Genomic DNA, 115,343 nt, shown 5'->3' with positions numbered 1-115,343 from the left:
TCCAATTCGTCAAAAACGCCTACCAAACCAAAACCATTTATCCCAAAGGGGAAAATATTTTCAAGGCCTTTGACTTGTGCCCTGTAGATCAGGTCAAGGTCGTCATACTTGGTCAGGATCCTTACCACGGACCGGGACAAGCTCATGGATTGTCATTTTCGGTTCAAGAGGGACTGCCCTTCCCTCCTTCTTTGCTGAATATTTTCAAAGAGCTCAAAAGCGACCTGGATGTACCTGTACCTTCCCATGGTAACCTTGAGAAATGGGCCCGCCAGGGCGTATTATTGCTCAACGCTACCCTAACAGTAGAAGCCTATAATGCAGGAAGCCATCAAAAAAAAGGTTGGGAAGAGTTTACAGATGCAGTGGTAAAAAAACTGGCCGATCAAAAAGAGCATTTGGTATTTATGCTATGGGGAGCCTATGCCCGGAAAAAGGCCGGAATTATCTCCGATAGCAAACACCTTAAACTCTACGCCCCCCACCCCAGTCCTTTATCTGCTCACAGGGGTTTTTTGGGTTGCAAGCATTTCAGTAAAACCAACGATTACCTGCTTAAAAATGGCCTATCGCCTATTGTTTGGTAAAATAAAACCTTTGGCTCCAAGCCAAAGGTTTTATTCAACACCCTCTTATTTCAATGAATGGATTTGAAGAAACGGCTCCACCTGATTTTATTAAACATGGATTTGTGTTTTTCCAGAGAAAGCCATAGAAACCAGGCCTTTCCTACCACATGATCTTCCGGAACAAATCCCCAAAAACGAGAGTCCAGTGAATCGTGCCGGTTATCTCCCATCATGAAATAATAGTTTTGTTTAAAAGTATAACTTTCCTGCTTTTCCCCATTGATAAAGAGTTCATTGCCGTCAATATTGATATCTTCGTGCCCTTCAAACATCTCTATGGTATACCCATATCGCCTCACATTGTCCTCATTCAGCGCAATGGTCTGACCTTCGGCAGGAATTTCCAGGGGACCAAAATTATCTTTGTTCCAATTATAGTAAGCTCCATCCGGAAATATATTCGGGTCTCCCTGCCCGGGTTTGTTTAATCTTTTCTTTACAGAAGCGATTGCCGGAGATTTCTCCAGTTCTGCAATCATTTCGTCCGTAGCAAATATAAAATAGCCTGAATTGTCCGAAAATGGATAATAGCTGTCTGGATTAATGCCATAACGATCAAAGAATTCTGCATTCAACGGCCTGTTGGTCATGACATCATAGGAGAATTGCATTTCTTCAGGTGTTTCTGCTGCTTCTCCATTGACGAAAATTGCGGCTTCCCTGATTTCAATAACATCTCCTGGCACCGCCACGGCCCTTTTGATATAATTGGTTTTCAAATCTACCGGGTATTGAAATTCCTCCGGATAGTTGAATACCACGACATCATTTCTTTTGATCGAAGTAAAACCTGGCAACCTGTAATATGGAAGCTGCACTGCCTCGGAGTAAGATGGGATATTTGTCCCCCATACTTTCTGATGTGTAAGAGGAACCTGAAGGATCGTTTTGGGAATCCTGGTTCCGTAGTGCATTTTGCTAACGAATAAAAAATCCCCAACCAGCAAGGATTTCTCCATGGATGCTGTTGGAATGGTAAATGGTTCTAAAAGTAACCAACGAATAAGACTTGCTGCAATAACAGCAAATAGCAAGGCATCTGCCCATTCTCTGGCAGCTGATTTTTTCTTTTTTTCCTGACTCATTTTTTATTTGGTTAAAAGTCCAAAAAATCCTTCATTGTTAAAATACCCTTTTTATCGGGCAACCATTCAGCTACCAAAACCGCTCCCAGGGCAAAGCCTTCTCTGCTATGGGCCGTATGCTGAATGGTGATATCATCTATTGCTGATGCATAGTGTACAGTATGGGTACCCGGTGCAGGATCGATACGTTTCGAGGTAATGGGTAAAATTCCCGCTTCAATCGCTTCTGCATCCTGCAATTTCCAATCCTTGTATTTGTTGTTATTTTGGATTAAACCTTCCGCCAGAGAAATCGCTGTCCCGCTGGGAGCGTCCCTTTTTTCTGTATGATGTATTTCTTCTACCGAGGCCTGGTATCCATTCTGATCCTGCATCAGTCTGGCCAAAAACTCATTGACTTTAAAAAATATATTTACACCTATACTAAAATTGGAAGCATAAAATAGTGATCCGTTTTTTTCCTGACACCATTCAGCAACCTTTTCTTTTTGCTCCTGCCAGCCAGTAGTGCCTACCACTACAGGCACCCCATTTTCCATACACCATTTGATATTTGGTACGGCAGCATCTGGCTGACTAAATTCAATGGCTACATCTATTTGGCTTGTATCCAAAGTTTCCAGGTCAGACACATTATCTATGTTTATCCTGGCCGCAATCTGATGACCCCTATCCCCTGCAATACGGGAAATTATTTTACCCATTTTGCCATAACCTAAAATCAATATATTCATTTAAAATCTTAATTTTATAGAAACCCCTATGCTACTGTTATTCGCCAGCAGCGGTTCTATTGAGGGTTCAAACTTTAAACTTAAATCTTCACTGATATCAAAACTTGAAAGGTGTGCATCCACAAATGCATCTACTGCTCCCAAAGCATAAATGGCACCAAACACCATGTACATGGCATCCCTGTTTCTGCGCCAATAATTTACATTCCTAATGATCCCATCTTCGTTCAGGTTGGGAAAAGGACTGGGTTCTGTTCCTTCCCGAACGATCTCCAAAGCAACCAAAAACTCCTGGTACCTCCGGTTATTGAATCCCAAAAAATACACAGCTGTAGTTACTCCACCGTAAAGTAAAGGCAATTTCCAGACTTTTTCATTATAAACCTGCCCTGCTCCAGGCAAAATCAAGGACAATATCAGGGCTTTTTTAGGATCTTTAACATTTTGTGGGGCACCTTCTATCTGAATTGTATCCTGATCCAACCGCAGGGTATCCATTTCCTGAGCATTCACATTTTGTGTCTGAAAAGACCAAAAAGGAATGAATAAACAACAGGCAAGGAGAATTTTACCCCATGATTTAGGCTGGATTTCAGGAATCAGACAATTCACTTAGATCAAATCTAGAATTTCCAAAATCCTGTTTAGATCGCTGGTGGAGTGAAATGGAATTTTGATTTCCCCTTTATCCTTCTGATCTGCCTTTAATGAGACCTTGGTACCAAAATGAGAGGCTAGTTTTTGTTGTAATTTATTGATCTCATATTTTTTTACCGGATCAGTTTTGGATTGGGATGATGCTTCTTTCTTTTCTTTTCCTTCACTCAAATCTTTAACCAGGGCCTCTACTTTCCGGACGCTCAATTCCTCCGTAATCATCCTATTGAAAATAGCGAGTTGCTTGTCCACATCTTCGATGTTGATCAACGCCCTGGCATGCCCCATGCTAATCTTCTGATCCCGTATTCCCGCCTGGATATCTGGCGGCAATTTTAGCAACCTGAGGTAATTGTTTACAGTGGTCCGGTTTTTACCCACCCTGTCTCCAAGCTGCTCTTGCTTAAGATCACATTCTGATAAAAGTCTCTGATAGGAATGGGCTATTTCCAGCGCATTAAGGTTTTCTCTCTGAATGTTTTCAATCAGGGCCATTTCCAGCATTTGCTGGTCATTGGCCAGCCGCACATAAGCCGGAATTTTATCCAGCCCCGCCATTTTTGAGGCCTGGTACCGCCTTTCCCCAGATATGAGCTGGTACTCCTTGTCTGCTAGTTTTCTAACCGTAATCGGCTGTATAATGCCCTGAACGGTAATGGACTCCGCCAGCTCCTCAAGTGCTGTTTTATCAAAATGGGTCCTGGGCTGAAAAGGGTTAACCTGTATCTGCTCCAGGGGAATCTCGAAAATACCCGCTATGGGATGGTTTTCGCCTCCTTCACTATTCTTTTGGGGAGAATCTTGCAATAAGGCACCCAATCCCTTTCCCAATGCCCCTCTCTTTTTATTTGTTTTACTGACAGCCATTTTTAATGTTATATTCAATTAACCTTAGCCATTCCATTTTTTGTGGCAATTTCATTGGCCAGGTTAAGGTAAGCCACTGCACCTTTTCCAGTGGCATCGAAAGCCACAACCGGCATACCAAAACTGGGAGATTCACTTAATTTAACGTTTCTGGGTATGATGGTTTCAAAAGTCATGTTTTTAAAATGCATTTTTACTTCATCCACCACTTGATTGGAAAGCCTTAACCTGACATCATACATGGTCAGGAGAATACCTTCTATTTCCAGGTCCTGGTTAAGTCTGGTTTGAATGATCTTGATGGTATTCAGCAATTTCCCCAAACCCTCCAACGCAAAATATTCACATTGGACCGGAATAATAACCGAATTGGCAGCCGTGAGGGCATTGATCGTAATCAAGCCGAGTGAAGGAGAACAGTCGATGATGATAAAATCATACTCTTCCCTTACCTCACTGATGACAGCTCTCATTTTTTCTTCCCTGTTTTCCAGGTTAACCATTTCCACTTCTGCGCCAACCAAATCAATGTGAGAGGGTACCAAATCCAGGTTATCTATTTCGGTAGAAATGATGATCTCCCGGATATCATTTTCATTTACCATGCATTCGTAGATGCTGGTATCAATGCTTTTAGGATCATACCCTAAACCCGAAGTGGTATTGGCTTGAGGATCTGCATCGATCACCAGTGTTTTGTATTCCAAAACAGCCAAACTGGCCGCCAGATTCATGGCCGTGGTGGTTTTTCCCACCCCTCCTTTTTGATTGGCAATAGCTATTACTTTTCCCATTATTTATTATAGCGTAATACTTTCCCCTATGTCAAGCAAATACAAATCTTTACCGGCTTTTTCAGCCAAATGCTTTGCTTCTGATTTATTGATTTTGATATATGGGAAGGTGTCATAATGCATTCCTATGATTTTATCCGTTCCCACAAAATCCGCTGCCTTAATGGCATCATTTATGTCCATCGTAAAGTTATCTCCTATAGGCAATACAGCAAAATCAATGTCATAGGAATCTCCGATTAATTTCATATCGTAGGTAAGGGCCGTATCTCCGGCAAAGTAAAAATTCCCCTCTTCGGACGAAATCACAAAACCTCCGGGGTTTCCACCAGCGGACCCATCCGGTAGGGTACTGCTGTGAATGGCAGACACATATTTTACCTTTCCAAAATCAAACAGCTTGTTTCCTCCATGATTCATGGGATGTACCTTTTCGAATCCCTTTCCCTCAAACCAACTGATAATTTCAAAATTGGACACCAACATGGCCGAACTATTTTTTGCAATTCTTTCCACATCAGCTACATGGTCCTCATGTCCATGGGTGATCAAAATATAGTCCGGATTTATTTCATCGATATCAATAGCCGAAGCCAGTGTATTGGGAGAAATAAATGGATCAAACAATATTTCAATGCCTTTAATCCTGGTCAAGAAGGTCGAATGACCAAAATACCTGAGTTCAATCATATGAAGTTTGATTTCCGTTTCCTGATCGCTTCACAAATATATCATTTAAATCGGAACTATGGACAGCTACTTTTCCACATCCAACGGTGGAAAACCCTTCATTATTTATTGATAAGTCGATCAACTTGCCCCTAATGGCTCTGGCAGACCAGATTGCATCGGAACTGCGCCCCCTAAATAAAAGCATGAATCGAGTCTGACTTCCGCAGGCAGGCAAAACACACGCGCCACATAAAATAATGCTTTATTGCCCGGATAACAAACGGGGAGAAACATGCGATATTCTCCCGATTCAACATCGAAACAGACATTTGTCCGATAAAAGAAAGGTATATACCGATAAAACCAATCGCATTATTAAAAGGGAAATAAGCCTCCTATTTTTGTTTTCCTTTTCTTTTTTTCGGTTCAGCTTTTTTGCTTTCGGCCGCCTTCATGGCCTGCTCTATCCTCATCTGAAACTTGGATTTTTTCTTGTTGGCATTTTTGGCTTTGCTTTCTTCTACTTTTTGTCTGATTTTGCTGTCATCAACAAATTGCTTGATCAATGCCTGCTGACCAAAGGTCACCATATTGGATACAAAGTAGTAGAAACTCAATGCGGCAGGGAAAGAGTTTAACACAAACATGAAAACTACTGGCATGATGTAGCCAATGTTTTTCATAGGTCCCTGCGCTGTCGTCAGTTGATTGTTAAAGTGGGTATAGGCTATTTGAGAAAGTGTCATCAGCAGGGTAAACAAACTGACGTGAGATCCATAAAAAGGAATGGTGAATGGAAGGTTTAAAATTGAGTCATAGGTAGAAAGATCATGTGCCCAAAGGAAAGATTCCTGCCTCAGTTCTATGGAATTGGGAAAGAAGAAAAACATGGCCAGCAAAAACGGCATTTGCAATACCATGGGCAGGCATCCTGATATGGGACTGACCCCCAGTTGGGAGAAGAGTTTCATTTGCTCTTGCTGCATTTTGGTCTGGTCATCACCGTATTTTTCCTTCAGTTCATCAATCTCCGGTTTGATAACCCTCATCTTAGCCATCCCTATATAGGATTTGTAGGTCAATGGCAGAAGAAACAACTTGATGATAAAAACGATCAATATGATGATCACCCCATAATTATCAAAGAAGTTTTCCAGCCAATGGAAAAGGTTGACAATGATGTATTTATTTACCCAACTCACGAAAACATAACCCATGTCCACGTTTAAGTCAAAATCAGGGGCAACTTGCTTTAGGATTTTATAATTATTGGGTCCAAAATAGTAGGCTACCTCCTCATTTACAGGAATGGACAGGGTAGCGTACATGTTTTTTACAGAAGAAGCATCCAGAGGGGTTTCCTGAGCCAGGTTAGCCCCGGCAAACTGATTTTTCGCAATAATCCCTGCGGTAAAAAAGCGCTGCTTGAATGCCACCCATTTCAATGGCTCTCCCACTTGCTGTGCATCTTCTGAGTCACCGGTAGTCAAATAATCATAATCCTCCTCCAGCGTGAGAAAATTCATGTAGGTTTTCCTTCTGGACTCCTCCATGTCCTCCTCCAGCTTTTTAAGTTTACTACTCCAGTTTACTGTTAGCATGTCATCAGACACCAGCGCACCCAGTCCATCACCCTGTACCAAATGGCTTATTTCATACCCGCTTGCAGGCAAGCCATAGATACGTTTTAAACTACCAGTACCTACATTGGCAGTGAAAATCAGTTGATTGATCGCTACACCATCTACTTCTGTGGTCGCCTCACTTACCTCGAAAAAAAGCTCATTTAAGCCGATTTTTCCTTGCCTGGTATTGATTTCATATTCCAGATCACCGGAACCCTGGTCAAACAATATCAGGGGCTGCTGATCAAAAGTTTTAAATCCTTTGACTTCTACCTGCTGTATTTCTCCCCCTTTATTGGATAGGGTTACCTTGAGGTTTTCGTTTTCCAAAATGACGGGTTTCTCAACACCATCGAGCAAGCTGGAAAAATCTCCAAACCTTTGCCGGCTTTCTATATTTTTCAAACTGTCCCTCTGCTCATCCACCTCCAATTCATCCGGGTCTTCCTCATCGTTCGATTTAGACTGAACCTGTGTAGTATTGGTTGACTGTGGTTCCGTTATCTGCTCAGGCTCGCTAGCAAAAAAAAGTGAGTAAACCAGAATGACAGCTGCGAAAAGAATTAGTCCTGTCGCTTGATTTTTATCCATGATATAATCGTTTATTTAACAGGTCTCTTTACCCTGCTATACTTATTGATTTTTCTTATGACTTATTTTGTTTTTTATCGATCATCGCTTTGATGAAACGAACAAACAAGGGATGTGGATTTAATACCGTACTTTTATACTCCGGATGAAACTGAGTACCGACAAACCAGGGATGGTCTTTGATTTCTATGATCTCTACCAATCCTTTATCGGGATTCCTACCGGAGGCGATCATGCCATGCTTTTCAAAATCCTTCAGGTATTTATTATTGAACTCATACCTGTGCCTGTGGCGCTCTGTAATCTTTTGCTTTCCATAGGCTGCAAAAGCACGGGTCCCTTTGACCAATTCACAAGGATAGGATCCCAGACGCATGGTACCTCCCATTTGTGTAATATCTTTTTGCCCCTCCATTAAAAATATTACCGGATCCTTACAATCCGGATTTATTTCTGTTGAGGAGGCCTCCTTTAATCCAAGGACATTATTGGCAAATTCTATCACCGCTATTTGCATACCCAGACAAATCCCGAAATAAGGGATTTCATTTATCCTGGCAAATTTGGCAGCTTCGAGTTTTCCTTCCAGCCCCCTGATTCCAAATCCAGGAGCTACCAGCACTCCATCCATATCTTGCATTTTCTTATGCACATTGTCTTTATTCACCTCTTCCGATGAAACCAGGTGCAGGTTTACTTTACACTCCAGTGAAGTTCCTGCATGGATAAAGGATTCAATGATAGACTTATAGGCATCAGGTAGGGATACATATTTGCCTATCAGGGCTACATCTACCTCCATGGTTGGATTTTTGAGCTTTCCCAAAAACTCCTTCCATTGTTCCAATTCGGTATTGGATTTAGATGTAATTTTCAGCTTACTCATGACCCTTTCATCCAGGCGTTCCTTTTTCATCAGAAGGGGAACATCATAAATAGAGTCTGCATCCATGGCTTCAATGACACAGTTCAGCTGAACGTTACAGAAAAGGGCAATTTTCTTTTTAACGTCTGCCGGCAGGTGGTGTTCTGTCCTGCAAACCAAAATATCCGGCTGAACACCCGCTTCCAATAATTGCTTGACGGAATGTTGGGTGGGCTTGGTTTTCAGCTCCTTTGCTGCAGAAAGGTAAGGAATTAGTGTCAAATGAATTACCAGAATATTATTTGGACCCAGATCCCATCGTGCCTGTCTCACCGATTCTACAAAAGGAAGGGATTCAATATCCCCTACACAGCCACCAATTTCCGTGATAATTACATCATACTTTCCGTCATGACCCAGTTTGTAGAAATTATTCTTTATTTCATCTGTTATATGCGGGACTACCTGTACTGTTTTGCCCAGGTATTCTCCTTTTCTTTCCTTTGTGATGACATTATTATAAATCCTTCCGGTAGTTACATTATTGTCCTGAGAAGTCGTGGCATTCAAAAATCTCTCGTAATGCCCCAGGTCCAGGTCTGTTTCTGCCCCATCCTCTGTCACATAACACTCCCCGTGTTCATAAGGATTTAAAGTACCAGGATCTATATTGAGGTATGGATCAAACTTTTGAATGGTTACAGATATTCCTCTGGATTGCAAAAGTTTGGCTAGGGAGGCAGCAATTATTCCCTTGCCAAGAGAGGATGTAACTCCTCCGGTAATAAAGATGTGTTTAGTAGATAAACCCATAAGAACGCTTATATGAAATTTTGTTTATATTCTTATGGGATTCAAAATTAAGTAAAATAATTGACTTGCTTATCTCCAAACGGTTTAAAATTTTGGCCTTGAATCCCTGGTAAAGGTGCTACCTGCATCCGAAAGGATTTAACCGCCGCAATAGCAAAGGTTTACCTTCTCAGATGAAGCCCCGAACAAATTATACCTACTCTACGGTATTGATCAATGTACCGATCTGATCAATGTGAATTTTGATTACATCGGCCGATTGCAGGGTAAAGCTCTGGTCAGGGACAATCCCTGTTCCGGTCATTAGAAAAGCACCTTTGGGAAAGGAATATTCTCTGTAAAGAAACTCCACCAGTTGATTAAAATCTCTTTTGATCTGGTCAATGGTGATGGTATCACTGAAAACCAAATTACTCTCCCTGATAATTTCCAATTTGATTTCGCAGGTACCCGGTAGTGCATTATCCGTTACATAAATGCAGGGACCCAATGCCGCACAACCGTCATAAACCTTTGCCTGTGGAAGGTACAAAGGATTCTCTCCTTCAATACTCCTTGAACTCATGTCATTGCCTATGGTATAGCCAATGATTTTTCCTGCAGATGAAACCATCAGGGTAAGTTCAGGTTCCGGTACATCCCAGGAAGAGTCCTTTCTGATCCTGACTGTTTGCAAATGCCCCCTAACCCGTGGGCCCGTAGCTTTCATGAATAACTCAGGACGTTCGGCATGATAAACCATTTCATAAAATGTTCCTCCTCCGCTGTCCTTGGACTCCTCCTGCCTGCCTAGCTTACTCCTGTAATAGGTGACGCCGCTGGCCCATACTTCCTGGTTTTCAATGGGAGGAAGTAAACCATTGGATATCCAGTCATGGGCTTCCTCCGAAGGATCTGAATCGGCTATGGTTTTTTCTATTTCTTCCAGGAGCTGATCATCATTGATAAAGCTGTCCCAATTTTGATTTTTTAAAGTATACAGTTTATGGGAGCTTTCTATGACAATCCCTTGGGTAGTTCTATAAATTTTCATTTGTCGGGCTTTAATTATTTTAAACCAAAAATATCAAGGTATCATCAAAGATACGATCAAAACCAAAACAAAGCCAGTCAGTGAGATGATCGTTTCCAGTGCGGTCCAGGTTTGAAGGGTTTCTTTTTCCGAAATATCCAGGTATTTTTTTACCAACCAAAAGCCACTGTCATTCACATGGGAAAGGATACAAGAACCTGCCGCTATGGCAATGCCTATCAAGGCTTTTTGCGGATCAGAAATATCCATGTCGATGATTATGGGGGCGATCATACCCGCAGCCGTTACCATGGCAACGGTAGCCGAACCCTGAATAATTCGGATGATCACTGCAATGAGATAGGCCATGACTATCGGAGCCACATTATAAGCAATAAAAACCTCGGCTAAAGCCTCTCCTGCACCGCTTTGTACCAAAATCTCTTTAAACATTCCTCCGGCACCCGTAATGACAATAATCAATCCCGCCGGAGCCAGGGCCTTATCAGAAAATTCCAGTAGCTGTTTGGCTTTGAAGCCTTTTTTGAATCCTAGAAAGTAAGAGGCGATCAGGGTGGCAATAGTCAATGCAATAAAGGGATGTCCGACAAACTGGGCCAATTGAACCAGGGTATTTTGTGGATCCAGGTACCCCATATCCATAAGCATATCGGAAGAGGTTGCAATTAATATCAGAAATAAAGGAAGTATGATAATAAAGGCAATCATAAAAAAATCGGCCCTGGAAGCTGTGCTCTCCTTTTCATTCTTGAATTCTATATGTGGCGGTACCGGTACAAATATTCTTTTGGAAATGTAAGATCCAAAAACAGGACCAGCTAAAATAGCACAGGGCAGCCCGATCAATGCTCCAAATAAAATCATCCATCCAAGAGGGGCATTGATGATTTCTGCAACAGCTACCGGACCCGGTGTAGGGGGAATAAAGGCATGGGTAACGGCCATACCTGCCAGAAGTGGAATGGCAAAATGCAACAAGGATTTACCCGCCTTATGAGCCAATGCATAAACCAGAGGAATCAATATGATGAAGCCTACATCCAAAAACACGGGAATGGATACAATAAAACCTGTAAGCATCAAAGCCCAGGAAGTGCGCTTTTCCCCAAATCCCCGAATAAGAAAATGGGCCATGGTCTGCGCCCCACCAGACACCTCCAGCAATTTCCCCAAAATTGCTCCAAGGCCTACCACAATGGTAATAAAGCCAAGTATATCTCCCATTCCCTTTTGAAGGCTGCCAATCAATTCCATGAACGGCATTCCCGCAGCCAGTCCAACAAAGACACTGGCCAGAAGCAATGAAATGAAAGCATGTACTTTTAACCTCATCACCAAAACCAATAAAAGTAGAATCGATAAAATGGTAATGATCAAAAGGTAAATGGTCTGATCCATGGGTATTTTGGGTAAATAGGTGTTGGAAAAAGATTTATTGAAATGTCATTTATACTCTTGAACTAGCTGCAAATTCCTGGTAGGCTGCAAAAAATGCTTTCAGGTGTTTGGTCAAACCCTCCCAATCTTTTTTTTGCAGAAAACTTTTGGGAACCAGGGCACTCCCTACTCCTACTGCCTGAGCTCCTGCTTCAAAATACTCCCGGATGTTGTCCTGATTGACACCACCGGTTGGCATGAGCTGTATTTCATTCAGTGGAGCCTTAATATCTTTGATATATCCGGGTCCCATGGGTCCTGCCGGAAAGACTTTTACCATGGTGGCTCCCATTTGCCAGGATTTGTAGATTTCGGTAGGAGAAAAGGCTCCGGGAAAAACGGGAATTTTCTGGGCTACACAAAAATTAATGACGTCTATGTCTGATATGGGCGTCACTATAAATTGTGCCCCTGCATCCAGGGCTTCATGCATCCCATTCAGGTCACAAACAGTTCCTGCTCCAATATTTAATTCATCCCCAAAAGCATCCACCAAACGTGCAATATCGGCCGTCGCATGGGGGGAATTTAAGGTAATCTCCATGGTAGAAAGTCCTGCGGCCTGGAAACTGGAGGCCACATGCATCAAATCATCGCTATCGAAGTTCCTGAAAATGGATACAATGGGCGCTCTTTCAAAAGCTTCCCAGGAAAATGTCTTTCTCATGTTTTTCTATTCGGTTTATTATTTCAATTTGCGCATATATCACAGCCTTCCTTACCTTTTCCGGGGTTAAGACTTCCGAAGGTATCCCCATCACTTCCAATGCTTTTGAATAACTCCAATAAAGCTTTTCTTCCGAACACAGGTATACCTTACTTTCCATGTTGCCAGCTAAATTACTGAGTTCGTTACCAATCAACAAACCGCTTAAATAATGTAAATTCTCAAATTTATCTAGTTTATCAAATAAATCATTGGCTCTTACTTTAAATAGTGCTGCCAATAAATTATTCTCCGCTCCGTCCATTACCCCATGCTCAAACGCTTTTTCCATTCCAGTTGATTTCTTAACAGGTATTTCAACGCTTTTGGATAGTATACTGGAATGAGACATCAGGTGGAAAACCTCTCCAGTCATAAAGGTCTGAAAATCATGAATTTTTTGATGGGATACCAGCAAATGCTTGGAATGCGTTCCTGGAAAAATAAATGTTCCTTTGCCATTGAAATTTTCCATTTGTCTGATAACACCCAGCAACTGGGTCTCTTCCCCACGCATCACATCCATCGCTGCACGAATCCCGGAAAGTAACAGAAAAGGGTGCCCCAATGAGGCCGAAGGCTCAAAAAAATGGGTATTCATGGTCTTGCCGTCAATATCAAAAGGCAGTCTGGCATAGGGCAAGGGTTTCAATCCAATGGTGGAGGATGCCATGCCCGAACAAACAACCAATAACCCCTCCAGATCGAGATGCAACTGTCGGGAAAAAGCCTTTATACATTGGCTTAAAAACTGAAAGTAATAAGTGCTTCTTTCCAGGGAGGGAGCTTCCTGCAAATAGGCCTTATTGATTACTTGAACCCCATCGGCGGAAGTATACTCCCCCAGAATTTCAGCGTCAATCCTATTGACCAACCGAAGCCTGAAGGAACTGGTCCCCCAGTCACAGCTTAAAAATTGCTTCATTATACCATGCGGTTTATTGGGTTTTTGTCAAGTCATCAATTATTTAAAACTAATGTCTTTGTATTTGAATGTTTGAAATTAGGAAAAACGATGCAAAAACTATTCAAATTTCAAAATAATTATAGCAGAGTCGAAATTCCCGCCTTTAATTAAACCCTTAAAAATTCAAAATACCATCCATTTTTTTTATGGATGTTAAAAAAGTGAATCTGAAAAAAGGCAGGGAACCTCTATTGAAAAAAAGTTCCCTGAACCATTCAACCAATTCATCGATCAACTTAATTTTATAGACATTTCTCTTCCCATATAGGGATCCGATGTGCTGTGTTTGCCAAATTCCAACCGGCCACTATACCGTTTCAGGAATGAATCACTTTCAGCCATTTGCAAGCTGAAATCATACCATCCATGGCTGGAGGCTGTGGATATGATTACTGGCTTTCTCTGGCCGGATTTTAAAGTGATCCATTTTTTACCTTGATTGTAGGCATGGTCCATTACACCAATTGAAATGGACTTATCAAAATGGTTTTCCAGCACCATTCGAAAATGTCCTGTCCCCGATACCGCATCTTCCGATTTGTAGGAGTTTTTTGTGGTCAGGCCCTTTGTGTTTTTATTACCTTTAAATTCTCTGAAAAAGCCATTGGGACCATACACCAACAAATGGTATTGGCCTCCGTGAAAAGCTTCTAAAGGCCAATTGTATGAAAATTGATCACCGGATTTGACAGCAAATGACCAGGATCTGAAGGAGCTTACCTCCCCGGTATGGGGATCTGTATATTGACCCGGGGCATAAACCAGGAAAGGAGCGCCAAGGGCTTTTTTTCCAAACCTGCGGTCAGAGGCATGAAAACTAATTTCCATACCCATTCCATCAGGGTCTACATGTCCATCCACATACAATTCGTAAGCCAATGCATTGGAAGGCTTGGTGCCTGCTTCTTGTTTGGGAATCCAGGGGGACTGCTCCGGATTCAGATTTGCCTGATTGATTTCACGCACTTCAAGGGCCTTAAAATTATCTGGTAAATCCTTAAAGCCCGCATTGTAAATGTTTTTTACATGACTTTCCAGATTGACCGATTCAGGCAAATCAACTTGCTCTCCATTGTAGGGTCTGAAAACCGAAGTGAGATCTCCACAAATGTTTCTTCTCCAGGTACTGATGTTATCTTCCCGGATCAGTTTGCCTGTTTTATGTGATAAAAATTTCTCCAAAAACAGGATGGTGGAAGTAATGTCACAGACCTCGGAATTCACCCAGCCTCCCCGACTCCATGGTGAAGCCACAATTAAGGGCACCCGGTATCCCAGGCCAACAGGGCTTTCTCTGGCATCCTCGGCCCTGATTCCCGGATAATTCAATTCTTGCTCCAGGGTGACAAACTCCCCTCTTGCATCCAATCCTTCGGACATCTTGCCAGACGATTCATCCCCTGGTTTCGGAGGAACAAAAGGAGGCACATGGTCGAAATAGCCGTCATTTTCATCATAATTGAGGATGAAAATGGTTTTCTTCCATACCTCAGGATCCTTGGTCAAAATATCTAAAGCTTCGGAAACATACCAGGCACCATACCAGGGGGCACTGGGATGATCAGAGAAATTTTTTGGTGCAACCAAATAGGAAACAGTAGGTAAATCCCCCTGCTCCACGTCTTTCCTGAATTGGTGAAAGATATCTCCTTTAGGGACTTTTGTAGACCGCTCCTGGTCTCCATCCATGAAATTCAACAACTCGGTCTGGTGGTAATGGGGATCATCAATATTGGTGGTAAAGGCCCTTTGATGAAGTTCTTTTTCTTTTGGGTCAAGCCTGGCAAAAGCTTCGGGGTTATAGGTAGCAATGGTTTCTGCCACCAAGCCTAGTGCTTCTTTTTTCGCATCCAGTTCCTTTTGAATACCTGCTTTATCGGCTTCCGATGCCTTTTTTAGGGAAGCTTCCAGCTTACCGATTTCCTGCTGCAGGTTGTTTTGCTGTCGCTGCAGGTAGGCATAATGGCCAGGAGTAAAACGGACCCCAAATTGCCTGAACCATTCCAGGTTATTGTCAGTGAAATTGGCCAACCAGGATTCATCTTCCCCTTCCAGCAAGGTATTTACACTTACTTCATTCTGATAAACCTTCCAGGATATACCATTGTCCTGAAGCAGGTCGGGAAAAGTATTCCAGTCCACTTCCTTTCCATAAGTGTGTTCTCCGTTCCGTACCAAGGGTTTTTCTCCAGGTTTTCCAACGGATTTACCTGCCCAAAGGTAGTTTCTATTAGTTGTTGTGCCGGTGAGTGATGCGCAAAAATGCTGGTCACAAACGGTAAATGCATCAGCGAACGCATAATAAAAAGGTATATCCTCCCTGTCATAAAAGCCCATGGTCATGGGAACATGACTGAATGCTTTTCTTCCCGGCCTTTTTGCCTCAATCCAGCCATCATATTTTCCCCCATTTCTGGCATCTACCTGATTTTCCCAGGAATGTGGGATTGCACTCATCCAGGTGGCTTTGGTATCTTTGATATTCAACCTGAACGGGGCAAAAGTCTGGCCTTGCTTATCCTTTTGGAGCCATACCAGATTTTTGTCAGGTAAGCGGATCGCCCTGGGATCATTATAACCCCTTACGCCCTTTAATTTGCCAAAACAATGATCAAATGATCGGTTTTCCTGCATCAGAATCACCACATGTGCTGCATCCAGGAAAGAGGTTCCTACTTCCGGATTGATGGCCATTGCTTTTTGAATGGTGGAAGGTAAAGTCCCCCAAAGACCAGCTCCTCCTGTAAAAAGGGCCGCTTTTTTTAAAAAATCTCTTCTTTTTTCATCCATAGTTATTTGCTCAATTATTTGCAATCTATCTATTCAGGGTAATTTCAATTGACGTACCGAATGCCGGATGGAATGCCTGACTTTCCATCCGGCTTTTTATCCCATTAGTTTATTCTACATCCCACCAAACACGGGTAGTAATTCTATCTTCTCCCTGAACCCCTACAGCTTCTATGTAATTTTCCCTATTTAGAGCTTGAACACTGGTCGGGTACATAAACCTAACCGGTACAGAGTCGATGTATGCTGCCGGGCCCGGCTGAATTTCTGGAATCCCGGTTCTCCTCCAATCAAACCAGCCTTCCAAACCATTGAAAAACAAGGCCAACCACTTTTGGGTACCGATTTTGATCAATTTTTCCTCCTCACTACCCATATAAGCGACTTGATCTTGTGTAAAATAGCTTGGAGCAGGTTGCACGGCATCGGCCAGTACATTCAAATTGGCTACCCTCAAGCGTTCCTCATAATAATCAAAGGAGGCCCGCATCCCGCTTTCATAATAGGTCCTGGCATCTCCTACGGTAATGTACCCTTTCTCTCTGGCCTCTGCCAGAATAAACTGCAATTCCGGATAGCCCATCAATATGGTTTGAAAGCCCACTGGAGAAGCATATTCAGAACAAGTCAGACATGAAAACAGCAAGCCTACCCTTGAAATAAAATTGGATCCCCCCTTATTGGGGTCACCTGAAGGGGAATAACCATAGGCATTTTCATCGGCGAGCCCGTTGGGTACACCGGCATAATCCCCAGGGTCTCCTATAAGCCCTGCTCCGCTGTCATTGGTAGGCTGAAAATAAGCAAATAACCGCGGGTCTTCCATTCCTTTCAGGTAACTTTCTATGGTAGTACTCAGGCGATATTCGTCAAAGGAACCGGATCTGGTAGTGTACAGGTAATGCTGATTCGGAACATCCTGTAAATACTGCAGGGCGGCATTGTCTGCATTGCTCTCAAACAAGGGAAATTGGTCCGGATTGCTGACTATGGCCTGCATGGCCGAAGAAGGATCTTCCCTGTCGGAAAGTCTCATCAAAGCCCTCAATCGCAGTGAATTGGCTAATTTCTTCCATTTCGTGACATCACCCTGAAATAAAATATCCCCGTCCAGGCCTTCGGTAGTACTTCCCAAAAGTTGGTTGGCTCGTTCCAGGTCTGCCAATATCCCGTCATAGATCAAGTCTTGCCGGTCAAACTTCGGATAATTGATCCCTTCCTTGGCACCTGTAGCCTCGCTATAGGGCAGGTCTCCGTAAGCATCTGTCATAAAAGCAAACATCAATGATTTCATGACCAGGGCTGCGCCCACATAATTGCTTTCACCCAATTCGCCTGAAATCAAAACCATGTTGTTTACATCCCTTAAGGTATTGTAGAACACGCTGTAAGGATTTCCTTCAGGACCCCAGTTATACCTGTCTTCATTGGTAAATTGAATTTTTGAGGTGTATTGCATGACCACATTTCCGATTCCCCAGCCTTTGCCTATGATTTCATTGGCCGTATTTCTGATAATATTTGGCAATAGAAGGGAAGAGGAGACGGTCTCCGGACTATTGGGATTTCTGTTTACTTCTTCAAAATTTTTGTCGCAGCTCAAAATCCCCAAAAATAGCAGCAAGGTCAGGGAGCTGATTAGATGTTTATATGTCGCTTTCATATTGGTCTTACTTTTTATCGTTAAAATTTAAGGCTAAGGTTAAAACCTACGCTTCTGCTGGAAGGGTAAGCCATATCCTCTACTCCGGGAATAAGGGTACCACCACTCATAGACATGGTTTCCGGGTCAAAATGTGGGTTTTCTGTCCAGAGCGCCAGGTTTCTCGCTACAAGGGAAAATCTTGCTTCCTGAAAGGGCAATTTACCCATAGCTGCACCTGGCAGGTTATATCCCAGGGTAATTTCCCTTAATTTCACAAAAGAAGCATCGTACTTGGCCGCTTCCACATTGCTTCTTTCATAATACCTGTTGTGCCAATCCCTGGAGCTGATTTTTCTGTCATTGGGAACAAAACTTCCATCCGCTCCCTGGATCACACCCGGGCTGATGATACCGTTTCCATCCACAGATAGATCATAGCCATTTTCCCGCCCCAGTAGGGTCTCCTCCAGTTGGCCTGAGGTGCTGCCAATGGTTTTGGTTCTGGAGACCACTATGCCACCATAGCGGATATCAAACAAAAAACCGAAAGACAATCTTTTATAGTTGAAATTATTTTGGATGCCCAGCATCCAATCGGGATTGTAATTACCTTGTAATACCAATTCTGTGGCTGTCAGGGGTGTACCTGAGGTATTGTGTATGATTTGTCCAAAATACGGGCTATTGGCGTCTGTCACCCGCGCAAATCCCCGACCATAGATATTTCCCATTCTTTCCCCTATCCGGGCCTGAATGGTAGCTCCATTTCTCCCTACCATGGAATAAGTATCCAGATCATCGGTCAATTCCAGTACTTTACTTCTGTTTCGGGTAAAATTGGCCATAATATTCCAATTCAATCCATTGACTTTCTGAATGGGACTACCTGATAAAACCAGTTCAATACCGTTGTTTTGGATTTCTCCGGCATTGATAATCCTACTCGCATATCCAGTGGATATATCCAGCTCTATGGGTATGATCTGATTTCTGGTCCGGTTGTCGTAATAGGTGAAGTCCAGCCCTAACCTGCCCTTCAGAAGTCTAAGGTCGGCCCCAAGTTCAAGTGAACCTGTTCTTTCAGGTTTTAATTCTGCGTTGGCCAGGCGATTGGATTCACTTTTGCTTTGAATAGAACCCCAGGCAGTTGCCGGATTGAACACATTGGTAAGGCTGTAGGGGTTGGTATCATTTCCTACTTCGGCATAAGCAGCTCTAACTTTGAAAAAAGAAATTGATTCGGGCAGGGTAATCATGTCAGAAATGATCCCACTCATGGTAGCCGAAGGGTAAAAATAACTGTTATTACCTACCGGCAAAGTACTCGACCAGTCATTCCTACCGGTGATATCCAGAAATAGGATATTGTTATAACCTATCTGGCTAAAACCATAAATAGAATTGATTCTTTTTCCAGAAACCATGTGGTCTATCTGAAGATTTACTGCGGTGTTGGTGAAATTATAGATCTCAGGTATCAGCAATTGCGGAGCCATTGTACGGGTAAACCTGTTTTCCTGCACCATCTGATTGCCTCCCAGGGACACGGAATAGGACCACTTTACATTTTCAGTCTCGGAATATGTCAGGAGAAAGTCTGTATTTCTTTCACTGAAATACACCGCATCCTCCCTGTAACTACCCAGGGGAAACCTCATGGTACTAAAGGCTCTTTTTCGGTCCCTCAGGTCATTGTACATGTCCAAACCTGTCCTTACCATTAAGTTCAACTTATCCATGATTTTGTAATTGGCCACTACATTACCAAATATCCTGTCCTTGGATTGCCCGTTGGTATTTTCAAAAACATTGAAATAGGGATTGTCATGGTAATTGTAGTTATAATTGAACTGCTGCCTGCCTTCCAAACCCGGCATCCAATAGTTTCGGAGATTAGCAGTATTGATCTGTCTGCCATACCAGATCCACAGGTACATCAGGCTTTCTGTTCCATAACTGATGCTAGGCCGGTTTCCACTATTGGTTTTTTGGTAGTTGATCGCTGTAGTAAGGGTCAATCGGTCGGTAATCTGACTCATTCCGTTAAAGGCCAGGGTATTCCTATTGAGGTCAGTATTGGGAATGGTTCCTTTTTGATCCAGATTGGTCCAGGAAAACCGGAAATTTGACTTTTCATTGCCGGAGGCAATAGAAACATTATTGGATAAGGTAACCCCAGTCTGAAAAAAGTCATTGATATTATTGGGCTGTGAAACCCAGGGCGTTGGCGTTATGGTACTTCCCTCCGGGGCATTCAAGTCACCGCCTCTGAAGCCAGCTACATTTCTGGGAGAATCAAACTGAGGTATGGTAGCTCCCTGATCCATTGCAGGCCCCCAACTTTCATCCACACCGTCCGCTATTCCTGCTCCTGCCCCATTGACAAAGGAGAATAACCCATTGTTTCCCTGCCCATATTTATCCTGCCAATCAGGTAATACCAATGGGCTATCAAAAGTAGTATTGGAATTGATGCTTACACCCAAACCTTTTCTATTTTTTCCGGATTTTGTCGTGATCAATATGGCGCCGTTGGCAGCTCTGGAGCCATAAAGAGCAGCAGCAGCAGGACCTTTCAAAATACTCATGGATTCAATGTCATCCGGATTGATCTCCCCTGCCGGGTTGCCATAATCCACTTCCTGATTTCCTGATCCGGATGATCCTACAATATTATTGCTGATCGGAACGCCGTCCACTACAAACAATGGCTGGTTGGCATTGATATTCAGGGAAGACTCCCCCCTGATGGTTACCCTGGAAGAACCCCCAACCCCACTGCTGGAATTGGTAATCTGTACACCTGCTACCCTGCCGCTTAGGGAGTTCATCACATTGGTTTCCCTGGCTTCAGTAAAACGGTCCCCCTCTACGGCCTGCACCGAATAACCCAGTGCCTTGGTTTCCCTTTCCACCCCCAGTGCAGTCACTACTACTTCACTCAATTCTTCGGAAGAATATTCCAAAATTACATTGATGGTGGACCGGTTGCCCACCAGCACTTCCTGAGACTGAAAACCGATGTAAGAAAATACGAGCGTGGTTTCATCCGAAGGTACCTCCAACTCAAATCTACCATCCAGGTCCGTCACTGTGCCCCTGCTGGTCCCCTGGATCAAAACCGAAGCTCCCAATACCGGTTCCGAGCTGGAGCTTTCCGTGACCAGGCCCGTCACTGTCCTTGATTGGGCCCATAAAGCTTTGCTATTTGCTAAAAACAATAGCAGGAATAGTATTCCCAGGCATTTATAAGCACTGGGAAAATACCCCTTAACAAAAGGTAATAATTTCATCATGATACTGAGCGTTTAAGATATTGGTTAATAAAAAAGGTCAAGGAAGCATTGGTGAACAAGCTTCCCTTTAAAATTAGGGTAGGTTAATAGGGCAATAGTAAACACTGGAATACCTGAACAGAAAATTCTGATAAAGTCTAATATACCTTTACAAAAGCTTTCTGCAAGGGAGATTCCTGTTATTTAATTCTAAATATAAATAATATTTAAATTAAATACTTACACAAAAATGATAAAATAAAAATTTTAAATTATCTCAGAGAGTTTATTTAATTATAAACAAAATGCTAAAAAATTAATTAAAAATTAAAATAAAGACCACATTGACTACTTAATAGATTATTTCCTAAGGTGGTAGGCTTTGGGTTGCGTAAATGCCCTGATCCCTAAATGGGATAAGGTAACACCCAAACCGGAGTTTTTTCTTCCCGTCCAGGGCAAAACAGGACTTACCCTGTCACAGCAGTTCCAGTAAGCAGTACCTGTGGGCAATTGTTCCAACAGATCTTTTGCCCGGTCTTCATCGGAAGAAAAAACAGCTGCCGTCAAACCATAATCCGTATCTTTCATTAGGGCAAGGGCTTCCTTATCATCCGCAACGGACTGAATTCCAATCACAGGCCCAAAGGACTCTTCCTTCATCACAGCCATCTGCTGATTGACACCTGTGAGTACGGTAGGCAAAAGATAATTTCCCTTTTCTCCCCATCGCTTTCCTCCCGTTTCCAACCGGGCACCCAGGTTGATGGCATCCTTTATTTGATTCAGAATGATTTCAAGCTGTTCTTTTCTGGTTAGAGGACCAATATATGTTTCTGGATCCAAGGGATCACCAATTCTGTAAGTATTCACTTCAGATACAAAGGCTTCCACAAACTCCTCAAAAATTCCCTCATGCACGTATATTCTCTCTACGGCACAGCAGCTCTGACCATTGTTGTAAAATGCACCTTCAGCTGCATTGATAGCCGCCTGCCTGACATCAGCCACATCATCCATCACATACAGCGGATCTTTCCCTCCAAGCTCCAATTGTACCGGAACCAGTTTTTCGGCTACTTTCTTTGCTATATACTTCCCGGTCCGGTAGGATCCGGTAAAAAAGTAGCCATCCAAATCAGCTTCCAACAGCAGTTCGCCCACATCGGGACCGCCTGTAAAACACTCAAAAACATCCTCAGGCACCCCTGCTTTCCAAAGTAATTCCCTGAATTTTAATCCTGTCAGGCTGGCATATTCAGAGGGCTTATAAGCTACGGAATTTCCAGCTACCAGGGCATATAAAAACACATTGTACCCCACATTATACGGGAAATTCCAGGCTGATATATTGGCAATAACGCCCAATGGTTCGTAAACAATTTCCTCCCTTGTGGGACCATCTGCCGTCAGAAGCTCCGGGGACAGCCATTTGGCAGCTGCTGTTTCTATATGGGTAATGCGGTTATGGGCACCGGAAATTTCATTTTTTGCTTGCTGAAGTGGCTTACCTGTTTCACGCGTGAGAATCAGAGCCAGGTTATCCAGGTTTTCCCTAACCAGGGCACCAAAATTACCAATGATGGAAATCCTTTCAGCTAAAGGAACTTTGAACCAGCCAGGCTGCCCAGATTGTAATTTCTTGATTTTTTCAGTTACACTTGCTGCATTATCCGAAGGTATTGAATCAATGACTTGACCTGTGGCAGGGTTGATGATATCCATGATTTATTGGTTTTTTACTTTTTCTATGAAATAGTTATACAACTTCAAGGGATCGAGCAAGGGTTCACCTTTACCGACAGAAAACTCGGGATGCCACTGAACGCCAATGATGTTTTTATTGGGTGCCATTTTGACTTCTACGGCTTCTATCATGCCATCTTCCAGACACCGTGCCAGGGTTTCCAGGCCTTTTCCAAGCGTCTTGATTCCCTGATGGTGCACAGAGTTTACGGTCGGATTTTCAATATTTCCATATATTTTTTCCAATGTTTTACCTGTTTCAAAACTAAGCTGATGAACAAGGTTATCGTACTTTTCTGCATCCCTGTGTGTAATCGAATGCGGCAGTTGGGTGGCAATATCCTGATACAAGGTTCCCCCATAATATACGTTCAATAACTGCACGCCCCTACAGATAGCAAGAATGGGCTTCTTTTGTCGGACAGCAAAATCCATTATTTCCATTTCATAGCTGTCCCGATAGGGGTCGCCAAGCCACCTTCCATCTTTTATGGGCTCCTCTCCATAGGTTTGGGGTGCAAGATCTGTCCCCCCCTGAAATACAAAACCATCCAACGCTTTGAGTATTTGTTCCAACCCATCAGAACCAAGGTCTGGAATCAATACGGGAAGGACTCCGTTTTGGGCTACGTAACGAAACATGTCGGACTCCACATAGGCCAGGTTTTTAGGTCCAAATACCAGCCTGGAAGGATCCGGATACATAAAGCAGGAACTGATACCAATTTTCAACATAATTTACAGTGCTGCCTGATAAAGCGTTTCAAAATCCTTTCGTGTAACGGGCCTGGGGTTATTGGGATGGCAAAAATCTGCAAAGGCCAATGCAGAAAGGGTCGGTATATGGGAATGCTTAACCCCGATCTCTGATAACCTGGTAGGCAAACCCAATTTGACATTCAGTTCATGAACAAAAGCGATAAGATTTCGCCCTTCCTTCCTGTTTAAACCCAACATGAGTGCCATTTGATCGAATTTATCCTCAGCTACTTCATAATTGAAATCCAGACCGAAAGGCAAATTGACTGCGTTGGCGAGTCCATGGTGGGTATCCAGCAAACTGGATAAAGGGTGCGCCAGGCTGTGTACTATACCCAGCCCCTTTTGAAAGGCAATGGCACCCATCATGGAGGCCATCAGCATTTTGCTCCTGGAGCGCAGGTCAGGGTGCAGGGTAGCCTTCTCCAGGGATTCTCCGATCAATTGAATTCCCTCCAAAGCAATTCCACTGCACATAGGGTGCCAGTTTTTGGACAAATAAGCCTCGATATTGTGGGTAAGCGCATCCATACCTGTTGCCGCTGTAATAAATGGCGGCAATTCCATGGTCAATTGTGGGTCAGCAAGCACCATTTTTGCCATCAAAGAGGGGGCAAAAAGGATGCGCTTTTTCTTACTTTCATCTTCTGAAATGATGGCGCTCCTACCTACCTCACTTCCGGTACCTGCCGTGGTAGGCACCGTGACAAAATGGGGAATGGGTTCGGTCACAAATTGATCCCCTCCGATCAAATCATCATAAACAAATAAATCCCGATGATGATTGATACTTAAGGCTATGGCCCGGGCTACATCCAAGGCTACACCTCCCCCAATACCTACAATAGCATCCCTTTGGGTGGATTGATACTGTTCTTTTCCCTTGACTACATCTGTTTTGACTGGATTTTTATGTACGTCAGAAAACACTTCTACCGATATGCCCTGCCTGGATAGATTTGATGTTATTTTTCTAAAAAAATCCAATTCTTTTACCATTGGGTCGGTAACCAGTAGGGGCCGGTTTAATTGCTGTCCTTTTAAGTAATCTGCCAGTTCTTCGATAACTCCCACCCCAAATCGGATTTGGGTGGGGAAATTAAAGTTGAATTTTTCGCTTAAATCCATTTTGGATAGGGTCATAAATACGGGTGGTTTTAATAAAAGTCAAATGATCTCAAAATATCTTTTTCTTTCCCAATCGGTAACCCGGGCGTCAAATTCCCGGCACTCCCACTCTCTAGTTTTACAAAAATGCTGAACAAACGGCTCTCCAAAGAGGGAATTGGCCAGCTCCGAATCCTTCATGAGTCTGGTAGCTTCCTTGAGTGAACTGGGGAGGGTACCATTTGAAAAATCCTCATAACCGTTACCAAGGGTAGCAGGGTTCTTCAGGTCCAACTGCTGTTCTATGCCATACAAGCCAGCCGCCAAACAAGCGGCCATGGCCAGATAGGGATTTACATCCGATCCGATTACCCGGGTTTCCAGACGAGTGGATTTTTTCCCACCGGAAAGTACCCGCAGGGCAGTCGTTCTGTTATCCCTTGCCCAGGTCAGCGTGGTAGGTGCCCATGCCCCTTCCACCAGTCTTTTATAACTGTTGATGGTAGGGGCAAACATGGGTAGTATATATGGCAGGCAGTGAAGTTGCCCGGCAATGTACTGCTGCATCATTTGGCTCATTTGCCATTTTCCCTCCGGATCATAAAAAAGGTTGTTTTCCAACTTATTGTCCCATAGGCTTTGGTGAACATGGCCTCCGTTTCCGGGAAGTGATTCGGACCATTTGGCCATAAAGGTAGCCATCAACCCATGCTTATAGGCGATTTCTTTTACGCTGGTCTTGAACAGAACCGCACGGTCTGCAGCTAGTAGTATTTCGCTATATTGGATGGCTGCTTCATAAACCCCGGGGCCTGTTTCCGTATGTAATCCCTCCAGGGGTATTCCGAATTTATGGCACAGGTCAAAAAGGTCATTAAAAAATTCGCTTTTCAGGGAAGCTCTCAATATGGAATAGCCAAACATACCAGGTGTCATGGGTTTGGCTACCTCCGGTTCTGCACGACAAAACCCTTCCGGGGTAACTTCAAAGTTAAACCATTCAAACTCCTGGGAAAATTGAGGCATAAACCCTGCATCCACTGCCCTTTGACGGATGCGTTTTAAGAGTGTACGGGGACATACCAGGGCTCCCTGCTCCTTGTCTTGCTCAAAGTCAGCTAAGAAAAAGGGCATGTCCTGATCCCAGGGAATTTGTCTTTGGGTGGCCAGGTCTATTTGAGCCTGAAAATCCGGATATCCGGTATGCCAGCCGGTAACAGACACATTATCATAAGATTTGTCTTCCATATCCCAACCAAAAACCACCGCACAAAAACCAAGTCCCCCATCAAGCATGGAAATAAATTTTTGTAACGACACTACCTTTCCCCGTAAAACCCCATCAATATCCACGATAGCTAATTTAACCTTGTTACAGGAACTGTTTTTCAGTTTTTCAATGAGCGCTTCTTTCGTTGTTTTCATTTGGTATCAGGCTTTGTGAATAAATACTTTGAAAAACAGGTAAGAACCCAGGAGCATGGCAAAAAACAACAAGGCCAGGTTAAAATTATAGATAATCATGGCAATCATCGAAATACTGGCAATGATAAGGGCAAGTATAGGGAAAAGCGGATATAACGGTACCTTAAAAGGTCTTTCAAGCTGAGGCTCTTTTTTTCTGAGGTACAAAAAGGCAACCATGGATAAAATATAAAGTCCCAGGGCTCCAAATACAGCAATGGTAATAATTTCGCCGGTCTTTCCAGTCAGCAATGCAATGATCCCAATGACCATGTTAAACAACAGGGCGTTTCCGGGAGTTTTAAATCGTTTGTTTACTTTTCCTATGGCCCTCGGGGCATAACCAACCCTCCCAAATTCAAAGGTCGTACGTCCCGCTGCCAAAATAATTCCGTTAAAGGAAGCTACCAAACCAAACAAGGCAATAAAAGTGAGGATTTGATAATACCAATGACCCTCCCCTACTACCAGCCCCATGGCCAGTGGCAGCGGAGAGTCCGAGGCAATGCCTGAATCATCCGGATACACGATGGCTTCCCAGCCCCCTACACCCACAGCAGACATAAAAGTCAGCACACATAAAATCACCAGGGTCAACAGGGCAAAACCAAAGCCTTTCAAAATGTTTTTTTGTGGATTAATGGTCTCTTCTGCTACATTGGCCACCCCTTCTATGGCCAGAAAAAACCAAATGGCAAAGGGAATAGCAGCTACAATTCCCGCATATCCTTGATGAAACCCTTTTATTTGTAAATTTTCAAACTGGAATTCTGGCAAAGTAACCCCAACAAAAAACAGCAAACCCAAGACAGCAACAATGGTAATAAAAAGTTCAAAGGTAGCGGCCACTTGTAATCCGACCACATTCAAACCTGTAAAAATCAGGTAGGCAGCTATCCCGATATATAAAATATCCCATTCCGGAAAAAAAATTCCAAAGTATGCTCCGATAGCGGAGGCTATGGCCGGAGGGGCAAAAATAAATTCAATGTTTTGGGACATTCCTGCCAGAAAACCTAAATGCTTGCCCAGACCTCTTTCAGCATAAGAAAAAGCACCACCTGCTTTAGGGATAGCGCAAGCCATCTCTGTATAGCTAAAAGTAAAGGTAATGTACATGATTATGATAAAAAAAATAGCAATCGCTGCTCCCCAGGTTCCTCCCTCAGCCAGGCCCAGGTTCCATCCAAAATAATTGCCGGATATGACATACCCCACACCCAATCCCCACAACATAAAAGGTCCTAAGGTCTTTTTTAATTGGCTATCCTGAGCCGGACTGGTATGATTCATGCTATTTTTACTTTTCAAATGAACAAATGGACTATTTTAAATTAAAACTAAAGTGCTTTTGAAAGAAAATTTATACTTAGAAAAAAGGGTCATAAACTGACCCCATCAAAAATAGAAATTAATTTGGTTTAAATTTATTGGATGATCAATTAAGCAAAAAAAAATAAGGCCAGGAACACCAATTTTCTTTAAATCGGCTTGGTTGGCCTTTTTTTATAACCCGGAAATGGAAAAAATGAAAAAAATATCAATAATAGGTGCAGGAACCATGGGCAGTGGTATTGCTCATACCTTTGCCCAGCATGGTTTCGATGTTCAATTGATTGACAAACAACCTCAGGCACTTGAAAACGCCCTGGAAACCATAGAAAAAAACCTCCAAAGGCAGTTGGATAAGGGGGTTATTGAAAAAGAAAAAGTTAGGGAAACCCTTAAAAATATCCAACCGGAAAGCCATTTACAAAAAGGGGTGGAGACTGCAGACCTGGTAGTAGAGGCCGTAATTGAGGATTTTGATACCAAAGCTGAAATTTTTGAGCAGTTGGATACGTTTTGCCTGAAAACCTGTATCCTTTCCAGCAATACTTCCTCTATTTCAATAGGAAAGCTTGCTTCCTGTACCAAAAGACCGGAAAAGGTCATCGGCATGCATTTTATGAACCCTGTTCCGCTAATGAAACTGGTGGAAGTTATTGCAGGAATCAATACTTCCCCTGAAACCAAAAAAACCATCGTGACATTGGCTGAATCTCTGGATAAAAGCCCGGTTTTGGTACAAGATTTTCCCGGATTTATTGCCAACAGGATTTTGATGCCCATGATAAACGAAGCCATTTATAGTCTTCAGGAAGGAGTGGCCGGAGTAAAAGAAATAGACCAGATCATGCATTTGGGTATGGCACACCCCATGGGGCCTTTGGAACTTGCCGATTTCATAGGATTGGATGTTTGCCTGTCCATACTTAAAGTCCTGCAAGAAGGATTGGGATCCAATAAATATGCCCCCTGCCCACTATTGGTTAAACTGGTAAACGCCGGATACCTGGGGAAAAAAAGTGGGGCAGGCTTTTACCAATATGAATCAGGGGCCAAACAAAAGGAGGTGGCAGGCTATTTCAATCATCAATAATTGTTACATTTTATGCACATTGCCGTATCAGGAAACATTGGTAGTGGAAAGACCACGCTGGTGAAAAAATTAGCTAACCATTATGGTTGGCAGGCAGAATTCGAATCTGTGGAAGAAAATCCTTATCTCGTAGATTTTTATGATAACATGAGAAAGTGGTCTTTCCATTTGCAGGTTTATTTTCTTCACAGCAGATTTAACCAGGTCAGGAGAATTCAAAACAGTCCAAATTCCACGATTCAGGACAGGACCATCTATGAAGATGCCCATATCTTTGCTGCCAACCTGTATGAAACCAAATTGATCTCTTCACGGGATTATAAAAATTACCTTGAATTGTACCAGTCCATGGAAAAATTTGTCAATCCACCAGATTTGCTGGTCTATTTGAAAGCCGATATCCCCAAACTGGTAGATCAAATAGAGAAAAGGGGCAGGCAATACGAAAGGACCATTCAGATTTCTTACCTGAAAAGCCTGAATGACCATTATCAAAAATGGATAGCCGGTTACAGGCAGGGTAAATTATTGGTGATTGATGTCAATGAAATGAATTTTGTAGATAACACGGATCACTTTTCTGAGATAGTAGGCAAAATAGATCGGGAAATTTTTGGCTTATTTCCCTGACTATTCCATTTTTCTGATTAACCAACTGCCTATTGATTTTAGCAGATCAGGGTTTGGCTGAAGTAAGAGCTTATCTATCCTCTGGAGCTGACCTCCAATCATCAGGTTTTCATAGGCCGGAATCCTCAGCAACCTATAGCCATGCAAGCGTGAAATCAGGTCATACTGTAAATCATTGTAGGCATTTAATTTCCAACCCGGTGCCCCATTTCCTGACAAATCTCCCGCTTCCTCTCCATGCCCGAAACAGCTGGAAGCGATGGGCGGTCCATTCCATACCCTGTCCTGCAAGCCGGAAAGCAAACATTCCCTTTCGTGAGAACGGCACATTCGTAAATAACCAGCATGCCAGGAGAAATTGAATACCCGATAAAGTGATGTCTTTAAGGTAGACAACCTGTATCGGTTAAAATGGTTCGGATCATCATAGAGTAGCAAATGCTTTCCCACTTTAACAGGAATCTTTAAAGACCTTAATGTTGGAATATCTCCCTTTCCGCAAAGTTCGTTATAGGCTTCATGCAACAATTCACGTCCTTTACCTTCTAATAATCTGTGCTTGACAGGCACATTATAATCCAGTTCGAAATCTACCTCCAGGCTGTCCAGGGCATGAATTATTTGAGATATTTTTTGCTGATACATGGAAGATGAAATCATAGGAAACACTAAAAATAACCAGACTCAAGGCTGATTTTGCTCGATCCTTTCTTTTAAATTTGGTTTAGACCCAGGAAAGGTAGTCCTGGAAGACATGTCCAGCCCAATCAAAAGCATGGCCAACAAAAACAGCAAACCAAAAACAAGAAATAGCCACTTATTTTTATTCATTATATTAAGCTAACTTTTACCCAAAGTTAACCAGTGACCTAAAAAATAGTTCCCCGTCAACCAATTTTTTTATTTAACCCTGGTACAACAACACCATTGTTTTCAATTTACTAGACTATATTTATTTAATTTTCAGGAAATATGAGTAAATTTATTTTTATTTCTTTTCTATTTACATCTTTTGGGCCTTATTATTGCGTTATAGCAATAGGAGAAATAAAGACATCACCTGTTAGTTAAGACATCATCCTTTATGTACAAGCAGATCAAACCAGACATGATCTATCATTATTTTGATCAGGATATTGAACTGATATATGAAATAATTGAATTGATATTGGAGCTTAACTTACAGGATTTAAAGAATTTAATGCCCTTGTATCAATTGGAGGAAATTCCTTCGATCAAACAAAAATTCCATAAGTCCAAGCCTGTTTTTGGATTTTTAGGAGCCTCAGAGATCAACCGGCTCATCGAAACCATAGAAGTAGACATAAAAAACCAGTTTCCCAAGTATTATGATGAATTGCTGCAATTACTTCATGAATTGGAGGACGACCTACAATCTTTTCTAAAAAAAATCCATCAGTAGATTATTTTTTAAATTTTGGTTGAAAAAATAAGGTCATTTTAAAAATATAAAGGTTGATTTTTATAATTTAGGCCAAATTTCTACCCGAAGTACCCTCTTAAAAAAATATTGTGGGATCATCTTTTTTTCTCGCAGTATATCCAACACCACTAACTTATCAACATGAAAAACTACTTCTGTAAAGAACATCTCACGGCTTTGTTATTTCTACTGACCGTAGGTTTTTCTTGCCAACCTGAGGAAAAAGCCACAGGCCTTTTGGCAGAGAATGCCATGGTAGTATCTGCGCATCCTCTTACCTCCAAGGTGGGTAAGGATATCCTTCAACAAGGCGGTAATGCCATCGATGCAGCTGTTGCTGTTCAAATGGCTCTTGCCGTAGTCTATCCCCAGGCAGGTAACATCGGCGGTGGCGGATTTATGGTAATCCGGGAAGCTGACGGCCAATACCATTCTTTGGATTACAGGGAAAAAGCTCCTCTGGCTGCCAGCCGAGACATGTACCTGGATGATAAAGGGGATGCCCTACCCGAGAAAAGCCAGAACGGACATTTGGCCTCCGGTGTACCCGGATCTGTTGACGGTATGGTCAAGGTACATGAGAAATTGGGGTCCATGGACTGGTCAAAATTGATCGATCCTGCCATAAAGCTTGCCGAAGAAGGGTTTGAACTCAGTGAAGATGAGGCTGCCTATTTTACAAGGGCTTCGGAAAACCTCAAGAAGTATTCATCTGTGGATCCTGTTCAATTTACGGGAAAGGCCTGGAAGGTGGGAGATATTTTCATACAGACACAATTATCCCATACATTAAAACTTATCAGAGACAAAGGGAGAGCCGGATTTTATAGTGGAGAAGTAGCCGATTATATTGTAGCTGAAATGGAACGTGGCGGTGGCATCATCAGCCTTGAAGATCTGGAAAAATACGAAAGTACCTGGCGTAATCCATTGACCGGCAATTATAAAGATTATACCATCATTACCATGGGTCCACCCAGTAGTGGCGGATTGATTTTATTGCAAATGTTGGGTATCATGGAAAAATATCAGGTATCCAATCAGGGGCAGGCTTATGCCGATTACCTTCATTTAAAGACTGAAATGGAAAGAAGAATTTTTGCCGACAGGGCGGCCTTTATGGCCGACGCAGATTTCTATCCCGTACCTGTAGACGAGCTTCTGGCTGAGGAGTACCTATCTCAAAGGTTTAGTAATTTTGATCCTCAATCGGCTACACCTTCAGACCTGATCAGAGAGGGAAATATATTATCCATGAGTGAGGAAACGACTCACTTTTCCATTGTAGACAAAAAAGGCAATGCAGTTTCCTGCACCACCACACTCAACGGTGGTATGGGGTCGAAAGTAATGGTAGCTGGTGCTGGTTTTCTTCTAAACAATGAGATGGATGATTTTTCCATCAAACCGGGATTCCCCAATATGTTTGGGGTACTGGGAGGAGAAGCCAATAAAATTGAGCCGGAAAAAAGAATGCTGAGCTCCATGACACCAACCATTATGGAAAAGAACAACGAATTGTTCATGGTAGTAGGTACACCGGGAGGATCCACGATTCCCACCTCCGTCTTTCAGGCCGTCGTCAATGTCATTGAATTTGATATGGGAATGCAGGAAGCCATCAATGAAAAACGGTTTCACAGTCAATGGAAACCTGATCAAATCAGCTTTGAAAAAGATTTTGAAAGGGAGGATGTTCTGGAGACCCTTCGCAAAAAGGGGCACGAGTTGAGCGAGAGAAATGGAATCGGTAGAGTGGACGCTATCCTGGTACTGGAGGATGGAATACTGGAGGGTGGTGCAGATCCCAGGGGCATGGATGCGGCATCAGGCTATTAATAAGATGGCAAAAATGGGTAAGACAATCAGCGATAATGCCATCGATAAAACTATCAAAAGCGCAGATTCTATTTCCTTCGATTGAAATAAAATAGCAGAGACCGTCACATTGGCTGCAATGGGAAACAAGGATACCATGGCCCGCATTTGACGGTCTTTGCATTCTAATATGTCAAAATAAAAAAAACCGTGAATTAATTCACGGTTTGATCGTTTCTATAGAAGTTTTTCTCTTTCCCAATGTCTGTGTTTGGAAAGGGATGACAGGAAACCATCCCCAGTATTATCGATAAATAATTCTGAAAGGGTTTTTCTCTTCTTTTTACAACAAGGCAATCCTAGTTCCTCAATAAAGGTATCCGCATCAGACAAGACAAGCATAGGCTTACAGTGATTGAATGTTTCCATGACAAAAGCCTTCACTTTTCCATGAGACAATAGTTCAGTACCATTCATTTTACCTGATGCTAAGATCAAGCCATCATAGAGTACAGCATCCGTGTTAAATAGCGTTTCTGAAATTTCCATTTCATTTCCAGCATCATCTTTGATCTTTCCGAGTTTGGAAGAAACAACCTTCAATTTTGCTCCGGCTGCTTTCAATTTCTGATCCAAATCATTAAATTCTTCAGCGGGATGATTACCCATGGATATATAGGCAATCTTTCTGGTCTTAACGGCGTTCTTTAGATTTTTGATAATACTTAGCGCATCGTCTGATCTGGTTTTCGGATCCTTCACGATGGAGGCATAATGTTCCTGATCCGCGTCAGCGGGTTTTCCTTCATTCACCGGTTCAGTCCCTTTTTCAGGAAGATCAACCCCAATAACTTCTGCCACCTCCTGTGCCATTTTCCTATCAATATGGGTCAATTGGTTGACCATATTTTCTCTGATATGTGGACGTGTCACTTTTGAAAGCTCAAACTGCAGGGCATTAATGATATGCTGCTGCTCGGTTTTGGTCTGACTGTTAAAGAAAAGCCTTGCCTGGCTGAAGTGGTCCATAAAAGACCTGCTTCTGGTACGGATTTTATTTCCATCTATACGTTCCTCATGACTATGGAATCCACCATCCTTCATCATGGCCTGAAATGGACATCCATCAGCTATGGTATTGGGGTGATAGCTGGAGGCACCTTCATTGATTTGTTGCCGCATGTGGCCATCCCTTTGGTTATTTCTGACAGGATTGATGGACCTGTTGATAGGGATTTCATGAAAATTGGGACTTCCCAACCGACTAAGCTGTGTATCTGTATAGCTAAATAACCTGCCCTGCAACAAGGGGTCATTGGTGAAATCAATCCCGGGTATCAGGTGTCCGGGATGAAAAGCAACCTGCTCTGTTTCGGCAAAAAAGTTTGCGGGATTTCGATTGAGTGTCATGGTCCCTACCAACTGAACAGGCACCTCTGATTCAGGAACCAGTTTAGTTGCATCCAACAGATCAAAATCAAACTTATGTTCGTCTTCTTCCGGAATCAATTGAACGCCAAGATCCCATTCTGGAAAATCACCCTCTTCTATGGCATTCCACAAGTCCTTTTTGTGAAAATCACTGTCTTTTCCTGAAATTTTCTGAGCCTCATCCCATAGAACCGAGTGCACACCCAACTTTGGTTTCCAGTGAAATTTCACAAAAGTAGACTCGTTTTCTTCATTGACCAATCTGAAGGTATGGACGCCGAAACCTTCCATCATGCGTAAGCTACGGGGAATGGCACGATCGCTCATGGCCCACATGGTCATGTGTAGCGATTCCGGCATTAAGGATATAAAATCCCAAAAAGTATCGTGAGCTGAGGCGGCTTGCGGCACTTCGTTATGTGGTTCCGGTTTGACGGCATGCACCAGATCGGGGAATTTCATGGCATCCTGTATAAAAAAAACGGGCATATTATTACCCACCAGATCATAATTCCCCTCATCTGTATAGAATTTTACCGCAAAGCCCCGGACATCCCTGGCCAAATCAGTACTACCCTTAGACCCTGCTACGGTAGAGAACCTTGTAAAAACCGGCGTCTCCTTACCTACCTCTGTAAAGATTTTTGCCTTGGTATATTTACTCAGGGAAGTATGTAATTTGAATACCCCATGTGCTCCCGAGCCTCTGGCATGGACAATGCGCTCTGGAATTCGCTCGTGGTCAAAATGGGTGATTTTTTCCCTCAAAATGAAATCCTCCAGCAGAGAGGGTCCCCGTTCTCCAGCCTTCAAACTATTTTGATCGTCATTAATCTTCAGCCCCTGATCGGTAGTCATGGCTTTATTTTCATTCTTTAAGGTGTTTTTCTCTAAATCTCCGAGTTTCTGGTTGGGTTGATTTTTAGAATCTTTCATAGGGTATTATGGTTTAGGTTAATTGTCTTTCTTGCTTTTAGAATAGGGCCAAGTTTGTATCAGCAGTGCCTATTTTCAATGGTTCTAGTTTCCTAGATTGGTCTTGGTTTTTTTGGTGAGGCTCCAGATTAAAAGTGATTATATCCGATCTTGTGATCAATATTCAACAATTAGCTGGCATTATTTTCAATATCAAACATCCTGCCAAGCCATTTATAGATTTACTATTTAATGGTATAAAATTAATTTATTTTACAATTTTTATTAGCAATAATAAAATATACTAGTAAAATTGAATTTAATTTTATATTAAAACAGCCTAATTCCAATCAACAGCCAATTCCTTTATTGGTAGTCGGAAACCTTAGATCTCAGCGTCCTTTTCAACCTGAATTTTAATCATATCGACCAAATTGGGAGAATAAATCACTAAATTTCGGACTTATTGGAAACCAAGCTATGAAAAAACCAACAGGAAATGTCAGTTTAAAAAACGTTTTCAAAAACATCATCTGGCCCCGCCGCAAGTATGTTATTATAGGCCTGATATTGATCATTATCAGCAGACTTTCCGGTTTGGTCCTTCCTTATGCAAGCAAATACCTGGTAGATGAAGTCATTCCTTCTAATGATTTTGATTTACTTAAATGGTTGCTGCTGGCGGTAGGCATAGCCGTAACACTACAGGCAGTTACGTCCTACGCCCTTACCCAGATATTAAGTGTGGAGGCACAGAACCTCATTGCCAAACTCAGGTCTCAGGTTCAGGCCCATATCATCCGCCTGCCCATCCGCTTTTTTGATAATGCCAAAACGGGTGAGCTGGTATCCAGGGTAATGACGGATGTAGAAGGCGTCAGAAACCTTGTAGGAACCGGTTTGGCCCAAATGGTAGGTGGGGTTTTAACTTCCATTATCAGCCTGGTCCTTTTGATTTATATCAGCCCTACCATGACCCTCTACGTACTGGTCCCTGTGGCCATTTTCGGATTTATTTCACTTAAGGCTTTTGGGAGGATCAGGCCTATTTTTCGAGAAAGAGGTAAAATCAATGCTGAAGTTACCGGAAGACTAACGGAAACCTTGGGAGGCATCCGGGTCATAAAGGGATTCAATGCCGAAATTCAGGAAACCAAAATTTTCGAAGCCGGAGTCCACCGGCTTTTTCTCAATGTGAAAAGTAGCCTTACTGCAACCAGTTTTGTGACCAGTGCAGCTACCTTTTTACTGGGTCTCGCCTCTGCCGGTATCATGGGTATTGGTGGCTACATGATTATGGAAGAACAACTGACTTTTGGAGATTTTCTGGCATTTACACTGCTCCTGGGTTTTATGATTGCCCCCATCCTTCAAATGAGCAATATCGGAAGCCAATTGACAGAGGCATTTGCGGGCTTAGACCGCACCGAGGAACTGATGAACCTTCCTTTGGAAGCAGATCCAGCGAAAAGGAACATCCATTTGCCTGAAATTGAAGGGAGGGTAGTTTTCCAGGATGTACATTTTGGGTACGAACCTGGCAATGAAATCATCAAGGGCATTGATTTTGAAGCCAGGCCAGGATCTGTAACCGCCCTGGTGGGGAGTTCAGGTTCAGGAAAAACAACCATTTCAGGTTTGGTAGCCTCATTCCTGAATCCAACATCCGGTTTGATAACCATAGATGGACAAGATCTCAGCCAGGTGGATCTCAATTCCTATAGAAGTCAGTTGGGAGTGGTCCTGCAGGATGATTTTCTCTTTGAGGGAACCATCCGGGAAAATATCCTTTTCCCAAGGCCCGATGCCAGCGAAGCAGCCCTTCAGGAAGCAGTTCAATCCGCTTATGTCAATCAATTTACAGATCAATTTGAACATGGACTGGAAACGGTAATCGGAGAAAGAGGAATCAAGCTTTCCGGAGGCCAGCGGCAGCGGCTTGCCATCGCTCGTGCCATACTGGCCGATCCACGCATTTTAATATTAGATGAGGCCACGAGTAATCTGGACGCTGAAAGTGAAAACTACATTCAAACCAGTCTCAAAAGACTAATGAGAGGTCGAACCACCTTTGTCATCGCACATAGGTTGAGTACCATAAGGCAGGCCGACCAGATTCTGGTGATTGAAAAGGGCCGGATAGTGGAGAGGGGCAAGCATGAAGAACTCATCGCTACCCAGGGAAGGTATTATGATTTGTATACTTTTCAGGCAAGAATCTAGGTGGGGACAAAAATACCTGGAAGCAGCCAGTTCATTTTATCCTTAAAGACTATCCTATTCTCCTGAAATCACGGCCTCTGCGGCCAATCTGCCAGAAGTCATGGCTGCATTGATGGAGCCATTTAACAAATGGTCACCGGCCAGGTACACGTGATCATACAATTTGATATGTTGCAGGGGTATCCAGTGTTTGGCATCCTTAACTACAGGCAATGCTTTGGAAATGGTATAGGTTTTTACGTGTTCAAAATAGGCAGCATTGATCCCTGTAAGGGCTTCCAATTCCAGAGCGATCAATTGTTCCAGCTTTTCTATGCCTTTGGTATCCTTGATTATTGAAACGGATAAAAGCGCCCTGCCGTCTTTCGCATAATTGGGACTTACATCCGTCAAAAACACCAGGTTGTTGACCAAAAATTTATCATCTGGTACCAGGCCTATCATGGGCTTACCTATAAAGGATTGCTGCAGGGTGAAATAAATATTGGTCACTTCGTGGAAAACTGTTTCTACCTGGCCGGTTAATTTTTCGGCGGAAGTAGCGATAATGATTTCATTGGCTGTAATGACATTTTCATCCTCCAACACAATCTTGTTCTTCTCCAACTTGAGAACAGGAGTATTGTACCGGATTTGGGTATGCTCCAACTTCCCCAGAAGTTGCTGACTTAGCTGCTCCATTCCATTTTCAGGGATGGCTGCCTCCCCATCAGCAAACATCTTAAACACAAATTCAAACATACGGGAAGAGGTGGAAAGGGCTGTTTCCAGGAAAATCCCTTTGAAGAAAGGGGCAAAGAAGTTTCGAATGATTTTGTCCGAAAAACCAAAATTTTTCAGGTATTCCAAAGTTCCCTTCTGAGGCTCCGAAAAAATGGCATCCAGGGGCTTTTCCTTGAGGTCCCGGGTCAGGACAAACATCTTGTATTTGTCCCAAACGGTACCAACTTTTGAAAATGCCATGGCAAAAATCTTCAGCGGATTCCGTAAAGGGTCATATACCGTGTAGGTTGCGCCAGGCTTGAAAATGACAGCACCTGGATTGAATTTTTTTAATTTTAGCTTATCCAGATCCAGGTACCGGTCTAACTCAGGGTATGCGGTAAGCAGAACCTGGAAACCCTGATCCAGCAAATAGCCATCCACTTCATCGGTTTTTACCCTGCCACCTACCCGGTCAGTTGATTCCAGTATCACCGGGTAATATCCTGCTTTTTCCAGCTCAATGGCTGCTACAAGTCCGGAAATTCCCGCTCCGATGATGTATATGCTTTTGTCATTCATTGCAAACTTGATTTAAGGTTAAAAAAGCCTTAACCGTCCTTTATATTTTTCCGCTTTCTGAATTTGTTGTCAGATGACTTCACAGAAGAAGGTTTCTTTTCACCACTTTCAGGATTTTCCCTGGGCTTTGTACTGGGATTGGATCGGGGTTTACTTTTAAATTTATTTTTCTTACCCTTCGGCTTGGCCCCTCCTGCAGATTTACCATATGACTTACCGGAGGAGGCAGCTGCCAGGTCAGGACCCGGGCCGATTTCCTCAGGGTTGGGTACTACTTCAATTTCCAGCCCTATCAGGTTTTGAATATTGCGGTATTTGTACCTGTCCTTCTCATTGACAAAGGTCACGGCTTTACCCTTTTTTTCCGCCCTTGCTGTCCTGCCTACCCGGTGCACATAATCCTCAGGGTCATTGGGTGTATCAAAATTAACCACCATTTCAATGTCTTCCACGTCGATTCCCCTGGATAAGATATCAGTAGCCACTAAAATTTTCAGGGATTTGTTTTTGAAGGCTGACATGATTTGCTCCCTTTCTGATTGGTCCAGGTCAGCATGAAAAGCCTCAACTTGAAACTGTTTTTTTAGTGTTTTGAACAGAGATTTTACCTTGTCCTTGGTGGAACAGAAAATGATGACTGCCTGGAAATCCTGAGATTTCAGAATATGGTTAACCAAGGCCTCTTTTTGCCCATCATATACATGATAGACATATTGGCTGACACCTTTCGCCGTTTTGCCCAATGCTATGGAAATTTGCTCCGGATCATGTAGGATCTGCTGGGAAAATTTCCTGATCTTGGGTGGCATGGTGGCGGAAAACAATAAAGTCTGCCGTTTTTTGGGAAGGTGCTGAATAATGGTCAGGATATCATCCGAAAAACCCATGTCCAGCATCCTGTCCGCTTCATCCAGAATCAGGTTTTCAAGGGCATCAAATTTCACCTTTCCTCCAGCCAAAAGCGCAATCAACCTACCAGGGGTGGCCACTACGATTTCTGCTCCCAGTTCCAGGGCCTTTCGTTGCTGTTCCCAGGTATTCCCGTCGCCCCCTCCATAGATGGGAATGGAACTGATACCCAGAAAATACGCCAAACCCTGGATCTGCTGGTCAATTTGTATGGCCAGCTCCCGGGTAGGAGCAATGATTAGGACTTTAACTCCTTTTTTCTGGCTTTGACTGATTTGGTTTAAAACCGGCAAAATAAAAGCCGCTGTTTTTCCTGTACCTGTTTGTGCGGTTGCGATCAGGTCTCTGCCTTCCATTATTATTGGAATCGCTTGTTCCTGTATGGGAGTCGGTTTTTCAAAACCCATGGCATCTAAGCCCTCCTGGAGTTCGGCAACAAAATTAAATTCACTAAATGTCAATTTTTTCTTAGTTTAAGTGTAAATGTAGGCCCAACCTATCAGTAATAACTGTAATGGGAGTCTTAAAAGCAACAACCATCTCGGAAGTCCTTTGTTCTTCCGTTGATACATATACAGATTGGCCGGAAATACCGCAATCAACAATAGGATGATGCCATAGGCAGCTACAGTTCGGGTGGGTTCAAAAACCAGACCCAATCCCAATACCACTTCTATCATTCCTGCCAAACTATTTACCAATCTGGGTTGGGGAATGTATGGAGGAATGATACTGATATATAACTTTGGTTTCACAAAATGCATGATACCAGCAGTTACATAAAAAATTGCCATTGCATAAAGAAATATTTCATCCATAAAAATTAATTGCATAAATTCCTTTATTCTTTAAAATTAGAACTTCAAAATGGTAATACAAAAAATTAGTCCGCTAATACTCCAAATATTTTTTGCTTTTGTGGTTTCTGCCTGCCTGACCTTGCCAGTATTGAGCCAGCAAACCCAAAAACCGGTGCTGCACGGGAAACATTGGATGGCCATAACCGGTAAACCATTAGGAGCTACGGCCGGAGCCATGATCTTCCAACAAGGGGGAAATGCTGTAGACGCCGCTTGTGCCATGTTGGCTGCTACCTGCACCATGTGGGATGTATTGAGTTGGGGAGGGGAAACCCAGGCCCTGATTTATAATCCCCACACCGCTGAGGTAATAGCCATTAATGCCTTGGGTGTAGCACCTACCGGTGCCACGGCTGAATTTTATAAAGAAGAAGGCTTAAAGTTCCCCCCCAGCTACGGCCCTTTATCGGCAGTAACTCCGGGAACTCCCGGAGGTTTGATCACCATGCTTGCTAAATATGGTAAATTAAGTTTAAAGGAAGTACTTGCTCCGGCCATGGAAATGGCCAATGGCTATCCCATTGAAGCACAGACGGCCAATGCCATAGAAAGCGACAAAGAAATGATCAAAGAATGGCCTTATTCCCAAAAGGTTTTTTTACCGCATTTGGGAGAAGACCGGGAGGCTCCTTCTGCTGGTGAAATTTTTGAGCAACATGATCTATTGGCTACCCTTCAGAAGCTCGTAGATGCGGAACAAACCGCTTTAGCCGCCGGAAAAACCAGGGAAGAAGCCTTACAGGCAGCCTACGACAGATTTTATCTCGGAGACATTGCGGATGAGATGACCAGAAGTGTTCAGGAACAGGGAGGTTTGATCCGCAAATCCGATCTGGCCAATTGGGAAGTAAAAATTGAAAGTCCACTACATGTAAATTATAAAGGAATAGATGTTTACAAATTACAGGAGTGGACACAAGGGCCGGCCCTGCTTCAATCCCTGAATATCCTGGAAAATTTCGATTTGAAGGGAATGGGCTTCAATTCTGCCAATTATATCCACACCCTTTACCAGGCAATGAACCTGGCTTTTGCTGATAGGGATTTTTACTATGGCGATCCTGCTTTTTCCCCAAAAAGCCCCATGCAAGGATTGTTATCTAAAACATATGCCAAAGAAAGGGCAAAATTGATCACCCAAAGCAATGATCCCTGGGCAAATCCGGGGGACCCCTACCCTTTCCAAAATGAGGAAAACCCCTTTAAAAGCCAGTTGGAGAATTACAGCAAGAATTATTACGAATACAGTGAAAACGCCGATGCGAAAGTAAGTGACAGTTTCCTTAAAGATTTCACCGCCGGCACTACCTCTATTGTAACAGCCGACAAAGAAGGATGGCTGGTTTCCGTGACCCCAAGTGGAGGCTGGATTCCTGCGGTTATTGCAGGCAATACAGGCATAGGTTTAAGCCAGCGCATGCAGAGTTTCGTCCTGGACAAAGAAGTCAATCCTTTCAATGTGGTAGCACCAGGCAAAAGACCCAGGGTGACCTTAACACCTTCTTTGGCCTTGAAGGATGGAAAACCATTGATGGCATTTGCCGTCCAGGGTGGTGATACCCAGGACCAAAACTTACTGCAGCTTTTCCTGAACATGGTAGAATTTGACATGAATGTTCAGCAGGCAGTAGAAGCCCCCAATATCAACAGTTACCAAATGCAGGCGGCATTTGGTAACCACGAAATCAAACCCGGAGCCCTGACCTTACAGAGCGAAACGCCCTCCTGGGTCAGGAGAGACTTGCAAAGCAGGGGGTACAAAATGGATTTCCGGGAAAGAACGTCAGGGCCTATTAATGCAATTTGGTTTGACTGGGAACATGGCACCTTGTGGGGTGGGGCCAGTAATCATGGAGAGGATTATGGAATTGGATGGTAACTATAATTCTGCCGCCTGAATGTGCATCCAGTCAAAATTTCGTCTGCGTCCCAGGCTGACCCAACCTTCTTCCTCCCAACAACGCCACCATTCATCATACACCGGATGGGCAAATGACGCCTGATCTCTACCCCAGGTCAATCGGTTTCTGTCCGGATCAAAATCCAAGGCGACACCCCAGGCATGTGTAGACCAGCGCGTTCCTCCACGCATCAGCCTGTTGTTATAGCAGCCACCAAAATAATTTAACCTTAAGGCCTGAATGTCATTTTCTCCGTAAATCTGAAGTACATTTTCCAACACAGTTACCAAGCTTTCTGCCACTTTTCGGTGGCAGGTTATTTTCCTGGCCCTATAGCGTAGGTCCCAGGCAATTTTAAGCTCATAGGGAGCATCGATCGTTACCAGATTTTGGCCCCTTTGTCCATAAAACTGGGCGAATTCAGGCGAATTTTGCCTGGGCCACTTATTGGTTGCCTCCATTTCCTCAGGTCTCCAGGAACCTCTCTTCCGCCCATGCTCCATGAGAAAAGCCAATTCTTCAAAGGCAAACTGGGTTTGTGGACCCCACATCCCATCAATGGCACCAGCATCAAACCCTTTTGCCTTGGCTCCCAATTGGATCAGCATGGTAATTTTACGGGAATTGGGAAGTCCGTGATCAATTCCCTGCACCTTATGAAGGGCATCAAGGGTATTGGGTCCAAAAATTCCATCAATGCCTCCCTGATAGTATCCTTTTTCGGCCAGGAGTTGCTGGGCAACCTTGATTTTCTCTTTCATACAATATCTTTATTTTAAACCATTAAATATAAACCAATTATTAGTTATTTTAATGCATTTTACCTTCTTTCTGTATTTCATTGCGGATGCATTGCAACAAAATCTCCTCCCGGATAACCTCATCCCCTGAGGCCAAAGTTTTCAATCCTACTTGTTGAACAATGTTTACGATATTGGAACCGGTTAACGGATACTTTTTAGCCAAATCCCTTATTTCCAGAGATTCTTCCAATGGTATGGTAGCTGGCAGGTTTTTTTCCCATAACAGCATCCTTTCACTTGCTCCCGGTGCTTCAAAATCAATGATGGACTGAAACCTTCTGGTGAAAGCGGTATCCAGGTTGCTTTTAAAGTTGGACGCCAATATTACCAATCCGGGATGAGATTCTATGCGTTGCAGCAGGTAGGCTACCTCCTGATTGGCATATTTGTCATGGGCATCCCGTACATTGGTGCGCTTTCCAAAGAGGGCATCTGCTTCATCAAAAAACAAGATCCAGTTCTTTCCAGTGGCCTTTTCGAACAAACGGGAAAGGTTCTTCTCCGTTTCTCCGATGTATTTGGAAACCATCAGGGAAAGGTCTATGCGGTATACGGCTTTACCCGTATATTTACCCAAAAGGCCAGCTGTCAAGGTCTTCCCTGTTCCGGGAGGACCAAAAAACATGACCCGGTAGCCGGGTTTGACTTTCTTCCTCAATTTCCAGCTTTCCATCAACGCTTCATTGTAGGTCAACCAGTTTTCCAGGGACTTGATTTGGGCTAAGGTCTTATCAGACAAAACCAGGTCCGCCCATTCCAGTTCCGTTTCGATTAATTCAGCCGGAAAACCGGTACTTGGTTTGGGCGGCCGCACGGCTTCCAAAAGCAGCTTGTCGGCAAACTCCTGCTCCAGGCATAAAGGGCCGGCGAAAAATGGTTCTTCCTCCTGGGTTTGGCTTAAATAAATCAAGTTTTTCTTAAACAGGATGGATTCCTGAAATACTGTCAGGTGCTTTTTTCTAGTAGTCGCATCAGTTCCAGCCAGCAGATAAAGCAAAGTTTCTCCGGTAGGAACGATCCCCCTGTGATGCTTGGTCTTGACCCCGCCAAATTCCGGAAAGTCAGCTCCTTCCGGATAATAGGTTTGGATGCTTTTCCCCAATAAGCCCGGATCAATATGTGGAGCAACCGCCAATGCCAATAGCAAAAGGTCCCTGTTTCTGATATCCAGGGATTTGATGGTTTTACCCAAAAATGCTTCCGGATCAAAATGTAGCTCCATCTGCGGTTTTTCAAGGGTTTCGGTTTTACCCAATTCATGGTCCAACCGACTCTTGATTACCAGGCGCAGGAAATCCATTAGCTGTTTCATGTGTCTATAATTTGTTCTTTAATGGTCACATGGAATCTCGCATATCTGATAGTCATTCCAGTGTGTGACGGCTACGTCATGCTCGATTTCATCTGTTTATAATTTGATTTTTAATGGTCAGATGGAATCTTTGACGATTAAAATCATCATTGCCCTGTGTGTTTAATGATGATTTTAATCGTGTCGATTTCATAGCGCAAAAACATTTACCACATCAAAAATGATCAGGAGAATATTCATTGCTGTCCCTGAGATTGAGCCAATATTTTTTTATAATGCAAGGCTTTGCTAAAATCAGGTTTAAGATTCAGTGCCTTTTCCAACCAATCTGCTGCTTCTTTTTGGTTCCCCCTCCCCAGGTAAACCACTGCCAACTCCGTCATTACCTGGTAATTGTCGGGCTCCAAACGCAGGATAGCTGAAAGATGCTTGATGCCAGATTCCCATTGACCCATGGCCAGGTAATTGATCGCCAGATGCTGCCTGGTTTTGGTATGGTCCGGATCTTCAGCAAGGGCCATTTTAAAAGCCTTTTCTGCCAATCCGTGATTTTTGAGCTGAAATTCACATTGGCCAATCATAAACCAGGCCAGGCTGTCGCCCGCTGTCGCCGGGATGCTGTGGAGCTGTTGTAAGGCTTTTTCCCAGTTTTGGATTTTCATGTAAACTTTAGCCAATTGGATAAGATGGGCACTGTCATTATTCCTTGCCAAAATCTTTTTCCAGATGGCAATGGCTTCATCATGATTTCCGGTATGCATGGCCAGTTGGGCAAGGCTGACCCTGGCGCTTTCGTGATGGGGATCCTGTTTCAATGCTTCAATATACCTTTCTCTGGCCTGAGGAAAAACACCCATCATGGCCAGGGCGTTTCCGCTATTTACCAGGTAGCTGGGCTTTGCATCAATTTGAATGGCTTTTTCAAAAAATCCCAGTGCCTTCTTATATTCTTTTTGCTGGTGATGGTAGAGGCCCAGGTTATTCAGAATTGAACTATTGCCGGGATCAAGTTCCAGGGCTTGTTCGTAACAAGAAATAGCACGATCAAATGCCTGATTTAAAAAGTGCCTGGCCCCTTCGTTGTTGAGTGCGATGGCTTTTTCCTTTTCCATATCACCAATTTAAGCAAATAAATCATTTTTTATATCCGACGCCAGACCTTTTGCCATATCGATTACATCCAGGTCAGGATAAATCACTTCAATATCATCAAATGACATGTCGAAAGGCTCTCCTTCCCTGTAATGAACGGGAAATACAATTCCGAACTGTATCCCGGGACCCCATTCGTAAGCTGCCAGGTTATGCCTCCAGGTTTCAGAAACGGAAAGAAAACCGATCCCTAAACTAGCCCTGGCAAAAGCGTTGATTTCAAATATGAATTTTGGGTTAACCGTAATCCTTCCACTGGCATCCAGTGCCAGGCCAGTTTGTGGACTCCAGTTAACATCTACCTCCGCAAGAGCTTCCCCTTCCAATCCCAAAGTACCCGTCAATTCGATACCACCAGATAAGCTGGCAATGGCCACACTAACTCCTAAACCCAAATCGCCCCGCAGTGTCAATCCTGCATCGGCTGGAATAGCAAATTCCCCATGACCTGCAACGGTAGTTTCTTCTTCCCTTTCCGGGTTGTAGGTAATTTCCGCAGATAGATTACGCAATTCACCTGGGCCAAACCCTGCTGTAAAGTCCAATCCTCCGCCGATCTGGGCGACCAATCCAATGCTTCTAGGTCCCAAGGGAATAGCAAATAAGGGTATTTCAATAGTGGGCACCCTGAACAGGTTTCTGTTGATTTCTCTCCTGCGAAATACTTCATAACTGTCAGAAGACAACCTGGCATTTACTTCAATTTCCCCATTGGGTAAGAGGCGGACACCGGCTGTAGCAGCCAGCCAGGGAGTGAGTTGCAAGGTTAACTCCCCTCCTCCATAAACCCGCATGTTTTCGTCCGGTTCTCCTGTCGGTTGCCCCTCCTCCCCAATGGGCCGGTTGGTGGCCCCCACTTCTATGGTACCGCTAAGCATGCCCCTGCTATACGCAGCAGACCCCTCAATGGTAAGGGCGCCATTTTCGTAGGTAACCGTCAGGGAAGTATTTATGCCCGGTATATCGGGTTGGGCAGTACCTGAGACGAAGATATCGTAAGCCTCCGCTCCGTCCGGTTTGGCCACGCGTGCTTCCACATTACCTCCCCTTATCCCGGGAATATCACTGCTCAGGTCAAAATTTCCGCCGATGGAAAATCCCTCCGCTCCGTATTGAATGTCCATGTTACCCCGCTCAATACCGGGCATGTCCAATTCAGCTTCTCCTGTTGCTGAAAAAGTGTTTTCACTGTAAGAGGCCGTAATGGTAGCACTTTTTACTCCCCTGACTTTGCCCTCCGGAATACCTATTTCCCCGCCAATGGTCCAGGTATTTTCCTTGTACTCCACATTAATCGCTGCCGGATCAAAGAGGTCGGAATCAAAATTAAAAACACCTTCAAGCTCGAAACCGCCGGCTGTAGAGGCGGTAGCGCTGATATGGCCTTCACCGACCTGGTTGATGCCAAAATTGGTTTGCCCTGTCAATCCGAGACCGTTTTCGGAACTCGCAAATATGGTGAGGGAACTATCAGTAATCTCAAATGGAGGGGGTACATTGATATGTTCTATAGGAAAAGTTTTAGATACCCTGATTTCGCCGTTGGAAATAAATAATTCTATCGGGTTACCTTCAAAGATTGGAATGCTGGGCAGTATGTGGCCATAAGCTTCAATACCGGTTGGCAAAAGGTCCAACTCAATGATTTCTACAGGACTTGCTTTTTTAATTCTTAAACCATATAACTTAGATTTAATAGACTGCTTGGTAACATAGCCCGCATACTTTGAACCAGGATATCTGTTTACCTCTATAACCTCATCCTCAGGCCAGGGTTGCCAGGTATTGTCAGTCGAAGGGATATTGATAGCAAGTGAACCCAGTGTGGGTGTATTTTCAACCCCATCCCCTTGTGTATTGAATTGCTTATGGACAATTTTAAAAGGGTTTCCCAACCAATTTCTTTCATCACTTCCAACGCTATCTTCCGCACCGGTCCAAATGAAGCGTTTACCCAGTCCTCCGGATTCGCGGGGAAAAATCCGGACCTCTCCTTCATTACCAATATCGGCCAGGTTCCCGACCTCAATGGCGTCTAAATGTTCACCTGATTCAATTTGCCTTTTGGTCCAAAATTCATTCTCGGTAATTTCACTATCCCCACCGGCTAAACTTTCAGCCTGCGAAAAAACCAAGGTGTAGTTATTCTTAAAATGTCCATCCCCGCCTGGATATTCATCTCCATGGCGCTCCCTGAATCCGGTTAATTTATCAGTAATTTGTCCTTTTATGGTCGAGCCACTAGAACTGTTTTTCGAAGCATCCAGCAATTCCATATTGGGAAGGGTATTTGGCCAGGAAGCTGTATTCCAATTGGCAAGTTGAAGCTCTACAATATGGTCCACATCAAAATTCCTATAGACTTTATCCTTGCCCCAAACTGGAGTGGTCAATTCACGGGACAGGCCTTCAATGTCTCCAATATAGGATGGCTTGACACTTCTCCCCGTTATTTCAGCAGTGAATACATGAGTGGTTTCACTGGTTGGAGGGGTACGATGATGGTTCTCATACAAAGTATTCAACTCATTTTTTATGGTGGTAGTATCAATTTCAGCCTTCCAAACCCCATCTCTTTGATTGGTGTTTCCTCTGGTATAATTATTTTTTCTCTTGAGTGGTGCCTTACTGGTATACAAGGAGCCCCTGTGATCCAACAACTTAAATCCAGGAACAGGAATAGCATCAAAAGTAATCGTTTTCGCCCCCTCATCAATAACTCCGGTTTCAGGAAGCATTTCGGGAGGTTCCACTTCCTCATCCCCCTCCTTCTGTACCATTTTCCCCTGTACGGCGGTACTGCTTCCCTGTTGAAGCGTATGGGTCAGCTCATGGGCCAGTAAATGTCTTCCCGAATCAGCGGAAGGCTTATAATTGCCCTCATTGAAGTAAACATCGTTGCCATGGGTAAACGCCTGTGCGCCCAGTGACCTGCTCATCTGGACGGCATGCTGGTCTGTGTGAATTTTGACTTGACTGAAATCCGCCCCAAAGCTACTTTCCATTCCAGACCTGGTCATGTTATCCATTTCAGATCCACCGGTAGGATGGGTAATTTGGCTTTCCATTTCAGGAGAAACAACCGAAGGCTGATCAGATTTCATCTGTAGGGACCCTGCCTCTCCTTCTTCGGTTTCATTATTTTCACCTGGATCGGTAGTTGCTTTAAGCGCTTCCCCCTCCTGATTTTGAAGCAAATCCTCTTCTTCTTCCTTTTCCTGGACGGGTTCCTCATCTGCTTCAGAAAGGGATACAGGAGTCACTGACTCTGCCAGGGGTTTGGCCGGAGTTGCTGATTCAGTACCAGGGGATTTTTGAACACTTTCCTCAGTCTCCTCCTGGTGCAGCGGTTGGCTTTGGCTGGCCCAGGCACCCTGACCGGAAGCATTCATCTGAACTACCTGGTCCGCCATGGCATCGGCCTCCTGCTCATACTGATCACCCGGCTGCCCTACCTGGAGTCTGGCCTGGAAAAAATCAATCCCTGCCTCTCTCATGGGGTTTTTGGTCTTTTTGCCGGATTTTCTGGTAAAAGCTTTTTTCATCTGTTTATAATTTTTTTTTATTGGTCAGATGGAATCTTTGACGATTAAAATAATCATTGCCCTGTGTGTTTAATGATGATTTTAATCGTGTCGATTTCATGGCGTGAAAATGACAACTATTTTTCTAATGCATACAGGTCCACCAAACTGAACAGGTCCAACTGATTGAGTTTTTTATTCCGGATGTTTTGGTGCACCTTTTCCAATTGTTCCGAATTGGTTTGGGTCAGGTGAGCATCTGCATCCGCACCGGTGTAACTGGGGTGCCCCCCTCCCCTCCACATGATATTGTCCCTATTGACCTGGTGATGCAAGTCTTTGATCATGCTACCCAACATGCCGGATTCTTCGCCTGTTTCTATCAAGTGCTTTAACCCGGCCGTATGGCCTACCTCATGGGGAATCGTGTTTTCGTCCGCCCCGGAGATCATGGGACCTGTATATTTTTCATTTAGGTATACAATGGTGCCATAAAAGGGTCCCCTGCCATAGGTTCCTTTAACTTTTGGATGGGAATCATCCAGTACCACCAACAGGTGTTCAGACCCTAATTTCAAATCGCTTAGTTTTGGTATCACCCTAATGGAAGCCCCGGTGTCAACATCATATAAAATATCGATACCCAATACACGCTTTTTTATTTTACCTTTGAAACTATTGGCTATCTGCCTTTGGGCAGCTGACGCCAGTCCCGCTGTATCCAGGCCGCTATTGCTGCTTTTGTTCCACAGGGCACCTTCAAATTTTAATTTAACGGCTACCCGGATACTTCTTTTATCTATTGCATGGTAGGTTTCACTTTTACTCCAATGCCCCTGTATCCCTTTTGGTTTTTTACCCTTTTGCTGAATGGTATGGGTAAGTTCGTGGGCAAGCAAATGCCTGCCCTCCCGACCCTCCGGTCGGTATTTGTTTTTATTGAAATATATATCGTTCCCATAGGTAAATGCCTGGGCATGGATGGATTGGTTCATCCGATGGGATTCGGCATCGGTATGAACCCTTACCTGACTAAAATCCGCAGCAAATGCCTGCTCCATCATGTCTTTGCTGGATCCTTCCAAAGAATTTCCCTTTCCCTTTTTTTGATGAAGCATGGGCTCCATGATCTCTGCCTGGTTTTGCCTCATTCCAGTATCCGCAATTTTAGCCTGAGGGGATTCTTCTTCCTCACTCTGAACCTCTTGTTCCTCTTTTGTCTGAACCTGGTCCTCCTCCTCTTTTGCCTGTACTTGTTCCTCTTCCTCCACCTGAGACATCAGTTGTTCTCCATTTTCCTCTTCGGGAGCCATTTGCATGCTGTCTTCCGTTTCAGCATCCTCCGTTTGCTTTTGAAGGAATAATCCCTCCTGTTCATTGCCCGGCACTACCTTTTCGGTATTCTGGGGACTTGCCCTGAAAAAATTGTTTCCATTCTTGTTCTGGAAAACAGGATTGATAATGCCTACTGAAGATTTTCTGAGCGCTTGCCTTTTCATCTTTCATTTATTTACCATTCCACCAATAATAATTTATTTCTCCAGGGTAACTTAATGATGGACAGGTTCCAGGCCAATCCATCCAATAATATATCCTGCGCTTTCCGTTCCACAAATAAACGGTCCTGTTGCTTCCCCAAAACAAGTTTGCCTTCACGGATCAAAAACTCGTTGCGGATCGTCTCTATACCCGTATTTTTCAACTTTCCCCAGTGATTGAGCAGGGATTCCAACAACCTATCTGTTTTTTTCAGGATATCCCGATTTAAGCGAACATCCCTGGAGATAGGCTGGTGAAAATCCAGTCCACAGAGGTATTTCTCAAAAACCAATTCAAAGTCAAAGGGGGCTTCCTGTCTGCTCCCCAGGTAATATAGGGTATGTACAGCCAGCTCAGGTTGCATCAGATTTCCGGCTTTATCCAAGTATCCGCAGTCATTAAAAAATGCCATTAAAAAGGGGTGGATTAAGATTAACCCGGCATGCGACAGGTAATGGGTCTCTTCTTCTCCGGATTGATCATTTAAAAAAGGATCAATCCCGACTTCCTGCTTTCCTGAACCATCATTCTCATCCCACCGCTTCTCCACTTTCTCATTTAACGCTTTGAAAAAACGCTCCCATTGGAAAACCTCTTCCTTTCTTTGAATTTTTCGGATCACCTTATATATTTTCGTTTGAAGCTTTCTGTTACCTTCTTTTGTAATCAGCAGCCACCTGATGGGTATTTCAGGTAAAATTTTGTTGTCACTTTGGCGACTAATCAGGATCAACATTTGAAAAAAGAATTCCCTTTCAGTTGGGCTGAGGCTTGCAAGTATGCGATCAAAACCCAGTGGGCTTAAGGGTAACTTTTCTAGCAAAATAAAGCCCAATAATTCCCTCAATTCTTCTCCTGTATATTGTGAAAGCAGCCGTTGAAAAAGTTCTGGATTCGATAATTTTTCCCGTAACCTGTTGCGTTTAATGTCGTCCCTGAGACTCAGCCTCAGAAATTGGAATTGAAAAAATTCTTTTGCCTGCTTCTGGTTGTACCACCAGGGAAGCCTGCCTGTTTCTAAAAAAAATATCCAGGCTTGAAAATCCTTGTTTTCATCTTCCAAAAGCAAGGCTTTTTCTATTTCTACCTCCTTTTCTGGTTGCGGGGATTTTTCTCTGGATGTACGGGACCTGGGAATATTCTTGGTGCCTGCAAGAGTGCTAGTCTGGGAGAAAATAGCCGTTTCAACTTTTAATTCCTCACCCAATTGGGACAGTATTTGTTTTTCCAGGTCAGCAGTAGCTGGAAAATCATGTTTGCTAAAAGCAATGTCCATAGATAGAAGCGGGATGCGAAGGGAATGATTGGCCAATTGACCTTCCAGGCTATCCAGGTAAGCTTCGATTACAGGCAGTATTCTCTCCCGTATAAATGAGCCCATATCTCTTTCCATCAATTTTCCGGTTTCCATGGAGGAGGTGAAAATTTCTACCTGAACTTTTTGAATGATATGGGCCTGATTTTTAGTCATTACATGTTGATCCGAAAAGAATTATTTTATATATTTGATACAGCAAAGTCGTCAGACTAAGCATTATTTTACTGGCAATAAGTATGGAATAGGTAGCAGTCTAAAAGTCAAAACGTCTGGAAATCGCGCACTTTCTGTGTTGTTTACATCACTGTTGAGTCGCTGAGTTACTAGATTAGAGATTAATGTCTGTGGAACTAGGAAAGAAGCCCATGAGGGACCAATCGTCATCCGGAATTTGTATGATTGGTCCCTTTTCATAACCTTAATTTTTCAGTAATACCATCAATTATTCTCCTTCTACCACCAACCTGCGGGCCTTCGATATAAATGTCTGCTTTGTCCGTCCAGGATGCCATAAGAGTTTCTATTTCAGTTCTGTCAGATTCGTTTGCCAATACTACAAAGAGCGCTGCTTTGGTCGCCTGTTCTTTTTCATGCAATACAGCTCTCAGATTCAAAAACCGGAAAACAAGGTCATTGGTATGGGTACTATTTCTGTAATCTTTGATCATTTCTATACTGGCCCAACTCCCATTGACCCAATCACCGGTCAGGTACAACTGATGAGTTATTCCGGATCTGTTCAATTGATCCCTGATGGGGCCGATGATTCTCCGTAAAGAGGCAGGTAGATCTTCATAACTTTTGGGAATTCTGGGTGGATTATTGACTCCGGTAAACCTTTCATCTGTTTTTAGCCGCTCTATGAGCGCATACCACTCTCTCCACTTGCCTTTGTACACGCCGTAATCATCATCTTTGTCAACGGGAGCAAATTCTTCCTGCAACTGCAGGTAGGTGGATTCCCTGTACCGTTGCCTTTCATCACAGCGGATGGCATCCAGCCGGAATGTCTGATCTGATTTTTCCATTCCATCCTGGGTATAAGTGTAGACCGGTCCATTGATAGTCAGGGTGGTGTCGGAAAAACTGATGCTAAATTCATCATCAAAGGGGCGTATGATCAGAAATCGCTTTAAGGATTCATCGTAATCAAACACCAGGCCTTTAGGAAAACGCTCATTCAGGCTTTCGGTAATGGCATGCATCCTGCGGTGATATATATTTTCGAGGGGGATAGACAAGGTTACCGGCCCGCTGATCATGGGCTGCCCGTTGATCTCGTAATCCCTAATTACCAGCCGGTAATCTTCGGGTTGCACTCCGGAGTTTCTGCGACTTCCCTTCAAACTTCTGGAGAGGTTGTTCAGGTATTTGAGGGTGCTGATCCAGGGATAGGAGCAAGCGGCTACCTTGATGTGGGAGTGGGCAGACTGGCTGACTTCATCCACCACCCGGTAAGCAAGTGACAAATCCCCAAAAACCTGATTATCCTCACTTAAAAGTATATAAGTACCCGACTTGGCCACTCCTCCCATACTGGTGCAGGAAGGGTGGGATTGTAAAAACTTCTTTAATTGGCCATCAGCCGATGACAAATCAAAATGGTAAACCTTAAACTCCAATCCAAACTGCTTGACCATCGATTTGAGAGACTGGTAGGCTTGCTCTGCATCCGCACCCAAATGTCCCCCGATCCAATAGGAATCTAGGCCTTTAAAGTCCATTAATAATGGATTGCTTCCCATGTCGTACCAATAGCTCAAAGGGGTACCTTTCCAACGCCAGTGGGTGGAAATCCCTGCCGAGTTCTGGTAGAAGAATGGGATGGATGGAAAACGACTACTTGCAGATGAATTTCCATTTGGAATAATTCTCAGGCCTTCCCCTCCACTGATTCCAAAGGAGACCAATAGGTAATAGATTTTTTTCAAAAGTGAAGGGATCAACTCACCCAGATCAGTCCCAGAGCCAAGGGATGGGGAAGGGAAAAAAGCATGCCTGTAAGATGCATCACCCACTTTTCCCAACAACAGGTGCTTCGGAAAGGCCGATATATCGGGATTTGGCCAGGAATCAAAGCCTTCCAAAGCTGCTATTAACTCATTGTAAGTCCCTACCAAATCTTTGGCCAATAGGTAGCGGTACTGGTTATATTGGTAGCTTGCTTCCTGCTCGAAATCAAATATGGAATCCAGAAGCGCATTCAGATCGCCCCTCAATGCATCAATGAATGCTTTATCTTCAAAAACAAATTCAAATCCGGATAAAATAGTCTGGATTCCCGATTGAAGATCAGAAATGGTATTGCCATCCAATATGGCATCCCGGTACAAACGGTCTACCTGTAAACGTGAAGAAGTATTGCTTTCCTGGTGAACTACTTTTAACAGTTGAAGTGGAGTAAGTGCCGAAATGGAATCATTGATTTCTCTTTTACGAAGAAAAAGGGGATCGTGGCTGATCAGGTGTTCTACCTCTTCCTCGTCCATCATTAAAATCCTCAACCTGGCTACCTGTTCCTCCCCCTGGTTGTCACAGTTAATATCTCCGCAGATATCCTGAGGTTTAGGGTAGCATTCCAAATAGGCCAACAAGATTTTGTCCTGCCAATCTGCCAGGCTATCCAATGGCTGGGCATTTTCGTCGGTATCCTGACATAATTCCCATAGTGGCATCTGGTTATCGTCCGGAAAGAAATAAGGGCTATACCTGGCATTTTCATCTTCAAATTCCCTGAAATGGGTAAATGCAAGCTGCTGAACGCCTATATCTTTCTCTTTTGGCTGGCTTTCGGACAGGGCCTGATGTAACAAAATCAGGTCACCGTCGGTCGTAATCCCTACTCCCTGACTGACAAGTAATTGTGTGGTTTCAGAGGACTCATCCAGCCCTGGTTGCAAGCCATGAGCAATGCCCACCCCATACAATGCCATCCGTGTGAGCCGGTCCTGGTCTTCAAAATAGGCTATGGTCTCGTTCAGCTGTGTATGGGTAAGCACCTGATCAGCCTTATAATGTCTGTATTGATAAATGACGGAACTAAGTTTATTTGACATGGCCGTTGGGATTAAATGGTACCTAAATTCGTTCTTCCTAATATGATACTGTCACGTAATGCATTGCTTTCATCTTCTTTTTCGCAATTATACAATGTACCGGTGGGGTAGATCGACCGCAATTCGGAAAGTATTTTTATAAACTGTTGGTGATTTTCGTATTTTCCCTGACTCAGCCCTTTTAAAAAATCCAGGTAGGCTTCTTCGAAATGGCCCAACTGATCTTCCTGCTCCAGGTCGCCGGTATTGGCCCTTCCGATCCAGCAAATTTTTGCTAATATATGTGCCGGTAATTCCTCTCTGATCAGGTTTTCCAAAAAATCCCTGAAATCCCTGTCGGCAAAACGAAAGGTATTTCCAGGCAAAACCAAGGTTACCCGGAATGAGTAAGGATCCAGGCAATTTCCCTCCTGGCAATCTTCTTTGCAAAACGGCAAAAAGGTGTTTTTTGAATCATCCTGCTCTTCAATATTTGGCCTTAGCAGGATATTTTCTACCAAAAACATGCCTTCATCATCAAACTCCCGATCCATAAAATCCTTAAATGAAAGGATAGCCTGTGCAAAGTTCTGAAAAGCAAAATACCTGTATTGGCTGGCAATAATGTAGTCGGAATCATTGGTATCCGAAATAGCCGTATTGATGATGCTAAAAGAATACCTTCCGCTTGGTGACATGGTGATGCGAAAACAGCCCAGCGTAAATGGTGTATCCGGAATTGCTTCCAATTGCTCAAAAAAAGAACTGATTTCCTCTCTGGGAAGGCCCTTCACCAATTGAATCACCAGGTAAATTTCTTTGTGAGCAGCGGTCCGGCTGGGATATTCCTCGGTAGCATTTAATAAAATGCTTCTGTTATTGTCGTAAATCCTCCAGCGGTAAACATTGTCTCCCTGGGAATTGATGAGGGGATAGATTTCGACAAAAGACCTGGCCAGATTTCTACGCAAAAAATTTCTTATCCCAGCCATTAGGGCAACTCTTTTTTCAAAACCTGAGGTATTGTTACTGTCCCAAATCCGGTCTAAAGGTTGCTTGTAATAATTCATAGCGGTAGCTCTTTCAATACTAATCTTTCCGTATTCCTTTAAAAAAAAAGACTTGGAATCCAGCACTTGCTGTTCGATGCCAGTTCCATAGATCTTCTTCATCAAAAAAGCATAATCACTAAATTTCTCTGCAAACCTGGCCAAAAGATGATCTTTTATTTTCTGGTTCCGTTCATTTGCTTCATCAAAGGCACCAAATAATTCTTCATTCAGGTCCTCAGTTGTATACCCATCCACCAAAAATTCTCCCTGGTCTCCCTGGTCTGTCACCGCCCTGGTAAAATAGGTCTTTTCGGAGGTGGTAAATACTGACAGCAGGTTTTTTACCTGGGACAGGTGTTGAAAATAACTGACCAGGATCTGGTCAAAGAAGGATAAATAAGCCTTGAGTTGATTGGCCTTTCTTTTTCTCTCTGCGTCCGCCGTTTCCGACAAACCAATGGGGCCTACCCCATAGACTTCAGGCAAATCATTACGAATACTGGAATATTCTGCCAAAGGATACTGGTAAGGTTCCGGCATGGGATATCCTTTTTCCTTCATGCCATATTGCAGATCGTATTGTTCTTTCCGCAATACCTCCTTGTAATTGGCAACGCGCCCTTCATCCACATTTAAAGGTAGTAAACCCTTAAAAAAATTAAATTTGCTCTTCTCACAAAGCATTGGTTTTTTTCCTGAATCTATGGGAATGACCCAGCCTCCTTGTTCATTGTCCTTATCGCAGTGGTTGATCCGAAGCTCCCTGATGCCTGAAACACCATCGAGGTCCATGATCAGCTGGATGATATCAGACTGCCGGACTTCTTTTCTCAGGGAAGCCTGCCGGACTTCTTCAGGGTCCAAAAAACCATGCTTTAAGGAAGGGCCTTCCAAAATTTGTTCTGTGGTATAGCCCTTTTCCAGCATTTGGCTAAAGGAATAAAACCGGATATCCGGAGAAAAATATTGCTGGATAACCTGTTCAATCGATGCTGCGATCCATTCTTCATCTGCCTCGGCTTCAAGGTCAATAATGGCACAAACCTGAATGGGGTGATCGACCACAGGCCCCACTGCCACGAGGTCCTCACATAGGTTCCTGTTCTTATGATAACTCTCCTTTATTTTTTTCTTTACCGATTCAAAAGACACCTCCTCTTCTACATCTACCAGAATACGGTGCAGCCCTTTCAGATCAAAACTACGGCTGTCTTTTTGGGGCAAGTCTTCCAAAATACCCGGATCATAGGACATCTTGAGGTTTTTACAATCAACGTACAAAGACTGTTTAAAGGGTTCAATCCAACAATTACGGACCCCCTTTAAATCGATAAACAACATCCTGTAATCCAGTTCGGTCAATGCTTTGCACGGCAAGACATCGGGACCAAGGTGAAAATGATCCTTTAAAAAACTTTTTTTATCTCCTTCAAAAAGCAAATCCTGAACGGGCAAGGAAAGGCGATATCCCAAATCCGTAATGGCATAGCACAATACCTCCAGGATGGTGATGCCGGGATCATGGGTATTGAAATCAGTCCAAAGGTTAGACCCCAGTTTTTGAATCCAGGAGATTCCTTCCTTTCTTAAAAACTGAAAATCCAAATCATCCTTGCTGTGAATAGCTTTGGAAATGGGACCATATGTTTTTGAATTTATCATCAATCAGCTTCAGTTAGATCCGTACAGAATGATATCATGTGATTTGGCTGACACCAAAATATGTTTTGGACTTTCTGGAAATACGTCACGCCCCATTTCTTTCCCATCTTTAAATATTCTGAGTTGTTGGATAAAATCTACATATTCCAGTTTTTCAAAGAAATAGATCAAACTGCTGAAATTAACATGATGGCTGAAATCAATGGCATGTTTGTTTTCAGCAGTCCAGGGAGACAAATGATGGATGGTATCCTGAGCAATCTGCTTGGAATAAAAAGCTTTGTCCAGTCCGGATTTAAAACTTACCAATAACTTGATTCTAATTTCCTCATACAATGGATTCATTACAGAAAGTTTTACCTGAGGAGATATTTTGCTTTCCAGAAAAGCCTTGATCTGATTTAATTTGGCTGCACTTAGGGTTGGCTGAAACAAATCATATACATTTTTATTGACCGTATCGGGAACAATGACCAACATCACCTGACCCGGAGACAAAAAGGATTGGCTACAGGTATGGTTCAAACATTTAACTTTATATACTTCCGGAAACTCCTGGAGCACCAGGTGTTCATAATCCCAAAGGGATACGGCCCTGTTTTTGTGTCTCAGGCGCTCGCTGACCCTGGTATAAAAGTTTTTATCGGTTTCAGGGGATTTGCCACCATGTGAATTAAACGGTTGATTGATAGATTTTACTCCTGCTTTGCGCTCTACCATTTTACCAATACTACCTGCCGGTAAACCATCCTTCAGGTGTCCCAATTCATTATTTCGATCCAGGAATTTCACCTTAAAGGCCTGAGCAAAAACACCTAAAACCCGACTGCTGGCATCATAGGCAGCATTGGATTTTAACCTGATCCAGGTCCTTCCTTCAGGCATCCTCGTCTGCTTGTCAAAAGCAGCATCCGGTAAATCCAATACGATAATTCCGGATTGAAGCAGGTTTTCTGTTTGATTGGAAAGTATCCGCTCCTTGCTCAGGGGCTTCCAGTAATTTTCCACCAGCACCGACCAGGAGAGGGTATTTTCACCGGAAAAATCAGCATGCTGAGGGTTTTCACTGCCTTCAAGCACCTGAAACAAAAGAGACAATTGCTGGTTTTTTTGTAAATTTTCAATACCCAAAAACAGTTCTCCCCCAGACCCAGGGAAAGAAAGCAGGTAGGGATCCTTGTCGGGAACATGGGCAATCCCTTCTTTTTTCATTTTCTGCTCTTCAAGAAAGCCAAAATCATCCCTTTGAAAGAGCGCCAAATCCTGAACAGCTCCGGATGTCAAATCATATTCCATTACACAATCAAAATCCATCTCGATGCTCTCCAAAACAGGAGTATATGGTTCATTGGGTATGGGTGTTTCAGGTTGGTCACTTGCCATGGCCAGGGCATACAATCTGGGGTAAAGATCATGTAAAAAGGACTGTAACAAAGTAACCTTAACCCCTCCCCTGGCTGCAATAGCAGATTTGCCGGATTTAGGGGTGATGGTCATATCGGCACGATAAGTGCCCGAATCATATTCAAAAAGCGCTTTTTCTTCGGTATAATTGGTCCAGCTATTTCCATCTCCTGCAAAAACACTTGCTTTAAAATAGTCATCTCCGCTGACAATTAAATTTTCCGGCTCCTCATTGACTTTGATTTGATTACCCAACAAGGGACCCTTTAACCCTGATGGTTGCCACATAAACAGCTTGATGGGCTGTTCCAGAGTGGTCACTGGTGTAAAATGCTGTGACAGGTAGTTGTCTTTGCTTAAGTAATTCCCGCCCAAATCACGATAACCAAAATACCAATCCTTAAAATGTTCAGGAGGATTTTTTGTGGATGTATCCGGAGTGTTGGACCAGATCCCTTTGATATGAATATGGGTTGGTTGCTTGAATTCCCACTCCGGGTATTTTATATAAAAGCTGCTTCCTTTTTTGGGGACACTGCCAAATGGTTGAAATGGTTTGGTGGGATTGAGTATACCAAGGTCTGACTCCAGTACAGGTTGCCTGATGCCTTTGTACCTGGATTTAATCCTGACTTTTTTGATTGGAGTTTCCCCCAGGGCTTTGATCCATTGGTAGCTAGTGGAAGTAAGGCAAGGCAAATCAAACCAGATGATCGGTGATCCGTCCCCTATTAGTGCACCGTGTATTTTTTCATCTTGCGCCACCAGGGAAGGCTGGTCTTTATCCAAGTGAACCACCAGAGAAAAGGAGCTGTCATTGACGGAACAAGAGAATCCAATCTCCGGGTGGTTTGTAGCCGAAGTAGTAATCCAACCTTCTTCACCGCTGAGGTGGCAGGTAAATATTTCCGGAATATCCTTGGCTTCACCATGGAAAGGTAATTTTTTTTTGAATTCGAATTCAAATTTGAAATAACGGTCAGCCGTTGCAGCGGACTTCAGGGAAGGAAAAGCCAGACCAAAACCGAAAGAAGCCGGAGCCAATGCCGGAAATTCAGTTGTGTCCTGAACATGGCCAAATGGCCACCATCCCCTGTTTTCAGAAGGAATAGGTGCTCCATTTCCATCCAGAGAATTGGCTATGGGACTGAATTTTATTTTTTTTTGGACGGCATCTACCCAGCGATTTTTCAATAAGGACACCTGGGCCTGGTTGGGAAAAAAATCTTTGGTAGAGACATAATGTCTGCCCAATCCTTTTTCATCTTTACCCCCATCAAAAATTGTTCCTTCCGGAAGAAATACCTGGGGACTCTTTGCCGTCTCAAGTACCAAAAAGGCCTCATCACCCTGAGGTTTTTTGCGGGGAATATTTAAAACAGACCGATAATAAAAATCCAGGTGTCTTTTGGTAATCCCATTCAGGCGGTCCTTGGAAAATCCCAGCAGATTGAGAAACGTCACCAATAGACTCATCTGCGGGGCAAGTTTACCGGATGCTGCAAAAGCTTTCAGCTTGTTTTCAATGGATCTTTGTAAATCCCGGTAGTCTGTGGTACCTTTTTCTGGGATCTCCTTAACGCTGATCAGGTCATTGAAAAACATCTGCCAGTTTTCTAATACTACAGAAGAACTGGATTTTGGAAAAAAAGGTAAGAAGGAGGCAAAATTATGTGCGAATAGCAGCCAGTCTTCTACTTCCAGGCCCATCAAATCCACATTTCCAGGATCCAGGCCAGGGAGATGCCTGTCTGACTGTGAAGTACCTTTCCTCCATAATAGCTTCAATATGTGTAGGTTATCGGGTTGCATTCCTTTTAAATGGCATTTCCTTCATTGAGGTAAAAAGGATAGACCAGGTTTGACCTGGAATTGGTTCCCCTTACCATATAAGTCAATTTAATCAGTATTTTCCCTGCTACCGTTTCCGCTTCTTTTATCTCAATTTTTTCCACTTCAATCCTGGGTTCATGATACAATATGGCTGTACGAATCAGTTCGGACACATAGGTAATGGTGGTTCGGTTAAGGGGACTGAATAGCAATTCATCCAGCTGGCAGCCATATTTGGGCTGCATCACCCGCTCACCAAGCCGGGTAGACAGTAAAATCCAAAGGCTTTCCTGAATATCTGCGACCCCTGAACTCATTTCCACCGATTGTGACTTATCGTCGAAAGCAGGAGGAAAACTCCAACCTCTACCTAAAAACTCCATTTCGTCATCCATATGAGATCAATTTATTTTATCCAATCAAAACTGTGGGTAAACCAGCTACGATAGACCCGCCATGGGAGGTGCTGTCTCCCATTCGTGCTGCCGGCATTCCACCAATGAATACCGTAGAGGAGCCGGCCACTATGGTATCGGGTGGTCCGGAACAGGTGGCCATATCCCCCACCCTGGCAGCGGGCATTCCTCCGATCAATACCGTGGCCTCTCCGGGGGGCATTACAGGCCCTCCCACATGAGGTACCCCTCCGGGGTTGACCATGGGACAAATATGCATATCTGTAATTCTAGCTGCCGGCATTCCCATATCGCATCAATTTATTTGTATCAAAGATCCTTTAACCGTGGTAGTAGCACTGCTGGAAATGGTGGCTCCCGCAGATCCCTCAGCTGTAAATTCTGCCTGGGCTTTGGTTTTTACATTGGTCCCTTCCAAACTCAGGTCACCACTGCATTTCAGGCTCAGGTCTCCTGCACTTTCTATTGCAATACCATTGGCGTTAAGAATAACCGAATTGCCATGATCATCAGTCATCTCCACCTGGTCAGCATCTTCATCCAGGACAAACTTTTTTCCATTTGGGGTTTCAATAGAAACGGTCTTGGTTTCATCATCAATCATGATCTTTATCCCTTCCCGCGAAGTATAGCCTTTTTGATGGTTATCGTCTGCCATGTCTATTGGAGAGGGGTTTTTACTGCTGTGCAGGGATCCCAATACCACAGCTTGGTTGGGATCCTCATTGATGAATCCAACAATTACTTCATCCCCGATTTCAGGTCGGAACACCATGCCTCTTTCATTTCCAGCATCCAGACAAGCCAACCGGCACCAAACCCCCTGTTCTTCCCCGTTGATAATCGGGAGGGTCACCATAATCCTGTCTTCACCTTCGGGATCATCCTGAAGTTGGGACACTTTACCCACTTGAAGCCCTTTTACGGCCCCGAACAGGCCGGAGGCAGGTTGGGCATGAATGGGATATTTTTCAGCAAACCATTCAGGGTCCAATCCAAATTGAACATCCACCGTCCAGTTTCCTTCCGCCAGCTGATGCCTGACACCCGAAATAAAAGCCGTTCCGGAGAACCTATCCCCCACACCTCTGAGATCGATTAATTTACCCGGAAGCGCCTGTGGTATGCCCTGAAATTTAACCCTACCTCTGATTTTTGCCAATTGCTGCATCAACCATTTTGAATCCGCCCAGTCCTGAAGGCTTACTTCAGCCATCCGGCCTCCATTCCTCAATTCTATCGGACCCAATCCCAGCCTATCTGCCAGGCTTGAAGGAGAAAGATTGCCGTTAAGGCTTATTCCAGGATCATTTGCTTCTATTCTTTCCATCACCTGATCTGCAGCATTCCAGCCCATAGAAGCCACACTTTCCACCTGATTTCTCGCATCCATTTCGGCATCAAATTCCAAAATATTGGCACCGAAGGTAACCGTCTCTATACTTTCCTGCCCCAAATCAGGTTTGGCCACAAGCACCTTTCCCCCCTCAACTGTTACTACCTTTCCATTGGCCTGTGCCCGCGTTACGAGAAAATCCCAGTCTGTACATTGGTATTGAACCAGTTCGGGATGCGAATAATGGGTAGTCTCTATATCGGCTTCCAATCCGTTTCGGGAAATCAGTTGTTCCATCAGGTCGCTATCTTTTTGTTCATAGAAATACCCCGAATTTCGGTTAGCATTCATCTTGTAGGCCTTGTCCTTGCACTCCATGACCAGTTCCTGCCTGCCGTCCCTGACTCTTAATTTATGGTTAACGATGATTCCTTTAAAAATGAGTGTATTATCCGAATGGTATCCGGCCAGTAATTCTATCTCATTTCCCGGTATAAAGGTATTAGTATTGCTCAAGGGAAAATCTCCAAGTGAAACATCGCCATCTACAATGCTGATATTCGCATAGGGAATCCTGTTAGTTTCCTTTTGGACCATTAAGCTTTGTACATGAATCGTATCCGGCAAAGTTTCCCCATCAACAATCAATTCAAAAGTGACCAAATCTGAGCTTCTTCCGGTTTGTATGACATCATTATTGGGCATTGGCTTGATTTTGAATGGGTGGAAAATAGAGTACCTGCCCGGGTTTAAGGCTTCTGAAATTGATCAGCTTATTGACTCGGGCTACTTCCAGGTAATATTTTGGATCTCCGTATATCCTTTGCGACATCAGAGATAGATTTTCACCTGCCTTTACAATCCGGAAATGGGTCAGGTCCGGCGAACTGTTGTTTTCTTTGGCCGCCCTGAGATTGTCTTCAACAAAACCCTTGAATTTGGCTTTCGCCAAAGCGCGCAAGGGAGTGCCATCCGGTCGGAAAAGCTTAAACTCCAATGTCATCTCTGTCAGGCATCCTTTGAAAAGCAAACTTCCCCAGGAGATCATGACATAATTGGGTTTGTGCTGCTCACCATTATAATCCAGAATTACTTTTTTAAAGTGTTCTATGTCATCAATGACACCATCCTCGGTGCGTTCCTTTCCAGGGACGATCCCCGTTCGGTCAAAAAGAAATTCAAGGTCGAGCTCTTCAGGAAGCTTTTTGTTAAAACGGGTAGGCGCAGCACTCGTACCTGGAGCCTGATCCTCATTTTGATCTATTTTATATTGATAGATGTATTTTTCCGGATTCAATAAGGTAGTAAATTCCCCGTCAGCCACCTTTTCGCTGAACTCCGGGTCACTGTAAGCGACCAGTTTCAATTTTTCCAATTTACCCTCGCTCATTTACCTTTCATTTTGAAGCCTTAAAATTTCCATCACCTGCTCCACACATAGGGCTACTAATTCTTCCTTTCCGGTTACATTCCCTTTTTTCTTCTTTCCCGGCTCGCCGACATGGATTTTTATGTGCAATTCTTTTATCTCTACAGGCATTATTCAATTGTTTTAAAATATTGGTAGGAAAATTCGAGGGTTTCTATGACCAGTTTGCTTTCCTGTGCATTAAAATCATCTACCGACCATTTTACAGGAAAAGCATGTACAACATTCCAGGTAATCAAGGGCTCATGCTCCTCGTTCAGCAATTGTACGGTAAGGTCTTTGGGTGAAAATTCGAAATTCTCCAGCGCATCCCTGCACCAATTGATCAATTCCGAACCCACCATCAAACCCCTTTTCAGCACCAAATTGGCATATTTGGTTTTTACAGGAAACTTGTGCTTGAACCTGTTTTCGCCACCCTCTGCATATTCCTCTGTGTCCATGTCCACCGTCAATCCTGAAACTGACTGAAAATGGGTATCATTTTCCTCTCCGTCCAGACCGGAAAAGCTGACAGAAAAATGAAAGCCTACCGGAGGATAATCATAGGCCATATTTAGTCATTTTGAATGCTGAGCCCTTCATGAACCAATTCCATACTCTCTATGGCCACTTCATTGCCATCTGCTTTCAGGTCTGTTGATTGGATCTTTGTTGGCCAGGCATTTTTCACCTTCCAGACCACCACAGGTTCATGTTCTTCATTCAACAAGGAAATGGTTATATCTCTTCTTTCGATCTGATTGAGCTGAACCGAATTCCACCAATCATAAAATTCATTGTCGCTGGCAAAAGTCCCCCTTTTCAGGGTAATGTTGCTGAACTTCTGCATGCCTGGCATTTTGGTCTTGCTGTACTCCGGACTGGCACCATGCCTGTATTCGATGACTTCTGTCTCTACATCCAGACCGGAAACTTCTGTAAATCCGATATTGGTTCCAGCCCACTCTACTTGAAAGTGAAATTTAGATAAGGGGTAACTCATGGTTTGTTACATTTAAAAGGTTCATTGTATACATCAGGATTCCTGCATTTTATGAGAAAATTTCAGGATGATAAATTCTGCTGGTCTTACTACCGCCATACCGATCTCTACATTCATTCTACCTTCCAATATGTCCATGGCAGTCATGGTTTGCCCCAGCCCTATCCTAACATAAAAGGCATGCTCCGGTTTGGCACCTGCCAGGGCGCCGGCACGCCATTGCTGAATGAGAAAATTTTCAATCATAGCCCTTACTTTTACCCATGTATTGGCATCATTGGCTTCAAATACAAATTGTTCTGTTGCTTTTTTCACGGATTCTTCCACCATATTAAAAAAGCGCCTGACCGAGACATAACGCCATTCATTGTCGTTCCCGGCCAGTGTTCTCGCGCCCCAAACCAAGGTGCCTTTACCCGTAAAGGATCGGATGGCATTGATGGACTTGCCAGCGGTAGTGTCCACATTCAACCTGTCCTGCATGTCATTGGTGATTTTTACCGTTGGCTTGACCACATATTTCAGGGATACATTGGCGGGCGCTTTCCATACCCCGTTGTTGGCATCCACGCGGGCATATACTCCGGCGATAAGCGGAGAAGGAGGCAATATTACCCTGAGCCGGTTGATTTCATTTTTAATTTTATTATAGGTGCTGCTGTCGATTTCCTCCACCTCACTAAGTGTCAGGTCATGTAAAGCCCCTTCGGATTCCATATCCAGCTCTTCAATATCCAGCAGGGCATCCAAAATAGGGGGATCGATCAAATCAAGGATCCCCTGTAGCAGGGTATTTATATCTGTTCCTGTAACGCTGGTATTGGCATCAGCAGATGCCTGTTTTACGGCCGTTCCATCCACGTCTTGGTTTAGGATATCCAGATGGCCCTGTAGCCCTGAAATAAAAGTAGGCAGGGCTGCTCCCTCTTCCAATTCATCATTCAGGGCATTGGCTGCCTCCGTGGCAACCGTAGCCAGGCTTTCATCTGTTGGCTGAGCCAATGCCGCCACATTATTCGTGTCTTCTACGACTTCCGCCATCAGGCTGGAAAATTCATTCAAAGCTCCTAAAATGTCCTGTAGGGGGTCAATGACGTTTGCCTTATTGGTTACCGCATCTTCATTTGAATCCGTCTGAATGGTTGCGTTGGCGTCGGTAAAAGCAGTAAGTTCTCCCGGTAAATCTGTCATGATACTCTCCGCCTCCTCTAAAATATCATCCACTTCTTCCAAAATGTCTGAAACAGGAGAGGCATCGGTAATCAGGTGGGTGATTTCGGTCTGATCCGGATCGTAACTGTAGTTGAGAATGGTCTCCACATAAGGATAATAAACGGCGCCATATTTTTTTTCTTCCAGATCAGAGGCAATTAATTCGCGGACACCTGTATCCAAAGAAATCTCCGTTTCCATGATATTCGTATAGGTATCAATGATGGTAAACCTATCCCTCATTTTCCGGCAAAGGGAAAGCGCATTGTTATAGACAGCATAAAACTGACTTGGTTCGGGCAGGGAAATGGCATCCGGAAACAAGATCAACGTTGGTTCATCCTCTTTTTCCAGTTCTTGTAAACCAGTATTTAATGCTGCCATGTCTACCGGAGAAGAAGGATCAGCATCATCATAAACGCCCACTGAAATGATATAACAAGGACCACCTCCATTTGCAAAATAGGCCTGCATGGAATAAAACATCAAAAAGGGTGATTTATCCTCCGGATCAGGTGCCTCTACCAAAATGGATTTTTCGCCTTCCGATTCAGAAATCTGAACTTTTATGCCGGATTCGGGATCTGGTCCTCCAAAGAAAGTTTCATAATCCAAAAGTGAAACAATCCGCTTGGGCTGATTCAAAAGGGTTTCGGTCGTATCTGCCTCCTTCTCCCTTGCTTTTTCCGTATAGCCAATAAAGGCTGGAATTGCGGTCTCTACCTGTGCTACGGACGGTGGAAATTTGGAAATCTCCTCAATATAGACGCCTGGTGTTTTGTAATTTGCTGCCATGATTCATCCTGTTAAATATTTATTTCTGAATAGTAATTGATTCCATCTGATTGTATGTGTTTTACTCCTGGATTGGGGAACCGTAAATGGCTGATTGTTCCAGGGTCACCATCAAAATCTGTATCTATCGAAAGCTGCACAAATCCATTTTTGGTCAGAGGCTTGGCTTGGTTGGTTTCAGCTCCTGTATCACTGGATGCCTGGTAGTATCTCCAATAGGTACTCCTGTTGGAGAAATGGATTTTAAAGACCGTGGGATTTATTTTCAGGGTATGGTTGACATTGAGCACATTAAGGTTGCCTGACTCTCCCTGCATCCTGATCAGGATCAAACCTGCCGTGTCATTTCCTGCTTCTTTTATGCCATAGGTATCCAGCAACAGGTCAAAACTCTCCTCGGTAATGATGAAACTATCAGAGAAATATTCTTCAGTAGATTCCAGGGAAATGGGATGAAAATCTATGCCATCCAATGCCGGGGGCTGAAAATTGCTAAAAAACATTTTTTCTCCGGACAGGAAATTCATATCGGTATAGTTTTCGAAATAAGGGTCACGGTAGCTCATCAGGAAAGCCAGGGTCAGTTCCTGTTCCAACGGGATGAAGCTATCTTGTGAATTTACCTCCAGGCCCCTTACCATCACCCGCAGACTTTTGCCGGTATTTTTACTCAAAAGTTGAAATCGCCGAAAATGTTTTCGGGTTTCAACTGTTGGCCTGACATTAAGAAATTGTTGCCAGTCGTATCGGTCCAACATTTTTTCCTGATTGTCCAAGCTCATGTCCAGGTAAGGTTCCTCCCCATTGTTGAGATGATACCCGTGCAGGATATCTATGGAAAAAAGGGTGGTATAATGTATATTAGACATGATCAGGATTGGTTTTTCAAATTTGAATGCACCGTTTGAATCAAAGGTCCTGCTGCCTGGTCCAGGTCCCTTTCCAGTGGCAGGAGATTTAACTGATACAAGACGGAGGGCAACTGTTTTCCTCCCAAGGTGCCCCAAATAAAATTCAATTCTTCGAAAGTGGGGGTATACAACTCCATCGTAAAACGAAAATCCCCCACTTGTTGCATGGTATCAAGATCCCTGTCAAATACTGTGTTTGCCTGCGTAAAAAGCTTCTTTCCCTGAAAAAAAGAAATGATGGCTGATAAATCCTTCAGCGATTTTCCATAGACATTTCTATTGGCTGAAAACAGTAAAAAAAGGTGCAGGTGAATCACCCGGTTCCGGTATTGCACCTGATCATTTCTAATATGATGGTTGGGCTGGTTCTTCATGGTTCCTTCTTCATGCAGGTTTACCAGGGTAAGGACTACCCTGTCCCGCATCTCCTCAGCAGCATCTGAAGTGCCTTCCGCCAAAGCAATGTTGTCTATCACCAACTGGGAATCTTCCAACCCAATTTCCTGGAAATAGGCATTCACCTGCTCACTTAAAATTTGAAAAACTTCAAAAACCATTTTTCAATTCAATCGGGACTTAATGAAACTACCTTTTGTTTAAATGTTGGCCCTTATCAAGATAGGAAAAAACAAAAGGATACAGAAGAAAAGATCGTATTTAAGTGTGATTAGCAATCATGCACAAAGAAAATCACCCTAAACCGAATCCAAATACCTGCCATTGAAGGCAGGTCAAAATGAATAAACTGTCATACTCAAATTTCAAATAAATAAATTTAAAATCCTAACATGAATTTAAATTTATCGAATGGAAAAAACAGTATTTACTTTTTAAAAAACCTCATTGACGCATCCAGCTTATTTAATTTAAATTTAAACTTGGATTTTTGATTCTCTAAATCGGTTGAGCTCATTTATAAATGAATAATCTTTAATGTTGCAGGGTGTTTGGTGGCAACAGTTGCTCCACAACCACAGGCCGCCATTTAAACCGAATTTTCTCTGTTTAACTTTCTATGGCAATTCAGATCTATCCTGTTATATTTTATAGCTTGATAAAGCTCCTCTTTAATTTGCTCCCCAAAAAAAATATCATTAAATTAAGATTTAACAGCTTAAAGACGAGTAATATTTCTCTTTAAAATACCATTTAAAAAGGAATGATTATGGCAAAGCTACCAAAGGTTCACCTGATCTTTTCTACCGATGCCTCTCAGGAATTGGCCAGGCTTTTGGAAATCCTGCAATATTTTAAACGTGAAAACAGGATTCAGGAATTTTCAACCCTGGAATTCCTTTCTACAAGCACCTCCATTCCAAAAATACCAACAGCCGGTGACCTGATCGTGATTTTACTAAGCAATGGGTTAAAAAGCAAAACAGCCGAATTGGAAAGGTTTCTGGATGATCTGAATCCAAAAAAGGCAGGAATAAAACTAGCCGTTCTAAAGGTGGATGATGTTTCATTGGATAATCATTACCTGACTTTTCCTCTGGACCTATCTTCTCTCAATAAACATCCCCAACCTGATGTGGCCTGGGACCAGATCCGAAAGGGCCTTGGCGAACTTCTTGCTTTTTCATCCACAGAAAATACAAGCGCAAATAAAAGCCTGACAGGACCCTTATTGTATTTTTTTATCGGCCTACTGCTTCTGATTGGTGGATACCTGGTATACGATCATTATTTTAATGAATCACCACCTGATGGGGACCTGCCCCCTATTATTATCGAAATGATTCCATATTATGCTGCCGTATTTACCTTTTTATGAGACGGATGAGCCACTTTAAAGTATAAATGAAATCCTGGTTAAAGACCATTGTTGCTATGAAAAGTTTTAAAAAGGTACACCTTACTATGACCGATGATGCTGGTTTTCATGCTGATATTATCAACAAATTGATTGAAAATTTACAAGCTGAAAATCGGATTGAAGGGTATGAACAGCGTACAAGTGCTGAAAACATTGACAAGATGAGAGATGGGGATGTATATTTGATTGTGGTGACGGAGGAAATATCTTCTCAACTACCGGTAATACAGAACAAACTAAAGTATCTGAAACATAAAAACCCCGGGCTGCAGGCCTTAGCGATCCTTGTTGACGGGCCAAAAGGTGAACAGGGAGATTTCGTGTTTTTTCCGGAAGACAGGATTCCTCTTAGAGAAAGGGCAGATTGGGAGCAGGCCTGGAAAAAAATTGAACATTCACTAAAGGAACTTTTCCCGAAAAAGAATGGCAATCATTCTTCCTCATCAACTGTAAAACCAGCCCAGATTATCATTCCTTTACTTGTCCTGATAGTGGCAGGAATTATATTCTATCTTACCCAAAATGGGGATAAGGATTTCAATGAAGGGGTTAATGCCTTATTTTGGGATGAAGCCAATTGGGACGAAAGCCAATGGCAATAATTACCATATCACCAAAAATCCACATACCATGAAGTATTTTATAATTACTAAGCTTTGTATCCTGTTAGTTTCTGCGGAATTATTGGCACAAGTGCCATTTGAATTTGAATCCGGCGAACCGGCCAGGGCCAGGGAAATCAATGCCAATTTTAGCGCACTAGCCAAAAAACTGGATCATTTTATCCAACCCGAATTCAAAAACCATTTTAGGGGCCAGGTAGGTATCGGGACAGCATCCCCAAATGCCAGGCTATCTCTGGGAGATGACCTGGGCAATACCAAATTGGCACTATTTGATAAATCTTCGGATAATATGTATGGAATGGGCGTGACAGCTGGGAGGTTTAGGCTCCATGTCAACAATCCAAAAGCAAGGTTTTCATTTCTGGACAAGGTCAACGGTAATGAAATATTTACCGTACAGGGTGTCGGTCGCGTGGGGATTAAAGTGTCAAACCCGGGGTTTAACCTGCATGTCAATGGCACAGCCGGAAAGCCGGGTGGAGGTACCTGGGCCACTGCCTCTGATGCCAGGCTCAAGGATATCCAACATGAATATACCAGAGGTTTGAGTGCCATCAAAGGATTGAATCCGGTGTATTATCGGTACAAAGCATCAAACACCCTGGACTTGCCTACTGAAAAAACCCATATAGGTCTCGTAGCTCAGGAGGTACAAAAAGTAATTCCGGAAGCAGTAGGAGAATACGAGCAAGGTTACCTTTCCTTAAGCAGTGATCCTGTCATTTTTGCCCTGCTAAATGCAGTAAAGGAATTGGACGAAGACAACGATCGCTTGAAGGAGGAAATTCAGGCCATGCGGGAGGAATTGGAAATGATAAAATCGGCCCTTGCAGATTCTAATGAAGATGGACCTGAACCTGGATTAAAGTAAGCTCAGGCATTTTCCTATAATATTCAGCCCTTAGCTATTTGCTGTAGAATCTTATAGGTAATCAAATAGGTAGGCCTTACTCCTTCCATACCCAAAGCACCGGAAGCAAGGGTACTGCCTGTTTCCAATGGATTGTCCGAAGCATAATAGGCATACATGACTTTGACACTTTTGCGGATGCTGTTTCGGATTTTACTGGCTGATTGAATGGCTTTCTGATAGTGGGCTCCTTCCATTTCCAGCCCTATGGCTTTCCAGGAAGACTCCATAAAATAGCCCAGCACTTCCTTGTTCTGCAGGGAGGTGCCCAGAACGGTAATCATGGGACCCTCATACACATCCAAACCAAAGCCTTCAAAATCCACTGCATCCAATTCATTCTTAAATGGGTAATTGTCTGCCGTGCCTTCAAATACATGGGAATTGGGTATCATGATGTCACCCTTTTTCCCTTCCAAAATCCCCGCCTTACCCATAATGGCAGTAGAAATAATGTTTAACGGGACCTTTTGCTGACCTACTTCATAGGGCTTTAAAAGTTCGTCAAAGCATTCGTAGGCTTGTTCCCCGAAGGCGTAATCCATCACCACCAGAACGGGTCTTTTCTTATCCGACTTCTCCAGTACTAAACCGGGCAACAGGGTTGCCGACTTCATTTTTCCGGTATCGATTACCTGCACACCTATATTTGTGCCGGAAGTGTCGGCAACCGGAATCAGCCCATGCTTCCCGGCATAATCCAATATTTCCTTTCCTTTATTGTACTTAGCATTGACACTGATTTTCATGGCCATGTCTTCAATGGCCTCATAACTGTCCAATCCCAAAACCTGATGTCCATAAATGGTGTTTACCACACTGTGTAAGTTGGCACTAATGACATGAATGGGTCGCTCCAGTAGGTTTTCCTCATCCAAAACCTTTTTTATGGCATTAGCCCAGGCTTCACCATATACATGATGTCCTACCCTTTCCCTTAAAGTGGCAGAAAAGGAAATTTCCCGGTCATTGCCTTCCAGAGCTTCTTCCATGGAAAGCCTACCCATATGGAAAATAATGGAAAACAAGCTGTTGCTGTTATGGGAACTTTCGAACTTTTGCACTGCAGCTATGCACTCCTCAAAAGTTCTTCCGGTAAGATGGGTCAAATAGGAGCACGCCGCCTCTTTATTGAATTCCTCCCCGCTATTTTCCTTATCTACTATTTCCTTCAATTTTTTCCAGTTGAGGTTGATCCGGCCTTTGGGGTCCGTACTGTTCCTGCGAATTTTTTCAGATTCGATAAAAAGAAAGGTAAGGTGGGTCAGGATATCGTAAATGTCACTTTTCCCCCGGGTCATTTCTACGTACATTTGTTCTTCGTCCACCCGGTAGCAATTTCTCTTTCTTTTGGATGGCACCAAAACCGGGAAGCCAGAGTCCTCATAGCCCTCTTTGCTGATCAATCGGATATAACGACACTCTTCGATCCCCTGAGGTAGCCGTTCCATGACGTAAAGCAAGCCCTCGAGCTCCAGCTTTTCAGGGTCATTGACCAGCCCGTATATTTCCGGACTAAGGGTCAATAGGGCCTGAACCAAAGACTCACCGGAAACCCCGGTTGGTTTGTAGTTCCCACGCATAAACAAATGCCGCATGGTGATATACAATCGTTCTATGGCAGACCTGGACTCCTGTGCTTTGGTTCGTTTCATGGTTTTTGCGGGATAAAAATTTGACAAATCTACAAAATAATATTTTGCAGATTAAAGAGAGCCACGAAAAAGGCATGAGGGAAATCCCTATTTCAATTTTTCTATGAAATGCTTTTTAAACTTCTCTACTTTTGGGCGAACCACAAACTGACAATAGGGTTGATTTCCGTTCAACTCAAAATAGTTGGTGTGGTAATCCTCCGCCGGGTAAAAGTTGGAGAAAGGCGTGATTTCCGTCACGATGGGGCGGTCAAAAACCTTGTCTGTTTCAAGGGATGCTTTCATTTTTATTGCTTCTTCTCTTTGTACCGGGGAATGGTAGAAAATAGCTGACCTGTATTGAGGGCCCACATCCGCTCCCTGACGGTTCAAGGTAGTAGGGTCATGGCTGTACCAAAATACTTCCAGCAAGTCAGAAAAACTGATTTGTTCAGGGTCAAAAATCAAGTGCACCACCTCTGCATGTCCGGTTGTGCCTGTAACCACATCCTTATAAGAAGGCTTTTCAACATGGCCTCCGGAGAATCCTGATTGAACGGTATCGACTCCCCTTAACTTTTGAAAAACAGCCTCTGTACACCAGAAACAGCCTGTTCCAAATGTTGCTACCGCTTTATTATTGGGTACTTGAAGGGGAGTTTTCGGTAAATCCTGCATGAGTTGAATAAGTATTTATTTTATAATAAGCGTAACAGGCTCTTCGGTCAAAAAGTTTGGATCCACCGGTATCCCACCCTGCCGGATCTCCAAGAATCCCTGTTGAAATAACCAGCATACAGCTTCCATCTCCTCTTCCATAAAATGCTCCCAATCATTGGGGTATAGCCAGCGAACCACCTCTGCGGGAGCAAAAGCGCTGCCCTCCTTCCTTTTGGCCATTTCCATGGTGGCCAGAACCAATATATCTGTCTGTAAATCAGGCATATCAAAAGAGCTTCATTTGACCATTTCCTCTAAATTGACTCAGGTCAAAAGCAGGCATAGGACCATTTGACTTTATATGTTTATTTACTGCTATCTTGAAAAGGCCTGCAATGGTTTGTGACAACAGTCCCTCCCCCTTCATTCTTCTTCCCCAGACGGAATCATTTGCCTGACCTCCATGTAGCTGCTCTATTTGGTGCATCACCTTGTCTTTTCTATCGGGAAAATGTCTATCCAGCCAATCTATAAATAAATCCCTGACCTGACCATTCAGGCGTACTACTGTATACCCCGCTTTCTTGGCTCCGGCATCTCCGGCTGCCTGGATGATTTGAGTCACATCTTCACTATTGATGCCTGGAATAATGGGTGCAACCATGATGCCACAAGGTATATTTTCTGCTGAAAATTTTCGTATCAACTTTAATTTGAGATGTGCTGTAGCCGTACGAGGCTCCAGCAGCAGCTTCAGGCTTGGATCCAAATGGTTGATGGAAAAATAAACATGCACCAGGTGATGCAGGGCAAGTTCCCTGAGCAAGGCGATATCCCGTTCTATTAATCCATTTTTTGTAATGATGCTGACCGGATGTCGGTATGCCAGACACAATTCCAGGATCTGGGCGGTCAGTTTAAATCTTCTTTCTGCTGGTTGATAACAATCGGTATTCCCTGAAAGCATAAAGGGATGGGGCGCATAGCCACTTCTCTCAAATTCAAGTTTCAGTTGCCTGACGATGTCTTTTTTTACCAATATTTTACTTTCAAAACCCAAACCGGCGTCAATACCCCAATATTGGTGGCTGTTTCGGGCATAACAGTAGATGCAGCCGTGTTCGCAGCCCTGGTAAGCATTGACGCTGTATTTCAATGCCAGGTCCGGGCTGTCATTGGAACTCAGAGCACTTTTGCTTTTTACAGGGATATATTGTGTCGAAGGATTTTCTTCATATTCGGGGATATCTATCCCTTCTATATGTTCAAATACTGACCTGGCCTTTTCGAATCGATTAGCTGGCTGCAGGCCAGTTCCCCTACCCTTAAAATCTGCTCCCTTCATAGGAAGCAATTTATTAAAAAATACAGGAATATTAGCCCTCAGGAATTACATATAATAATAAATGCCGGAGGGAAGTTTTTAAGGGTAAAAGCGGTTTTGATATTGCTGAAATAAGAAGCAAACTGAAACCTCAACAGGTAGGAGTAACAGATCTGTATAAAAAACCCACTGGGTTTAAGCATCACACTGCTTTTTTCATAAATCGCAGTTCTGGATTCTTTTGGGATAAGGCTGAAAGGCAAAGAGGACAAAAACAAATCAACCAGGTCTCCATTCAAATGTCTGTCCATGTTTTCTGCCGAATCACATATGATTTTTACATTTTCCGATCCGTACTGCCGATCCAGGTTATGGCAAAAATGTTCACTAATTTCAAATACATACAATACGGCATCTTTATCCATACGGTCAATGATCCCTTTGGTAATGCTACCATCTCCACCTCCAAGTTCCACAATTACCTTTGCGCCCTTGAAATCTGCAAAAGACAACATTTTATTTACCAAGGACCTGGAACTGAAGGTTACCGCACCGGTAGTTTTAATATTTACAAACAACTCTTTAAAAAGCGAACTTTTATTCATTTGATAGCAGGATTAATCTTTTTTCGATATTCAAAACGAAACTGACCGTATTTGATCATGTATTATAAATTTCAAAGTTACTAAAATCAAAGTCATAAAATCACTTTTATCACAAAAAAGGGGAAATTCCCTATGGAAAAAAGTTACAGCGCAAGGCCTACCATTCCTGTATTGATTTCTGACATTTAAAAAATAAATTTACTTTTTCCATTCTTTATCCTTTATTTTGGTTTTTGATTGGATAGAAAAATTCCAGAAATGAGAGCCTTCAACCTATTAATTTTATTTTCTTTTCTTTGTTTGTGGTCATTGTTCCCGTTTTTTTTGTTTGGCCAAAGTGACAGAAACGGAGACAGAAGGGTAACAGCAACCTATTACCTATCCAACACCACCCTGATTCCATCCCCCGGTAAAATATTAACCGGTCAAAATCTTTTATTTGAGGATGGGGTAATCAAGGCTGTAGGTAAAAACATCACCATTCCGGCAGAAGCACAGGAAATCAAAGGAGATTCACTATTTGTGTATGCGGGTTTTATCGATATGGCGAATAAAACCGGGATGGTAGAGCCTCCCATCCCGGAAAAGCCGGAACATTTTGATCCCTCCCAACCCATACCCGAAATTGCGGGAATACATCCCCATTTTTCAGCTCTAGACCATTTCCAGGAAAACAACCCCCACGACAAAGAGTGGAGGAAATTAGGTTTTACCCTGGCGCAAAAGCTACCCAAAGGTAAGGGAATGCTTCCAGGAAGTGCTGCATTGGTCATGTACGGGCATGAAAGCAGAAACAATATCCTCTCAGATAATCAATCCTTGTATTTTAAATTCAGTACTGTGGGTGGAGTCTATCCCAATACTGATCTGGGGGTTATGGCAAAATGGAGAGACCTTATTCAAAATGCCAGACTTCATGAAATGCATGGTCAAATGTATAGCAGCCAAAAAGACCTCCGGCGTCTTGAGAAAGATCCTGTATTGGAAGCACTAATACCGGTCCTCAATAAAGAAACACCTCTACTCATTGAAAGCACAGGGGAGTTGGATATCAGAAGGGCTTTAAAAATGCAGGAACAGGATAAATTCAACCTGATCATCACCGGAATCAATGAAGGAGAATCGCTGATCCCCCTACTGAAAGAAAAGCAAGTGGGTATGGTACTTACCCTGGATTTACCCGAAGATAAATTTTCTGATGTTGCTGAGGATAAAAAAGGGGCTGATTTTCAACATAGAACAGAACGGGCTAAAAAGGCATATCTCGAAAAACTTTCCTTACCGGGCAAATTTGAACAGGCAGGTGTTCCTTTTGGGTTTACCACCAAACACCTGAACAGGACCGACTTTCTGAAAAACATCAGACTGATGATTGACAATGGTTTATCAGAAGAGGGTGCACTGGCTGCATTGACTGTACATCCAGCTGAAATATTAAAAATATCAGCTATTGCCGGCACCCTTTCTGAAGGCAAAATGGCCAATATGGTACTGATGTCAGACACGCTCTTCTCTGAAAAAGCCAAGGTAATCATGGTAATCAGTGACGGATATCTTTTTGATTATTCTGAAAAGTCAAATAAGATCAAAAAGGGAGACATGGTATGGGAATATGAAGCAGAAACACAAGGAGGTAAATCAAAAGGAAAGTGGAATCTTACACGCAAGGATAAAGTATGGACAGGGACCGTCTCCTATGATGATCCACAGGGTGGTGGAATCAAAACCTCAACTATCAAAAATGCAGCCATTACAGAAGCATCGCTCGCCTTTTCTTTTACTGTAGAAGTAGGAGAAAACACATTGGAGGTAAAGGTTTCAGGAGATGTGACCGGTGAAAGTTTTTCAGGGAACATGGAAATCAAAGGATATGGCAATTACCCTGTAAAGGCAAAGAAACTGGAAAAACCGGAGATAAAATAATGCAAACAAAAATACTTCTTTTAGGATTATGGATGATCTGCTGCAGTAAAGTGGTGTGCCAGGCTCAGAATGCCAGCAAAGGTGATATTTTCATTAAAAACGCCCAGGTGCTGACGATTACCAATGGACTTTTGGAAAATACAGATGTCCTGGTGCAAGACGGCATCATCCGCCAAATTGGCTCGGGGCTAAGGGCTCCCGATGGCATACCTTCCATTGATGCAACCGGTAAATATTTGATGCCGGGTATCATCGACGCCCATTCTCACCTGGCGCTTGAAGTCATCAACGAGGCGAGTAGTCCGATTACTGCGGAAGTTAAAATGGAAGATGTAATTGATCCTTTTGATGTAAGTATTTACCGGGCGCTGGCAGGAGGCACTACCATTTCCCATGCCATGCACGGGTCGGCCAATGCCATAGGCGGCCAGAATATCACCTTAAAGCATCGATACGGTACCCGTGATCCGGATCAACTAATCATGAAAGAAGCACCAAGGACCATCAAATTTGCCCTTGGAGAAAATCCTACCCGGGTTCATGGTAGGGGAAAAAACCTGCAACCACGATCCAGAATGGGAGTAGAAGCTGTTATCAGAAATGGCTTTGAAGAGGCCTTGCAATATAAAAAGGTATGGGATGATTGGAACGCTTCCGGAAATGACAGCAAAAAGCAGCAAATCCCCCCTGTTTACAGTTCCAGGCTGGAAACCCTGGTAGCCATTTTGGAAGGAGAAATCATTATCCATTGCCATTCCTACCGGGCAGATGAAATTTATATGTTGATTCAGGTTTGCCAGGAGTATGGCATTGACAAGATTGTATTTTCCCATGTCAATGAAGGTTTCAAAGTTGCCCCTGAATTGGCCAAATACACCATGGGGGCATCGGTTTTTGCTGATTGGTGGGCTTACAAATTTGAGGTTTACTATTCGACGGCTTACAATGCGGCCATCCTAACCAAAAATGGGGTAGTCACTTCAATCAATTCAGATTCCGATGAACTGATCCGGCATTTGTACCATGAGGCAGCCAAGACCCAGCGGTACGGAGGTCTCACAGATGATGAAGCCCTGGCCTTGATTACCATCAACCCGGCCAAACAACTGGGCATAGCCGAACAGGTGGGGTCCATAGAAGTAGGCAAGCAGGCAGATCTGGTACTCTTTGATAAGCATCCCCTCTCCATTTATGCCATACCCCAAATGACCTGGGTAGATGGTGTCAAATATTTTGACAGGGAAAATGATGCTGCTGATCAGCGATTAAAAGTAGACCCGGAAGAAACACTGGAACCCATTTTTCTTCATACAGAGCACCACAACTGTATGCGGGATGTGGATTTCTATTTTACAGGATTTGGCAGAAATCTTTTCGGCCACCGTCACTAAGCAATCATTCTAATGACCGATGATGAAAAAAATTATATTTTCTTTCCTTCTTATCCTTTTCCTTTTCAAACCTGAGTTGTATGCTCAGATTGACGGAGAGGTGGTCAAACCCTATAAGGCAGAATTTTTATTGCAAAATGCCAGGGTCTATACCATCACCCAAGGGGTTTTGGAGAATACTGACCTGCTCATCAAGGACGGGAAAATAACGGCCATAGGCCAAAACTTAGCCCCTCAAAATTACACCCTTGTGGATTGTAGTGGTAAATCTGTGTACCCCGGTTTTATTGACAGTGGCACCAGTCTTGGTCTGGTGGAGGTCAACTCTCTTGCTGAAACACAGGATTATATGGAATTGGGAAAACTAACCCCCCAGATGCAGGCCCTCTCTGCAGTCAACCCTAACGCTGTAGCCATTCCTGTCACCAGAGTTAGTGGAGTGACTACCGTGTTGACCCAACCCAGGGGAGGGTATTTTCCCGGAACTGCGTCCCTGATCCAACTTAATGGGTACACCCCAGACCAAATGGATGCTGGTTTTAAGGCTGTGGTGATGAATTTTCCCTCTGCTGCCAAATCGGGAGAATATGACAACAGGTCAGAAGAAACCATTCGAAAAGAAGCGGATAAAAAATTGGAAGAAATTAATGATATCTGGGAAAAAGCGGCAAGCTATCTTTCCATAAAGGAAAAAGGTGGCCAGCTTAAATATTATCCGGAGATGGAGCAACTTTCCAGGGTTTTGGCCGGGGAGTTACCCCTGTTTGTTGAAGTCAACGCCGCCAAAGACATTCTGGCTGCCCTGGAATGGGTAGAAGAAAAAAGCCTGGATGTAGTCTTTACAGGTGTAGCTGAAGGATGGAAGGTGGCAGATAAATTGGCCGAATCCAAAATACCAGTCATCACAGGACCGGTGCTGACCCTGCCCAGCAGGGCCTCTGATAAGTACGACGTTTCCTATACCAATGCGGCTGTTCTTCACAAAGCCGGAGTTAAACTGGCATTGAGAACGCAGGACTCTGAAAATGTGCGAAACCTGCCCTTCCATGCCGGTTTTGCCGCCGCCTATGGCATGGGTGTAGAAGAGGCACTCAAATCCATTACCATTAATGCTGCCGAAATTTTCAGGGTAGACGAAAAGCTCGGCTCCCTGGAAGTAGGTAAAAACGCCACCTTATTTATAGCAGATGGAGATCCCTTCGAGCCTAAAACCCAGGTGAGTCAGGTATTTATCGATGGATACCGGATACCCATGACCAATAGACATATCCGGCTCTATCAGGAATTTCTGGACAGGGAAATGAAACCTGCAAATTAAGCTAATTTCTTCCTAGACCAGATTTATTTTATACATTTGGTTCAAATTTCTATTCCATTTTATGAAACGATCATTCTTTTGCAGTATACTGGTTTTATTTTTAACTATTTCCTGTAAAAATGACCGGGAAGAAAATCATGCGCTGGAAGTACTGGAGCAGGTGCAGAATACCTTTGCTCCTGATAAAAGAGTAGCGCTTTTCGATGTTAGCCTGGAAGATGGTATTTTGACCGGAGAGACCAATCTGGAAGAAGCCCATCGGGTTTTATTGGAGAAATTGAAAGCCGCGGATATTTCATTTACCGATAGCATCCAACTATTACCGGCTCCTGAATTGGGAGACACTAACCTGGCCTTGGTGACCAATTCCGTCGCCAATATTCGCAGCGAGCCCAGACATGCCTCAGAACTGGCCACTCAGGCCCTTATGGGTACACCTTTAAAAGTTTTGAAAAGCTCTGGAAGCTGGTACCTGGTCCAGACACCCGATGGCTATCTGTCCTGGGTAGATGCTGCAGCTATTGTCAGGATGAATCAGAGTTCCCTGGACCAATGGATGGAAAAAGAAAAGGTAGTCATTACCGAAATGATCGCCAACATATATACCGACGAAACCTTACATGAAATCGTCAGTGACGTCACTGCTGGAAACGTATTGGAGTTAACCGGAATCTCCCAATTGGGTTACCAGGTTGCATTACCGGATAGCCGAAAAGGTTTCATTCCCATTGAAAATGCGGTTCCCTATGAACAATGGAAAAGTACCCGCAATACGGAGGATAATGCTCTTATACAGACAGCAAAACTAATGATGGGCTCCCCCTATCTTTGGGGTGGGACCTCTCCGAAAGGAATGGATTGCAGTGGCTTTACCAAAACCATTTATTTCCTCAATGGCATGGTTATCCCCCGGGATGCTTCCCAGCAAATAAATGAAGGTGAATTAGTGGATACGGACAAGAACTGGGAAAACCTGGAAGTAGGTGATTTGCTGTTTTTTGGCGTTCCGGCCACTGCAGAAAATAAAGAAAGGGTGGTACATGTCGGCATGTGGATTGGCGACAATCAATTTATTCATTCCAGAGGTAGGGTAAGGATCAGCAGTTTTGATCCCAACGACGAAAATTTTGACGAATATGAATTGAACCGTTACCTCAGGACCAAAAGAATTCGCAACAAACCCTCCGAGCACATTCTTTCAGTTGATCAAATCCTTCAATAAACCACTACATCCATGAAAAAGTATATCTTTGTTTGTTTCTTTTTGTTGCTGACCAGTTTTGTTTTTTGTCAAAACGAATTGGATGGTTTTACTGCGGAAGAAGTTGTAAAGCAGCATGAACTGGAAAACTTGTTTATGGAAACTGTTGATTTTTCCAGTTTTAAAAAGCACCTGCAAACCATCACCGAACATCCACACATCACAGGAACTCCGGCAAATGAAGCGGTAGGAGACTATATGATCTCGGTGATGGAAGAAGCAGGCTGGGCAACTCAGCGGTATCCATTTGATGTATACCTCCCCAATGATCCCGGTAGTTCTTTGGTAGAAATCGTTACTCCCAAACGGCTACCGCTAAACCAGATGGAATACATTCTGGAAGAAGATAAGTTTACCGGCCATCCCGAACTGAAAAAAGGCTGGAATGCCTTCTCCGGTTCCGGTGATGTGATCGGAGAAGTGGTCTATGCCAACCACGGAACCAAAGAGGATTTTGAAAAATTAGCTGAACTGGGAATTGACCTTTCCGGAAAGATCGTCATTGCCCGATACGGAGGGAATTTCAGGGGCTATAAGGCAAAATTTGCTGAAGCCTCAGGAGCTGCAGGATTGCTTATTTTTACTGATCCTGCCAATAGTGGTTATTCCAAAGGCCTGGTGTTTCCGGAAGGCCCCTATTATAACGAAAGTGCCATACAGCGGGGCTCCCTGTTGACAGAAAGCTTTACCGGAGATCCATTGACTCCATTTGAACCTGCCCTGCCGCTGGATGGTGAAACCAGTGTAGAAAGACTGGACCCGAAAGAGACCCAACTACATGGCATTCCGGTCACTCCCATCCCCTATGCCTCTGCAAAGGAAATCCTCGGCCAAATGCAGGGAGACCCAGTACCCGCATCATGGCAGGGAGGATTACCATTTACTTACCGTTTGGAAGGCGGGCCAAAGCTTACGGTGCGGGTAAAGGTAGACCAGCCCATAGATTTCGTTCGAATCAATAACGTGGTAGGCACCCTAAAAGGTAGTACCTATCCGGATGAATGGGTCATACTCGGGTGCCATTATGATGCCTGGGGATTTGGGGCCACAGACCCCAATAGTGGTACATCCATGCTGCTGACACTAAGCCAGGCCCTGGGGAAACTTGCGCAGGAAGGTAACCAACCCAAACGCTCCATCCTTATCGCCCACTGGGATGGCGAAGAGCACGGGGTGATAGGGTCTACCGAATGGGTGGAGCAACTGAAGCATGAGTTGGGTGCGAAAGCCATTGCTTATTTGAATTTTGATGCCGGCGTTTCAGGTAAAAATATTGGTGGGGCGGCGGCTCCAAGTCTGAAGAAGACCATGATGGAAGCGGCCAAGAAAGTACGCTATCCCTATGCTGATAAGACCGTGTTTGAGTTTTGGTCTGGTGATAAGCCCTTGCCTTCCATAGGTAATTTGGGCGGCGGTTCTGATCATATCGCCTTTTACATGCACCTGGGAATCCCCTCTCTTAGCGGAGGTGCCGGCGGACCTACCCTTTATCATACCAATTACGATGATTTTTATTTTTACGAAAATTTTGCAGACCCTGAATTCCAGATGGGAGGTACCATTGCCCAATGGGCCGGCATCATGTCTCTGAGACTGGCCAATGCAAGTATTATCCCCTATCAGGTGCCCCGATATGCCGAAGATCTGGCAGGTCACCTGGCCAATGCCACTATCCGGATTCAGGAATATGATGATGATTTTCAGGGGTTTACTTCTACCCTAGAAGCCCTGGAAAAGCTGGAAGCGACTGGGAATAAAATGGAAAAGCTTGTCAATCAGTCCCTGGCAAACAACTCCTTAAGCCCCGAGCAGGTATCCCGAATAAACCAAGCCCTGCTCAGCCTGGAAAAAAGTTTTCTAATAGAAGAAGGAATGCCTTTTGGTAGCTGGTACAAGTCCCTTTATGCCTCTACCGATCCTTTTAGCGGTTATGCCTCCTGGATTCTTCCGGGTATCCAATACGAAATATCCACTAAATCAACGGCTAATCTGGAACAATGGGATCAAAAATATGAAGCAGCTATTCAGCGGCTCATTGGTATCATTGAGGATATTGGTAGCGGCCTTTCAGAGGGGTAGTGAAGGGTTTGCCTGAATGAGCGTATTTGAATGTCAATGGGGAATTTTTTTCCACTTACCCGGTTTTGAATAAACGGACAAGGAAATGGCAGGTATTTTAGTAGGCCCGGTAATTTAAAAATGGATACGCAGAACGTTTAAAATATTTCTGATATACCTTTAGTCCGAGGCTCCGGCCGGAGAAGTTTTTCCCGGAGTCCTGCTACCTTTATACAATTCAAATACCAGTAAGCGACAATCTATGGTCCCATTGTAAAATGGGATCCTTCGTTTTGGTTTCAATCCGATTTTCTTCCCCAAATTCAGATTTCCTGTGAACACCAATCCCGTATAACCGGGACAGCGCTGCTTCATAAAGTCGCCGATTTCTCTGTACGTATCCTCCAGGTTTTCTTCCTCACCCAGTCTTTCACCATATTCGGGATTTAAAAACAAGGTGCCTTTATTGGTTTCCGGTATGCTGGCATCCCTGAAGTCACAGGTTTCAAATTGAATCAAGTCTTCCACTCCGGCAGCCCGGGCGTTGGCCTTGCTGGCCTTGATTGCCCGCTCGCTAATATCAGACGCCACAAATACCAGATCGGGTTCATCCGTGATCTTGGCTTCCAGCTTCTTTTTCAAATCATAAAAAACACCCGCATCATAGCCCTTGATATACATCATCGCATAATCATCCCTGAATAAGCCGGGAAACCGATTAGTAGCCATCATAACCGCTTCAATGATCACTGTCCCTGCCCCACACATGGGGTTGATAAAGGGACTTTTCCTATCCCAGCCTGAAGCAATCAGTGTTGCTGCCGCCAGGGATTCCATCATGGGAGCACTGCCTGGAATCTTACGGTAACCATGCTTGATCAATGTATCGCCACTGGTGTTGATATACAGACTGGCTTCCTCTCCTTTCCAGAAAAACTGAAATACGGCTTCATTCAATACAGATCCGGAATCGGGTCTGACACCAAATATTTCCCTGAAGCGGTCTGCAATGGCATCTTTAATCTTGACGTTAACAAACAGGGGATTGTCAACAGATTCATGCCGGACATTGCTGATAACAGAAAAATATCCATCGGGATCGATGTATTCCTCCCAGGGCAGGTCCTTGACTACCGGATAAAGGTTTGAAATGTGGTCCAGTGGAAAGGATTGTATTTCGTACAAAACGTGACTGGCCGTCCGCAGGTGCATGTTCAAAAAGAGGCAATCATTGAGACTGCCTTTCAATTCCACATGGGTTCGGAATACCCCTTCAGGCTGAAATCCAAGTTCCAGTAATTCTGATTCCAAAAAAGGGGCATTTCTGTCATAACAGGTAATCACCAATCTCCCTGTCTGGGTAAAATCTATCATGGCGCAAATATACCCCAAAATTTTGGTTTAGGATCAACTAACCTCAATGGCCGCCTTTCAATGCGGTCATGGCGGCTTCGTGGTCTTCAGGATAATTGATGTTTTGGAATTCGGCAGTATCCGGAGCTTCCAGCAACTCGATGCTGGAGTTGATCAGAACTTTCCTTGGGCAACTGTAGCCCTGACTTAAAAACCGGAACAAAACCGGATAAGCCCTGGGTTCCCAAAGCGTTACCAATGGTTCCGGAAATTCTCCCTTGGGATCCAAAAATGCAGTGGCCAGTTTGGAGGGATTCCTGTGCTTTAGCAAATAATGAATGGTCTTTTCTGATAAGAATGGCAAATCACAGGCAACTGTCAGCCAGGCTTTGTCAGGATCTTTCATAAATGCCGACAGCAAGCCCCCAAAAGGGCCCAAATTCAGAATAGTGTCCACAATCAGGGGGTAGGAATTTTGCAATTCGGGAGCTTGCTCGGGGTTACAGGAGAGGTATACATCCTCACAATGCGGGCTCAATAAGTCGATCATGTAATCCTTTTGACTTTTGCCATGGTAAGCCAGGTTGTATTTGTCCTTGCCCATTCTGGTACTCTTCCCTCCAACCAGGACTAGTCCATTTACCTTAGGCTTGCTTTTATTGATGAATTCCCTTATAAATTCTTTTAATTTATCAGTCTCATGAAATCCCAAAACAGGTATTTCCTGCCAGTAGGGTAAATGCTCCTGAATTACCCGGGGAATTTCTGTTGCCCCATCTTTCATCAGGATAAGACTGACCTGGGTCAATTTGGATAGTTTTTTATCCATGGCTTTTTTGGGGTCGATGATCAGCACCTGCTGTCTGGCCCTGAAATGATTGGCATTGATCAATACCAAATCCTGCCTGTTTAGCCATTCTCTTTGCTCAAAAACAGAAATATCAGGTAGCCGCATATCCAACCTCTGGAAAACAATTTTATCTCTCATTTCCATGGTACCCGGATACTGGATCAAACTGTCAGGATCTCCAGCTCCTGCCATTAACTGGTCCCCTTCCTTGTGATCAGCATCCACATAGGCAAGACCAAATGAAGGGGATAAATTCTTGATGATATCCCTTGCCAATTCCTGAATAAACTTACAGGAAGTTCCTAAAAAGCCCAATTCCAACCTACCATAGTCCCCATATTGTGGCTTGGTAAGTTTGGCATGCTTCTGATGTTTATCTTTTGAAATCACGTTTACCTCCTTTTTTTTCTTCCAGCTTTATCTCCTTTATGGTGATGTCGTGAGAAAATCCCTTACACATGTCATAAATGGTAAGGGCGGCGACAGAAACACCTGTCATGGCCTCCATTTCTACACCTGTCTTTCCAAAAACCCTTACACTACATTGCACCTGTACCTCTGTTTCATTGAGCACATCAATGGTAACCTTGCAATCATCAAGTCCAATAGGGTGGCAGAGGGGAATTAGGCTGGCCGTCTGTTTTGCTCCCATGGTTCCCGCAATAATGGCGGTTTGAAAAACAGGACCTTTTTTGGTCATCAGCTCAGCGGTTGTTGTCAACTCCCTGATGATTTCTTTCCCCAAAACCACCCGGCAGGAAGCACTGGCAGTCCTTTGGCTGGGCTGCTTTTCACCCACATCCACCATATTCGGGTTTCCGGTTTTTTTATCTAAATGCGAAAAGTTTTTTTCTGACATCTTCAATCCTTTTAGCTATTTGGAAACTGATGAATACCTTAAATCCTTGTGCACCTCCCTGACAAAGGCAATGGCATCCTCTATTACTTTATCAGTGGTGGATTTGCCCAGAGAAAACCTTAAAGTAGCCATTGCTGTGTCTGCATCCAAACCCATAGCGGATAATACATGAGAAGGTTTGTCTGTGATACTGCTGCAAGCAGCTCCTGAACTTACGGCCAGAAACTTGTTTATCCTGATCAGGAATGCCTTCCCAGGTATACCTTTAAAGGAAATGTTGCTGACATGGGGTAACCTGCTATCCGTTGATCCATTGATCTGGGAGCCCTCGATTTCAAGCAGGCCTGCTTCCAATTTATCCCTCAGAGCGGACAGGCGATTTGCATCCTCCTGAAATTCGTTCAGTGCCAGGTCTGCTGCTTTGCCCAGCCCCACGATACCCGGGACATTAAGGGTGCCGCTCCTTCTGCCGGTCTCCTGCCCGCCTCCGGTAATTTGAGCTTCCAGCGGGATATGTGGTTTGGACTTCCTCAGGTACAAGGCCCCCACTCCTTTGGGACCATACATTTTATGCGCAGAAAGCGACATCAGGTCCATACCTGATTCTCCGACATCCACTGGAATTTTACCTACTGCCTGTACCCCATCTGTGAAAAAGAGCACCCCATGCTCACGGGCAAGGGCAGCTAATTCCCGGACAGGATGGATGAGGCCTGTTTCATTGTTGGCGTACATCGCAGCCAGCAAGATGGTATTATTGCGAAAGGTCCTTTTTACAAGCTCCAGGGATACTGTCCCGTCAGCATTTACCGGTAAATAGCTTACTTCAAAACCTTGCTGCGACAAGGCCTTCATGGTGTCCAATACAGCACTATGTTCTGTTTCCAGGGTAATCAGGTGATTCCCTTTCTCTTTTTGAGCAAATGCTACTCCCCTAATGGCCAGGTTATTGGCTTCTGTTGCCCCACTGGTAAAAACTATCTCTTTGGATTGGGCTCCAATCAATTCGGCGACCTGCTCCCTGGCAGTTTCCACAGCCTCTTCTGCTATCCATCCATAAGGATGGTGACTGCTTGAGGCATTGCCAAAATGCGTCCTGAAGTAGGGCAGCATTTCATCCAACACCGAGGAATGGCAGGGTGTGGTGGCATTGTGATCCAAATAGATGGGGTAAGCTTTCATTTACAAATTATTGGCTCATTAGTTCTGCATGGATTCAGCCATCTGAACAGCCTGGTAGGCATTCACCAGCCCACCCGTACCGCTGAGCTCATCAAAACGTATGGTTTTTTCCTGTCCCGGAAGATTTACTTCTTCTACTTCCGGCCGGTAAACAGAACTTTTTAAAATGGTCCGTACTTCTTTGGCTTTTAAATCCGGATAATAGGCCAGCAATAAGGCAGCTACTCCAGACACTGTAGGAGCGGCCATACTGGTACCGCTGTTGGATTTGTATTCGGAACCGGGAACTGTGGAATAGATATCCACACCTGGTGCAAATAAATCTACCCTTTCTTTACTGAAATTTGAAAAATCAGCTGCCAGGTTTTCGCCATCAATAGAGGAAGAAGCACCCACTTCCAACCAGGAATTGGACTCACCCCTTCTCTCGTACCATCGGTTCGGGAAATTATTATTCGGATTGATTTCCTTGGAACTGTTTCCTGCAGCATGGATCAGCAACACCCCTTTTCTGGCGGCATATTTGACAGCTTTATCTACTTGCTTTTTTCCAGGAGAATAGGATTTTCCAAAACTCATATTGATCACATGTGCCCCATTGTCTACAGCGTACCGGATGGCATTGGCAATGTCTTTATCTCTTTCGTCTCCATTAGGCACTGCTCGAATGGGCATGATCAATACATGCTCTGCGATCCCATCAACCCCCAGGTCATTGCCCCTATTGGCCGCGATAATTCCTGCCACATGCGTCCCATGAGACGGGTCAGGACCAGTTGGGTCATTGTTTCCATAGTATTTTTCCTTGTAATTTTCAGGATCATCACCAACAATATCTCTTGGATTAAAATCGGTGTTGTAGGCATACTTGGCCTGCACTTCAAAATGTTCTACCGCATCTCCGAGCATTCCCAGAATTTCGTTGATTCCGGGATCCTGCATGTTCACCATCGAAAATAACTGCGTCATCATGTCGACGGCATTTTGCACTTTCTCATCTTCGGCCTCAAAATCATTCAGGTCCTCTTTTTTGAAATTATCCCTGTCAAATTCATCCTTAAGCAGTTCAGCCATACCGGAAAACCCCTCCATCATATTGGAATACATGTTGTAATTCGTTTGGGCCTCCTTCTTACTTTCCTCAAAATTGGCTTTCACCCGTTCCCAGTAAGCAAACTCTTCCCTGTTTCTTCTTTTCACATCCTCCTGCTCCATATCCTCATATTTGGCCTTTAACCTGACAAACTCCCGGGTCAACTCATGGGAATCGGCATCCACATGGCTGCCATCAGGACCACCTATAAAATTCCATCCATGCACATCATCCACATAACCGTTCCCGTCATCGTCAATTCCATTTCCTGGGATTTCACCTTCATTTACCCATATCTTTCCCTCCAGGTCCTCATGATCCAGTTCAATGCCTGAATCTATCACCGCTACAACTACCGTCTGTTTGGGCGTTTTATTTTTTAAAATCAGGTCATATGCTTTCTCTGTACCTGTACCCATAAATCCATCTTCCATTGGATCAAGTAAAAACCAATTGTCCGGTGTTTTAATACTATCAATACCAGCAACAAAACCAAAAGAAGTGAAGGCAGGGAAAAGGAAGATGCCCATGATAAGGGCAGACAAGCAATTCTTAAGTTTTATTTTCATAAATTTTGTACAATCAACGGTTGAAAATTTTAATAATAACAATGAAGTTTAATTTCATAACGCATGAAAGATATTAAAGATCTGAATCGCATCAAATTTCAAAAACTTTTTCGGTAAGAATACGCTTTATGCGGTTTCCGATAGTTGTTTTAAAACCTCCATCCTGCACTGAACCCGATATTTTCAGCCACATGTCCATGGACTTTCATATCTGCTCCCATACGAAATCCACTGTTAAACTGATAAGATAAAGTGTAGCGTTGATAAAATAGCTTGTCTTCCTGATACTTCTCCGGCTTTTTCAGGTAATAGACCATGCGTTGACTAAAATCGATCTTACCAAAAGTCAGGTGGTGGGAAATAAACGGTGCCAACAGCAGGCCTGATTCAGGCTCGGCAATATGCAGAGATTGATCCCAGGTACTTTCCAGTCCTATTCCAAGATTATTGATGCGGGAAATGGCATAAATCAGATCCGCAGCAATACCCATGGAAGGAAGCCTTCCCGATCCCTCTGGGTTATCCCTGAATGTACCAAAACCTTCCAAAATTAACGCATGCCGGGATTCAAAAGGAGGTTTTTCAAATTCAGGAAAATCATTATCTATAAACCAATAGCTTAAACCCAGACTGACGGCAGGGAAATTCATTCCCCTGTTGGGCTGCCGCTGTCCGCCATTCGATATGTGGTTATAGTTTATACCAAAATTTACAGACCAATTATCACTCACCTGGTAATTTATCTTGGGATTAATCGCTAGTAAAAAACTTAAGGGACTGCTAAAGAAGGTATTTTGCGGATTGTTGTTCACATCATAGACACGGGTAAGGTAGGTTGTACCTATGGCTCCTTTCAAACTAACTTGCCAATCCTTCCGTCTCCATAATATGGGTTCAAAAAATAGGCTCAGGAAATAAGCATCTCCCAAAACAGCGGGATTATTAAAACTGGTATAGCCAATACTGCCTCCCCAGTAGTAAAAACAATTGCAATTCTCCCAGGCAGATTGATTTAAAGGCAGGTATTCAGCAGTCCATTGTATTCCATAGGGATGGCTTTGAGAAATGGGGATCAATTCCGGAGAATGGGGGATGATCCAGCCACTTTGCCCTTCCAAACCAATCCGGGAAACCCCCTGCGAAAGGGATTCCTGACCCGAAATCAGCCAAATCAGGCTGGTCAGCATAAGAAATAGATACTTTGACATCAATTTATCTCACTGAATTCCTGCGATTTTGTTTCAAAAAAATAAAAAATCACCGGGATGTATTGGAAAATATACCAATCTAAGCTTATTTTGCATCATCCTTTTACTTTTTTGGTACAAAGGATTTATATAGAAGAGGCAAGAGACAGGCTCGGTGACCCTCTGGCAACCTGGAAAATCCAAGGTGCCAATTCCTGCCGGATGAAAACAGTTTCATTTGGAAATATAAATTCTATAAAATGAGTACAATTTTCAATTTCTTTAAGGACAGGTTTTCCAGAAATTTCCAATCTAATTTTCATAACCATGCAATTATCCTCGTGAGGGCTTGTTGCCTCGGTTTTTAGCTCAGGCTAAAAACCATTCAAAACATACTTTTATTGTTATATTATCGATAAATAAACCTAAAACACAACAATCATGTCAAAAGATTATCGTTTCGAAACATTACAGATTCATGCCGGCCAGGAGGCCGATCCCACGACCAACTCCAGGGCAGTTCCTATTTATCAGACCACTTCCTACGTGTTCAACTCTGCTGAGCACGGTGCCAATCTCTTCGCATTAAAAGAGTTTGGAAACATCTATACCCGGATCATGAACCCTACCACAGATGTTTTTGAAAAAAGAGTGGCGGCATTGGAAGGTGGAGTGGCGGCATTGGCCACGGCATCCGGGCAAGCAGCCCAATTTTTAGCATTAAACAATTTTCTGACGGTGGGTGACAATTTCGTTACCTCTCCCTTTCTATATGGAGGTACCTACAATCAATTCAAGGTTTCCTTCAAACGAATTGGTATAGAAGCCCGCTTTGCCAAATCCGATAAAGCTGCTGATCTGGAAGCCAAAATTGATGGCACCACCAAAGCCATTTATGTAGAAACCATTGGCAATCCAGAGTTTAATGTTCCCGATTTTGAAGCCGTTGCTGCTTTGGCCAACAAATATGACATTCCTTTGGTAGTGGACAACACCTTTGGAGCTGGTGGTTATCTTTGCCAGCCCATCAAGCATGGTGCCCATATTGTCACCTCTTCTGCTACCAAATGGATAGGCGGACATGGTACATCTATAGGAGGTATCATTGTAGATGGTGGAAATTACAACTGGGGAAATGGGAAATTCCCGCAGTTTTCGGAACCTTCAGAAGGATATCATGGGCTTAATTTTTGGGAGACTTTCGGATATGACAATCCTCTGGGCATGCCCAATGTGGCCTTTGCCATACGTGCAAGAGTGGAAGGCCTGAGGGATTTTGGACCAGCCCTGAGCCCTTTTAACTCATTTCTGCTATTACAGGGCCTGGAGACCCTATCATTGAGGGTTCAACGTACAGTAGACAATGCCCTGGCCCTGGCTCAATGGCTGGAGAAACATCCCAAAGTTGCAAAAGTAAATTACCCGGGTTTGCCTTCCAGTGCTTACCACAATGAAGCAAAAAAGTACCTTCCCAATGGATATGGAGGTGTTTTGAGTTTTGAATTGAAAGGTGAAAAAGAAACGGCGTCCGCCTTTATCAACAACCTGGAATTGATTTCTCACCTGGCCAACGTAGGAGATGCCAAGACTCTGATCATTCAGCCGGCAGCTACCACCCACCAGCAACTTTCAGATGAAGCACAATTGGCTGCTGGTGTAACGCCTACGATGTTGAGAATTTCATGTGGCATAGAACATGTTGAAGATCTGAAAGCAGACCTAAGTACTGCCTTTGATAAAATATAGTTGTGAAAAATGAATCTCCAATCGCCGCATTTGACCATTGAAATGACCCAAGAGATTTTCTATTGCAAGGAAGCCCTACACCTTGAATCCGGAGAAATATTGCCGGAATTTCAATTGAGCTTTACTACCCAGGGACAACTTAACGAGAAGAAAGATAATGTTATCTGGGTCTTGCACGCACTAACAGGAGATGCTAACCCCCAGGAATGGTGGGCCGGACTGGTCGGTGAAGATAAATTCTACGATCCGTCCAGGCATTTTATTATTTGTGCGAATTTTCTTGGGTCTTGCTATGGATCCACCCAACCCTTAAGTCTTAACCCCTCGACTGGGAAAGGTTATTATTACGATTTCCCCAACATTACCACCCGGGATATCGCTGCTTCCATGGAAAAATTGAGGCTTCATCTGGGCTTGGAAAAAATTGACTCGGTGATTGGAGGTTCTTTAGGGGGGCAAGTCGCCCTGGAATGGGCCTATACCCTTCAGGACCGGTTAAATAATGCTATTATCATTGCTTCCAATGCCAAGGCATCCCCTTGGATCATTGGGTTTAATGAAACCCAAAGGATGGCCATCGAATCGGACCAGACCTGGGGTAGCCGGGATCCTACAGCAGGAAAAAAAGGTCTGGAAACTGCCAGGGCCATTGGCATGCTCAGCTACCGGCATCCCCAAACATTTATTCAAAACCAAAGTGAAACGGAGGAGAAGAGAGATAACTTCAAAATCAGCAGTTATCTGCGGTATCAAGGCATGAAACTGGCCAATAGGTTTAATGCATTGTCTTACTGGACGCTATCTAAAGCCATGGATAGTCATGACCTGGGTCGATCCCGGGGAGGTACCGCCGCCGCACTTGCCAAGATCCAATGCAGGGTATTGTCCATCGGGATTGATACCGATCTTTTGTTTACCTGTACCGAGTCCAGGTTTGTCAGTAATCATGTTCCTAAAGGTACCTACAGGGAAATCAGGTCCCTGTACGGGCATGATGCCTTTCTGATAGAATATGAGCAACTGAACTACATCTTGAAATCTTTTTATTTGGAAAATAACCATTCCATTAGTACCTGATAATATGATCCCTTATACCGGCATTAAAGAAAACTGCTTGTATATTTCCGACCTGGAAAAAGCGGTCAGTTTTTACCATGAGTTATTGGAAATGCCCATAATATCTAAAGTAGATGGGAGGCATGTGTTTTTCAGATGCGGGGCAAGTGTATTGCTTTGTTTTTTGCCTGAAGTCACCAAAGAAGAGACCACTTTACCAGCCCATTTTGCCTATGGGAAGCAGCACCTGGCATTTGAGGTGGAAGGAAAGGATTACCAGGGAACAAAGGATCGGCTGATCAGCAAAGGCATAGCCATTACCCATACCCAAGATTGGGGAAATCATCAAAACAGCATATACTTTGAAGACCCTTTCGGTCATGTTTTGGAAATCGTACCAAAAGGTATTTGGGAATAAGGCTTCACCTGATACTCATTTTATTTCGTTATTTCTTACCAACTTGTTGCTGTTTTATTATTCTTTTAGAATATTGCATATCATAAATCTTTTAACCTCAAATGATCTTCAAAACCCTATTGACCCTAAGTCTGGTTTGTACTGGTATTTTATCTGGCCACACCCAAAACATGGAATTTCTAAAAAACAAAGTGATCGCCCACAGAGGTGCCTGGAAAGCTACTCCCCATCCTCAAAATTCACTGGCATCTTTACAGGAGGCCATAGATCTTGGGTGTGAAGGTGCAGAATTTGATGTATGGATGACAGCCGATGGGGTCCTGGTAGCCAATCACGATGCTGATCATGAAGGAATGTTGATAGAAGAAGTTAGCTATGCCCAATTGTTGGAAAAACCCCTCTCAAACGGAGAGAAAATCCCTACCGCCGAAGCATATATCAAACATGGCATGACCCAACACCAAACCAGGTTGATTTTTGAAATCAAACCGTCCGGAGTATCCAAGGCCAGGGGACAGGAACTTGCCCGGAAATCAGTAGAACTGGTAAGGGAACTGGGAGCGGAAAAATGGATTGATTACATCACTTTTGACTATGACATCGGACTGAAAGTTCTGGAAATGGACCCAAATGCCAATGTGGCTTACCTGACCGGAGACAGGCCTCCTGCCGATTTGAAAAAAGATGGTTTTTTTGGTTTTGACTATAACATCAATAAACTGAAAGAAAACCCCCATTGGATAAAAGAAGCGCAATCTTTGGGCCTTACTGTAAATTCCTGGACAGTAAATAAGGAGGAAGACATGCGCTGGTTGCTGGAGCAAGAGGTAGATTTTATCACAACCGATGAACCGGAAAAATTATTTTCATTGATCAGGCAATGACTCTTACTGCCATTTTCAGCTGAGTTCCCAGTAACTTGCAAATAGCCCTATAAACGTAAATGAAAATCTCGTCAGCTTCGTCTTCCTGACAATCATGAAATGAAACGGACGTTTGCAGCTGGTTTTCACCTGACCACCGTCCTTGGGATGGCGGCGGGTAAGCGGCTTAACATTTCATTATTAAGCAACTGGGTGACGTTGGTAAAACTGGAAACGTTAATCACATTATTGTTTTGTCTTCCAATCAAAACCACCTCATCCCCTACTTTTACTTCAGGAATATGGGTGATGTCTACCATAAATAAGTTCATATTTATCAGTCCCACTATAGGAGCTTTTTTACCTTTGATCAGCACCTGTCCTCTATTGGACAAGGCCCTGGGATACCCATTGGAATAACCCAAAGGTAAGACGGCCACCGACATGGGATGTGTAGCCTGAAAAGCGGTTCCATAGCCGATAAACTCCCCTTGCTTGACTTCCCTGATATCCATTACATCCGTTTTCCAGGTAAATATACGTTTCAATGAAGTATCAGACTTTTTATTGGTCTCGTGCAGATGTGCAAAATATACATCGGGGCTTGGCCAGAAACCATACTGAGCCACACCTATCCTTACCAAATCATAGACTGTATCTTTCATGGCCAGGGCGGCTGCAGAACAAGCAATATGCCTTAACTCCGGCAGTATATTTTTTTCTTTACAGATTTTAAGGGCCGCCTTATAGCGCTTGTGCTGCATGTCAATTTTGAATTGGTTGGCCACACTTTCTGCTCCTCCAAAATGGGTGCAGAGCCCTTCAAAATAAATCCATTCCTTGTTTTTTTTCAAAAAATTCAGTGCCTTGGGAAACTCCTTGTCATGCATCCCTGTCCGGTTGGCTCCCGTTTCGATTTCTACATGTACCCTGGCAGGTTTTCCTACTTTTTTAGCTGCTTCAAGTGCTACCGGTAACCTGTCATAATTGTAGACAAAAAAACCAATATCATTCTCTATGGCCCAGGGTATATCCTCTTGATAGATGATTCCCATGATGACAATGTGACTGTCTTTTTTACATACCCTATGCACTTGTTCTGCTTCAAAGGAAGAAGCCACACAGAAATGATTGATGCCACATTTTTCGGCCATAGGCACGAAAGATTCTATGCCGTGACCATAGGCATTGGCTTTGACAACAGAAGAGAGGATAGGCTTTTCGCCTATCTTCTTCCTGATAAAATTAATATTGCTTTTATAAGCCGATTGTTTTAATTCAATTCTTGATGAATGTTTTACCATTTTCTTTTGGTTTCTAACCAGGTATATGCTTTACCCCAACTTTCTTTCGCTAACTTAGTCACTTTTTCAACTTCCCAGGCAGGCACATTGTTCATTATTCCAGCAGCTTCCAGGTTATTATAATGAAAAGCATAAGTCCTTGCGGCAAACTGATGAAAGGGAAGTGAAGACTCTCCGTGAATCTCTCCTTTTCCATAAACAGAAGGTTTGATATCCTGTCCCCAATCTTGTCTGCCCTCATTGTTTGGATTAAGAAAATAAGCCCTCAAATCTCCATTATTGTCTTTATCTATCCTGAGCAAGGATATTGCATGGAATCCCAGCATTTCTCCTTTTGCCGTAGTAACGAAGATACCGACCGGGTTTGGATATACCATCCGGTGACCACCATTGTATTTGGGATGGAACATGGAATAAAACACCCTCACAAAGCCATCAAAATCGATGATGGCATTAAAAGTGTAATCGTAGGCAGAGGCGAAACCTATCTGTATCCATTGGCCATACAAAGCAGGGTTTACCCATTTATGGGGATCCTCTCCCCTTCCCGATGCACGAAGCATCATGTCATTGTAGATCCTGTCCAGCATGGGGACCAAAGTAACAGAGACGGCATCCAAATGGTGGTCCAGCACCTGTACCAATCCCGGCTGGGTTTGGGAATATTTTACTTCCTGTCCTTCAAACCTGAAGGATATGTCATCATATTCCGCTGCTGTCTGCACCATGTGAATCAATTTGGCCGGAGCATGCTGACTCCACATACTGATACCTCGGGCACTCTGGCAGGTAGGGTTATTGCCCTGTCCGACACCCAGGGGTTGACCCAAAATTCTGAAAAGTGCACCTATCAGGTATTGTTTAGGCGTTACTTTCTCATGAGGTGTCCTGGTGGATTTTAAAATTCTTTTGATAACCTCCGGATGTATGGTGATCTTGGTAAGGTTGAATAAACCCGATCGCACAGCCTCTCTGGCCAAAACACCATTTTCAAGCATTTTAGCAAGGCCATAAAGACATTGTGCATTGAATGGATCTATGACCTGAACAATCAAAAAACTTACAAAGTCCCTGAATTCGTGGTACCTGGCCTCACCTGCTGCACTTAATGCAAAACAAGGAGGTACCAATTCATAAAGCTCCTTTCTGACCAGGTGAAGCAACAAAACGGCATGGTATTGACTTACCAATCCAAACTGCAACATCACTTCACCCATTTCACGAGCTTCCTTTTCCAACTCCTCGATGGTCAATTTATCTAAATCCTGACGGTATTCCTGAAAAGTTTTATCCGTAGTTCTATCCGTTGGTCGGTAGATGCTCCTTTGAAACGCCAACAAATCTAAATCCTCCGGATCATTGGGATCCAGCTCAATTTTTTCTTTCACCAAAGCGATGATTCTCCTTTGCTTTTCCGTCACAACAGGGCGCTGTTCGCAAATTAGCCTCAATTCCTCAGCAAGCTTTGATTTAACTTTCGAAAGCTTGACACTATTGGACAAAAAGCTAAAAAGCGAATGAACTTTTTTCAATTCATGCCCACTCATTACGATTCTTGTTTCCTCCTGAGGCTCGTTAAATACAAACTCCAAATTGTATACGATTACCTCCTGGATAAAATTTTCTGCTTCTGCAGCACTTACTTCCGCAGATTTGATCTTACCTTTTGCGATGGCCAGCATTCTCAATTCACTGATTAATTCAATGGTAGAATTGGGATGCCCACTTTTATAAGTGCCATTTACCAAAGCAGGAACCAACTTGCCAGGATGCTCCCAGGGAGAATCCTTTAAAATCCCGGCTTCCACCAACTTGGGAATGTTTTCGTAAATCCTGGAAATTCCTTCCTCACTATCACACCAGGTATCCAGTTGGCCCATTATCTTCTGGGCTTTTTGGTTACTGGTCAGCGCTGTAGCTTCTTTGTATTCTTTGAATAACTCATCAAAAAGCTCCTGGCTTCTCTCTAATATCTCCTGATCTTGCATGAATGGTCTAACACTTAAATTTATATAATTGTAATAATAAAAGAAAAAAATATTGGCAGCTATACCTGCCAATACTTTTTTCTACCTGCTCTCATTTAATGACGGAAATTTTCACTTTAAAGTCAAAAATGGTTGGTGAAATTTTCCTTCCTAATGGTAAAAGTCAACGTTTTCGTAATGGAGTAATAGTTCTGTCATCCGATCCGGGTCTTCCCCCTTAAAATTAACCGTACCGAAGTGATTGCCAAATCCCTCCCTGTCGCTGATCTTCTGGGTAGTCATAGGAGGTATCAGGTTGTGATCCAGAAAATAAGGCTCTTCTTTTAATTCCTCGGGAATGATCAGTTTGGATATTTGGTTTTTATGTGGATAGATCATCACATTGCCATAAAACTGATTGGGCCTGGCATCCAGTGGAGGTAGTATTTCAGCTAATTCATCCTCTGTCAAATCCGGATCATGGCAAAGCACAAAAGCAGCCAATGCGTCAAAGCCATAAGCTTTACTGCATAACTCCAAAATATGCCCCCCAGGGATCCTGCAGGCTGTCTCTCCAAAACTAATTTCGTCATTTTCGGTCAGGAACCACTCTGGGTGAATCATTCCGTATTGGATACCAAAAATGTCGACCAGCTTCTGCATTTCCTTCATGATTTTATCCCTTTTAGTATGCAGATAATGACCTTCTGGGATGAAGTTACTGTAACCAAGCTTGACATACTCCGTAATATTCAAAAACCTGATTTTTCCTCCATGAATAAAGGCCTCGCAGGAGAATTCCTTTCCAGGAAGGTGGCTTTCTGCCAGGCAGGGAAAATCTTCCTCTACACATTTATCCATCACATCCTGTTTGGACCTCAACAATCTGTGGCCCACCGTTCCAGCGGATGCAAAAGGTTTGATATGAACCCAACTGTCCTCTTCACCATCTACCTGAAGATTGGCTTGATTCAGTCTATCCATGAATTTAATAACCCCATCTTTGCTATGTACTTCTTCAAAAAGCCCTACACGAAGTCCGCCAATCAAGGCTTTCCGCTTCATCATGGCCTTATTTCTAAATAGAAAGGCCCTGTTGAGCACCCTGGGATCATCCCTGTATAAAGAGTTCAACGCTCCTGCCCATTCCACTGTCTCCTCAAACAGAGGAACTGCTACATCGGCACCAAACTCATCCAATTTGATCTTGAGGTCCAGGGAATTGGAAGAATCGCTCCATTCATTGAATTGGTAGGATACAAATGGTATATTGTTTTCTTTGGCATAGCCTTCAAAATCCGGATAGGATACCACAACATAAGGTTTGTTGAGTTTTTGCATACTTTCTATCACGGGCAAACTCCAACCCATTAGTGCGAAACATTTTGCCATTTTTCTGTTATTTTTTGATTCGGTTTCTTCTTACAACAAAAAACAGGCTAAAGTCAATTATATGTAATAAATAAAAAAAACTTCCTATTTTATTGAATTCTTATCTTAATATAATTAAAAACAGCCAAAGCATTTGGCAAAATTGACTGATTGGAAAGGTGAATTCCTAACCGAACCAAAGTACCCGAACCGCTCAATTTCCTTCGTGTATTTTTTTCCACAAAATTATATGCACCCTATATTTGTATTTTTCGTTAAAAAAATAAATATTTGTAGGGTTTACAATGAAAAAAGAAGCGCACATAGCCTATAATCCCTACCTCGCCCACAATAATCTTTTTGGGTATCCAATATTGTTTTCAAAAAAAACCCTTAGGGTTGTCTTCAGGGCCTAGTCCCTGTGTAACTTTTATAGTACCTTACGTAGGTACCAGTATTTCGACAGTATTTCATCAATCATTCAAACCATCTTTCTCAGGGCTTATCACTAATTTGTTGATTGAACCAACAACTATAAGCCTAAATCAATGATACAATGGCCAATCAAAAATTTATCATTAAACCCGCCGGCGAAGAACATTGCCATTATGCTGAAACGATTACTGAAGAAATGGAACGTTCAGCGCAGGCAAGGGGTACGGGAATAGCCAAACGGTCACCTGAGTATATCAAAACCAAAATGAAAGAAGGAAAGGCGGTTATCGCCCTTTCTTCTTCCGGTCAATGGGCCGGCTTCTGCTACATTGAGGCCTGGGGGCATGGAAAATTTGTGGCCAACTCAGGTTTAATTGTATCACCGGAATTCAGAAAACATGGCCTGGCCAGAGAAATAAAAAGGGAAGTATTCAGATTAAGCCGCAAAAAATACCCCGATGCTAAAATTTTTGGCCTTACCACGGGTGCTGCAGTGATGAAGATCAATTCAGAACTTGGCTATTATCCTGTAAGCTACTCTGACCTAACCACAGATGACGATTTCTGGAAAGGTTGTCAAAGCTGTGTAAATTATCCCATTCTGATGAGTAAAAACCGATCCAATTGCCTTTGCACAGCCATGCTTTATGAGCCCAAAAGCGTAAAAAAAGCCGAACAAAAGAAACTTTCAGCAGAATTCAATAAGAATCTCAGCCTTTTTGAGCGTTTAATCAAGATCAAACGGGCCATGTTTCTTAATATTGCCAAAGGAAAAAGAAATGCCCTGGCAAAAGTTAAAGAAAAAGTAAACCAGTCATCTTAACCAATCACTGGTTTTTATCAACCATATAGTAAATCGGTAATCTATCACATGAAATCGACACGATTAAAATCATCATTAAACACACAGGGCAATGATTATTTTAATCGTCAAAGATTCCATCTGACCGCTTAAAGACAAATTATAAACAGATGAAAAAAGTAGTATTAGCATACAGCGGAGGTTTGGATACCACATTTTGTGCCATCCATTTAAGTAAGGAGAAAGGATATGAAGTCCACGCTGTTTTGGTCAACACCGGAGGGTTTGAGAAGGAAGAATTAAAAAATATCGGGGCGAGGGCCGAAAAGTTGGGGGTTGCTTCCTTTAAGGTTTTGGATGTTACTAAAACCTACTACAATGAAGTGATTAAGTTTTTGGTTTTTGGCAATGTATTGAAAAACCAAACCTATCCCCTTTCGGTAAGTGCTGAAAGGATTTTACAGGCAAAAGCCCTGGCCGAACATGCAAAAAGTATAGGTGCCAGCTGCCTGGCACATGGAAGTACAGGAGCTGGTAATGATCAAGTTCGGTTTGATATGATTTTTCAAACCATCCTTCCGGGCATAGAGATTATTACGCCAATCAGGGACCTTAAACTCAGCAGGGAGGAAGAAATTAACTTCCTGAAGAAGCATGGAGTGAGCATGAATTTTGAAAAAGCAGCCTATTCAATCAATAAGGGTATTTGGGGAACTTCTGTGGGAGGCAGGGAAACCCTTACTTCGGACCAGGCTTTGCCAGAAGAAGCTTACCCCACACAAGTTAGTAAGACGAAACCAGAGGTCATCAACATAGGGTTTGAAAAGGGAGAAATAACGCAGGTGAATGGACAGGTATTCAGCCATCCTGTGGAAGCCATTTTGAAGGTGCAGGAAATCGCTGCCCCTTTTGGAATAGGCAGGGACATACACGTAGGAGACACCATTATCGGTATAAAAGGAAGAGTAGGCTTTGAAGCGGCCGCACCCATGCTCATCATCAAAGCCCATCAGCTGCTGGAAAAACACATACTTACCAAATGGCAAAGTTACTGGAAAAACCAGATGGCAGAATTTTATGGCAATCACCTGCATGAAGGTCATTACCTGGATCCGGTCATGCGAAACCTGGAAGCATTCATGGCAAGTACCCAAAATTACGTCAGTGGAGAAGTTAAGGTTCAATTGCACCCCTACCGCTTCAGCATGATCGGGATCAAATCCGAACACGATCTCATGTCCTCCAAATTCGGTAGTTATGGAGAGATGAATAAAGGTTATACTGCTGAGGATGTCAAAGGATTTACCAAAATATTTGGCAACCAAACAGCGATTTTTCATCAAGTAAACCAAAGTCTGGAACATGAAGACCATTAAAACAGGAATCGTAGGAGCTGCCGGGTATACAGGTGGTGAATTGGTGCGGCTCCTGGTGCATCATCCCCAGGTAGACCTTGTCTGGATTCACAGTAACAGTCAAAATGGAAAAAAATTGGAGGACGTCCATCCCGACCTGATCGGTGACGCATCTTTGGTTTTTACGGATCAAATAGACAGTGCAAACCTGGACCTGGTATTTCTTTGCCTGCCCCATGGACAAGCAAAACCATTTCTGCAAAAGCATTCCTTTGCCGAAGAAACGGTGATCATTGACCTGAGTACCGACTTCAGGGATGAGTCAAATGGGTTTATTTACGGTCTGCCGGAAACCAATAAGCAGCTGATACAGCAAGCAGTAAAAATAGCCAACCCCGGATGCTTTGCCACCTGTATACAGCTGGCATTGGCACCTTCCGTACAGCAAGGCTGGGTAAGCAATGCGCTGCATGTTTCGGGTATTACAGGCAGTACCGGAGCAGGAAAAAGCCTAAGTCCAACCACCCATTTCAGTCATAGAAACCAAAACGTTTCGGTTTATAAATTATTTACGCACCAGCACTTGAAAGAAATCAATCAGACCTTTGGTAAATTGCATAGCGGTTTTGATCAGCAGGTGCTGTTTGTACCCTATAGGGGCAATTTTACAAGAGGAATCTGGATTACTGCCTATTTTCCTTTTGATGGCTCGCTGGAAGAGGCTTATCAGGGATATCAGGATTTTTATCGGTATGCTGCCTTTACCTATGTCAGCAAAAATGATATCGACCTCAAGCAGGTAGTCAATACAAACAAATGTTTGGTCCACCTTAAAAAAGAAGCAGGTCAGCTGGTGGTCTATACCGCAATCGATAACTTATTGAAGGGAGCTTCAGGGCAGGCTGTACAAAACATGAACCTTGCATTTGGACTGGATGAAAAAATGGGTTTGCGATTAAAAAGTACTGTCTTTTAATGATTTATTTATCTCTTGTCTCAATCGGTACGGTGTCAATCCTACCCTGAATCATAAGTACAAGCAATGCAATTATTTGATGTCTATCCATTAATGAATGTGACGCCCGAAAGGGCCAAAGGTGTCTATATTTGGGACCAGGAAGGCAGGCGATACCTGGACTTGTATGGCGGTCATGCTGTGATTTCCATAGGACATAGTCACCCCCACTTTGTCGCCCGGATCAATGAGCAACTGGAAAAAATGGCTTTCTATTCCAATGCTGTTAAAATCCCGATACAAAATGCCCTTGCCGAAAAATTGGGTCAAGTATCCGGGTTACCGGACTACCAGCTTTTTTTGTGTAATTCAGGTGCTGAAGCCAATGAGAATGCCCTTAAACTGGCCTCTTTTGCAACGGGAAAGCCAGGTGTAATTGCATTTAAGGGAGCTTTTCATGGCAGGACTTCCGGAGCCGTTGCCATTACGGACAATCCCAAAATTATCGCCCCTTTTAATACCGGCCACCAGGTATATTTTGGAGAATTTGAGGATTTGGAGGGCGTTGAAAAAATTTTGAAAACCAAAGCTATTGCCGCCATCATCATTGAACCCATCCAAGGCGTAAACGGAATACAGGTAGCCTCACCGGAGTTTTTAACAGGGTTAGCCGTATTGGCCAGACAACATGGTGCCAAATTTATTTTAGATGAGGTGCAAGCAGGATACGGCAGAACAGGCAGGTTCTTTGCTCACCAGTGGACGGATGGCCTTGAGCCGGATCTGATCACTACCGCTAAGGGAATGGGGAACGGTTTCCCCATAGGTGGCGTATTGATTCGTCCGGATATTCAAGCCCACTATGGGATGTTGGGAACAACTTTTGGGGGGAATCAACTGGCTTGTGCGGCAGGATTGGCAGTATTGGAAATCATTGAGTCAGAAAAGCTGATGGAAAATGCTGCCCTTCAGGGTGCCTTTTTAATGGAAGCTTTAAACCATACCATTCCCGAGATCACCCAGGTAAGGGGAAAAGGGTTAATGATTGGACTTGATTTGAAGCACGACGCTGCAGGTTACCGCACGGAGTTAATCAATAAGCACCGCATTTTTACAGGAAGCGCAGCAGGTAAGCATACCATCCGGTTGCTTCCCCCCCTTGGTATTCAGCAAAAAGATTTACAATCATTTATCAATAGTCTGGAAATAACCATCAACCAGCGAGAGACCATTCAATAAAAATGAAGAGATTTACCCAATTTGAAAACAACACCATAGCAGAATCATTGATCGAAAAAGCCCTGAACTTTAAGGTCAATCCCCTAAAAAATAAAGAAAAAGGGCAAGGCAAGCGCCTTGGATTGATTTTTTTAAACCCAAGTTTGCGCACCCGGGTAAGCACCCAGCTGGCAGCCTCTAACCTTGGGGTGGAAAGTTTTGTATTGAATATGGACAAGGAGACCTGGGCCCTTGAAATGCAGGATGGTGTACTGATGAATAAAAACAAGGTAGAACACATCAAGGATGCAGCGGCGGTTTTGGGAGGATATTTTGACATGTTGGCCATCCGGGCCTTTCCTTCTCTGACTAACAAACAGGAAGATACTGAAGACTTCATTATCAACCAGTTTATCAAATATGCAGGGATTCCTGTGATCAGTCTGGAAAGTGCCATTAGGCATCCTTTACAAAGTCTGGCAGATATGGTTACTATCAGGGAAAGCTTTCAGGAAAAAAGAAAGCCTAAAGTGGTTTTGACCTGGGCTCCCCACATCAAGTCTATCCCCCATGCAGTGGCCAATTCATTTTCCGAATGGGCCTTGGGTTGTGGGCATGAACTCACCATTACACACCCTGTCGGCTATGAATTGGATGAACAATTTACCAAAGGAGCAACGATAGAATACGATCAGCAAAAGGCCCTGCATGATGCTGATTTTGTGTATGTCAAAAACTGGAGTGCCTTTAACCCCTACGGAAAAATCCTAAAAGTAGACGAAAACTGGTTATTAAAAGAAAGCAAACTTGGCAATAACCAAAAGGCGAAAATAATGCATTGCCTTCCGGTAAGAAGAAACCTGGAACTCAGTGATGAAATGTTGGATGGAAAACGAAGTCTGGTCCAAACCCAGGCAAAAAACAGGATTTTTGCAGCACAAGCTGTCATAGACAGTATGATTTAAAACCGCTTGAACCAATGGACATTAGTGTAATCAAAATAGGAGGTAATGTCATAGATCATCCTGATAAATCCATCCATTTTCTTAAACTATTCGCCAAGTTTCCCGGAACCAAAATACTCGTTCACGGTGGAGGCGTGATGGCGAGCAGAATAGGTAAATCTCTGGGTATAGAACCCAAAATGCACCAGGGTAGAAGGATCACGGACAAGGAAACCCTTGATGTGGTGACCATGGTTTATGCCGGCCTGATCAATAAAAACCTGGTAGCCAGTTTACAAGCTTATGGTCAGAATGCCATCGGCCTCACAGGGGCGGATGGCAATGCCATCAAATCCGTCAAAAGGCCTGCAAAGGAAGTGGATTTTGGCTTTGTTGGAGATGTAGAAAGCGTCAATACAGGGCTATTGGAATCCCTGTTGAAACAAAATATTGCCCCTGTTTTTTGCGCCATCACGCATGATAGAAAGGGCCAATTGCTCAATACGAATGCGGATACCATCGCCTCTGAAATTGCCACTGCTCTGGCAAAAATGCATCGGGTAAAACTCTATTTTTGTTTTGACAAGACTGGAGTACTCATGGATGCAGACAATGAATCCTCGCTTATTCCCTTGATCAACGAAGACATTTATAAGGAATTGATAAAGGATAAAATCATACATTCGGGGATGATTCCCAAATTAGAAAATGCCTTTAATGCCATCAACAAAGGGGTAAACCATGTTTGGATGGGTTTGCCGGAAAACTTACTTTTGGCATCAAGAGGAAAAAATGCGGGCACCATCATTGAGTCCCTTAAGTACGACTTGTATTAATTGATCCATCCGCTTTAAAGCCCCTACTGTCTTGGAAAACCTGGAACATTTAAAAAAAGAAGCAATACAATTACTGAAAGACCTGATCCGGACACCATCATTGAGTAAATCCGAAGATAAGACGGCGGATATAATTCAGGCTTATTTTAAACAAAAGGCAATATTCACCCATCGGAAAGGAAATAATATCTGGGCCTATCACAAGGAATTTGACCCTAACTTACCTGTAATCATGCTTAATTCTCATCATGATACAGTAAAACCCAATCAGGGTTATACCTTGGACCCCTTTCAGCCCATAGAAGCAAATGGTAAATTGTTTGGCTTGGGATCCAATGATGCCGGGGGCTGTCTGGTAAGTTTGCTGGCTACCTTTCTTAATTTCTGTGGGAAAGACTTGCCTGTCAACCTCCTATTTCTGGCGTCTGCAGAGGAGGAAATCAGCGGTAAGGGGGGCATGGAATCCATGATTCCTGAATTACCCGAACTGGCCTGTGCCATCGTGGGGGAGCCTACGCAAATGAAAATGGCTGTGGCGGAAAAAGGCCTGATGGTGATAGATGCTCTGGTAAAGGGCAAAGCAGGTCATGCTGCCAGAGAAGAAGGCATCAATGCCATTTATGAGGCATTGGATGATTTAATCGCCATTAGGGACTTCCAATTTAAAAAGTCCTCTCCTTTTCTTGGGCCAAACAAGGTAACCGCTACCATTATTCAGGCAGGAAGCCAGCACAATGTAGTACCGGACTTATGCAGCTATACCCTGGATGTCCGGGTAACGGATGCCTATAAGCTGGAAGAGGCACTGGAAGAATTACAGCAAAATTTGAAAGCTGAACTCAAGCCCCGTTCGCTGCGGCTGAATTCTTCCCATATACCTGAAAACCACCCCCTGGTTCAGGCAGCAAAAAGCCTGCAAATGGAAACTTTTGGTAGCCCAACCTTATCTGATCAGGCCCTGATCCCTTACCCTTCCGTAAAAATCGGTCCGGGAGACTCTGCCCGATCACACAGTCCCGATGAATTTATATATGTGGAAGAAATAAACCTGGGCATATCCAGGTACATCCGCCTGCTGGAAACCTATTTTTCTCTATTAAAACAACCGATAAAATGAAACTTTGGCAAAAAGACAAAACCAGTAAAAAAGAAGTTGAAACTTTTACCATTGGCCGCGATCCGGAGTTTGACCTACTGTTGGCTCCCTTTGATTTAAGCGGTTCCATGGCTCATGCCAGTATGTTGGCATCCATTAGACTTTTGACAGCGGATGAACTACAGGTGCTTAAAAAGGGCCTGAAAGAAATCCGGGAGGAAGTACAGAATGGAAAATTTGCCATTGCACCGGGTGTGGAAGATGTACACTCACAGGTAGAGTTTTTACTTACCGAGCGTTATGGAGATGTGGGTAAGAAACTTCACAGCGGAAGGTCCAGAAATGATCAGGTTTTGGTGGACCTCAAACTTTACTACAGGCAGGCCATTCGTGAAACCGTTGCAGAAATCGATGAACTATTTAATTTGTTACTTAAGCTGGCGGAAAAACACAAGGATGATCTGATGCCGGGCTATACCCACACCCAATTGGCCATGCCCTCATCTTTTGGGCTTTGGTTTGGCTCCCTGGCAGAGGGCTTGGCTGAGGACATGTTACTCTGGCAATCTGCCTATGCCTTGGTCAACCGAAATCCCTTGGGATCTGCTGCGGGATATGGTTCCTCCTTTCCATTAGACAGGAAAATGACCACAACCTTGTTGGGTTTTGCCGACATGCACCACAATGTGATCAACGCACAGAATAGCAGGGGAAAAGCTGAAAAATTCTTGTCCTTTGCCCTGGCTGGTACTGCAGGCACCTTGAATCGCCTGGCCACAGATGCCATCATGTACATGAACCAGCATTTTGGCTTCATCCACTTTCCGGACGAACTGACCACAGGTTCAAGCATCATGCCCCACAAAAAAAATCCGGATGTTTTTGAATTGATCCGTGCTAAAACCAATCAGATTCAAGGTTATCCACAAAGCATCATGATGCTTTTGACCAATCTGAGCACAGGTTACCACAGGGACCTGCAGCTGCTAAAAGAAACCATTTTTCCAGCATTTGAGCAGTTGAATGACAGCCTGAAAATCGCACAATTGATGTTGGAAAACATAAGCGTCAGAAAAAACCTGCTGGATGATGATTTTTATGCCTATTTGTTCAGCGTTGAAGAAGTGAACCGACTTGTGCTGGAAGGGCTGCCTTTCCGGGACGCCTATAAAAAAGTAGGGATGGACATTGAGAAAAACAACTTTACTCCGGGCACCCAAGTAAGGCATACCCATGAAGGGAGTATAGGAAACCTTTGCCTGGAGGAAATCAAACAAAAGATGCAGGCATCAGGCATTGACTTCTCAAAAGCCCTTCAGGCAGAAAAGGAATTATGGGCCTGATCAAAAGGCCTAGATGGAATCCTGAATCAGATAAACCATGACGGAGGCAACAATATATCCCCCCAAAAAAGATATAAAATAGGGCCATGTCAAATCATATTGTTTGTAGATGGCTTTCTTTGCGGAATGGGTGAACTGATTCAATTTTTTAAGCTGCCGCACCGGAAACATTGAAAGAAAAAGTAGTCCGTAACTGATGGTAAATATGATTAGGGCTACAAATGTTTGCATAGCTATTTTTGGTTGTCACAAATATAAATTGCCTGCGGAAGAACACCAAAATTCATCTGATAAATCCCACCGAAGAATGAAGATTTTCTACAATAAAACCTCTGCTTGTAATCAGGGAATTAATGTTTTAAATTAAATATGTTGAAAAAATCAAATCTCCTGTGTCGCTTTTTGAATTTATACTTCATTTTGGCATAGGTATAATCCGGGATAATCCGGAATGACTGAATGATTACAAAAAGCATCAAGACAGAAGATCCAATAAATATTACATCAAAACTGTATCCCGCATCTACTACTACTCCGTAAACGGCAGGACCTACGGCAGAGCTAAGCACCATGATAGATGCAAAGATACTTCTTACCTTACCAATAAAAGTGGCACCAAACAATTCTACCTGCAAGGCAGACATGATGGCATTTCCAAAACCAGCAGAGGCTCCCATCATAATCATGTATGGAAAAATAACCAGCTGATCACCGAACAGCCAAATAAATAAGATGGCAAAAAGAAATGGAATCAAATAAAAGGGGAAAAATTTCCTTGCCGTATATTTATCGATCAAGGGCCCGGCAAATAAAATAGCCATAGATCCGGCTATGGCATAAAAAGTAAGCCCAACAGCCATCCATTCCAGCGTCCAGCCTTTAAATTCAGCAATGGCAAACTGATAGAAAAAAAGCCCGGTGACCGTAAAAGAAAGCACAAACAGATTGGGAGCCAATAACCAAAACGTTCCTGATTTCAATATTTCCCACTGTGAAATTTCTTTTTTGGGCTTGTCCATTCCTGTAAGAGGACCTTCTTCATGTACTACGAGGTTTTTTTCATCAATAAAAAAATAAAGGTAAATGGGAACCACCAACACCACTATTGCCGCATTAACCAACAAAGACTGCCTCCAACCAAAAAGATTGATCAGAGCAACTACTAAAATGGGCAATATGGCCTGACCAAAAGGGTGCCCCAAAGACGCTAAACTAATGGCCTTTCCCCTACCTTTGGAAAAATACTTTGACATGCTGGTAATGGCGATATGGCTGAAAAGTCCCTGACCAGCTATTCTCAAACCAAAAAAAGCTACCGGGAGCAGGTACCAATAGGTATTAAAGCTCATCAATATCAGGGCCATTAAAAAAATCAGGGTAGACAACAGGGTATACCTTTTCAGACTGATCTTATCTATATACTTACCAATCTGAGGCAACAGCAATGCACTTGCAATGGTAGCTACCATATAATATACACTAATCTGTGCATTTTGAAGCGTAAATTCTTCAATCAGGTAAGGAACGTACAAGGCAAGTAAATAAGTTTGCCCATACCCTGATAAACAGGTCATCAATAACCCAAATGCCAGAAGCCTTCTGTTTTCTATTACAAAATTCCAATAATTCATTGCATCTGTGATTTGTACAGCTTTCTAAAGCGGTCATTTGGGTATTTGCAAATATAATTTGTGAAATTACCAAAAAATAAATTTGTAAAAAACCATTATTACTAAATATAAAAGATAATTCCAGTCCTATTCATTTAAAGCGTCTTAAGCCTCAAATCCATACACTCTGTACCACCTGTAATTCCCCTTCACTACCTGGAAAGAATTCGGGTTTTAATATTTCTGGCATAAAGACCTGCTTTTTTAATGGAAGAATCGGTTTTTTTTCTTTATTTAGGCTTTTGTAAAAGAAAACCAATCATATCATGACTACCGGATTCCAACACCTCCATTCCTTTCTGGCATACATCGTACTGGCAGGAATTACATTCAGTTTTATTATAGCTCTTTTCGGGGCACTGAGCGGCAAAGAATTTGGTGAAAAAGATCGGAAATTCGGATTGATTGGAATGATACTGGCTCACATTCAGCTGCTGGTCGGTATTGTCCTTTATTTTTTGAGTCCATTGGGTTTTTCAAACTTAAGCGGAGAAGCCATGGGAGATAGCCTGAGCAGGTTATATGCACTTGAGCATCCCTTGATCAATATCCTGGCAGTTGCCCTGATTACCATTGGCTATAGTAGAGCTAAAAAACTTACCGAAAGTAGGAGCCGTTTCAGAAGCATTTACATGTTCTATGGTATTGCTTTCATCCTTATCCTAAGTAGAATCCCCTGGAATGCCTGGTTAAATTAAAAAAGATGGATCAAAATATCCTGATGGACCTGGTATCCAAAAAAATGCCCTTTGGGAAATACAAGAACAGACTGATTTGTGATATACCGGAGCATTACCTGATCTGGTTCAAAAGAAAAGGATTTCCGGAGGGAAAATTAGGGGTTTGGTTGGAAACCATGTATGAAATCCGACTCAATGGCCTGGAGCACTTACTTGATAGACTCAGGAATAGAAAGTAAGCCCTATCTTACTATGCCATACTGTTGCAAAAATTGATAAATTGGGATACCTTTGTGCCCTAAAGCGGTTTCAATCATACCATAAATTTGTGAAAGTATCCTTTCTATCCTGCATTATCCTCTTCCTATTACCCATTGTTTCAGTAATCGCACAAGAAAAGAAAACCTATGCATTGAAGGGAAAGGTAGTGGATGAATCAGGGGAGCCCCTTCCAGCCAGTATTCTGGTTCATGAATTGGGCAAGGGAACCGCCGCTGCTTTGGATGGAACATTTATTATAAAAGGCTTGAATCCGGGCAATTATCACCTCCACATCACCCATATAGGATACAAGTCCCTAACCAAAACCATCAACCTGGAAAGCGAGGATTTGGAGCTCCAATTCAGGATGGTAGAATCTGCCATTACCCTGCAATCGCTTACCATTGAAGCCAACCCATTTAAAAATGGCCCGGTAGAGCAATCCCAGACCATTGAAGTCGTGGACAGGGATTTTATTGAAAAGAATAATTCCGGTACTTTTTCAAATGCACTGGAAAAATTACCCGGCATCAGTACCATCAATACCGGGGTAGGTATAAGTAAACCAGTGATCCGTGGCATGAGTTTCAACCGTATCATGGTTAATGATCGCGGAATCAAACAGGAAGGGCAGCAATGGGGAGCAGATCATGGTCTTGAAATTGACCCCTTCGATGTAGACAGGGTAGAAATCGTCAAAGGGCCTGCCTCCCTGATATATGGGTCGGATGGCATGTCTGGTGTAATCAACATTTCCCCGGCCCCCCTTCCCGAAGAAGGAGCAATCAGGGGGCATTTGATCAACAGCTATCGGACCAATAACCAAATGCGCAGCCACTCTGCCATGGTTGAAGGCAATGAAAAAGATTTTGTTTTTAAAGGGCGTGTTACCTTACAGGATTTTCAGGATTACCGCGTTCCTGCTGACCGGTTTGTTTATGCTGGTTTTGAATTACCAGTATATGAAAACAGGTTAAAAAATACCGCAGGCAGAGAACGGCATTTCTCCTTTATGGCAGGTTTGAGAAAGGATTGGGGAAAATCAACCCTCACCGTTAGCCAGTTCAACCAAAAAGCAGGTATTTTTACAGGTGCGGTGGGGATTCCCAACAGTTACAACCTGAGACATAATGGGGAATTTGGTAACATAGAATTTCCCCATCAGGATAATATGCACCTAAAGGTCATCTCGAATACCAATATACAATGGAATAAAAACTGGCTGGAAATTGACCTGGGCTATCAACGAAACAATAGGCTCGAACAATCACTGCCCCATATTCATGGCGTAGGCCCTACTCCCGAAGGAAATCTGGCATTGGCCCTTTTTCTGGATACTTACACTGCTAATGCAAGATTTAACTACCACATCAGTCCAGACCACCAATCCATCATAGGTTTTCAGTCTTCACTGATGAACAATCAATTTGGAGGTTTCGAATTTCTGCTTCCTGAATTTCAATCCCTGAGTACCGGTTTGTTTTATTTCCACGAATACCGCTGGAAAGATAACTTTATCGTCAATGCCGGTTTACGGCTAGACGGAACCCTCCATGATATTAAAGCCCACTTACAGCCCATTTACGACAATTCCCTTAACCCCACAGGGGAAACCACCCAGCGTAACCCGGACATCAACAGGGATTTTTTTAACCTCAGTGGTTCTACCGGCTTATCCTGGATTATTAATGAAAAAAATAATGTCAAGCTTAATCTGGGAAGCAGTTATCGGATTCCAACTCCTATAGAATTAGCTACCAATGGGATACACCATGGTAACTTCAGGCATGAGGTCGGGGATGCCAATCTGCAAAGTGAACGGAGTTATCAAGCTGATATGAATTATACTTTTTCCAAAGACAATTTGCTAGTGGGTATCAGCCCTTTTGTCTCCTACTATGAGGGTTACATTTACCTTGCCCCTACCGGAAGATTTTCCAGCTTACCAGGTGCTGGTACACTTTGGGAATACCGGCAGAATAATGCATTTTTTACAGGCGGGGAATTGAAATTTCAATGGGTACCTGTAAAGTCCTTGAAAACGACTCTGGCTGTTGAGTACATCCATAACTACAACCTGGATACCGGGCTCCCCTTACCCCTGACACCTCCTGCAAGTCTGCTATCCGGTCTGGAATGGACTTTACCTCCCAACTTTATTCACAGTCTTACCAATGGGTATCTATACCTGGAATACCGACAGGTAGCCTCCCAGGAAAGGGTGGACAGGAATGAGCGGATTACTGCTGGATATGGTTTACTGGATGCAGGTCTGGGATGGGAAATCCCTATTGGCAGGCAGAACTGGAAATTTCAAATAAGTGGTCAAAACCTACTCAATGCCTATTATTTTAATCATCTCAGCAGGTACCGTCTACTCAATCTCCCGGAGCAGGGAAGAAATGTCAACTTCAACCTGAAAATTCCATTTCAAATTAAATAAGCTATTTTTTTAATTTCAATTTTAGGAACTTTGGTGTAAATCTTTTATAATTGCAACATAAATGCATATGCAATTTTATTGTATCATTGAGCTTGTAAACATATTTAAAATTCATTTACCTGATTATCATGAATTTACACAAAAGAACTAATTTAATCTTTAGCCTGGCTTTCATTTTTCTCTTATCCTGTGAGCCCGCAGAAGATCTTCCTAATGATTTATCAGCACCTGTAATAGAGCATGCTGAAGGAAGGGATCACATCGAACCTGAAAACGGAGCGGTATATGGAGAAAATTCAGACCACATGCATGTAAGGTTTTCTGCAGAGGATCCCTCAGGTATTGGACAGGTGAGGGTAAATGTGCACGCCAACTTCGACGGACACAGCCATGCCAGGATAAATAACACATTTTCCCGGTTGGATATTAACAATGTTTTCAGTCCAACAGCTGAAAATCCGGATTTCAGGTTTCCCGAAGGGAGTACCCGAATCAATATTGATGCATCCGGTACCGATATCTACTGGGCGGGCTCCAATTCGACCCTCAATGGTCCTGTAATTGCCGGGTCTTATGATGTAGGCATAGAAGCCACAGACATTTTCGGTAACCAAACGGGCTATGCTGACGGCAGCAGCTATATTGCTACCATTCAGATTCGTACCCCCTACGCTCCCGCCATTACCATCTCCAACCTTCATGATGGGGAGCTGGAAGCTGAAGCAGGGATGCTGTTGGATGTACAGGGAACTGTTTCCAGAACAGATCATGAATTAAGTTCACCCATCACCTTTCTTTGGATCAGGGTTGCAGAAGAGGGAGAAGACCATGGTCATGAAGATGATGGACACAACCACCGAATAGCAGATGAAGATATTTATGATCAAATGTGGGGAAGTTCAGCCTGGATAGATGAAGGGACCGGCCCCGACCTGCCGCACAGTGAAATGCTTGACTTGAGCAAAATTTTGACTGGAGATAATGCCATCCACATTCCTTCCGGAGAAGATCACCTGGATTTGATCATTCGGGCCGAAGACAGCAATGGGAATACTACCAAACAGGTTTATACCATTCACATAGAATAGCTGACTGAAGGTTTTGATTTATATCACAAAAAAAATAAAAAAGCGCATCCTGATTGATGCGCTTTTTTATTATATTTATTGGTCTAGTTAATATTTTTTGACAAATAATCATGATTATTCGACGAAAATTTTAGTATGTGGCATTTCCAGAAATCTATTCAGGTGGTTGTTTTCAGTAAGGATGTTATCTACCCATGAAAAATTACTGAATCCTGCCAGTAGGTTGCCCTTAACTTCCATATCAAAGATAATTGAATTCCTATTCTGACTTAACGCAAAAAAAAGAACAATGATTACCAAGTATTTAAAGGAAATTTTCATAATTCATTTTGTTTAATAATCATAGAACCATTATTAAACAAAATTGTTTGACTACCTACAAAAAATATTGTGAAAAATAAGCATCTTCTGAATCATTTTCCTACAATTGAATCATCTAACTACAACTCCAATCCTATTCTTATAATCAATCCTTTACAAATAATTTCTTCATCACCATACTGAATGAACATTCATTAAAATGAATCAGACGGAAAATAAGGGGTACAAAGCATGATGTTTTGTGCATTAAAGGCTTCTCTGGAGTTGTCATTCATTCCTATGTTACCACTTACCAGAATGATGTTATAATCAGGTCCCTGATCAGCGAGATGGATTTTAATATGTCCATCAAATTTGCTAAAAGACTCCACATCGAGTTCCTTCCCATCGGATAGCTTTCCGATAACTGTCCGGCTTTCCAATGTCCTGCTGTCTATGGGATTCAAAAGGTGCGCAATGGGCGCATCCGCCTGATCAAAGCTTCCAAAATGTAGGTGCCCCGTGTAGAAATAAGGATCATTTGATTTTTCACCAAAGAGCTGAATCAGGAGTTCGGTATCTCCATTTTCAAGGACCTGAAAAGTAGCTTTTCCCTCAAAATCAAATTCACTGGATTGGTAAAGTTGGTAAGAGAGCATGGTATCTTTTACCATATTTTCCTCTGACTGACAAGAAGAAAATGCCAGAGCCAATAAACCAAGAAGAAAGTTGTACTTCATAATTTTATAGATTGTTT

General features: G+C 43.3%; 92 protein-coding genes and 1 riboswitch (1 of these 93 running past the window's edge). Of the genes, 31 read left to right on the top strand and 61 right to left on the bottom strand.

The window, feature by feature from the left end:
• Window positions 1–587 carry the 3' portion of a uracil-DNA glycosylase gene (gene ung / locus GL182_RS09320; protein WP_163379389.1) on the top strand. 76 nt of this gene lie to the left of the window's left edge, so 587 of the gene's 663 nt are visible here — the last part of the coding sequence; its start codon lies beyond the left edge, outside the window; its stop codon occupies window positions 585–587.
• Window positions 588–637: 50 nt separating this feature from the next.
• On the opposite strand, the gene lepB is transcribed toward ung, so the two are convergent.
• The 20 genes from lepB to eat form a co-directional block, all read right to left on the bottom strand.
• The gene (gene lepB, locus GL182_RS09315; protein ID WP_163379388.1) at window positions 638–1,714 is read right to left on the bottom strand and encodes a signal peptidase I; all 1,077 of its coding nucleotides are present in this window, start codon (window positions 1,712–1,714) and stop codon (window positions 638–640) included.
• An 11-nt stretch (window positions 1,715–1,725) separates the two neighbouring features.
• Window positions 1,726–2,448: a 4-hydroxy-tetrahydrodipicolinate reductase gene (gene dapB / locus GL182_RS09310; RefSeq protein ID WP_163379387.1), complete on the bottom strand. Its 723-nt coding sequence runs from the start codon at window positions 2,446–2,448 to the stop codon at window positions 1,726–1,728.
• Entirely contained in the window at window positions 2,449–2,961 is a 513-nt protein-coding gene (locus GL182_RS09305; protein WP_240469752.1) for a DUF5683 domain-containing protein, read from the bottom strand.
• Window positions 2,962–3,060: 99 nt separating this feature from the next.
• Entirely contained in the window at window positions 3,061–3,972 is a 912-nt protein-coding gene (locus GL182_RS09300) for a ParB/RepB/Spo0J family partition protein (protein WP_163379386.1), read from the bottom strand.
• Between the two features lie 14 nt (window positions 3,973–3,986).
• A complete protein-coding gene (locus GL182_RS09295; RefSeq protein ID WP_163379385.1) occupies window positions 3,987–4,766 on the bottom strand; it encodes a ParA family protein in 780 nt (259 codons plus the stop codon).
• A 6-nt stretch (window positions 4,767–4,772) separates the two neighbouring features.
• Window positions 4,773–5,456 (bottom strand): metal-dependent hydrolase, encoded by a 684-nt coding sequence (locus GL182_RS09290; protein ID WP_163379384.1) that lies wholly within the window; start codon window positions 5,454–5,456, stop codon window positions 4,773–4,775.
• Between the two features lie 377 nt (window positions 5,457–5,833).
• A complete protein-coding gene (gene yidC, locus GL182_RS09285) occupies window positions 5,834–7,654 on the bottom strand; it encodes a membrane protein insertase YidC (protein ID WP_163379383.1) in 1,821 nt (606 codons plus the stop codon).
• 55 nt (window positions 7,655–7,709) lie between these two features.
• A complete protein-coding gene (locus tag GL182_RS09280; protein WP_163379382.1) occupies window positions 7,710–9,332 on the bottom strand; it encodes a CTP synthase in 1,623 nt (540 codons plus the stop codon).
• Between the two features lie 196 nt (window positions 9,333–9,528).
• The gene (locus GL182_RS09275) at window positions 9,529–10,365 is read right to left on the bottom strand and encodes a fumarylacetoacetate hydrolase family protein (RefSeq protein WP_163379381.1); all 837 of its coding nucleotides are present in this window, start codon (window positions 10,363–10,365) and stop codon (window positions 9,529–9,531) included.
• A gap of 33 nt (window positions 10,366–10,398) precedes the next feature.
• A complete protein-coding gene (locus tag GL182_RS09270; protein WP_163379380.1) occupies window positions 10,399–11,763 on the bottom strand; it encodes a GntP family permease in 1,365 nt (454 codons plus the stop codon).
• 49 nt (window positions 11,764–11,812) lie between these two features.
• The gene (locus GL182_RS09265) at window positions 11,813–12,469 is read right to left on the bottom strand and encodes a bifunctional 4-hydroxy-2-oxoglutarate aldolase/2-dehydro-3-deoxy-phosphogluconate aldolase (RefSeq protein ID WP_163379379.1); all 657 of its coding nucleotides are present in this window, start codon (window positions 12,467–12,469) and stop codon (window positions 11,813–11,815) included.
• Window positions 12,438–13,433, bottom strand: coding sequence for a 2-dehydro-3-deoxygalactonokinase (locus GL182_RS09260; protein WP_163379378.1), 996 nt, complete (start codon window positions 13,431–13,433; stop codon window positions 12,438–12,440). The genes GL182_RS09265 and GL182_RS09260 overlap by 32 nt, the downstream gene beginning before the upstream one ends.
• Window positions 13,434–13,706: 273 nt before the next feature.
• Window positions 13,707–16,265, bottom strand: a complete 2,559-nt coding sequence (locus GL182_RS09255; RefSeq protein ID WP_163379377.1) for a phosphocholine-specific phospholipase C — start codon at window positions 16,263–16,265, stop codon at window positions 13,707–13,709.
• A 109-nt stretch (window positions 16,266–16,374) separates the two neighbouring features.
• A complete protein-coding gene (locus tag GL182_RS09250) occupies window positions 16,375–17,928 on the bottom strand; it encodes a SusD/RagB family nutrient-binding outer membrane lipoprotein (RefSeq protein ID WP_163379376.1) in 1,554 nt (517 codons plus the stop codon).
• 20 nt (window positions 17,929–17,948) lie between these two features.
• Window positions 17,949–21,206: a SusC/RagA family TonB-linked outer membrane protein gene (locus GL182_RS09245; RefSeq protein WP_205603618.1), complete on the bottom strand. Its 3,258-nt coding sequence runs from the start codon at window positions 21,204–21,206 to the stop codon at window positions 17,949–17,951.
• A 339-nt stretch (window positions 21,207–21,545) separates the two neighbouring features.
• A complete protein-coding gene (locus GL182_RS09240) occupies window positions 21,546–22,910 on the bottom strand; it encodes an aldehyde dehydrogenase family protein (protein WP_163379375.1) in 1,365 nt (454 codons plus the stop codon).
• A gap of 3 nt (window positions 22,911–22,913) precedes the next feature.
• On the bottom strand, window positions 22,914–23,666 hold the full coding sequence (locus GL182_RS09235) for a gamma-glutamyl-gamma-aminobutyrate hydrolase family protein (protein ID WP_163379374.1): 753 nt from the start codon (window positions 23,664–23,666) through the stop codon (window positions 22,914–22,916).
• A 3-nt stretch (window positions 23,667–23,669) separates the two neighbouring features.
• Entirely contained in the window at window positions 23,670–24,833 is a 1,164-nt protein-coding gene (locus GL182_RS09230) for an iron-containing alcohol dehydrogenase (RefSeq protein WP_240469751.1), read from the bottom strand.
• Window positions 24,834–24,857: 24 nt separating this feature from the next.
• On the bottom strand, window positions 24,858–26,222 hold the full coding sequence (locus GL182_RS09225) for a glutamine synthetase family protein (RefSeq protein ID WP_163379373.1): 1,365 nt from the start codon (window positions 26,220–26,222) through the stop codon (window positions 24,858–24,860).
• A gap of 6 nt (window positions 26,223–26,228) precedes the next feature.
• On the bottom strand, window positions 26,229–27,554 hold the full coding sequence (gene eat, locus GL182_RS09220) for an ethanolamine permease (RefSeq protein WP_163379372.1): 1,326 nt from the start codon (window positions 27,552–27,554) through the stop codon (window positions 26,229–26,231).
• A 235-nt stretch (window positions 27,555–27,789) separates the two neighbouring features.
• On the opposite strand from eat, the gene GL182_RS09215 reads away from it, so the two are divergent.
• Complete coding sequence (locus GL182_RS09215; RefSeq protein ID WP_163379371.1) at window positions 27,790–28,683, top strand: 3-hydroxyacyl-CoA dehydrogenase family protein; 894 nt, start codon at window positions 27,790–27,792, stop codon at window positions 28,681–28,683.
• Window positions 28,684–28,695: 12 nt separating this feature from the next.
• Window positions 28,696–29,313 carry a deoxynucleoside kinase gene (locus GL182_RS09210; RefSeq protein WP_163379370.1) on the top strand — a complete coding sequence of 206 codons (618 nt, stop codon included), beginning with the start codon at window positions 28,696–28,698 and terminating at the stop codon, window positions 29,311–29,313.
• Here the strand turns inward: GL182_RS09210 and GL182_RS09205 are convergent, their stop codons facing one another.
• Together GL182_RS09205 and GL182_RS24060 are read right to left on the bottom strand one after the other, a co-directional pair.
• The gene (locus tag GL182_RS09205) at window positions 29,314–29,958 is read right to left on the bottom strand and encodes a hypothetical protein (protein ID WP_163379369.1); all 645 of its coding nucleotides are present in this window, start codon (window positions 29,956–29,958) and stop codon (window positions 29,314–29,316) included.
• A 39-nt stretch (window positions 29,959–29,997) separates the two neighbouring features.
• Window positions 29,998–30,144, bottom strand: a complete 147-nt coding sequence (locus GL182_RS24060) for a hypothetical protein (protein ID WP_205603617.1) — start codon at window positions 30,142–30,144, stop codon at window positions 29,998–30,000.
• A 253-nt stretch (window positions 30,145–30,397) separates the two neighbouring features.
• Between GL182_RS24060 and GL182_RS09200 the strand changes: the two genes are divergently transcribed.
• Both GL182_RS09200 and ggt read left to right on the top strand, forming a co-directional pair.
• On the top strand, window positions 30,398–30,736 hold the full coding sequence (locus GL182_RS09200) for an Hpt domain-containing protein (RefSeq protein WP_163379368.1): 339 nt from the start codon (window positions 30,398–30,400) through the stop codon (window positions 30,734–30,736).
• A 162-nt stretch (window positions 30,737–30,898) separates the two neighbouring features.
• Window positions 30,899–32,596: a gamma-glutamyltransferase gene (gene ggt / locus GL182_RS09195; RefSeq protein ID WP_240469750.1), complete on the top strand. Its 1,698-nt coding sequence runs from the start codon at window positions 30,899–30,901 to the stop codon at window positions 32,594–32,596.
• A 216-nt stretch (window positions 32,597–32,812) separates the two neighbouring features.
• On the opposite strand, the gene GL182_RS09190 is transcribed toward ggt, so the two are convergent.
• A complete protein-coding gene (locus GL182_RS09190) occupies window positions 32,813–34,942 on the bottom strand; it encodes a catalase (protein WP_163379367.1) in 2,130 nt (709 codons plus the stop codon).
• A gap of 459 nt (window positions 34,943–35,401) precedes the next feature.
• Here GL182_RS09190 and GL182_RS09185 point away from each other — a divergent pair, with 459 nt between their 5' ends.
• Window positions 35,402–37,144, top strand: a complete 1,743-nt coding sequence (locus tag GL182_RS09185; RefSeq protein WP_163379366.1) for an ABC transporter ATP-binding protein — start codon at window positions 35,402–35,404, stop codon at window positions 37,142–37,144.
• A gap of 54 nt (window positions 37,145–37,198) precedes the next feature.
• Here GL182_RS09185 and GL182_RS09180 read toward each other — a convergent pair whose 3' ends face one another.
• The 3 genes from GL182_RS09180 to GL182_RS09170 are packed head-to-tail and all read right to left on the bottom strand — an operon-like array spanning window position 37,199 to window position 40,101.
• Window positions 37,199–38,428, bottom strand: a complete 1,230-nt coding sequence (locus GL182_RS09180; protein ID WP_163379365.1) for an NAD(P)/FAD-dependent oxidoreductase — start codon at window positions 38,426–38,428, stop codon at window positions 37,199–37,201.
• 29 nt (window positions 38,429–38,457) lie between these two features.
• Entirely contained in the window at window positions 38,458–39,798 is a 1,341-nt protein-coding gene (locus GL182_RS09175; RefSeq protein ID WP_163379364.1) for a DEAD/DEAH box helicase, read from the bottom strand.
• Window positions 39,799–39,810: 12 nt separating this feature from the next.
• On the bottom strand, window positions 39,811–40,101 hold the full coding sequence (locus GL182_RS09170) for a DoxX family protein (protein WP_317167798.1): 291 nt from the start codon (window positions 40,099–40,101) through the stop codon (window positions 39,811–39,813).
• Window positions 40,102–40,330: 229 nt separating this feature from the next.
• Here GL182_RS09170 and GL182_RS09165 point away from each other — a divergent pair, with 229 nt between their 5' ends.
• Window positions 40,331–42,076, top strand: a complete 1,746-nt coding sequence (locus GL182_RS09165; RefSeq protein WP_205603628.1) for a gamma-glutamyltransferase family protein — start codon at window positions 40,331–40,333, stop codon at window positions 42,074–42,076.
• Here the strand turns inward: GL182_RS09165 and GL182_RS09160 are convergent, their stop codons facing one another.
• From GL182_RS09160 to GL182_RS09070, 19 genes are all read right to left on the bottom strand, one after another.
• Complete coding sequence (locus tag GL182_RS09160) at window positions 42,077–42,859, bottom strand: peptidoglycan-binding protein (RefSeq protein WP_163379361.1); 783 nt, start codon at window positions 42,857–42,859, stop codon at window positions 42,077–42,079.
• Window positions 42,860–42,908: 49 nt separating this feature from the next.
• On the bottom strand, window positions 42,909–44,213 hold the full coding sequence (locus GL182_RS09155) for an ATP-binding protein (protein ID WP_163379360.1): 1,305 nt from the start codon (window positions 44,211–44,213) through the stop codon (window positions 42,909–42,911).
• Window positions 44,214–44,449: 236 nt separating this feature from the next.
• Window positions 44,450–45,325, bottom strand: a complete 876-nt coding sequence (locus GL182_RS09150; RefSeq protein ID WP_163379359.1) for a tetratricopeptide repeat protein — start codon at window positions 45,323–45,325, stop codon at window positions 44,450–44,452.
• 9 nt (window positions 45,326–45,334) lie between these two features.
• On the bottom strand, window positions 45,335–48,910 hold the full coding sequence (locus tag GL182_RS09145) for a DUF4157 domain-containing protein (protein WP_163379358.1): 3,576 nt from the start codon (window positions 48,908–48,910) through the stop codon (window positions 45,335–45,337).
• Window positions 48,911–49,026: 116 nt separating this feature from the next.
• On the bottom strand, window positions 49,027–50,388 hold the full coding sequence (locus GL182_RS09140; RefSeq protein ID WP_163379357.1) for a DUF4157 domain-containing protein: 1,362 nt from the start codon (window positions 50,386–50,388) through the stop codon (window positions 49,027–49,029).
• Window positions 50,389–50,399: 11 nt separating this feature from the next.
• Complete coding sequence (locus tag GL182_RS09135) at window positions 50,400–51,899, bottom strand: contractile injection system tape measure protein (RefSeq protein WP_163379356.1); 1,500 nt, start codon at window positions 51,897–51,899, stop codon at window positions 50,400–50,402.
• A gap of 257 nt (window positions 51,900–52,156) precedes the next feature.
• Complete coding sequence (locus GL182_RS09130; protein WP_163379355.1) at window positions 52,157–54,802, bottom strand: hypothetical protein; 2,646 nt, start codon at window positions 54,800–54,802, stop codon at window positions 52,157–52,159.
• Between the two features lie 11 nt (window positions 54,803–54,813).
• Complete coding sequence (locus GL182_RS09125; protein WP_163379354.1) at window positions 54,814–57,495, bottom strand: hypothetical protein; 2,682 nt, start codon at window positions 57,493–57,495, stop codon at window positions 54,814–54,816.
• Between the two features lie 9 nt (window positions 57,496–57,504).
• Complete coding sequence (locus GL182_RS09120; RefSeq protein WP_163379353.1) at window positions 57,505–60,687, bottom strand: baseplate J/gp47 family protein; 3,183 nt, start codon at window positions 60,685–60,687, stop codon at window positions 57,505–57,507.
• 29 nt (window positions 60,688–60,716) lie between these two features.
• On the bottom strand, window positions 60,717–61,127 hold the full coding sequence (locus GL182_RS09115; protein WP_163379352.1) for a GPW/gp25 family protein: 411 nt from the start codon (window positions 61,125–61,127) through the stop codon (window positions 60,717–60,719).
• Window positions 61,128–61,143: 16 nt separating this feature from the next.
• Entirely contained in the window at window positions 61,144–61,437 is a 294-nt protein-coding gene (locus GL182_RS09110) for a PAAR domain-containing protein (protein ID WP_163379351.1), read from the bottom strand.
• A 6-nt stretch (window positions 61,438–61,443) separates the two neighbouring features.
• A complete protein-coding gene (gene vgrG, locus GL182_RS09105) occupies window positions 61,444–63,189 on the bottom strand; it encodes a type VI secretion system tip protein VgrG (RefSeq protein ID WP_163379350.1) in 1,746 nt (581 codons plus the stop codon).
• Window positions 63,179–63,874 carry a CIS tube protein gene (locus GL182_RS09100; protein WP_163379349.1) on the bottom strand — a complete coding sequence of 232 codons (696 nt, stop codon included), beginning with the start codon at window positions 63,872–63,874 and terminating at the stop codon, window positions 63,179–63,181. The genes vgrG and GL182_RS09100 overlap by 11 nt, the downstream gene beginning before the upstream one ends.
• Entirely contained in the window at window positions 63,875–64,024 is a 150-nt protein-coding gene (locus GL182_RS09095) for a DUF5908 family protein (protein ID WP_163379348.1), read from the bottom strand. It abuts the gene before it with no gap.
• Window positions 64,024–64,467 (bottom strand): phage tail protein, encoded by a 444-nt coding sequence (locus tag GL182_RS09090; protein WP_163379347.1) that lies wholly within the window; start codon window positions 64,465–64,467, stop codon window positions 64,024–64,026. The genes GL182_RS09095 and GL182_RS09090 overlap by 1 nt, the downstream gene beginning before the upstream one ends.
• 2 nt (window positions 64,468–64,469) lie before the next feature.
• The gene (locus tag GL182_RS09085) at window positions 64,470–64,898 is read right to left on the bottom strand and encodes a phage tail protein (protein ID WP_163379346.1); all 429 of its coding nucleotides are present in this window, start codon (window positions 64,896–64,898) and stop codon (window positions 64,470–64,472) included.
• A 33-nt stretch (window positions 64,899–64,931) separates the two neighbouring features.
• The gene (locus tag GL182_RS09080; RefSeq protein WP_163379345.1) at window positions 64,932–66,905 is read right to left on the bottom strand and encodes a phage tail sheath family protein; all 1,974 of its coding nucleotides are present in this window, start codon (window positions 66,903–66,905) and stop codon (window positions 64,932–64,934) included.
• An 11-nt stretch (window positions 66,906–66,916) separates the two neighbouring features.
• Window positions 66,917–67,774, bottom strand: a complete 858-nt coding sequence (locus GL182_RS09075; RefSeq protein ID WP_163379344.1) for a hypothetical protein — start codon at window positions 67,772–67,774, stop codon at window positions 66,917–66,919.
• Between the two features lie 2 nt (window positions 67,775–67,776).
• Entirely contained in the window at window positions 67,777–68,373 is a 597-nt protein-coding gene (locus GL182_RS09070; protein WP_163379343.1) for a DUF4255 domain-containing protein, read from the bottom strand.
• A 608-nt stretch (window positions 68,374–68,981) separates the two neighbouring features.
• Between GL182_RS09070 and GL182_RS09065 the strand changes: the two genes are divergently transcribed.
• Genes GL182_RS09065 through GL182_RS09055 form a run of 3 tightly spaced genes read left to right on the top strand, consistent with a single transcriptional unit; the run spans window position 68,982 to window position 71,129 of the window.
• The gene (locus GL182_RS09065; protein ID WP_163379342.1) at window positions 68,982–69,590 is read left to right on the top strand and encodes a hypothetical protein; all 609 of its coding nucleotides are present in this window, start codon (window positions 68,982–68,984) and stop codon (window positions 69,588–69,590) included.
• Window positions 69,591–69,646: 56 nt separating this feature from the next.
• Entirely contained in the window at window positions 69,647–70,234 is a 588-nt protein-coding gene (locus GL182_RS09060) for a hypothetical protein (protein WP_163379341.1), read from the top strand.
• A 28-nt stretch (window positions 70,235–70,262) separates the two neighbouring features.
• Complete coding sequence (locus GL182_RS09055) at window positions 70,263–71,129, top strand: tail fiber domain-containing protein (RefSeq protein ID WP_163379340.1); 867 nt, start codon at window positions 70,263–70,265, stop codon at window positions 71,127–71,129.
• 23 nt (window positions 71,130–71,152) lie between these two features.
• On the opposite strand, the gene GL182_RS09050 is transcribed toward GL182_RS09055, so the two are convergent.
• The 5 genes from GL182_RS09050 to GL182_RS09030 form a co-directional block, all read right to left on the bottom strand.
• Window positions 71,153–72,823 (bottom strand): DUF6909 family protein, encoded by a 1,671-nt coding sequence (locus tag GL182_RS09050; protein WP_163379339.1) that lies wholly within the window; start codon window positions 72,821–72,823, stop codon window positions 71,153–71,155.
• A gap of 87 nt (window positions 72,824–72,910) precedes the next feature.
• Window positions 72,911–73,480, bottom strand: coding sequence for a peptide-methionine (S)-S-oxide reductase MsrA (gene msrA, locus GL182_RS09045; protein ID WP_163379338.1), 570 nt, complete (start codon window positions 73,478–73,480; stop codon window positions 72,911–72,913).
• A 15-nt stretch (window positions 73,481–73,495) separates the two neighbouring features.
• Window positions 73,496–73,747 carry a DUF3253 domain-containing protein gene (locus GL182_RS09040; RefSeq protein ID WP_163379337.1) on the bottom strand — a complete coding sequence of 84 codons (252 nt, stop codon included), beginning with the start codon at window positions 73,745–73,747 and terminating at the stop codon, window positions 73,496–73,498.
• Between the two features lies 1 nt (window position 73,748).
• Complete coding sequence (locus tag GL182_RS09035; RefSeq protein WP_163379336.1) at window positions 73,749–74,807, bottom strand: PA0069 family radical SAM protein; 1,059 nt, start codon at window positions 74,805–74,807, stop codon at window positions 73,749–73,751.
• 38 nt (window positions 74,808–74,845) lie between these two features.
• A complete protein-coding gene (locus GL182_RS09030) occupies window positions 74,846–75,391 on the bottom strand; it encodes a class I SAM-dependent methyltransferase (RefSeq protein WP_163379335.1) in 546 nt (181 codons plus the stop codon).
• A gap of 258 nt (window positions 75,392–75,649) precedes the next feature.
• Here GL182_RS09030 and GL182_RS09025 point away from each other — a divergent pair, with 258 nt between their 5' ends.
• The 5 genes from GL182_RS09025 (at window position 75,650) to GL182_RS09005 (ending at window position 83,363) form a co-directional block, all read left to right on the top strand.
• Window positions 75,650–77,314 carry an amidohydrolase family protein gene (locus GL182_RS09025; protein WP_163379334.1) on the top strand — a complete coding sequence of 555 codons (1,665 nt, stop codon included), beginning with the start codon at window positions 75,650–75,652 and terminating at the stop codon, window positions 77,312–77,314.
• Between the two features lie 32 nt (window positions 77,315–77,346).
• On the top strand, window positions 77,347–78,705 hold the full coding sequence (locus tag GL182_RS09020) for an amidohydrolase family protein (RefSeq protein ID WP_163379688.1): 1,359 nt from the start codon (window positions 77,347–77,349) through the stop codon (window positions 78,703–78,705).
• 22 nt (window positions 78,706–78,727) lie between these two features.
• Window positions 78,728–80,023: an amidohydrolase family protein gene (locus GL182_RS09015; RefSeq protein ID WP_163379687.1), complete on the top strand. Its 1,296-nt coding sequence runs from the start codon at window positions 78,728–78,730 to the stop codon at window positions 80,021–80,023.
• Window positions 80,024–80,084: 61 nt separating this feature from the next.
• A complete protein-coding gene (locus GL182_RS09010) occupies window positions 80,085–81,245 on the top strand; it encodes a C40 family peptidase (protein ID WP_163379333.1) in 1,161 nt (386 codons plus the stop codon).
• A 12-nt stretch (window positions 81,246–81,257) separates the two neighbouring features.
• Entirely contained in the window at window positions 81,258–83,363 is a 2,106-nt protein-coding gene (locus GL182_RS09005; protein WP_163379332.1) for a M28 family peptidase, read from the top strand.
• Between the two features lie 159 nt (window positions 83,364–83,522).
• Here GL182_RS09005 and GL182_RS09000 read toward each other — a convergent pair whose 3' ends face one another.
• The 6 genes from GL182_RS09000 to GL182_RS08975 form a co-directional block, all read right to left on the bottom strand.
• A complete protein-coding gene (locus tag GL182_RS09000; protein ID WP_163379331.1) occupies window positions 83,523–84,716 on the bottom strand; it encodes a class I SAM-dependent RNA methyltransferase in 1,194 nt (397 codons plus the stop codon).
• Between the two features lie 43 nt (window positions 84,717–84,759).
• A complete protein-coding gene (locus tag GL182_RS24240; protein ID WP_240469749.1) occupies window positions 84,760–85,935 on the bottom strand; it encodes an NTP transferase domain-containing protein in 1,176 nt (391 codons plus the stop codon).
• The gene (gene moaC, locus GL182_RS08990) at window positions 85,919–86,404 is read right to left on the bottom strand and encodes a cyclic pyranopterin monophosphate synthase MoaC (protein ID WP_163379330.1); all 486 of its coding nucleotides are present in this window, start codon (window positions 86,402–86,404) and stop codon (window positions 85,919–85,921) included. Before moaC ends, GL182_RS24240 begins: the two co-directional genes overlap by 17 nt.
• 15 nt (window positions 86,405–86,419) lie before the next feature.
• The gene (locus tag GL182_RS08985) at window positions 86,420–87,586 is read right to left on the bottom strand and encodes a cysteine desulfurase family protein (protein ID WP_163379329.1); all 1,167 of its coding nucleotides are present in this window, start codon (window positions 87,584–87,586) and stop codon (window positions 86,420–86,422) included.
• A gap of 18 nt (window positions 87,587–87,604) precedes the next feature.
• Entirely contained in the window at window positions 87,605–89,248 is a 1,644-nt protein-coding gene (locus GL182_RS08980; protein WP_163379328.1) for a S8 family peptidase, read from the bottom strand.
• 149 nt (window positions 89,249–89,397) lie between these two features.
• Window positions 89,398–90,456: an acyloxyacyl hydrolase gene (locus tag GL182_RS08975; RefSeq protein ID WP_163379327.1), complete on the bottom strand. Its 1,059-nt coding sequence runs from the start codon at window positions 90,454–90,456 to the stop codon at window positions 89,398–89,400.
• A 122-nt stretch (window positions 90,457–90,578) separates the two neighbouring features.
• A riboswitch (SAM riboswitch) is annotated at window positions 90,579–90,688 on the top strand.
• Window positions 90,689–90,876: 188 nt separating this feature from the next.
• Here GL182_RS08975 and GL182_RS08970 point away from each other — a divergent pair.
• The 4 genes from GL182_RS08970 (at window position 90,877) to GL182_RS08955 (ending at window position 94,539) form a co-directional block, all read left to right on the top strand.
• The gene (locus GL182_RS08970; protein ID WP_163379326.1) at window positions 90,877–92,181 is read left to right on the top strand and encodes an O-acetylhomoserine aminocarboxypropyltransferase/cysteine synthase family protein; all 1,305 of its coding nucleotides are present in this window, start codon (window positions 90,877–90,879) and stop codon (window positions 92,179–92,181) included.
• Between the two features lie 9 nt (window positions 92,182–92,190).
• Window positions 92,191–93,258: a homoserine O-acetyltransferase family protein gene (gene metX / locus GL182_RS08965; protein WP_163379325.1), complete on the top strand. Its 1,068-nt coding sequence runs from the start codon at window positions 92,191–92,193 to the stop codon at window positions 93,256–93,258.
• Between the two features lie 7 nt (window positions 93,259–93,265).
• Window positions 93,266–93,655: a VOC family protein gene (locus tag GL182_RS08960; RefSeq protein ID WP_163379685.1), complete on the top strand. Its 390-nt coding sequence runs from the start codon at window positions 93,266–93,268 to the stop codon at window positions 93,653–93,655.
• Between the two features lie 101 nt (window positions 93,656–93,756).
• Complete coding sequence (locus GL182_RS08955) at window positions 93,757–94,539, top strand: glycerophosphodiester phosphodiesterase (protein WP_163379324.1); 783 nt, start codon at window positions 93,757–93,759, stop codon at window positions 94,537–94,539.
• Window positions 94,540–94,664: 125 nt separating this feature from the next.
• Here GL182_RS08955 and alr read toward each other — a convergent pair whose 3' ends face one another.
• The 3 genes from alr to GL182_RS08940 all read right to left on the bottom strand — a co-directional run bounded on the left by alr (window position 94,665) and on the right by GL182_RS08940 (window position 99,181).
• Window positions 94,665–95,822, bottom strand: a complete 1,158-nt coding sequence (gene alr, locus GL182_RS08950; protein ID WP_163379323.1) for an alanine racemase — start codon at window positions 95,820–95,822, stop codon at window positions 94,665–94,667.
• Window positions 95,816–97,810 (bottom strand): hypothetical protein, encoded by a 1,995-nt coding sequence (locus GL182_RS08945; RefSeq protein ID WP_163379322.1) that lies wholly within the window; start codon window positions 97,808–97,810, stop codon window positions 95,816–95,818. Before GL182_RS08945 ends, alr begins: the two co-directional genes overlap by 7 nt.
• A gap of 150 nt (window positions 97,811–97,960) precedes the next feature.
• Window positions 97,961–99,181: an acetyl-CoA carboxylase biotin carboxylase subunit family protein gene (locus GL182_RS08940; protein ID WP_163379321.1), complete on the bottom strand. Its 1,221-nt coding sequence runs from the start codon at window positions 99,179–99,181 to the stop codon at window positions 97,961–97,963.
• Between the two features lie 535 nt (window positions 99,182–99,716).
• Between GL182_RS08940 and GL182_RS08935 the strand changes: the two genes are divergently transcribed.
• From GL182_RS08935 to argH, 8 genes are all read left to right on the top strand, one after another.
• A complete protein-coding gene (locus GL182_RS08935; RefSeq protein WP_163379320.1) occupies window positions 99,717–100,418 on the top strand; it encodes a GNAT family N-acetyltransferase in 702 nt (233 codons plus the stop codon).
• A gap of 149 nt (window positions 100,419–100,567) precedes the next feature.
• Entirely contained in the window at window positions 100,568–101,773 is a 1,206-nt protein-coding gene (gene argG / locus GL182_RS08930) for an argininosuccinate synthase (RefSeq protein WP_163379319.1), read from the top strand.
• Window positions 101,760–102,728: an N-acetyl-gamma-glutamyl-phosphate reductase gene (argC, locus tag GL182_RS08925; RefSeq protein ID WP_163379318.1), complete on the top strand. Its 969-nt coding sequence runs from the start codon at window positions 101,760–101,762 to the stop codon at window positions 102,726–102,728. Before argG ends, argC begins: the two co-directional genes overlap by 14 nt.
• A 66-nt stretch (window positions 102,729–102,794) precedes the next feature.
• Complete coding sequence (locus GL182_RS08920) at window positions 102,795–103,946, top strand: aspartate aminotransferase family protein (RefSeq protein WP_163379317.1); 1,152 nt, start codon at window positions 102,795–102,797, stop codon at window positions 103,944–103,946.
• 2 nt (window positions 103,947–103,948) lie between these two features.
• Window positions 103,949–104,890, top strand: coding sequence for an acetylornithine carbamoyltransferase (locus tag GL182_RS08915; protein ID WP_163379316.1), 942 nt, complete (start codon window positions 103,949–103,951; stop codon window positions 104,888–104,890).
• Between the two features lie 14 nt (window positions 104,891–104,904).
• Window positions 104,905–105,705 carry an acetylglutamate kinase gene (gene argB / locus GL182_RS08910; RefSeq protein ID WP_163379315.1) on the top strand — a complete coding sequence of 267 codons (801 nt, stop codon included), beginning with the start codon at window positions 104,905–104,907 and terminating at the stop codon, window positions 105,703–105,705.
• Between the two features lie 31 nt (window positions 105,706–105,736).
• Window positions 105,737–106,822 (top strand): M20 family metallo-hydrolase, encoded by a 1,086-nt coding sequence (locus tag GL182_RS08905; protein WP_163379314.1) that lies wholly within the window; start codon window positions 105,737–105,739, stop codon window positions 106,820–106,822.
• Window positions 106,819–108,144 carry an argininosuccinate lyase gene (gene argH, locus GL182_RS08900; RefSeq protein WP_163379313.1) on the top strand — a complete coding sequence of 442 codons (1,326 nt, stop codon included), beginning with the start codon at window positions 106,819–106,821 and terminating at the stop codon, window positions 108,142–108,144. The genes GL182_RS08905 and argH overlap by 4 nt, the downstream gene beginning before the upstream one ends.
• Before the next feature lie 350 nt (window positions 108,145–108,494).
• On the opposite strand, the gene GL182_RS08895 is transcribed toward argH, so the two are convergent.
• Window positions 108,495–109,775: an MFS transporter gene (locus tag GL182_RS08895; protein WP_163379312.1), complete on the bottom strand. Its 1,281-nt coding sequence runs from the start codon at window positions 109,773–109,775 to the stop codon at window positions 108,495–108,497.
• 305 nt (window positions 109,776–110,080) lie between these two features.
• Between GL182_RS08895 and GL182_RS08890 the strand changes: the two genes are divergently transcribed.
• From GL182_RS08890 to GL182_RS08875, 4 genes are all read left to right on the top strand, one after another.
• A complete protein-coding gene (locus GL182_RS08890) occupies window positions 110,081–110,512 on the top strand; it encodes a hypothetical protein (protein ID WP_163379311.1) in 432 nt (143 codons plus the stop codon).
• Window positions 110,513–110,517: 5 nt separating this feature from the next.
• Window positions 110,518–110,733 (top strand): DUF3820 family protein, encoded by a 216-nt coding sequence (locus GL182_RS08885; RefSeq protein ID WP_163379310.1) that lies wholly within the window; start codon window positions 110,518–110,520, stop codon window positions 110,731–110,733.
• Between the two features lie 89 nt (window positions 110,734–110,822).
• The gene (locus GL182_RS08880) at window positions 110,823–113,198 is read left to right on the top strand and encodes a TonB-dependent receptor (protein WP_240469748.1); all 2,376 of its coding nucleotides are present in this window, start codon (window positions 110,823–110,825) and stop codon (window positions 113,196–113,198) included.
• A 128-nt stretch (window positions 113,199–113,326) separates the two neighbouring features.
• Window positions 113,327–114,286 carry a DUF4625 domain-containing protein gene (locus GL182_RS08875; protein ID WP_163379309.1) on the top strand — a complete coding sequence of 320 codons (960 nt, stop codon included), beginning with the start codon at window positions 113,327–113,329 and terminating at the stop codon, window positions 114,284–114,286.
• A 515-nt stretch (window positions 114,287–114,801) separates the two neighbouring features.
• Here the strand turns inward: GL182_RS08875 and GL182_RS08870 are convergent.
• Window positions 114,802–115,326 carry a hypothetical protein gene (locus tag GL182_RS08870; protein WP_163379308.1) on the bottom strand — a complete coding sequence of 175 codons (525 nt, stop codon included), beginning with the start codon at window positions 115,324–115,326 and terminating at the stop codon, window positions 114,802–114,804.
• Window positions 115,327–115,343 lie beyond the last annotated feature (17 nt).

This window comes from Cyclobacterium sp. SYSU L10401, assembly GCF_010993705.1.
GTDB lineage: Bacteria > Bacteroidota > Bacteroidia > Cytophagales > Cyclobacteriaceae > Cyclobacterium.
The sequence above is the reverse complement of the archived record's forward strand: the minus strand, read 5'-3'. Positions and strand labels throughout refer to the sequence as shown.

Excerpts from the sequence above, each read along its gene's own strand:
- lepB (WP_163379388.1), bottom strand. The coding sequence starts at position 1,714 with ATGAGTCAGGAAAAAAAGAAAAAATCAGCTGCCAGAGAATGGGCAGAT.
- dapB (WP_163379387.1), bottom strand. The coding sequence starts at position 2,448 with ATGAATATATTGATTTTAGGTTATGGCAAAATGGGTAAAATAATTTCC.
- GL182_RS09300 (WP_163379386.1), bottom strand. The coding sequence starts at position 3,972 with ATGGCTGTCAGTAAAACAAATAAAAAGAGAGGGGCATTGGGAAAGGGA.
- GL182_RS09295 (WP_163379385.1), bottom strand. The coding sequence starts at position 4,766 with ATGGGAAAAGTAATAGCTATTGCCAATCAAAAAGGAGGGGTGGGAAAA.
- GL182_RS09290 (WP_163379384.1), bottom strand. The coding sequence starts at position 5,456 with ATGATTGAACTCAGGTATTTTGGTCATTCGACCTTCTTGACCAGGATT.
- yidC (WP_163379383.1), bottom strand. The coding sequence starts at position 7,654 with ATGGATAAAAATCAAGCGACAGGACTAATTCTTTTCGCAGCTGTCATT.
- GL182_RS09280 (WP_163379382.1), bottom strand. The coding sequence starts at position 9,332 with ATGGGTTTATCTACTAAACACATCTTTATTACCGGAGGAGTTACATCC.
- GL182_RS09275 (WP_163379381.1), bottom strand. The coding sequence starts at position 10,365 with ATGAAAATTTATAGAACTACCCAAGGGATTGTCATAGAAAGCTCCCAT.
- GL182_RS09270 (WP_163379380.1), bottom strand. The coding sequence starts at position 11,763 with ATGGATCAGACCATTTACCTTTTGATCATTACCATTTTATCGATTCTA.
- GL182_RS09265 (WP_163379379.1), bottom strand. The coding sequence starts at position 12,469 with ATGAGAAAGACATTTTCCTGGGAAGCTTTTGAAAGAGCGCCCATTGTA.
- GL182_RS09260 (WP_163379378.1), bottom strand. The coding sequence starts at position 13,433 with ATGAAGCAATTTTTAAGCTGTGACTGGGGGACCAGTTCCTTCAGGCTT.
- GL182_RS09255 (WP_163379377.1), bottom strand. The coding sequence starts at position 16,265 with ATGGATGAAAAAAGAAGAGATTTTTTAAAAAAAGCGGCCCTTTTTACA.
- GL182_RS09250 (WP_163379376.1), bottom strand. The coding sequence starts at position 17,928 with ATGAAAGCGACATATAAACATCTAATCAGCTCCCTGACCTTGCTGCTA.
- GL182_RS09245 (WP_205603618.1), bottom strand. The coding sequence starts at position 21,206 with ATGATGAAATTATTACCTTTTGTTAAGGGGTATTTTCCCAGTGCTTAT.
- GL182_RS09240 (WP_163379375.1), bottom strand. The coding sequence starts at position 22,910 with ATGGATATCATCAACCCTGCCACAGGTCAAGTCATTGATTCAATACCT.
- GL182_RS09235 (WP_163379374.1), bottom strand. The coding sequence starts at position 23,666 with ATGTTGAAAATTGGTATCAGTTCCTGCTTTATGTATCCGGATCCTTCC.
- GL182_RS09230 (WP_240469751.1), bottom strand. The coding sequence starts at position 24,833 with ATGACCCTATCCAAAATGGATTTAAGCGAAAAATTCAACTTTAATTTC.
- GL182_RS09225 (WP_163379373.1), bottom strand. The coding sequence starts at position 26,222 with ATGAAAACAACGAAAGAAGCGCTCATTGAAAAACTGAAAAACAGTTCC.
- eat (WP_163379372.1), bottom strand. The coding sequence starts at position 27,554 with ATGAATCATACCAGTCCGGCTCAGGATAGCCAATTAAAAAAGACCTTA.
- GL182_RS09215 (WP_163379371.1), top strand. The coding sequence starts at position 27,790 with ATGAAAAAAATATCAATAATAGGTGCAGGAACCATGGGCAGTGGTATT.
- GL182_RS09210 (WP_163379370.1), top strand. The coding sequence starts at position 28,696 with ATGCACATTGCCGTATCAGGAAACATTGGTAGTGGAAAGACCACGCTG.
- GL182_RS09205 (WP_163379369.1), bottom strand. The coding sequence starts at position 29,958 with ATGTATCAGCAAAAAATATCTCAAATAATTCATGCCCTGGACAGCCTG.
- GL182_RS24060 (WP_205603617.1), bottom strand. The coding sequence starts at position 30,144 with ATGAATAAAAATAAGTGGCTATTTCTTGTTTTTGGTTTGCTGTTTTTG.
- GL182_RS09200 (WP_163379368.1), top strand. The coding sequence starts at position 30,398 with ATGTACAAGCAGATCAAACCAGACATGATCTATCATTATTTTGATCAG.
- ggt (WP_240469750.1), top strand. The coding sequence starts at position 30,899 with ATGAAAAACTACTTCTGTAAAGAACATCTCACGGCTTTGTTATTTCTA.
- GL182_RS09190 (WP_163379367.1), bottom strand. The coding sequence starts at position 34,942 with ATGAAAGATTCTAAAAATCAACCCAACCAGAAACTCGGAGATTTAGAG.
- GL182_RS09185 (WP_163379366.1), top strand. The coding sequence starts at position 35,402 with ATGAAAAAACCAACAGGAAATGTCAGTTTAAAAAACGTTTTCAAAAAC.
- GL182_RS09180 (WP_163379365.1), bottom strand. The coding sequence starts at position 38,428 with ATGAATGACAAAAGCATATACATCATCGGAGCGGGAATTTCCGGACTT.
- GL182_RS09170 (WP_317167798.1), bottom strand. The coding sequence starts at position 40,101 with ATGCATTTTGTGAAACCAAAGTTATATATCAGTATCATTCCTCCATAC.
- GL182_RS09165 (WP_205603628.1), top strand. The coding sequence starts at position 40,331 with ATGGCCATAACCGGTAAACCATTAGGAGCTACGGCCGGAGCCATGATC.
- GL182_RS09160 (WP_163379361.1), bottom strand. The coding sequence starts at position 42,859 with ATGAAAGAGAAAATCAAGGTTGCCCAGCAACTCCTGGCCGAAAAAGGA.
- GL182_RS09155 (WP_163379360.1), bottom strand. The coding sequence starts at position 44,213 with ATGAAACAGCTAATGGATTTCCTGCGCCTGGTAATCAAGAGTCGGTTG.
- GL182_RS09150 (WP_163379359.1), bottom strand. The coding sequence starts at position 45,325 with ATGGAAAAGGAAAAAGCCATCGCACTCAACAACGAAGGGGCCAGGCAC.
- GL182_RS09145 (WP_163379358.1), bottom strand. The coding sequence starts at position 48,910 with ATGAAAAAAGCTTTTACCAGAAAATCCGGCAAAAAGACCAAAAACCCC.
- GL182_RS09140 (WP_163379357.1), bottom strand. The coding sequence starts at position 50,388 with ATGAAAAGGCAAGCGCTCAGAAAATCTTCAGTAGGCATTATCAATCCT.
- GL182_RS09135 (WP_163379356.1), bottom strand. The coding sequence starts at position 51,899 with ATGACTAAAAATCAGGCCCATATCATTCAAAAAGTTCAGGTAGAAATT.
- GL182_RS09130 (WP_163379355.1), bottom strand. The coding sequence starts at position 54,802 with ATGTCAAATAAACTTAGTTCCGTCATTTATCAATACAGACATTATAAG.
- GL182_RS09125 (WP_163379354.1), bottom strand. The coding sequence starts at position 57,495 with ATGATAAATTCAAAAACATATGGTCCCATTTCCAAAGCTATTCACAGC.
- GL182_RS09115 (WP_163379352.1), bottom strand. The coding sequence starts at position 61,127 with ATGGATGACGAAATGGAGTTTTTAGGTAGAGGTTGGAGTTTTCCTCCT.
- GL182_RS09110 (WP_163379351.1), bottom strand. The coding sequence starts at position 61,437 with ATGGGAATGCCGGCAGCTAGAATTACAGATATGCATATTTGTCCCATG.
- vgrG (WP_163379350.1), bottom strand. The coding sequence starts at position 63,189 with ATGCCCAATAATGATGTCATACAAACCGGAAGAAGCTCAGATTTGGTC.
- GL182_RS09100 (WP_163379349.1), bottom strand. The coding sequence starts at position 63,874 with ATGAGCGAGGGTAAATTGGAAAAATTGAAACTGGTCGCTTACAGTGAC.
- GL182_RS09095 (WP_163379348.1), bottom strand. The coding sequence starts at position 64,024 with ATGCCTGTAGAGATAAAAGAATTGCACATAAAAATCCATGTCGGCGAG.
- GL182_RS09090 (WP_163379347.1), bottom strand. The coding sequence starts at position 64,467 with ATGGCCTATGATTATCCTCCGGTAGGCTTTCATTTTTCTGTCAGCTTT.
- GL182_RS09085 (WP_163379346.1), bottom strand. The coding sequence starts at position 64,898 with ATGAGTTACCCCTTATCTAAATTTCACTTTCAAGTAGAGTGGGCTGGA.
- GL182_RS09080 (WP_163379345.1), bottom strand. The coding sequence starts at position 66,905 with ATGGCAGCAAATTACAAAACACCAGGCGTCTATATTGAGGAGATTTCC.
- GL182_RS09075 (WP_163379344.1), bottom strand. The coding sequence starts at position 67,774 with ATGTCTAATATACATTATACCACCCTTTTTTCCATAGATATCCTGCAC.
- GL182_RS09070 (WP_163379343.1), bottom strand. The coding sequence starts at position 68,373 with ATGGTTTTTGAAGTTTTTCAAATTTTAAGTGAGCAGGTGAATGCCTAT.
- GL182_RS09065 (WP_163379342.1), top strand. The coding sequence starts at position 68,982 with ATGGCAAAGCTACCAAAGGTTCACCTGATCTTTTCTACCGATGCCTCT.
- GL182_RS09060 (WP_163379341.1), top strand. The coding sequence starts at position 69,647 with ATGAAAAGTTTTAAAAAGGTACACCTTACTATGACCGATGATGCTGGT.
- GL182_RS09055 (WP_163379340.1), top strand. The coding sequence starts at position 70,263 with ATGAAGTATTTTATAATTACTAAGCTTTGTATCCTGTTAGTTTCTGCG.
- GL182_RS09050 (WP_163379339.1), bottom strand. The coding sequence starts at position 72,823 with ATGAAACGAACCAAAGCACAGGAGTCCAGGTCTGCCATAGAACGATTG.
- msrA (WP_163379338.1), bottom strand. The coding sequence starts at position 73,480 with ATGCAGGATTTACCGAAAACTCCCCTTCAAGTACCCAATAATAAAGCG.
- GL182_RS09040 (WP_163379337.1), bottom strand. The coding sequence starts at position 73,747 with ATGCCTGATTTACAGACAGATATATTGGTTCTGGCCACCATGGAAATG.
- GL182_RS09035 (WP_163379336.1), bottom strand. The coding sequence starts at position 74,807 with ATGAAGGGAGCAGATTTTAAGGGTAGGGGAACTGGCCTGCAGCCAGCT.
- GL182_RS09030 (WP_163379335.1), bottom strand. The coding sequence starts at position 75,391 with ATGAATAAAAGTTCGCTTTTTAAAGAGTTGTTTGTAAATATTAAAACT.
- GL182_RS09025 (WP_163379334.1), top strand. The coding sequence starts at position 75,650 with ATGAGAGCCTTCAACCTATTAATTTTATTTTCTTTTCTTTGTTTGTGG.
- GL182_RS09020 (WP_163379688.1), top strand. The coding sequence starts at position 77,347 with ATGATCTGCTGCAGTAAAGTGGTGTGCCAGGCTCAGAATGCCAGCAAA.
- GL182_RS09015 (WP_163379687.1), top strand. The coding sequence starts at position 78,728 with ATGAAAAAAATTATATTTTCTTTCCTTCTTATCCTTTTCCTTTTCAAA.
- GL182_RS09010 (WP_163379333.1), top strand. The coding sequence starts at position 80,085 with ATGAAACGATCATTCTTTTGCAGTATACTGGTTTTATTTTTAACTATT.
- GL182_RS09005 (WP_163379332.1), top strand. The coding sequence starts at position 81,258 with ATGAAAAAGTATATCTTTGTTTGTTTCTTTTTGTTGCTGACCAGTTTT.
- GL182_RS09000 (WP_163379331.1), bottom strand. The coding sequence starts at position 84,716 with ATGATAGATTTTACCCAGACAGGGAGATTGGTGATTACCTGTTATGAC.
- moaC (WP_163379330.1), bottom strand. The coding sequence starts at position 86,404 with ATGTCAGAAAAAAACTTTTCGCATTTAGATAAAAAAACCGGAAACCCG.
- GL182_RS08985 (WP_163379329.1), bottom strand. The coding sequence starts at position 87,586 with ATGAAAGCTTACCCCATCTATTTGGATCACAATGCCACCACACCCTGC.
- GL182_RS08980 (WP_163379328.1), bottom strand. The coding sequence starts at position 89,248 with ATGAAAATAAAACTTAAGAATTGCTTGTCTGCCCTTATCATGGGCATC.
- GL182_RS08975 (WP_163379327.1), bottom strand. The coding sequence starts at position 90,456 with ATGTCAAAGTATCTATTTCTTATGCTGACCAGCCTGATTTGGCTGATT.
- GL182_RS08970 (WP_163379326.1), top strand. The coding sequence starts at position 90,877 with ATGTCAAAAGATTATCGTTTCGAAACATTACAGATTCATGCCGGCCAG.
- metX (WP_163379325.1), top strand. The coding sequence starts at position 92,191 with ATGAATCTCCAATCGCCGCATTTGACCATTGAAATGACCCAAGAGATT.
- GL182_RS08955 (WP_163379324.1), top strand. The coding sequence starts at position 93,757 with ATGATCTTCAAAACCCTATTGACCCTAAGTCTGGTTTGTACTGGTATT.
- alr (WP_163379323.1), bottom strand. The coding sequence starts at position 95,822 with ATGGTAAAACATTCATCAAGAATTGAATTAAAACAATCGGCTTATAAA.
- GL182_RS08945 (WP_163379322.1), bottom strand. The coding sequence starts at position 97,810 with ATGCAAGATCAGGAGATATTAGAGAGAAGCCAGGAGCTTTTTGATGAG.
- GL182_RS08940 (WP_163379321.1), bottom strand. The coding sequence starts at position 99,181 with ATGGCAAAATGTTTCGCACTAATGGGTTGGAGTTTGCCCGTGATAGAA.
- GL182_RS08935 (WP_163379320.1), top strand. The coding sequence starts at position 99,717 with ATGGCCAATCAAAAATTTATCATTAAACCCGCCGGCGAAGAACATTGC.
- argG (WP_163379319.1), top strand. The coding sequence starts at position 100,568 with ATGAAAAAAGTAGTATTAGCATACAGCGGAGGTTTGGATACCACATTT.
- argC (WP_163379318.1), top strand. The coding sequence starts at position 101,760 with ATGAAGACCATTAAAACAGGAATCGTAGGAGCTGCCGGGTATACAGGT.
- GL182_RS08920 (WP_163379317.1), top strand. The coding sequence starts at position 102,795 with ATGCAATTATTTGATGTCTATCCATTAATGAATGTGACGCCCGAAAGG.
- GL182_RS08915 (WP_163379316.1), top strand. The coding sequence starts at position 103,949 with ATGAAGAGATTTACCCAATTTGAAAACAACACCATAGCAGAATCATTG.
- argB (WP_163379315.1), top strand. The coding sequence starts at position 104,905 with ATGGACATTAGTGTAATCAAAATAGGAGGTAATGTCATAGATCATCCT.
- argH (WP_163379313.1), top strand. The coding sequence starts at position 106,819 with ATGAAACTTTGGCAAAAAGACAAAACCAGTAAAAAAGAAGTTGAAACT.
- GL182_RS08895 (WP_163379312.1), bottom strand. The coding sequence starts at position 109,775 with ATGAATTATTGGAATTTTGTAATAGAAAACAGAAGGCTTCTGGCATTT.
- GL182_RS08890 (WP_163379311.1), top strand. The coding sequence starts at position 110,081 with ATGACTACCGGATTCCAACACCTCCATTCCTTTCTGGCATACATCGTA.
- GL182_RS08885 (WP_163379310.1), top strand. The coding sequence starts at position 110,518 with ATGGATCAAAATATCCTGATGGACCTGGTATCCAAAAAAATGCCCTTT.
- GL182_RS08875 (WP_163379309.1), top strand. The coding sequence starts at position 113,327 with ATGAATTTACACAAAAGAACTAATTTAATCTTTAGCCTGGCTTTCATT.
- GL182_RS08870 (WP_163379308.1), bottom strand. The coding sequence starts at position 115,326 with ATGAAGTACAACTTTCTTCTTGGTTTATTGGCTCTGGCATTTTCTTCT.